At 37.8% G+C, this 115,343-nt stretch carries 109 protein-coding genes, 1 tRNA gene and 1 other annotated feature (1 of these 111 running past the window's edge); of the genes, 75 read left to right on the top strand and 35 right to left on the bottom strand.

Features of this window, described 5'->3' with window-relative positions; translation table 11 throughout:
* Positions 1-626 carry the 5' portion of an arylamine N-acetyltransferase family protein gene (locus ACVYAD_RS18445; protein WP_476427408.1) on the bottom strand. The gene continues 118 nt to the left of window position 1, outside the view, so 626 of the gene's 744 nt are visible here — the first part of the coding sequence; the start codon lies at positions 624-626; the stop codon falls past the left edge of the window.
* A 205-nt stretch (positions 627-831) separates the two neighbouring features.
* On the opposite strand from ACVYAD_RS18445, the gene nagB reads away from it, so the two are divergent.
* Entirely contained in the window at positions 832-1,545 is a 714-nt protein-coding gene (nagB, locus tag ACVYAD_RS18440; protein ID WP_476427428.1) for a glucosamine-6-phosphate deaminase, read from the top strand.
* Positions 1,546-2,220: 675 nt separating this feature from the next.
* Complete coding sequence (locus ACVYAD_RS18435) at positions 2,221-3,123, top strand: S66 peptidase family protein (RefSeq protein WP_476427407.1); 903 nt, start codon at positions 2,221-2,223, stop codon at positions 3,121-3,123.
* Positions 3,124-3,172: 49 nt separating this feature from the next.
* Here the strand turns inward: ACVYAD_RS18435 and ACVYAD_RS18430 are convergent, their stop codons facing one another.
* Positions 3,173-4,759: a catalase gene (locus ACVYAD_RS18430; RefSeq protein WP_476427406.1), complete on the bottom strand. Its 1,587-nt coding sequence runs from the start codon at positions 4,757-4,759 to the stop codon at positions 3,173-3,175.
* Between the two features lie 627 nt (positions 4,760-5,386).
* Here ACVYAD_RS18430 and ACVYAD_RS18425 point away from each other — a divergent pair.
* The 3 genes from ACVYAD_RS18425 (at position 5,387) to ACVYAD_RS18415 (ending at position 7,963) form a co-directional block, all read left to right on the top strand.
* Positions 5,387-5,707, top strand: coding sequence for a DUF3784 domain-containing protein (locus tag ACVYAD_RS18425; protein ID WP_476427405.1), 321 nt, complete (start codon positions 5,387-5,389; stop codon positions 5,705-5,707).
* 513 nt (positions 5,708-6,220) lie between these two features.
* Positions 6,221-6,382, top strand: coding sequence for a hypothetical protein (locus ACVYAD_RS18420; protein WP_476427404.1), 162 nt, complete (start codon positions 6,221-6,223; stop codon positions 6,380-6,382).
* Between the two features lie 915 nt (positions 6,383-7,297).
* Positions 7,298-7,963, top strand: a complete 666-nt coding sequence (locus ACVYAD_RS18415) for a hypothetical protein (protein ID WP_476427403.1) — start codon at positions 7,298-7,300, stop codon at positions 7,961-7,963.
* A gap of 101 nt (positions 7,964-8,064) precedes the next feature.
* Here the strand turns inward: ACVYAD_RS18415 and ACVYAD_RS18410 are convergent, their stop codons facing one another.
* On the bottom strand, positions 8,065-8,499 hold the full coding sequence (locus ACVYAD_RS18410; RefSeq protein ID WP_476427402.1) for a hypothetical protein: 435 nt from the start codon (positions 8,497-8,499) through the stop codon (positions 8,065-8,067).
* 14 nt (positions 8,500-8,513) lie between these two features.
* Positions 8,514-9,203, bottom strand: a complete 690-nt coding sequence (locus ACVYAD_RS18405) for a B3/B4 domain-containing protein (RefSeq protein WP_476427401.1) — start codon at positions 9,201-9,203, stop codon at positions 8,514-8,516.
* A 59-nt stretch (positions 9,204-9,262) separates the two neighbouring features.
* Between ACVYAD_RS18405 and queG the strand changes: the two genes are divergently transcribed.
* On the top strand, positions 9,263-10,393 hold the full coding sequence (queG, locus tag ACVYAD_RS18400) for a tRNA epoxyqueuosine(34) reductase QueG (protein WP_476427400.1): 1,131 nt from the start codon (positions 9,263-9,265) through the stop codon (positions 10,391-10,393).
* Positions 10,394-10,407: 14 nt separating this feature from the next.
* Complete coding sequence (gene trmL / locus ACVYAD_RS18395; RefSeq protein WP_053485736.1) at positions 10,408-10,881, top strand: tRNA (uridine(34)/cytosine(34)/5-carboxymethylaminomethyluridine(34)-2'-O)-methyltransferase TrmL; 474 nt, start codon at positions 10,408-10,410, stop codon at positions 10,879-10,881.
* Positions 10,882-11,049: 168 nt separating this feature from the next.
* On the opposite strand, the gene ACVYAD_RS18390 is transcribed toward trmL, so the two are convergent.
* On the bottom strand, positions 11,050-11,895 hold the full coding sequence (locus tag ACVYAD_RS18390) for a VOC family protein (RefSeq protein ID WP_476427399.1): 846 nt from the start codon (positions 11,893-11,895) through the stop codon (positions 11,050-11,052).
* A gap of 538 nt (positions 11,896-12,433) precedes the next feature.
* On the opposite strand from ACVYAD_RS18390, the gene ACVYAD_RS18385 reads away from it, so the two are divergent.
* Both ACVYAD_RS18385 and ACVYAD_RS18380 read left to right on the top strand, forming a co-directional pair.
* The gene (locus ACVYAD_RS18385; RefSeq protein ID WP_170939047.1) at positions 12,434-12,610 is read left to right on the top strand and encodes a hypothetical protein; all 177 of its coding nucleotides are present in this window, start codon (positions 12,434-12,436) and stop codon (positions 12,608-12,610) included.
* A gap of 84 nt (positions 12,611-12,694) precedes the next feature.
* On the top strand, positions 12,695-13,525 hold the full coding sequence (locus tag ACVYAD_RS18380; RefSeq protein ID WP_349662145.1) for an aldo/keto reductase: 831 nt from the start codon (positions 12,695-12,697) through the stop codon (positions 13,523-13,525).
* A 50-nt stretch (positions 13,526-13,575) separates the two neighbouring features.
* Here ACVYAD_RS18380 and ACVYAD_RS18375 read toward each other — a convergent pair whose 3' ends face one another.
* The 3 genes from ACVYAD_RS18375 to ACVYAD_RS18365 all read right to left on the bottom strand — a co-directional run bounded on the left by ACVYAD_RS18375 (position 13,576) and on the right by ACVYAD_RS18365 (position 17,337).
* Complete coding sequence (locus ACVYAD_RS18375; RefSeq protein WP_349662144.1) at positions 13,576-15,753, bottom strand: 5'-nucleotidase C-terminal domain-containing protein; 2,178 nt, start codon at positions 15,751-15,753, stop codon at positions 13,576-13,578.
* Between the two features lie 264 nt (positions 15,754-16,017).
* Entirely contained in the window at positions 16,018-16,857 is an 840-nt protein-coding gene (locus tag ACVYAD_RS18370) for an RluA family pseudouridine synthase (RefSeq protein WP_079563297.1), read from the bottom strand.
* A gap of 54 nt (positions 16,858-16,911) precedes the next feature.
* Positions 16,912-17,337 carry a disulfide formation protein C gene (locus ACVYAD_RS18365; RefSeq protein ID WP_349662143.1) on the bottom strand — a complete coding sequence of 142 codons (426 nt, stop codon included), beginning with the start codon at positions 17,335-17,337 and terminating at the stop codon, positions 16,912-16,914.
* 193 nt (positions 17,338-17,530) lie between these two features.
* Between ACVYAD_RS18365 and ACVYAD_RS18360 the strand changes: the two genes are divergently transcribed.
* From ACVYAD_RS18360 to ACVYAD_RS18345, 4 genes are all read left to right on the top strand, one after another.
* Positions 17,531-18,646, top strand: a complete 1,116-nt coding sequence (locus tag ACVYAD_RS18360) for a GAF domain-containing sensor histidine kinase (protein WP_349662142.1) — start codon at positions 17,531-17,533, stop codon at positions 18,644-18,646.
* 12 nt (positions 18,647-18,658) lie between these two features.
* Positions 18,659-19,306 carry a response regulator transcription factor gene (locus ACVYAD_RS18355; protein WP_349662141.1) on the top strand — a complete coding sequence of 216 codons (648 nt, stop codon included), beginning with the start codon at positions 18,659-18,661 and terminating at the stop codon, positions 19,304-19,306.
* Positions 19,307-19,516: 210 nt separating this feature from the next.
* Positions 19,517-20,431 (top strand): helix-turn-helix transcriptional regulator, encoded by a 915-nt coding sequence (locus tag ACVYAD_RS18350; RefSeq protein WP_476427397.1) that lies wholly within the window; start codon positions 19,517-19,519, stop codon positions 20,429-20,431.
* 73 nt (positions 20,432-20,504) lie between these two features.
* Positions 20,505-21,248 carry an effector binding domain-containing protein gene (locus ACVYAD_RS18345; RefSeq protein ID WP_476427396.1) on the top strand — a complete coding sequence of 248 codons (744 nt, stop codon included), beginning with the start codon at positions 20,505-20,507 and terminating at the stop codon, positions 21,246-21,248.
* Positions 21,249-21,316: 68 nt separating this feature from the next.
* On the opposite strand, the gene ACVYAD_RS18340 is transcribed toward ACVYAD_RS18345, so the two are convergent.
* From ACVYAD_RS18340 to ACVYAD_RS18320, 5 genes are all read right to left on the bottom strand, one after another.
* Positions 21,317-22,225 (bottom strand): cation diffusion facilitator family transporter, encoded by a 909-nt coding sequence (locus ACVYAD_RS18340; RefSeq protein ID WP_476427395.1) that lies wholly within the window; start codon positions 22,223-22,225, stop codon positions 21,317-21,319.
* Between the two features lie 289 nt (positions 22,226-22,514).
* Positions 22,515-23,852: a hemolysin family protein gene (locus ACVYAD_RS18335; RefSeq protein ID WP_349662137.1), complete on the bottom strand. Its 1,338-nt coding sequence runs from the start codon at positions 23,850-23,852 to the stop codon at positions 22,515-22,517.
* 617 nt (positions 23,853-24,469) lie between these two features.
* Positions 24,470-24,634 (bottom strand): hypothetical protein, encoded by a 165-nt coding sequence (locus tag ACVYAD_RS18330; protein WP_476427394.1) that lies wholly within the window; start codon positions 24,632-24,634, stop codon positions 24,470-24,472.
* A 223-nt stretch (positions 24,635-24,857) separates the two neighbouring features.
* Positions 24,858-25,292 (bottom strand): hypothetical protein, encoded by a 435-nt coding sequence (locus ACVYAD_RS18325; RefSeq protein ID WP_476427393.1) that lies wholly within the window; start codon positions 25,290-25,292, stop codon positions 24,858-24,860.
* Positions 25,293-25,441: 149 nt separating this feature from the next.
* Complete coding sequence (locus ACVYAD_RS18320) at positions 25,442-25,645, bottom strand: YheE family protein (RefSeq protein ID WP_349661977.1); 204 nt, start codon at positions 25,643-25,645, stop codon at positions 25,442-25,444.
* A gap of 324 nt (positions 25,646-25,969) precedes the next feature.
* On the opposite strand from ACVYAD_RS18320, the gene ACVYAD_RS18315 reads away from it, so the two are divergent.
* The 3 genes from ACVYAD_RS18315 (at position 25,970) to ACVYAD_RS18305 (ending at position 28,275) form a co-directional block, all read left to right on the top strand.
* Entirely contained in the window at positions 25,970-27,112 is a 1,143-nt protein-coding gene (locus ACVYAD_RS18315) for a DUF445 domain-containing protein (protein WP_197140499.1), read from the top strand.
* 17 nt (positions 27,113-27,129) lie between these two features.
* Positions 27,130-27,474 carry a YlbF family regulator gene (locus tag ACVYAD_RS18310; RefSeq protein WP_349661975.1) on the top strand — a complete coding sequence of 115 codons (345 nt, stop codon included), beginning with the start codon at positions 27,130-27,132 and terminating at the stop codon, positions 27,472-27,474.
* A 138-nt stretch (positions 27,475-27,612) separates the two neighbouring features.
* Positions 27,613-28,275: a ribonuclease H family protein gene (locus tag ACVYAD_RS18305; protein ID WP_349661974.1), complete on the top strand. Its 663-nt coding sequence runs from the start codon at positions 27,613-27,615 to the stop codon at positions 28,273-28,275.
* A 104-nt stretch (positions 28,276-28,379) separates the two neighbouring features.
* Here ACVYAD_RS18305 and ACVYAD_RS18300 read toward each other — a convergent pair whose 3' ends face one another.
* Positions 28,380-29,456 carry a hypothetical protein gene (locus ACVYAD_RS18300; protein ID WP_476427392.1) on the bottom strand — a complete coding sequence of 359 codons (1,077 nt, stop codon included), beginning with the start codon at positions 29,454-29,456 and terminating at the stop codon, positions 28,380-28,382.
* 243 nt (positions 29,457-29,699) lie between these two features.
* On the opposite strand from ACVYAD_RS18300, the gene ACVYAD_RS18295 reads away from it, so the two are divergent.
* The 6 genes from ACVYAD_RS18295 to ACVYAD_RS18270 all read left to right on the top strand — a co-directional run bounded on the left by ACVYAD_RS18295 (position 29,700) and on the right by ACVYAD_RS18270 (position 36,327).
* Positions 29,700-30,620, top strand: a complete 921-nt coding sequence (locus tag ACVYAD_RS18295; protein WP_476427391.1) for a stalk domain-containing protein — start codon at positions 29,700-29,702, stop codon at positions 30,618-30,620.
* Positions 30,621-30,792: 172 nt separating this feature from the next.
* Positions 30,793-31,056: a hypothetical protein gene (locus ACVYAD_RS18290; protein WP_476427390.1), complete on the top strand. Its 264-nt coding sequence runs from the start codon at positions 30,793-30,795 to the stop codon at positions 31,054-31,056.
* Between the two features lie 104 nt (positions 31,057-31,160).
* On the top strand, positions 31,161-32,198 hold the full coding sequence (locus ACVYAD_RS18285) for an LCP family protein (RefSeq protein WP_476427389.1): 1,038 nt from the start codon (positions 31,161-31,163) through the stop codon (positions 32,196-32,198).
* A gap of 150 nt (positions 32,199-32,348) precedes the next feature.
* Positions 32,349-33,854 carry a coproporphyrinogen III oxidase gene (locus ACVYAD_RS18280; RefSeq protein WP_476427388.1) on the top strand — a complete coding sequence of 502 codons (1,506 nt, stop codon included), beginning with the start codon at positions 32,349-32,351 and terminating at the stop codon, positions 33,852-33,854.
* A 184-nt stretch (positions 33,855-34,038) separates the two neighbouring features.
* A complete protein-coding gene (locus ACVYAD_RS18275; protein WP_476427387.1) occupies positions 34,039-35,184 on the top strand; it encodes a glycerate kinase in 1,146 nt (381 codons plus the stop codon).
* 354 nt (positions 35,185-35,538) lie between these two features.
* On the top strand, positions 35,539-36,327 hold the full coding sequence (locus ACVYAD_RS18270; RefSeq protein ID WP_476427386.1) for an HAD family hydrolase: 789 nt from the start codon (positions 35,539-35,541) through the stop codon (positions 36,325-36,327).
* A gap of 224 nt (positions 36,328-36,551) precedes the next feature.
* Here ACVYAD_RS18270 and serA read toward each other — a convergent pair whose 3' ends face one another.
* A complete protein-coding gene (gene serA, locus ACVYAD_RS18265) occupies positions 36,552-38,159 on the bottom strand; it encodes a phosphoglycerate dehydrogenase (RefSeq protein ID WP_349661979.1) in 1,608 nt (535 codons plus the stop codon).
* Positions 38,160-38,524: 365 nt separating this feature from the next.
* Positions 38,525-38,763, bottom strand: a binding site (T-box leader).
* Positions 38,764-39,139: 376 nt separating this feature from the next.
* On the opposite strand from serA, the gene ACVYAD_RS18260 reads away from it, so the two are divergent.
* The gene (locus ACVYAD_RS18260; RefSeq protein ID WP_476427385.1) at positions 39,140-40,792 is read left to right on the top strand and encodes an FAD-binding dehydrogenase; all 1,653 of its coding nucleotides are present in this window, start codon (positions 39,140-39,142) and stop codon (positions 40,790-40,792) included.
* Positions 40,793-40,906: 114 nt separating this feature from the next.
* Here ACVYAD_RS18260 and trhO read toward each other — a convergent pair whose 3' ends face one another.
* Positions 40,907-41,878 carry an oxygen-dependent tRNA uridine(34) hydroxylase TrhO gene (gene trhO / locus ACVYAD_RS18255; RefSeq protein ID WP_476427384.1) on the bottom strand — a complete coding sequence of 324 codons (972 nt, stop codon included), beginning with the start codon at positions 41,876-41,878 and terminating at the stop codon, positions 40,907-40,909.
* A 138-nt stretch (positions 41,879-42,016) separates the two neighbouring features.
* Between trhO and ACVYAD_RS18250 the strand changes: the two genes are divergently transcribed.
* A complete protein-coding gene (locus ACVYAD_RS18250) occupies positions 42,017-42,799 on the top strand; it encodes an enoyl-CoA hydratase (protein ID WP_476427383.1) in 783 nt (260 codons plus the stop codon).
* 226 nt (positions 42,800-43,025) lie between these two features.
* Here ACVYAD_RS18250 and ACVYAD_RS18245 read toward each other — a convergent pair whose 3' ends face one another.
* Positions 43,026-43,211, bottom strand: coding sequence for a YhzD family protein (locus ACVYAD_RS18245; protein WP_349661963.1), 186 nt, complete (start codon positions 43,209-43,211; stop codon positions 43,026-43,028).
* Positions 43,212-43,559: 348 nt separating this feature from the next.
* Between ACVYAD_RS18245 and ACVYAD_RS18240 the strand changes: the two genes are divergently transcribed.
* From ACVYAD_RS18240 to yhaM, 3 genes are read left to right on the top strand one after another with little or no spacing between them, the layout of a single operon-like run.
* Positions 43,560-44,774 carry a metallophosphoesterase family protein gene (locus tag ACVYAD_RS18240; protein ID WP_349661962.1) on the top strand — a complete coding sequence of 405 codons (1,215 nt, stop codon included), beginning with the start codon at positions 43,560-43,562 and terminating at the stop codon, positions 44,772-44,774.
* A 5-nt stretch (positions 44,775-44,779) separates the two neighbouring features.
* Positions 44,780-47,671: an ATP-binding protein gene (locus ACVYAD_RS18235; RefSeq protein WP_476427382.1), complete on the top strand. Its 2,892-nt coding sequence runs from the start codon at positions 44,780-44,782 to the stop codon at positions 47,669-47,671.
* Positions 47,668-48,603: a 3'-5' exoribonuclease YhaM gene (gene yhaM, locus ACVYAD_RS18230; RefSeq protein WP_349661960.1), complete on the top strand. Its 936-nt coding sequence runs from the start codon at positions 47,668-47,670 to the stop codon at positions 48,601-48,603. The genes ACVYAD_RS18235 and yhaM overlap by 4 nt, the downstream gene beginning before the upstream one ends.
* 117 nt (positions 48,604-48,720) lie before the next feature.
* Here yhaM and ACVYAD_RS18225 read toward each other — a convergent pair whose 3' ends face one another.
* Positions 48,721-49,692: a peptidylprolyl isomerase gene (locus ACVYAD_RS18225; RefSeq protein WP_349661959.1), complete on the bottom strand. Its 972-nt coding sequence runs from the start codon at positions 49,690-49,692 to the stop codon at positions 48,721-48,723.
* A gap of 144 nt (positions 49,693-49,836) precedes the next feature.
* On the opposite strand from ACVYAD_RS18225, the gene ACVYAD_RS18220 reads away from it, so the two are divergent.
* A complete protein-coding gene (locus tag ACVYAD_RS18220; RefSeq protein WP_079563330.1) occupies positions 49,837-49,950 on the top strand; it encodes a YjcZ family sporulation protein in 114 nt (37 codons plus the stop codon).
* Positions 49,951-50,119: 169 nt separating this feature from the next.
* On the opposite strand, the gene ACVYAD_RS18215 is transcribed toward ACVYAD_RS18220, so the two are convergent.
* From ACVYAD_RS18215 to ACVYAD_RS18190, 6 genes are all read right to left on the bottom strand, one after another.
* Positions 50,120-50,305, bottom strand: a complete 186-nt coding sequence (locus ACVYAD_RS18215; protein ID WP_079563331.1) for a hypothetical protein — start codon at positions 50,303-50,305, stop codon at positions 50,120-50,122.
* 70 nt (positions 50,306-50,375) lie between these two features.
* Complete coding sequence (locus ACVYAD_RS18210; RefSeq protein ID WP_476427381.1) at positions 50,376-50,921, bottom strand: DUF3267 domain-containing protein; 546 nt, start codon at positions 50,919-50,921, stop codon at positions 50,376-50,378.
* Between the two features lie 175 nt (positions 50,922-51,096).
* Positions 51,097-51,657, bottom strand: coding sequence for an HTH-type transcriptional regulator Hpr (locus ACVYAD_RS18205; RefSeq protein WP_079563333.1), 561 nt, complete (start codon positions 51,655-51,657; stop codon positions 51,097-51,099).
* A gap of 156 nt (positions 51,658-51,813) precedes the next feature.
* Positions 51,814-52,209: a YtxH domain-containing protein gene (locus tag ACVYAD_RS18200; RefSeq protein WP_476427380.1), complete on the bottom strand. Its 396-nt coding sequence runs from the start codon at positions 52,207-52,209 to the stop codon at positions 51,814-51,816.
* 394 nt (positions 52,210-52,603) lie between these two features.
* Complete coding sequence (locus tag ACVYAD_RS18195; RefSeq protein WP_476427379.1) at positions 52,604-53,134, bottom strand: tryptophan transporter; 531 nt, start codon at positions 53,132-53,134, stop codon at positions 52,604-52,606.
* Between the two features lie 140 nt (positions 53,135-53,274).
* Complete coding sequence (locus ACVYAD_RS18190) at positions 53,275-53,691, bottom strand: HIT family protein (protein ID WP_079563336.1); 417 nt, start codon at positions 53,689-53,691, stop codon at positions 53,275-53,277.
* Positions 53,692-53,795: 104 nt separating this feature from the next.
* Here ACVYAD_RS18190 and ACVYAD_RS18185 point away from each other — a divergent pair, with 104 nt between their 5' ends.
* Positions 53,796-54,545, top strand: a complete 750-nt coding sequence (locus ACVYAD_RS18185; protein WP_349661955.1) for an ABC transporter ATP-binding protein — start codon at positions 53,796-53,798, stop codon at positions 54,543-54,545.
* Complete coding sequence (locus ACVYAD_RS18180) at positions 54,529-55,713, top strand: ABC transporter permease (RefSeq protein ID WP_476427378.1); 1,185 nt, start codon at positions 54,529-54,531, stop codon at positions 55,711-55,713. Before ACVYAD_RS18185 ends, ACVYAD_RS18180 begins: the two co-directional genes overlap by 17 nt.
* Positions 55,714-56,076: 363 nt before the next feature.
* Here the strand turns inward: ACVYAD_RS18180 and ACVYAD_RS18175 are convergent, their stop codons facing one another.
* Complete coding sequence (locus ACVYAD_RS18175) at positions 56,077-57,237, bottom strand: amidohydrolase (protein WP_476427377.1); 1,161 nt, start codon at positions 57,235-57,237, stop codon at positions 56,077-56,079.
* A gap of 175 nt (positions 57,238-57,412) precedes the next feature.
* On the bottom strand, positions 57,413-57,931 hold the full coding sequence (locus tag ACVYAD_RS18170; protein ID WP_349661952.1) for an antibiotic biosynthesis monooxygenase family protein: 519 nt from the start codon (positions 57,929-57,931) through the stop codon (positions 57,413-57,415).
* A gap of 327 nt (positions 57,932-58,258) precedes the next feature.
* Here ACVYAD_RS18170 and hemE point away from each other — a divergent pair, with 327 nt between their 5' ends.
* The 3 genes from hemE to hemY all read left to right on the top strand — a co-directional run bounded on the left by hemE (position 58,259) and on the right by hemY (position 61,833).
* The gene (hemE, locus tag ACVYAD_RS18165; RefSeq protein WP_476427376.1) at positions 58,259-59,308 is read left to right on the top strand and encodes a uroporphyrinogen decarboxylase; all 1,050 of its coding nucleotides are present in this window, start codon (positions 58,259-58,261) and stop codon (positions 59,306-59,308) included.
* 165 nt (positions 59,309-59,473) lie between these two features.
* Positions 59,474-60,394 (top strand): ferrochelatase, encoded by a 921-nt coding sequence (gene hemH / locus ACVYAD_RS18160; RefSeq protein WP_476427375.1) that lies wholly within the window; start codon positions 59,474-59,476, stop codon positions 60,392-60,394.
* A gap of 14 nt (positions 60,395-60,408) precedes the next feature.
* Positions 60,409-61,833 carry a protoporphyrinogen oxidase gene (gene hemY, locus ACVYAD_RS18155; RefSeq protein ID WP_349661949.1) on the top strand — a complete coding sequence of 475 codons (1,425 nt, stop codon included), beginning with the start codon at positions 60,409-60,411 and terminating at the stop codon, positions 61,831-61,833.
* Between the two features lie 228 nt (positions 61,834-62,061).
* On the opposite strand, the gene ACVYAD_RS18150 is transcribed toward hemY, so the two are convergent.
* Positions 62,062-64,911: a beta strand repeat-containing protein gene (locus ACVYAD_RS18150; RefSeq protein ID WP_476427373.1), complete on the bottom strand. Its 2,850-nt coding sequence runs from the start codon at positions 64,909-64,911 to the stop codon at positions 62,062-62,064.
* A gap of 194 nt (positions 64,912-65,105) precedes the next feature.
* Positions 65,106-66,191: a glycosyltransferase family 2 protein gene (locus ACVYAD_RS18145; protein WP_476427372.1), complete on the bottom strand. Its 1,086-nt coding sequence runs from the start codon at positions 66,189-66,191 to the stop codon at positions 65,106-65,108.
* Positions 66,192-66,375: 184 nt separating this feature from the next.
* Between ACVYAD_RS18145 and ACVYAD_RS18140 the strand changes: the two genes are divergently transcribed.
* From ACVYAD_RS18140 to ACVYAD_RS18115, 6 genes are all read left to right on the top strand, one after another.
* Positions 66,376-67,341, top strand: a complete 966-nt coding sequence (locus ACVYAD_RS18140) for a YncE family protein (protein ID WP_476427371.1) — start codon at positions 66,376-66,378, stop codon at positions 67,339-67,341.
* The gene (locus ACVYAD_RS18135) at positions 67,338-68,021 is read left to right on the top strand and encodes a response regulator (protein ID WP_197144247.1); all 684 of its coding nucleotides are present in this window, start codon (positions 67,338-67,340) and stop codon (positions 68,019-68,021) included. Before ACVYAD_RS18140 ends, ACVYAD_RS18135 begins: the two co-directional genes overlap by 4 nt.
* On the top strand, positions 68,018-69,406 hold the full coding sequence (locus ACVYAD_RS18130; protein WP_476427369.1) for a sensor histidine kinase: 1,389 nt from the start codon (positions 68,018-68,020) through the stop codon (positions 69,404-69,406). The genes ACVYAD_RS18135 and ACVYAD_RS18130 overlap by 4 nt, the downstream gene beginning before the upstream one ends.
* A 3-nt stretch (positions 69,407-69,409) precedes the next feature.
* A complete protein-coding gene (locus ACVYAD_RS18125) occupies positions 69,410-69,943 on the top strand; it encodes a FixH family protein (protein WP_349661880.1) in 534 nt (177 codons plus the stop codon).
* 122 nt (positions 69,944-70,065) lie between these two features.
* Positions 70,066-70,638: a TetR/AcrR family transcriptional regulator gene (locus ACVYAD_RS18120; protein ID WP_476427368.1), complete on the top strand. Its 573-nt coding sequence runs from the start codon at positions 70,066-70,068 to the stop codon at positions 70,636-70,638.
* Between the two features lie 127 nt (positions 70,639-70,765).
* Complete coding sequence (locus ACVYAD_RS18115; RefSeq protein ID WP_476427367.1) at positions 70,766-72,955, top strand: YhgE/Pip family protein; 2,190 nt, start codon at positions 70,766-70,768, stop codon at positions 72,953-72,955.
* A 305-nt stretch (positions 72,956-73,260) separates the two neighbouring features.
* Here the strand turns inward: ACVYAD_RS18115 and yhfH are convergent, their stop codons facing one another.
* Positions 73,261-73,386, bottom strand: coding sequence for a protein YhfH (gene yhfH / locus ACVYAD_RS18110; RefSeq protein ID WP_012292204.1), 126 nt, complete (start codon positions 73,384-73,386; stop codon positions 73,261-73,263).
* Positions 73,387-73,530: 144 nt separating this feature from the next.
* Between yhfH and ACVYAD_RS18105 the strand changes: the two genes are divergently transcribed.
* The 9 genes from ACVYAD_RS18105 to ACVYAD_RS18065 all read left to right on the top strand — a co-directional run bounded on the left by ACVYAD_RS18105 (position 73,531) and on the right by ACVYAD_RS18065 (position 84,551).
* Complete coding sequence (locus ACVYAD_RS18105) at positions 73,531-74,523, top strand: lipoate--protein ligase (RefSeq protein ID WP_476427366.1); 993 nt, start codon at positions 73,531-73,533, stop codon at positions 74,521-74,523.
* Between the two features lie 627 nt (positions 74,524-75,150).
* Positions 75,151-75,855 (top strand): response regulator transcription factor, encoded by a 705-nt coding sequence (locus ACVYAD_RS18100; RefSeq protein WP_197144240.1) that lies wholly within the window; start codon positions 75,151-75,153, stop codon positions 75,853-75,855.
* On the top strand, positions 75,855-76,838 hold the full coding sequence (locus tag ACVYAD_RS18095) for a sensor histidine kinase (RefSeq protein ID WP_476427365.1): 984 nt from the start codon (positions 75,855-75,857) through the stop codon (positions 76,836-76,838). The genes ACVYAD_RS18100 and ACVYAD_RS18095 overlap by 1 nt, the downstream gene beginning before the upstream one ends.
* Positions 76,839-76,849: 11 nt before the next feature.
* Entirely contained in the window at positions 76,850-77,284 is a 435-nt protein-coding gene (locus ACVYAD_RS18090; protein WP_386830501.1) for a hypothetical protein, read from the top strand.
* A 12-nt stretch (positions 77,285-77,296) separates the two neighbouring features.
* Entirely contained in the window at positions 77,297-78,073 is a 777-nt protein-coding gene (locus ACVYAD_RS18085; protein WP_349661874.1) for an ABC transporter ATP-binding protein, read from the top strand.
* A complete protein-coding gene (locus tag ACVYAD_RS18080; RefSeq protein WP_349661873.1) occupies positions 78,045-79,979 on the top strand; it encodes an ABC transporter permease in 1,935 nt (644 codons plus the stop codon). Before ACVYAD_RS18085 ends, ACVYAD_RS18080 begins: the two co-directional genes overlap by 29 nt.
* A gap of 304 nt (positions 79,980-80,283) precedes the next feature.
* Positions 80,284-81,831 carry a fatty acid--CoA ligase family protein gene (locus ACVYAD_RS18075; protein ID WP_476427364.1) on the top strand — a complete coding sequence of 516 codons (1,548 nt, stop codon included), beginning with the start codon at positions 80,284-80,286 and terminating at the stop codon, positions 81,829-81,831.
* Positions 81,832-82,547: 716 nt separating this feature from the next.
* On the top strand, positions 82,548-83,666 hold the full coding sequence (locus ACVYAD_RS18070) for an RNA-guided endonuclease TnpB family protein (protein WP_476427363.1): 1,119 nt from the start codon (positions 82,548-82,550) through the stop codon (positions 83,664-83,666).
* 237 nt (positions 83,667-83,903) lie between these two features.
* A complete protein-coding gene (locus ACVYAD_RS18065; RefSeq protein ID WP_476427425.1) occupies positions 83,904-84,551 on the top strand; it encodes a VTT domain-containing protein in 648 nt (215 codons plus the stop codon).
* Between the two features lie 255 nt (positions 84,552-84,806).
* Here ACVYAD_RS18065 and ACVYAD_RS18060 read toward each other — a convergent pair whose 3' ends face one another.
* Genes ACVYAD_RS18060 through ACVYAD_RS18045 form a run of 4 tightly spaced genes read right to left on the bottom strand, consistent with a single transcriptional unit; the run spans position 84,807 to position 87,475 of the window.
* Positions 84,807-85,511: a hypothetical protein gene (locus ACVYAD_RS18060; RefSeq protein ID WP_476427362.1), complete on the bottom strand. Its 705-nt coding sequence runs from the start codon at positions 85,509-85,511 to the stop codon at positions 84,807-84,809.
* Positions 85,508-86,227 carry a hypothetical protein gene (locus ACVYAD_RS18055; protein ID WP_476427361.1) on the bottom strand — a complete coding sequence of 240 codons (720 nt, stop codon included), beginning with the start codon at positions 86,225-86,227 and terminating at the stop codon, positions 85,508-85,510. The genes ACVYAD_RS18060 and ACVYAD_RS18055 overlap by 4 nt, the downstream gene beginning before the upstream one ends.
* Positions 86,211-87,104 (bottom strand): ATP-binding cassette domain-containing protein, encoded by an 894-nt coding sequence (locus ACVYAD_RS18050; RefSeq protein ID WP_476427360.1) that lies wholly within the window; start codon positions 87,102-87,104, stop codon positions 86,211-86,213. Before ACVYAD_RS18050 ends, ACVYAD_RS18055 begins: the two co-directional genes overlap by 17 nt.
* Positions 87,101-87,475 carry a GntR family transcriptional regulator gene (locus ACVYAD_RS18045; RefSeq protein ID WP_349661867.1) on the bottom strand — a complete coding sequence of 125 codons (375 nt, stop codon included), beginning with the start codon at positions 87,473-87,475 and terminating at the stop codon, positions 87,101-87,103. The genes ACVYAD_RS18050 and ACVYAD_RS18045 overlap by 4 nt, the downstream gene beginning before the upstream one ends.
* Positions 87,476-87,940: 465 nt before the next feature.
* On the opposite strand from ACVYAD_RS18045, the gene ACVYAD_RS18040 reads away from it, so the two are divergent.
* The 22 genes from ACVYAD_RS18040 (at position 87,941) to ACVYAD_RS17935 (ending at position 107,985) form a co-directional block, all read left to right on the top strand.
* Entirely contained in the window at positions 87,941-89,170 is a 1,230-nt protein-coding gene (locus ACVYAD_RS18040) for an EAL and HDOD domain-containing protein (RefSeq protein ID WP_476427359.1), read from the top strand.
* A gap of 527 nt (positions 89,171-89,697) precedes the next feature.
* Positions 89,698-90,546: a YitT family protein gene (locus ACVYAD_RS18035; RefSeq protein WP_476427358.1), complete on the top strand. Its 849-nt coding sequence runs from the start codon at positions 89,698-89,700 to the stop codon at positions 90,544-90,546.
* A 52-nt stretch (positions 90,547-90,598) separates the two neighbouring features.
* Positions 90,599-90,916 carry a cytochrome c551 gene (gene cccB / locus ACVYAD_RS18030; protein WP_349661864.1) on the top strand — a complete coding sequence of 106 codons (318 nt, stop codon included), beginning with the start codon at positions 90,599-90,601 and terminating at the stop codon, positions 90,914-90,916.
* A gap of 260 nt (positions 90,917-91,176) precedes the next feature.
* Positions 91,177-92,112, top strand: coding sequence for an HPr(Ser) kinase/phosphatase (hprK, locus tag ACVYAD_RS18025; RefSeq protein ID WP_349661884.1), 936 nt, complete (start codon positions 91,177-91,179; stop codon positions 92,110-92,112).
* Between the two features lie 52 nt (positions 92,113-92,164).
* Positions 92,165-92,986, top strand: a complete 822-nt coding sequence (lgt, locus tag ACVYAD_RS18020) for a prolipoprotein diacylglyceryl transferase (protein WP_349661863.1) — start codon at positions 92,165-92,167, stop codon at positions 92,984-92,986.
* Positions 92,987-92,998: 12 nt separating this feature from the next.
* Positions 92,999-93,640 carry a pyrophosphatase PpaX gene (gene ppaX / locus ACVYAD_RS18015; protein ID WP_349661862.1) on the top strand — a complete coding sequence of 214 codons (642 nt, stop codon included), beginning with the start codon at positions 92,999-93,001 and terminating at the stop codon, positions 93,638-93,640.
* A 4-nt stretch (positions 93,641-93,644) separates the two neighbouring features.
* On the top strand, positions 93,645-94,187 hold the full coding sequence (locus ACVYAD_RS18010) for an acyltransferase (RefSeq protein ID WP_079563778.1): 543 nt from the start codon (positions 93,645-93,647) through the stop codon (positions 94,185-94,187).
* Positions 94,188-94,814: 627 nt separating this feature from the next.
* Positions 94,815-95,987 carry an ATP phosphoribosyltransferase regulatory subunit gene (locus ACVYAD_RS18005; protein ID WP_476427357.1) on the top strand — a complete coding sequence of 391 codons (1,173 nt, stop codon included), beginning with the start codon at positions 94,815-94,817 and terminating at the stop codon, positions 95,985-95,987.
* A complete protein-coding gene (hisG, locus tag ACVYAD_RS18000; protein ID WP_349661859.1) occupies positions 95,980-96,603 on the top strand; it encodes an ATP phosphoribosyltransferase in 624 nt (207 codons plus the stop codon). The genes ACVYAD_RS18005 and hisG overlap by 8 nt, the downstream gene beginning before the upstream one ends.
* A gap of 62 nt (positions 96,604-96,665) precedes the next feature.
* Entirely contained in the window at positions 96,666-97,940 is a 1,275-nt protein-coding gene (hisD, locus tag ACVYAD_RS17995) for a histidinol dehydrogenase (protein WP_349661857.1), read from the top strand.
* A 4-nt stretch (positions 97,941-97,944) separates the two neighbouring features.
* Complete coding sequence (hisB, locus tag ACVYAD_RS17990) at positions 97,945-98,544, top strand: imidazoleglycerol-phosphate dehydratase HisB (protein ID WP_349661856.1); 600 nt, start codon at positions 97,945-97,947, stop codon at positions 98,542-98,544.
* Positions 98,541-99,173, top strand: coding sequence for an imidazole glycerol phosphate synthase subunit HisH (hisH, locus tag ACVYAD_RS17985; protein WP_476427356.1), 633 nt, complete (start codon positions 98,541-98,543; stop codon positions 99,171-99,173). Before hisB ends, hisH begins: the two co-directional genes overlap by 4 nt.
* Positions 99,167-99,928 carry an imidazole glycerol phosphate synthase subunit HisF gene (gene hisF, locus ACVYAD_RS17980; protein WP_476427355.1) on the top strand — a complete coding sequence of 254 codons (762 nt, stop codon included), beginning with the start codon at positions 99,167-99,169 and terminating at the stop codon, positions 99,926-99,928. The genes hisH and hisF overlap by 7 nt, the downstream gene beginning before the upstream one ends.
* Positions 99,925-100,542 (top strand): bifunctional phosphoribosyl-AMP cyclohydrolase/phosphoribosyl-ATP diphosphatase HisIE, encoded by a 618-nt coding sequence (hisIE, locus tag ACVYAD_RS17975; RefSeq protein ID WP_476427354.1) that lies wholly within the window; start codon positions 99,925-99,927, stop codon positions 100,540-100,542. The genes hisF and hisIE overlap by 4 nt, the downstream gene beginning before the upstream one ends.
* Before the next feature lie 90 nt (positions 100,543-100,632).
* Positions 100,633-102,156, top strand: a complete 1,524-nt coding sequence (locus tag ACVYAD_RS17970) for a tetratricopeptide repeat protein (RefSeq protein ID WP_349661852.1) — start codon at positions 100,633-100,635, stop codon at positions 102,154-102,156.
* 166 nt (positions 102,157-102,322) lie between these two features.
* A complete protein-coding gene (trxB, locus tag ACVYAD_RS17965; protein WP_349661851.1) occupies positions 102,323-103,267 on the top strand; it encodes a thioredoxin-disulfide reductase in 945 nt (314 codons plus the stop codon).
* A 420-nt stretch (positions 103,268-103,687) separates the two neighbouring features.
* Positions 103,688-104,155 carry an NUDIX domain-containing protein gene (locus ACVYAD_RS17960; protein ID WP_476427353.1) on the top strand — a complete coding sequence of 156 codons (468 nt, stop codon included), beginning with the start codon at positions 103,688-103,690 and terminating at the stop codon, positions 104,153-104,155.
* Positions 104,156-104,164: 9 nt separating this feature from the next.
* Positions 104,165-105,058 (top strand): RNase adapter RapZ, encoded by an 894-nt coding sequence (gene rapZ / locus ACVYAD_RS17955; RefSeq protein ID WP_349661849.1) that lies wholly within the window; start codon positions 104,165-104,167, stop codon positions 105,056-105,058.
* A 4-nt stretch (positions 105,059-105,062) separates the two neighbouring features.
* The gene (locus ACVYAD_RS17950; RefSeq protein ID WP_349661848.1) at positions 105,063-106,037 is read left to right on the top strand and encodes a gluconeogenesis factor YvcK family protein; all 975 of its coding nucleotides are present in this window, start codon (positions 105,063-105,065) and stop codon (positions 106,035-106,037) included.
* Positions 106,038-106,111: 74 nt separating this feature from the next.
* Positions 106,112-107,059, top strand: coding sequence for a DNA-binding protein WhiA (gene whiA / locus ACVYAD_RS17945; protein ID WP_079563766.1), 948 nt, complete (start codon positions 106,112-106,114; stop codon positions 107,057-107,059).
* 95 nt (positions 107,060-107,154) lie between these two features.
* On the top strand, positions 107,155-107,412 hold the full coding sequence (locus ACVYAD_RS17940) for an HPr family phosphocarrier protein (RefSeq protein WP_053485816.1): 258 nt from the start codon (positions 107,155-107,157) through the stop codon (positions 107,410-107,412).
* A gap of 279 nt (positions 107,413-107,691) precedes the next feature.
* Positions 107,692-107,985, top strand: coding sequence for a hypothetical protein (locus ACVYAD_RS17935; RefSeq protein WP_476427352.1), 294 nt, complete (start codon positions 107,692-107,694; stop codon positions 107,983-107,985).
* Here the strand turns inward: ACVYAD_RS17935 and clpP are convergent.
* Positions 107,947-108,537, bottom strand: a complete 591-nt coding sequence (gene clpP, locus ACVYAD_RS17930; RefSeq protein ID WP_079563765.1) for an ATP-dependent Clp endopeptidase proteolytic subunit ClpP — start codon at positions 108,535-108,537, stop codon at positions 107,947-107,949. The two genes, ACVYAD_RS17935 and clpP, sit on opposite strands and share 39 nt — an antisense overlap.
* 439 nt (positions 108,538-108,976) lie before the next feature.
* Here clpP and ACVYAD_RS17925 point away from each other — a divergent pair.
* Positions 108,977-109,051, top strand: a tRNA-Arg gene (locus ACVYAD_RS17925).
* A gap of 430 nt (positions 109,052-109,481) precedes the next feature.
* On the opposite strand, the gene ACVYAD_RS17920 is transcribed toward ACVYAD_RS17925, so the two are convergent.
* Entirely contained in the window at positions 109,482-110,096 is a 615-nt protein-coding gene (locus ACVYAD_RS17920) for a spore coat protein (protein ID WP_349661846.1), read from the bottom strand.
* Between the two features lie 213 nt (positions 110,097-110,309).
* Here ACVYAD_RS17920 and ACVYAD_RS17915 point away from each other — a divergent pair, with 213 nt between their 5' ends.
* From ACVYAD_RS17915 to ACVYAD_RS17900, 4 genes are all read left to right on the top strand, one after another.
* Complete coding sequence (locus ACVYAD_RS17915) at positions 110,310-110,891, top strand: LemA family protein (protein ID WP_349661845.1); 582 nt, start codon at positions 110,310-110,312, stop codon at positions 110,889-110,891.
* Entirely contained in the window at positions 110,891-111,643 is a 753-nt protein-coding gene (locus tag ACVYAD_RS17910) for a TPM domain-containing protein (protein WP_476427351.1), read from the top strand. The genes ACVYAD_RS17915 and ACVYAD_RS17910 overlap by 1 nt, the downstream gene beginning before the upstream one ends.
* 350 nt (positions 111,644-111,993) lie before the next feature.
* Positions 111,994-114,267: an alpha/beta hydrolase family protein gene (locus ACVYAD_RS17905; RefSeq protein WP_476427350.1), complete on the top strand. Its 2,274-nt coding sequence runs from the start codon at positions 111,994-111,996 to the stop codon at positions 114,265-114,267.
* 204 nt (positions 114,268-114,471) lie between these two features.
* The gene (locus ACVYAD_RS17900) at positions 114,472-114,708 is read left to right on the top strand and encodes a glutaredoxin family protein (RefSeq protein ID WP_349661842.1); all 237 of its coding nucleotides are present in this window, start codon (positions 114,472-114,474) and stop codon (positions 114,706-114,708) included.
* The last annotated feature ends 635 nt before the right edge of the window (positions 114,709-115,343 follow it).

Genomic DNA, 115,343 nt, shown 5'->3' with positions numbered 1-115,343 from the left:
GTGTGTCGTCCGCGAGGGGTACGAATCATAGCAATTTTATTTTTTTGTATAGAAAGTCTTGGCGCAAACTTTGCATCGTTAGCGTCATCGAAAAAACTATATAGTAAACGCCAATCGTGTTTTGTTTGTTCGTATAGCATCCAGCCGTTCACTTCATCTCGTTCAATTTTATAAAGTTCATTACCTTCACGGTGTTGATGCCCAGCTATTAGTGGCACTGGTTTACAAGGAGCTACTGCACCTACCCCAACATCTGAAATATATGATTGCCCAGCAAAATGGACAAGCAATAGCTGGTGCATAGGTACATCCTCAACAGGAGTATCTGCTTCAACATTGCGCCAAAACTGTGCATAGCGATTGGTTACAGAAAATCCAAGCTCGCGAAGTAGCCAACTAAATAAAATATTTAGTTCAAAGCAATTGCCTCCACGATGTTGAATAATAATTTTATGAAAAAGGTCAGGGATAGCGAAGGAGATGCCATATTTCAAGGCAACATCTAGGTTCTCATAAGGAATTATATGTAGATGTCTCGTTTGGAGCTGACCAAGTAGCTTAATGGAGGGCTCTAAAGATCCTTGAAATTGAATAAGTTTTAAATATTGCTGTATTTGTGAATTCATAATATCGCCTCACTCCTTATTAAATAACATAACCGAAATGGCTTAAGAATACACGTGATTATTAGTAAGAAAATAATAGAAAAATAGGGAAATAACTTGTAAAATTAAAATATTAGCTACTATAAGAATAATATTCCCTATTAGTCTAGTTAATAATAATGATTGTAAGGTAGGTATACGAATGACAAGCGAAATTAAATGCGAAATGAAATGGATAGAAGTAAATTCATACGATGAAATGAGCGAAGTAGCAGCGGATATTTTCACTAAACAATTACAAGCAAAGCCAGCAAGTATTTTAGGATTAGCAACTGGTGGTTCTCCTGTAGGAATGTATAAGGAATTAGTGAAGCGCCAACAAGCTGGAAATATTTCTTTTAACGACGTAATCACTTTTAACCTAGACGAATATGTAGGTCTCGACCAATCAAGTCCCGCAAGTTATTGGACATTTATGCATGAGAACTTATTCAATCATGTAGATATTAAGGAAGAAAATATACATTTACCAAATGGCAAGGCAGAAAATTTAGATGAAGAGTGTGTCGCTTATGATGCTCGAATCAAGGAAGCGGGAGGCATTGACCTTCAGCTATTAGGCATCGGCGTTAACGGACATATTGGCTTTAACGAACCGGGCACATCTTTCGAATCTCTGACTAATATCGTAGAGTTAACAGAATCTACACGCACAGAAAATGCCATCTATTTTGATGATTCTAAGGATGTACCGACGCACGCTATTACAATGGGCATTCAATCTATTATGAATGCCAAGGAAATCGTCCTGATTGCATTTGGTGAAAAAAAACTAGAGGCTATGGAAAAATTAAAAAGTGGGATCATCACTGAAGATTTCCCAGCAAGCCAATTATTAAACCATCCGAATGTAACGATTATTTACGGCGGAACAAAATAGAAATGAAGCGTTAAGCGTAGACTTTATTTTATTTGAAGTCTGCGCTTATTTTATTGGATTCGAAGGGATGGGGATAGGAACCAGAGCGACGGAAAGAAGAGTCAAGGAGACGTATAGAAATGATGGCGACGGAAAGAAGGGCCAAAGCGACGGGTTGAAAGGCGAGAGCGATGGAAAGAAGAGTCAAGGAGCCGGATAGAAATGATGGCGACGGAAAGAAGGGCCAAAGCGACGGATAGAAAGGCGAGAGAGACGGAAAGAAGAGTCAAGGAGACGGATAGAAATGAGGGTGACGGATAGAAAGGCGAGAGAGACGGAAAGAAGAGTCAAGGAGACGGATAGAAATGAGGGTGACGGATAGAAAGGCCAAAGTGACGGATAGAAAGGCGAGAGCGACGGAAAGAAGAGCACAAGTGACGGATAGAAATCAGAGTGACGGAAAGAAGGGCCGAAGCGACGGATAGAATCGATAAAGCGATGGATAGAGAAGCCCAAGCCGTGGATAGACTCGCCAAGATCGTGGATAGAACCTCCGCAGAGACGGATAGAATTAGAAACAAAAAAAGGTGGGTATTCACCCGGACATTTAAAGATTATAGGCACTAGCTTCGCCACTAATCAATGCTACAATATTATCTATATGCTAGAATGAGAAAAACAATAGGAGGGGTTAGGGTGAAAAGCACCGTACCACATTTAGAAAAGGGCGATACAGTTGGTCTTGTGGCTTTATCAAGTCAAGTAGAGCCCGAAAAACTAGGAGATGCAATAGCCTTTCTTGAAGAGTTAGGTCTTAACTATATAATTGGGGATACGATTCAGGCAAAGCACGATTATCTTGCAGGTAATGATGAGGAGCGTCTGGCTGACTTTCATGAGATGGTGAGAAATCCAGAGGTGAAGGCAATTTTTTGTGTTAAGGGGGGCTATGGCTCTGCACGAATTGCGGAAAAGATTGACTACGGATTACTTGAGGAAAATCCGAAAATCTTCTGGGGCTTCTCTGATCTTACATATTTACATTGCGCGATTAATGAATATGCTAATTTAGTGACGTTTCATGGACCGCTCCTTATGTCTGTAGATAGAATAGATGATGTATCAAAGAAAATGTTTTTACAGTTATTTTCACCGATGGAATTACAGTATACGGAGGATATTGCCCCGTTAACAACGATTGCACCTGGTGTTGCTCGTGGTCAGATTATTGGTGGCAATTTACGTCGTCTTGTTAATACAATAGGTACTAAATTTGAAGTGCGCACGGAAGGTAGAATTTTATTGATTGAGGAGCTAGCGGAGACGATCCCTCATATTGATTCTATGCTACAGCAATTAAAACAAGCGAGAAAGCTTGAGCAATTAGCAGGTGTTATGATAGGTTCCTTTACGCAAACGGAAGCGGATGAAGCGGCACTAATGACTTTAATGAAGGAATATTTTGCGGATTTAGGCGTTCCAGTTGTAGCAGGCTTTAAAATCGGCCATGAAGCAACGAATATTGCTATTCCATTAGGAGTAGATGCCATTTTAGATGCACAGGAAAAGGTATTGAAGATTTTGCCTGGTGTGCATTAAAAGAACGCTCAGCACTTTATATTGTGCTGAGCGTTTTACTGTAAGGTTATTAATAAGGCTCTGCGTTATGACCTTTATCCACAGCGTCTTGAGGCGCTTTATCACCATCCATATTGCCAAGTGGCTTTGATGAAGAAGAATCATTCTGAGCTTTTTGTAACCCTTCTTTTAACAAGCGACCATACTCCACATCTGCTTCCTCCGCTAATGCGATCATCGCCTCTTGAATGGCAATATTACAGACAGCTAAATCACGAATTAAGTTTTCAAGCAGTTCATCTCGCTCCCATTGCTCAAAATTGCGATAGGTTTCTCCAGCTTGCTTCGTATTACTTTGACGATCAATGGATTCACGAACGAGATTGCCTTCCACATGTGGTGTATGTTCCTTAGCCGTTTGGGTAGTTTCCTTTAATCCATTTAACATCGAAGGCTCATAGTTAATATGAGGATTTTGTCCAGGAGCTAAATCACGCTTATACATCATTTGACCACCGTTTTGATTGGTTGCTACTCGTTTTTTAGGAGCATTGATAGGAAGTTGTAAATAGTTTGCACCTACACGATGACGCTGTGTATCAGAGTAAGAGAAAGTACGGCCTTGTAGCATTTTATCGTCCGAGAAATCCAATCCGTCCACAAGCACACCTGTACCGAAAGCAGCTTGTTCAACCTCAGCAAAATAATCTTCTGGATTTTTATTTAACACCATCTTACCAACGGGATACCACGGGAATTGATCATTAGGCCAAAGCTTCGTATCATCTAATGGATCAAAATCAAGCTCTGGATGTGGATCGTCCTCCATAATTTGAACGTTAAGCTCCCATTCAGGGTAATCACCGTTTTCAATTGCATCGTATAAATCCTGTGTAGCATGATTAAAGTTTTTCTTTTGGATATCTTCCGCTTCTTTTTGTGTCAAGTTTTTAATGCCCTGTAAAGGTTCCCAATGATACTTTACAAGTACTGCTTTACCTTCACTATTGACCCATTTATACGTATTAACGCCAGAGCCTTGCATCATTCGATAATTAGCAGGAATACCCCATGGTGAATAAATGAATGTTACCATATGGAAGGTTTCCGGAGAACTTGCACAGAAATCAAAAAAACGTTCAACGTCCTGAATATTTGTAATCGGATCAGGCTTAAAGGCGTGAATCATATCAGGGAATTTCATAGCATCGCGGATAAAGAAAATTTTTAAATTATTGCCGACTAAATCCCAGTTACCATCCTCAGTATAAAACTTTACAGCAAAGCCTCGTGGATCTCGTAATGTTTCTGGTGAATGGCCACCATGAATAACTGTTGAGAAGCGCACAAAAACAGGTGTCTGCTTACCCTTCCCCTGAAATACTTTTGCCCTTGTATACTTAGAAATAGGATCATCCCCGACAACACCGTATGTCTCAAAATAGCCATGTGCCCCTGCACCTCGAGCATGAACAACACGCTCAGGAACTCGTTCGCGGTCAAAGTGACTTATTTTTTCTATAAAATCATAGTTTTCAAGGGTTGCAGGTCCTCGATTACTGACAGTTCGTATATTTTGATTGTTAGTAATAGGGTGCCCCTGTCTATTTGTCAAAGTCATGTCATGCTCGTCTGTCGAATCATGTTGTTTTGTCATTGTATAACCCCTTTCTCTTGATATAGCCATTCTGTCCATATTAGGGGAGAACTAGACATGAAAAAACATCTTGCACACAAGATGAGTGAGAGTCAACTAAAGTGAATTATCTAAATATGTTTAAAAAACTGAAAATATTGATTTTGAGTATTTCAATATTGATATTAGTATTTTTTTAAATAAGATATATGGTTGCGTGGGTATAGAATAATGCAAGCAGTCAGGGAGATGTATCAAGTAAGAGATATATCTCTTACTTGATTGTTAGAAACAGATTAATCTTTAAAGAAATTTGTTTATTCATTTTAAGTGGATTATCAAAATATGTTTAAAAACCTGCAAAAGATGATTTTGAAAATTCCGAAATTAATGTTACGGTTATTAACAAGTTTGGGATAAGGGCTGCATGGTGATCATTGCTGATGGGCTTTCACTCTTCCTTAGACATTAGGTAAATTTAGTATCGTGGTTGTGCTAAGTGAACTGAAACTAATTAAAAACAAATGTAATTATAATTTTGTATGCTATCTAAGTAACTATTAATTACAAAATACTTCATGAATGTATTATAAGTATTTTTATATGTTTAGTTTTTCATCAGATTAATAAATGAAGGGTTGAAAAGATTTGTCTTTAAATACGGACTTCAATACGGCAGTAGTTATTTCAATTCTTGTAGGAGTATGTTTTATCGTAAGTGGTTGGTCAATTTGGAAAAAGAAAAGGTTAAATATTATAGCTGGTTATCAAGATTCTGAGTATAAAGGAGACAAAGAAAAGTTAGGGAGAATTAGGGGGATATATTCAATAGTAATTGGCTTACTAATTTTAATTACCCCATTAGGCATTAAATATCTAGGTAATTGGTTTTCATGGGGGTTAGTGGGGATTTTCGTGCTATTAACACTTTTCATTTTGATTCAAATTAATTTTAAAAGCGAGGGATGACTTTAATTTAATATAAGGAGGAGATGAATAACCATGAGTAAATTACTAGACCTCTATGATAGTTGGTGTCCTTTGTGCATAAAAATAAAAAAATATTCAACGATTAGATTGGTTTCATTTGATTGAATTTCAAACAATTAGAGAAGATATTTAAATAGCAAATATAAATTGGTATCTTGGTTCTATATATTTTTTATAAGTTTATTATTTAATTTTTAATTTCTATTATAAGCGCATTATCTCAAAATCCTTTAAGCTTAAAGAAAAAATGATGTAATTATATCTCAAATATTACCGCAAGGATGGGGTTTTTTTAGTAAAACCCAAGAGAAGAATATTTGAGTGTTTATGGAGCAAATAGTAAACACTCTCCTAATTTGCCCAATGAAAATGTCAAATTTATTTGGCATAAACAGATTTGGAAGGGTACAAGGACCAGAAATAGGCTTATTTTTTTTGCAAACTTCAAGAGGAAGATTTTGAAATTATGATCACTTTTATGGGGTGTGAATTGTGTCGACAATGTTTGTATTCTCAATTGCTACGATGGGATTAGGTTTAGCAATATATACAGTCTCACAATCTGATGATTTAAAGAAAAAGCTATTGCAATTAGAGAAAGAAATAAAAGAAATAAAAGACACCTTGGATTTTTTTATTAATTTGAGGAGATAGAAAATGCCGTATAATGGATTAAAATATATTTGGTTTTTTATTATGTCTTTTCGACGTAGTCTTATTGCTAAGATGGTTTCTTCTTGATGAAATATTATTAGATCAATTACTTGCCTTTGTATAAAAGGGGAATCTTCTACGTTGCTTCTTTATTCATTAATGCAAGATGAGGTAATTATAAGCACCTAAAAAGCCCTCCCACACACAAGGTGTAAGAGAGCTATTGGATGGCGTTTTCGAATGATTTATTAAGTTTACAGGTATGGCCATTGCTTATAGTTGGTTATTAGTCATTGGTCATAAAGTAACAGGTAACTTGTCATTGGTTTCGTTTAAGTTAGCTCCAAAAAGCTAGTTTTGAAAACAGCACATCCAATTCGATATGAAGTCTCATCGACTCCATAACCTATTGTATACATTTCCTTATGATATGAAAAGCTCTGATTCATCTGACATACTGTAAGTCGTTACTAAATAAATTACAAACTCTAATAACGAGCAAAAACTCATGTTTGTTACAAATTTCCGAAAGACTATCAGTGACATGTTGTAGAAAAATGTCAAAATTATTTCATGTTTGAATTCGTTTATTCCTGTACATGCTTTTCCTATTCTTTATAGTCGTAACCTTGATATATAAGGCTTTATTGATTTTTAATAGATGTTTCCTTCGGTGCATTCGAGCATATAGAATATCTGTTTCAGCTATTTTAATGTACAAAAAAAGCTTTTATTTTACCGAAATGTCGAAAATTGGCGAATGATAATTATGGTAATATACATACGGTTTTGTAAGAATTGTAATAAGAGGATATTAAATAGAAATTTAAGTATTTATTTTACTATAATTCTATTCCATTGAATCTAATAACGTATAAATATTTTTATTGATATGCATTCGGAGGGAAAAAGGTAATGAAGAAAGCTTTATTATTACTTCTAGCAGTTATGCTAGTTGGATGTTCCGGAGAGGGAACAGAGAAGAAAAAAGAGGCAGATGTAAAAAAAGAAGATTTTGTAGAGAAAGAACCAGCTGAGGAAAAGAAAGTCGTTCCAGTAAAATTTGAAGAGGTTGATCCTGAATCAAAGGCTGCGGTAGAAAAGCTTGTTAAAAAATACAATGTCAAAGTTGATGTGTTCAAACAGGATCCAGAAGATCCAATCGAATTAGACATGATTTCAGAACCAATTACTAGTGAACTGAATAAAGAAGAGAATAATACATTCTCACAAATCTTATTAGAAACTGATTTTAATCAATATAAGGGTCATTATAAAGTAGAAGCTAAATATAACAATGATAAAAAAATAATTGGATATGGTGTTTCTATGGAAGGAGTGCCAGAAAACGAAGTAAATGAAGATGGAGATGAATGGGGAGAAGGAATTGCCTCCGCTATATCCATGGCTGCTATATTAGGGGTGAATGTAGATAAACTTCTTGAAGAATTAGAGAAAGCTGGAAATGAGAATAAAGGTACTCATACTTATACTGATTCTAATACTAATCATAATGTAACTTTTCTTATTGCTGACATGGATTTAGGGAAAATTGGAATTAATTTTGATTTAACAAAGTAGAAAAAAGCATCCAAAAATGAGCTGCACTCCAATTGATAAACTCAATTGGAGGTACAGTTCAAAAAGGATGCTTTTTTTTATTGCAGTATTTTACGATCTGATTAGAAATAACGAGAATCATCAAAGTTGATTTCAACACTATCTGGCTCATACATAGCAATTTCATAAAGCATTGTAGTTTCACCATAACCCATGCGTACACTTTCTTTTTCATGCATACTAAACTCCTTGCAAAGCTCGACATCTGCGCGGAGTTGTGTAGCGAGTTCAATCGCTTCAACTAATGCTAGTTTTTCTCCTTTAAAGTCTACTGAGTTTTTTATATTTGCTTCATATACTAAACGATCTAATGTACGAACATCGAGACGTACTTGAGCCAATTCTGCTTCAATTACGTTCATTGCACGATTACTCGTTTTAGGTGCTTGTCCTTTTTCAACAGTTACAAAAGCGCTACGTTCTAATTCGCCAATAAGCTCCTGAACTTTTTTTCCTAAAATACTCTTTAGCTTAACGGCTTCTGCAAGATTAATCATGAATACACGTCCTTTTACAGTGTTGTAGATGGTGCTGCGTTTGTTAATAGGGCCATTTTATAATCGCCACCATGAACTTGGTTAAACATCTTACTAGCAGAGGTAAGAAGCTCTTTCGCATTTTTTTCTGATAATGATGGACGAAGGTAAAAAATATGTAGAGCCTCGGTCGTTTCCTCTGAAACAGACGTACGTTTAGAATCGACAAATGGTGACCCAAATGCTCCTTCAGCATCACAGCTATAAAGGATATTTTTTAATGCATTAAAACGACCATTTAAACCTTCATAGCCAGTATCCTCGTTGCCAAGTGCGATTTCTATATTTCCTTTTAGTTCAGCCATATCATATAAGCCTACTGGAATCTCATATTGGAGAGAGAAGAAATTATTTAAATCAACGCCTGAGTGAAGGGGTGTTAAATAATTTTGCTTACTAATTCGGCGCATTAAGCTTTCTGCTGAGTGACGATAGCGGTTTGGATCTGCACCAAGCTCTTTCCATAATTGTCGCCATTCTGCGATACCCTCACGTTGAGTTACAGGACGATCTTGCATTTCTAAAAAAAGGTTTTCCTGATACAATTGCATGCGGCCTTTAATCATTTGAGGGGATTCTGCGACGACAATTTTGGTATAATGAATAATGCCGATTTTTAGCTCGGGATGTTGTGTCAATAAAGATTGATTAATTGAAATGTCCATAAAACATCACCTACTTTATCTATTTCTATTATTGTACCATGTAAGGAGTTGGGAATAAAATGAACATACATGACCTACAACGTGAATTTGTGGCGTATGCAATGTCCATTGGTGTAGACAAGATTGGCTTTACAACAGCAGCTCCATTTACAGAATTAAAAAATAGACTGCGTCGTCAGCAAGAGCTTGGCTATCAGTCTGGCTTTGAAGAAAGCGATGTTGAAAAACGTACCGAACCCCTACAATTGTTAGAGGGAGCAGAGAGCATTGTGGCGATCGCTGTAGCCTATCCGTCGCGTATGCAAAATGCACCTGTTGGCAAGAAGGGAGCAAGACGCGGGATTTTTTGCCGTGCTTCCTGGGGTGTCGATTATCATACAGCATTACGTGAGCGCTTGAAATTATTATCAGCCTGGCTTGAGGAACGTATAGAAGGTGCACGTATTGAATCAATGGTTGATACGGGGGCACTTGTGGATAGGGCAGTTGCAGAACGTGCTGGGATAGGCTGGAGCGGAAAAAACTGCTCGATTATTACACCTGAGTTCGGTTCATATGTATATTTAGGAGAGCTTATTACGAATATCCCTTTTGCGCCTGATAAGCCTATGGAGGATGAGTGCGGGGATTGCCGTTTATGTTTAGATGTTTGTCCAACAGGCGCGTTAATCGAGGGGGGACAACTAGACTCGCAACGTTGTATAGCCTTTTTAACGCAAACTAAGGGAATGCTACCTGATGAGTTTCGTACCCATATTGGTAATCGTTTGTATGGATGCGATACATGCCAGACTGTATGCCCAAAGAATAAAGGCAAAATTAATTGGATACATGAGGAATTTAAGCCTGATCCAGAGCTTGCAAAGCCATTACTTGTTCCACTTTTAACGATTTCAAATCGTGACTTTAAAGAAAAGTTTGGACATGTTTCTGGTTCGTGGCGGGGGAAAAAGCCAATTCAACGCAATGCTATTTTGGCACTTGCACACTTTAAAGAAGAAGCTGCGGTACCAGATTTAATAGCACTTCTTGAAAAGGATGAACGACCTGTTATTCGGGGAACAGCAGCATGGGCTTTAGGGAAGATAGGCGGGGAGCAGGTCCAATCTGCATTACTTGAGGCAAAAGCAAAAGAACGAGACGAGGAAGTACTCGTTGAAATTGATAAAGGTTTACAATTTTTTAGTTAAGGAAGTGTACCGTTATGCCATTGCATATCGTTTTATATCAACCAGAAATTCCAGCGAATACGGGAAATATTGCACGCACATGTGCTGGCACAAATACCTCATTACATTTAATCCGTCCACTTGGCTTTTCCACGGACGATAAAATGCTAAAACGTGCTGGTTTAGATTACTGGCATAGTGTAAATGTCGTATACCACGATTCGCTAGAGGATTTTTTAGAGGCATCCAAAAATGGTGACGTTTATTTAATTGAGACATATAGTGAAGAGCCCTTTACGACACATGATTTTAGTGATAAAGATCGTGATATTTACTTTATGTTTGGAAAAGAAACGACCGGCCTGCCAAAGGATTTTGCGTATGAGCGTCGTGATATGTGCTTACGTATTCCTCAGAGTGAGCATGTTCGTTCACTCAATCTATCGAATACAGCAGCCATTGTTATTTATGAAGCGTTGCGTCAACAAGGATATCCAGGATTACATTAAAAAGAAACTGATCAAAACATTAAAAAGCGCGAGAAATCAATTTAGAAATGTTGATTTCTCGCGCTTTTCTGATGTGGAATTTTTTATTTTATTTCTGCAAGTGACGGAAAGAACTCCGCAAGCGACGGAAACAATCCTCAAACCGCCGGATAGCCCGTCATATCACTATTAAAATTTCATTAAAACAACGATACCTGATGGGTCCTCTGTTTGGAAACCTCCATCTATATCAGTAACAGGTGCACCAATTGCACGAAGATTTTCTTTCATTGTTGCTGCTTGCTCTTCATTATCTAGACGCAGTGAAAATGTTTGTAAGCCAACCTGATTTTCACCAAGCTTTGGAGCGTTTTCAGAGTGCCAAGTGTTTAAACCGATATGATGGTGATAGCGGCCAGTTGAGATGAATAAAGCTTGTGCGCCATAGCGAGTGACAATCTCAAATCCTAACCCTTTTGTATAAAATTCCTCTGCAGTAGCTAAATTAGATACTGATAAATGAATATGCCCCATAACCGTATCAGCTGGAAGGCCATCCCATTTACCATCGCCCTCCTCTAGTATAGAACTGATTTTAAGAGGTTCAGTCACCATATGCACTTGGTCGAAATGCCAAGTCCATTCATTTTCAGGACGATCCGCATAAACCTCAATACCATTATTATCAGGATCATTTAAATAAAGTGCTTCACTGACATCATGGTCAGACGCTCCGAAGTATACGCCCTTGTTATGGAAATGAGTAATGATATTTGCTAAATCACGACGAGTAGGCAATAAAATGGCAAAGTGATAAAGGCCAGTTGTTAAGCTCGTTTTTTCTTCTACTGTTTCAGGTTGGACGATTGTCAGTAAAGCTGTTTTACCATCAGCTGTTAAAGTTGCTCTATGTGACTCCTGATGTAAAACTTTAAAACCAATTACCTCCTGATAATAAGTTAATGAACGTTGTAAATCACTCACTTTAATTTCAACATTTGTGACATATGTGTTAGGTTTTTCATGAAAATGCATAGCCAATTACCTCCAAATAAAAGTTATTATTAATTATCAACTTACTTTATGTAAGTAAGTTTATTTTATAAAGTGTAGAAAGTCAAGTAATTATATTGTTTCAAAAAATATGAGAAATAACTAAAGCGGCTATCGGACGCCCCAGGAAAAGCACTCAGTCGGAAATAGAAATTAACTCCTCGCTTTGCCTATGAGCGCAACTTTATTTAATATGACAACTTATTTTCTTTGCGGTAATAGTTTTACATAAACAAAAAAATCACTAAGCACATACTTACGCTTAGTGATTTTCTTGAGGTATTATTTTTCTGATCTGTAATCGCCTTCGTAACCAGCAGTGAAAATAGCAGTTAAGAATGCTACAGTTACACCAATAATTAATAATAAACTCATGGAAGTACCCTCCTCATGTTTATAAAGACATCTCTTTTTAGTATAGCCTATCTACTATAAAAATGAAACGACGTAGCGGAATAAAATATGTCAGAAATGGTTCAGAAATAACTATTTAGGGAAAACTATAAGAGAGGTGATGATAATGGAAAAAAAGGTTCCAAACATAGAAAACGGTACAATGGCTAGAAATTTTAAAGATTTACAGGATTTGGGGAAGCAGATGGAGCATTTACGTGACGGTCAAGAGCTTATAGAAGATGATCGAATTCCAGACCCTATCCAAGTGGATGATTATGAAGAGAAAGCAGAAGAACAATAAGTAATTCCCCCGGAAACTTTTCTTATGTTTCTTAAAACCTATTTTTTGTATAATGGAACTAGGAAAAGAAAGGGGTTGTTATTCTTGAATTTACAATCAACAAAAACATTAACAAACGGTGTGGAAATGCCTCGCTTTGGCTTAGGTGTTTATAAAATGACAGAGCGTGATGAGACTTTGCAGGCTATTGATAAAGCTCTTAAATATGGCTACCGAGCTATAGATACTGCTTCGCTTTATGGTAATGAGGCTGAGGTGGGTGAAGCTATTCGTCATTCAGGCGTTAAACGTGAGGATATTTTTGTGACGACAAAGGTTTGGAATAATGACCAAGGTTATGATGAAACATTACGAGCTTTTGAAGTATCTTTGAAAAAGTTAAATATGGACTATTTAGATTTATATTTAACGCATTGGGCAGTTCCAGAAACATTTGAAGAGACGTATAGAGCAATTGAGCGTTTATATGATGAAAAACTAATTCGTGCAACAGGAGTCTCAAATCACCATGAGCACCATTTACAAAAGTTGTTAGCTAAAGCGAATATTGCACCAATGGTCAATCAAGTAGAGGTGCATCCATATTTACAGCAAGATGCATTAAGAGCATATTGTAACGAGCATGGAATTGCTGTTACAGCATGGTCTCCATTAGGTCGCGGTGGTGTGCTTGATAATCCAATGATTATGGAAATTGGTCGCGAAATAGGGAAGACAGCTGCTCAAGTAGTGCTGCGCTGGCATTTACAAAATGATACACTTATTATTCCAAAGTCTGTGACACCAAGTCGTATTGAGGAAAACGCACAGATTTTTGATTTTGAATTAACATTAGCACAAATGGATAAAATAGCTACAGTAAATCGCAATGAACGATTTGGGCAAGACCCAGATAACTTTAAATTTAATTTTTAGTGCAATAGAAATCCCGCTCTCTAATTTGAGATGCGGGATTTTCTAATGTATTATTTAGATTCTTTTACAAAAGGAACGTAGTTAGAAAGCATTTTTGCCATATGTGCACGTGTAGCGTTGTTACCAGGCATAAATTTGCCGTTTGCGCCGCTAACAATCTTTAAGTCTTTCAGAAGTGCGATAGCATCTTGTGTTTCAGCGTCGTATTTAGAAATATCACTGAAATCAGCTTTTAAACCTGTTTTTGCGTCATGTTGTAAGTTATAGGCACGAGCGAACATTAATGCAAGTTGAGCACGAGTTACCTTTGCATTAGGATTGAATTTACTACCATTCACACCTTTTACAATTCCAGCTTCAGCAAGTGCTATAATTTCTTTTTGTGTTTCAGCATTTACATTAGCAATATCCGAGAATGTTGCTTGCCCTTTAGCTTCAAGCTTTAAGGCACGTGAGATAAATGATGCAGCTTGAGCACGAGTTAAGTTTGCGTTTGGTGAATAAATTGTTGCAGAAGTACCGTTTGTTAAATCACGGTAATAAAGGTCGCGAACATAGCCTTCTGTTTCTGATCCTTTTACGATATCTGTAAATGGAACTGATGCAATAATACGACCTTCTACTTTTGCATCAACTTTTTTCAGTGTATTTAAGTGTTCGATAAACATTTCATAGTCAATTGTACCAGGTTCACTTACACGGCCGTCTTCATAAACTTTTTTCAGTGTATCATAGCCGTCTCCACCTTTAGCAGTAAAAGTGTTTGTTGCAGCTTTATAATAGGCTGCTTTATCTAGTTCTTTACCATTTAATTTAATAGATTTTATACGTTTACCAGCGGGTGCTTTTCCATCAAATTCTACTTGTAAACCTGAGAAGTGTAAGAAGCCACCAAACTCTTTAGGGAACTCTTTCACACTATGTTCAGCAATTTCATAGATTTCAGCACCTTTTAATTTTACGATGCCAAGTGCATTACCGAATGGCATGACTGTCATAACTTCGCCAACAGTGATATCTCCTGCATCAATACTTGCGCGGATACCACCACCATTTTGGAAAGCAAATTGTACTTCAGGGTCAATTTTTTTAGCACCAGCAAGCATACCATCAGTAATTAAGTTACCAAGGTTTGTTTCTCCAGCACGAACACCCCAAAGATTACGACCGCCATTTAGCGGTGAAACAGCTGTATTACCTGTTGATTGATTTAATATTTTCGAGATTTTCTCTTTATATGGAGCTAAAAGTGCTGTAGCTTCAGCGTCAGCTTCTACAGGCTTTTCTTTATCATTTAGAGCATGTAATTGACCGAAGTAGTCAACAACAGCACCGTTACTGTCGAATGTTAAGTCTAATTCACCTAAATTTTCGCTATATTGACCTGTTTGAACGATAATTGTAGGGTTCTTAAACGATGTTTCAGCTTTCACAGGCTTGTCTAATTTTGTATGTGTATGACCACCTACGATTACATCAATGCCTTCTACAGCTTTCGCTAGTAATTGATCATTATCCCATTCTACGGAGTCATCGAAGCCTATGTGAGTTAATGCAACAATTTTGTTAACACCTTGTTTTTCAAATTCTGCTACTGCTTTTTTCGCAGAATCGATATAATTCGCAAATTTCACGTTAGCAACGCTTGAAATCGAAGGTGTTTCTTCTGTTGTTAAACTGAAAATACCTACTTTTTCTCCGGCGATTTCTTTAATAATACCGTCGTATATTTTACCGTTTTCAAAGTCTTTAGTGACTGTTTTGAATTGTAAGCCGTCGAATAAAGAATCCTTTGAAAAGTCTAGGTTACTCCCCAATAATGGGAAATCAGCACCCTTAACGAATTTAGCAAGTGCAGCATGTCCTTCTGGGCTTGATCCTAAGTCGAACTCATGGTTACCAAAAGTCATGGCATCATAACCCATTAAGTTCATTAACTTCATATCAGCTTCTCCAGCAAATTCGTTAAAGTATAAAGTACCAGAGAAAACGTCACCAGCATCTAAAAGAAGTGAATTTGCATTTGCAGCACGAAGTTCTTTTACTTTTGTTGCACGCTTTGGAGCATCCTCAGCGTGTGCATGTGTGTCATTTGAGTGTAGAACTGTTAATTTGAAACCATCTTTCGTAGCAGTTGGTGTTGTTTCCGCTGCATGTGCGGCAAAACCGGGTGTAGCTAGTAAACTCGCAACTAGAGTTGTTGCTGCAATACTTTTAACCCATTTCATCAATAAATTCCCCCTTATATTAGTCAGATGACTGATATTTCACTCTAATTCTATCATGAAAGAAATCTATCGTCATTACCAATAATGGAAATGTATATTAAATTTGCTGTAAAAAATAGATGAATAAAATGTAAAATAATATATTTATACTTTTTTAGAATAATAAGGAAGTCATTTTGAAGTAAAGGCTCATTTCCATAACGGAAATCAGCTTATATAAAAAAACTGCACCTCCGATTGTTAGCTGGAAGTGCAGTACAACAATTATTTCTCGTCCTTTACAACGATCTGCTTATTTAAAAATGGATGCTCGAATTCCAATTGAATAGCATGAAGCTCGTAATCATCACTTGCTGTTTCTCTTGCTCCATACATTGTATCGCCAATAATCGGATGACCAAGATGTGCTAAATGTACGCGAATTTGATGTGTTCTCCCTGTTTCAAGAATTAGATGAACAACACAAGAGCTTTTATAGCGAGCTACAACTTCATAGTGTGTAACTGCATGTTGTCCAGTTTTAGAAACGACACGTCTTGTTGCATGATGTCGGTCTTTCCCGATTGCTTCAGAAATTGTGCCAGATGAAGAACGTAAATTTCCTTGCACTTCTGCAGCGTATGTTCGAATAATTGATTTTTCCTCAATCATACGGTCAAAGATTGATTTTGCTAAGGGATGTTTTGCTACAAGTAATAAACCTTGTGTCCCTCTATCTAAACGATGCACATGCTCCGCATAAGTGCCGCCTTGCTGTTTAATATGGGCCATAACATGATTCATACAAGTATGAGTATCACGCTCATCATTTGGATGTGTCGACATGCCTTTTGGTTTAGAAACGATCAAACAATGGTCATCCTCATAGACGACATCAATTGCACAAACCGGTGTCGGTTGATAATTTGATGTCGGAATCGGGAATGTAAATTTTATGATTGTTCCTACTTGTAGTGGGTCTTTCCATTGAATAGGCTCTCCATCAACAGTTGTGATAGCCTTCGCCATTCTTAGTTCATGGACTAGCTTTTTGCCGAGTCGCCAATGATTGCGCAATAGGTCCTCGACTGTCAAATCATTCGTATTTATTTCATAGTGAAACATATATCTTCCTCCGTAGAAAAGACCGTATTCCAATTGTAGAACACGGTCTAGAAATTAATTTGCTGCTTTAGCAGCCTTCATTACATAGAAGCTTGCCCCTGCAATTAAAATAAATGCAGTTAACGCTAAAAATGGGATTGTGATAAAACCTAACCAGTTGATATATTGACCAGTACATGAAACAGGACCACAAGAAGGTGCGGTTTCAGCTAAAAAACTAAGCTTTTGAATACCATAATGATAAAGTGATATACTGCCTCCCATAATGGCAAAAACAGCAGTTGTTACAGCAATACGTGCATTTTTTTGGATAAAGGCAATCGTTGTCATAATGACAATTGGATACATGAAAATTCGTTGGTACCAGCACAATTTGCAAGGTTCATAATGACGGATTTCTGAAAAGTATAAGGAACCCAATGTTGCAACGACAGAGACAATCCAAATAAATAATAAGCCATTCTCTACTTTTTTAGACATATAAGTTCTCTCCTTAGTATAACCATGTACTTGTTCGATTATAGTTGTTCTAGTTTTATATGTAAATTAACTTACCCAAAATAAGGTATATCCTTATGAAAAATTTCAGTCTAAAGTATGAATGGCTTAGGCAGACGTTCCAGACTTTGAAATGTTATCATTAAATTAGCAATGCCAAAGAAGAGGTGTTTTTGTGAGGGAAAATGATCATTCCAATATTGGTATTTTAAAAGAGATTGCAGAGTTATTAAACGAAGAAACTGAAATTGTGTCGATGTTAAAAGGAGCACTTGTGAAATTTTTAAATGGCACAAATTTTGAAACAGGCTGGATTTTTTTTATCGATGAAAAAGGGCGATCAGAGCTTGTTGTCCATGTCAATTTACCAGAGGCTTTGGAGTATAAAAATTGTCATTATTTAAAAAAGGGAGGCTGTTGGTGTGTTTCCCGCTATCGTAATGAGGAATTAAAGAAAGCCTCTAATATTATTGAATGTCAACGTATCGAAAGTGCAATTGATGCAAATGTAGGTGATCATGAAGGCATCACACATCATGCAACGGTTCCGCTTCAATCAGGGCAAGAGCGTTTTGGTGTCCTAAATGTTGCATCAAAGGATACCGTGCGTTTTTCAGAGGAAGAGCTAGCATTACTTGAATCGGTTGCATTTCAGATGGGATCGGCCATTAAGCGTATTTTACTGACAAAGCAGGAGCAGGAAATGGCACTTGTGAAGGAGCGCAATCGTCTAGCCCGAGATCTACACGATTCTGTCAATCAGCTACTTTTTTCGGTTACATTAACGGCGAGAGCTGGTATTGAAATGACAAACGAGTGTGATGTGAAGGAAACGTTTAAGGAAATTCAACACTTAACACAGGATGCCTTAACAGAAATGCGTGCTCTCATTTGGCAGCTCCGTCCAAAAGGATTAGAAAATGGTTTACTTGAAGCGATCAAAGTGTATGCTGAAATGCTTGGCTTAAAGCTTCATGTAACGGTCTCAGGTGTACTGCAATTCCCATCGCGTATCGAAGAAACATTATTTCGGGTAGCCCAAGAAGCACTTAATAATGTTCGTCGTCATGCCGGGGTTCTGGAGGCTGCACTTTATATTACGGTTACTTCTACAGATATTTTACTTGTTATTCGTGATGAAGGACGAGGCTTCGTCATCGATCATAACACGAAGCTACTTTCGATAGGCTTGCAATCCATAAAGGATCGTGCAAAATCAGTTGGTGGGAAAGCTGACTGGGTTAGTGAAATTGGCAAAGGAACAGAGCTGTTAATCCGCTTGCCATATTAGGGGGGGAAGAGTATGATACGTGTTTTAATCGCAGATGATCATCATGTAGTACGTCGGGGATTATTGTTTTTCTTAAAAACACAGAAAGATATTGAAGTTGTAGGAGAAGCAAAAAATGGACTAGAGGCAGTAGCATTAGCGGAAAGTATACAGCCAGATATTATACTCATGGACTTGGTAATGCCTGAAATGGATGGTATTCAGGCAACAAAGCGCATTAAAGCTAAGTTTCCGCAAATAGAAATTCTAATGCTGACAAGCTTTTCAGATCGTGATCATGTGGTACCAGCTATGGAGGCAGGAGCTGCAGGCTATCAGTTAAAAGATATTGAGCCTGATGAGTTGGTATTGTCCATTTGTCGTATTATGCGAGGAGAAAATACATTACATCCAGAAGCAACAACGACTCTAGAAATGGACCGTCAAGAATCGAAAAATGCACCTCATGTTTTAAATCCGCTAACACCTCGTGAACAGGATGTGCTTGCAGAGCTTACTAAAGGGAAAAGTAATCGAGAGATTGCGTCCTCTTTATTCGTTACAGAAAAAACAGTGAAAACTCATATTTCTAATATTTTTACGAAGCTACAGGTACAGGATCGTACTCAGGCGGCTCTTTATGCTGTGAAGCACGGACTGACAGAGGGTAGCGGTGTTTAAAAGATAATAAATGTAAAAGGCGAGTTTCTACAAATTGTAGCAACTCGCCTTTTTTGTATAGGAAGGTGTGGAATGTGACTCGGGAAGCGCCGATGATAAGTACTTAGGTTGTTTTTTCTTATATTGTAAATATAATTGAATAAGGATTTGGAAGTTAAACGATGTAATTAGCAATGAGGGAAATAGGGTTTAGAGTAAAGGAGTACAAGTATGAAATTAGAGCGGCTTTTAACGATGACGATGATTTTAATAAATCGTAAAAAGGTGACAGCCCAGGAGCTTGCCGATTTATTTAATGTGTCAGTGCGTACTATTTATCGAGATATTGAAACATTGAGCTGTGCAGGGGTTCCTGTTATTAGCCAGCAAGGTGTTCATGGTGGAATTAGTTTGATCGATGGCTATCGTGTTGATAAGCAAGTGTTGACGAAGGAGGAGCTTACATCACTTTCTATTGCCATTAAAAGTGCACTAACAACATACGAGGATTCACATGCCGAAGCAGTACTTGAAAAATTAACAGGTGTTGCGGATGAGGAAGTAAAACAATCGATTGATCAACTATTTATTGACCTTAGTCCTTGGGGACCAAATGTTATTTTCAAGGAACAAATTACTTTATTAAAGAAAGCAATTGAACGCGAGCATTGTGTAAGCTTTACGTATTCTACTACACATGGTCATATAACAAAGCGGTTATTAGAGCCGCATACTATAGTACAAAAGGGAAAAGTTTGGTATGTTTATGGCTATTGCACATTGAGAGAAGATTTTCGCTTATTTAAAATTTCAAGAATGAAGGATATACAAGAAGAGATGACGACTTTCCGGCGCAGGGAAGTCAACTTATCTGAACTCCCATGGGATAAAGAGTGGCACCATCCTCAAAATGTAGTAAACCTTACGTTATCTTTCGATTGTGCCATAACGACATTAGTAGAAGAATCATTTGGCGCTGAGCATGTAGATAGTGAAAGTTCTACTATCAACATTGCATTGCCTGAGGATGAATGGCTATACGGATTTCTTCTTAGCTTTGGCCATCGCCTAAAAGTTTTAGAACCACCTCATATACGTGAAATTGTATTAATGCGAGCAAAAGAAATTGTGGCGTTGTATAAATAAAATGAATTGATGACATACAGTTGTCAGGTTTCCTTTGTTATAGTCATTACAAACAGGACGAAGGGTGGATGTAATGATGCAAAGTTATTGTCAAAGCTGTGGAATGCCATTAGTGGATGAGGCATTATTTGGTACGGAAAAAGAAGGAAATAAAAGTGAGGACTATTGCACTTATTGTTATGAAGTAGGAGAGTTCAAACAGTCAAATTTAACAGTTGAAGAAATGATCGAAATTTGTGTCCCACATTTAAAGGAAGATGGTATGGCGGAAGAGGATGCACGCCAAATGTTGACGTCATTTTTACCAAGCTTAAAGAGATGGAGAAAGCATGATCTACAAGAACCAGTTGTGATGAATAAAAAATCATTTCAAATTGTAGGAATTTCAGCGCGAACAAGCAATGCAAATGAAATTACCGCTCAAGCAAAAATCCCACAATTATGGTCGGATTTTTATCAGCAAAATGTTGTAGGGCAGGTAGCTAATGCAGTAAATCAAGTAACGTACGGCTTGTATTCTGATTATGAAACGGATGTTAACGGAGAATATTCCATTACACTTGGGCTGGAAGTAGTTGCTGCCGACGAAATTCCTGAAGGTATGGTTGTAAAAACAGTGCCAGCTGCTAAATACTTAGTTTTCACTTCTGATAAAGGCCCATTTGAAGAAGTTGTCGTAAAAGCATGGCAGGATGTCTGGGCTTGGTTTGCAAGCTCAGATATAGAGCGAACATACACAGGTGACTTTGAAATGTACGATGAACGATGTGCCAATCCTAAAGAAGCTCAGGTCGATATTTATATTGCCATTAAATAATATATACAAATTAAACCTCCTATCAATGATAAATAGGAGGTTTCTTTGTTTATATAGTCTCCAACCAATCAATTGGTAGGAGACTTGTCGTCATTTGCTAGAGGATTTACTTCTATTTCAGGCTCAATATGCACGAGTACCTGACAGAAGGGATTTTCAGAAGTAACGGTTTTTTCAATCTCTTCTGTGATTCGATGACTTTCAAAGACATTTAAGTAAGGATCAACAGTCACTGTTACGTCTATAAAATACATATTGCCGTGAGCCCGACCCTTAAAGTCCAAGAGCTCGATTACTCCGTCAACATTACGAATTAAAACGGATAATGTTTCAACTTCTTCAACATCAAAGGCATCTGTGAGGCTTTGAACTGCCTCCCAAAAGATTTCTACAGCTGTTTTAATAATAAGAAGTGCGACGAGTAGAGCTGTTATTGTATCGATAATGGGGAAGCCAAAAATAGCGCCAAAAATCCCAATTGCTGTACCGATACTAACAAGGGCATCTGAGCGATTATCATAGGCTGCAGCCTTAACAGCAGCGCTTTTTATTTTTTTGGATAGTGCCAAATTATAGCGATACACGATATACATCACAACTGCACTGCCGATTGCCACAAAGGCTGTTAATAATGATGGTTCTGTGCCAGTTGGCTCCCATAGACTTTTTAGCGAATTGATGAGTACTTGTAAGCCAACAATTAGCATAATAAACGAAGCAACAAGTGAAGCAACGGTTTCAGCACGTAAATGTCCGTATTGGTGATTAGAGTCAGGTGGCATTTGAGCAATCCGTAATCCAATTAATACCGCAATGGATGCGATAATATCAGTGGTATTGTTAAGTCCATCTGCTTTTAGTGCTTCTGATGTTCCGATGTAGCCAATCGTCAGTTTTAAAGCGCTTAATATTAGATACGTACCAATAGATAACCAGGCACCTTTTTCCCCTTGACGTAAATTTGTATAGAGCTCCATTTTGTTTCCTCCTAGCAAAACTTTATGGCATTATAAAACGACTCCCTTCTCGTGTAAGGGAGTCGTTTTTTGCGTAAATATTTATTTTACTTCAGTAGAAGCTCTTGCCATTATAGGCTGTGAGCAAAATATTAGTTTTATACTTGATTAAACAATCACGACATCAATCATACCACTGCAATTAACCTCTTTCAGCGGTTGTCCAAACATCCGCTGAAAGAGTGGAATTCAGGTTTTGTGTATGTACAAAGCCGAATCCAATGCGATTATGCCAATGCGTAATTGATTTTTAGTCATTTACTTCACCGTTGTCATTTGATAAATCACGTTCAGGTAATTTCAGAACTTCTAAGTATAAAATGTGGTGACCATCTAATTCTTTTGCGATAAATTCATAACCTTGTTCTTCAATACTGTCTCCTTCGACCGCATCAAAGCGTTTCGTCATGAACCAACCACCGATTGTATCAATATCATCATCTTCTATGTCAGTACCTAGCATATCATTAACACTTTCAACTAGCATCTTCGCATCTAAAATAAAGTGATTTTCTGCAATTTCCTGAACCTCTGGAATTTCATCTTCATCGAACTCATCTTGAATGTCGCCGACAATTTCCTCAATAATATCCTCAATCGTAACTAGACCAGATGTTCCGCCATATTCATCCATTAAAATGGCCATATGAATGCGTTCACGCTGTATTTTTAGTAATAATTCGTTAATTTGCGTTGTTTCCATTACGCGAATAATTGGCTGCATATAGTCAATCACTGGTTTATCGCCATTTGCTGGGTCTTTAATGTAGGCGGTTAATAAGTGCTTCATATTGACTAAGCCGATAATATGGTCTTTGTCACCATCGATAATTGGGTAACGGGTATATTGCTCAACGCCCATTAAATCGAAAACTTCTCTAATCGTAAGTTCTTTTTCAATGCCGACGATTTCAGTACGTGGGACCATGATTTCTTTTGCAAGACGATCAGAGAACTCAAAAATACTATTTACATATTCATATTCTGAAGTATTAATTTCTCCACCTTTTAAACTATCCGACAAAATCATACGTAACTCTTCTTCCGTATGGGCCACTTCTGATTCTGACATCATTTTCAAGCCGAAAAGGCCAGTTAAGCCACGTGCAGATCCGTTTAAAAGCTTAATGATTGGATACGTAATATTGTGGAATAATACTAATGGGCCAGCAAGGTTTAATGTTACAAATTCTGCTTTTTGGATGGCAAGTGTTTTTGGCGCCAATTCCCCTATTACTACATGCATAAACGTTACAATTGAGAATGCAAGTATAAATGAAAGGACAGTAGTAATACTTTCACTCAAATTTAGAAATTCAAACACTGGATTCAAGATAATTTTAAATGTAGGTTCACCAAGCCAACCTAGACCTAAAGCAGTGATCGTTATACCTAATTGACATGCAGATAAGTATTCATCTAAATCTGAAACTACACGTTTTGCATTTTTTGCTTTTTTATTGCCTTCTGCAAGCAATTGATCAATACGCGTAGTCCTTACTTTAACGATTGCAAATTCTGTTGCAACGAAAAATCCTGTCATTATTATTAGTAGGGCAAATGCCACCAACCTTATGGTTATTTCCATTATGTCTCCGTCCAAATAATTCCTTTGTTCCCGCCCGAATGAGGGAAGGAAGCAAAGTGTACACCTCCTATGATTTAAAAAATTGTTGAATGATTTAATCATAAAATATTTACATGCAAAACACAAATATTGACAACAACTTTTTTTAGTTAATTTTCTCATGATATATAAAAAATATATAATTTCAAACACCAAAAGATTGAAAATAAAAATTTGTTATGCTAACTTTAAATGTAGCAAAGAAGATAGTTTGTTTAGAGAAAGAAGCATTTACATCTCATATAAAACGACACGTCAAAAATCTCAAGAGTGCATACTTGCGGATTTTTTTAAATGAATTATTTTTAATAGCAACAAAAACGGAGCCATCTCATGCAAATGAGGTGGCTTCTTTGTATTGTAGAAAAATAAAATAGTCAAGGAAATCTATGTGGATGTTAATGCGAAATAGACTTATAAAAGTGACGAGGTTGTACATTTGTTGTTGCCACCGCTACGATAGCACTGCACTTTCGCATAATAAAACATTATCGTTGCTTCGTTTTATCATTATAAACTAGAGTGCCATGTGTGGAAATACATGCTTAGTAAAGAGGTTGATTGGAGTGGAGGTGGGGCTACTCCTTGGGGATCACAATCGAGGAACGAAGTCTAATAGCATCACATCCTGTGATAACGCCTTCGTGACCAACATCGTGCTGTTGCTGTCGCTGCGCTTTCGCACAAACAAAACCAAAACCTGCTGCCGCTACGTTGCACTCACGCTTTCGCGCAAAAGACATCTGTTGGCCCGAGACCCTGCAGCGTAGCGGGTGTTTTCTGTGCGAAAGCGAAGCGACAGCAACACCAAAAGCGGCTCATCGGACGCCCCCAGGAAAGCGCCCAGTCGGAACGAAAATCCACCCCTTGCTTTGCCGGAGAGCAATACTCTGACAGCTAAATGTCAAAATAGTTTTCAACAAAAAAAGGAGCCATTTTCGTATGTGATGGCTCCTTCTTCATTATTTAATTATTGTTGAAAGCGTAATTCAAGCACGCTTTTTCCACATCGTGTAGCGTTTCTTTTGCTGGTATTTCACCTAGGTAAAGTGAAATTGTAACAGGTGCTTTTTCTGCTATACCTTGTTTTGTCAAAATATAATTATTGCCCTTATATGTTAAAAACATATTTTTTACAGGTCTTTTTCCGAAAGTACTAGCAGAAGAATTGAAAAATCCTTTTAATTGACTACAGTATTCCGTGTAGAAATCACTTTTAAAGCCAGTCAGAGCTTCGAATTTTTTACTATCAATAACTTCAGCCTCATTCGCTAACTCGAAAATTTTAGCTGAAAATTCGGAAAAAACTTCTTTTACTTTTGCACGAATTAATGGTTTTGAATTATAACTGTTTATGTCATCAGAAAGAGTGACTTTACTCATAGAAATAGCCTCCTGCATAAAATCCCTTTAATACATGATAACATAAATGTATAAGAAGGATAAGGGAATTTCAACATATTTAAACAATTATAAGATAATAGCAGTGCTAGAAATAGTGAAAAATAGGTATATTTATACAGTGTGGGTGTTGAAAAGTATTACTTTTATTAGTCGTAAACATGGTACAACATGAGCTCATGAATCATTTTTTTTACTTCTTCTTCGTTAGGAGGGATAGAGCCATTCCATTGTATAACGCCATCTTTTAAGTACTCCGCTGAATAACGTTCGCGTTGATAAAAGAACGAAATGGACCAACCTGGAAGCTGAGAATTTTCAAATAAAGGCTTAAAGCTAAAATGCTGAATCATAACCAAACCCCATTTCTTATATATGTAGTTAATATTATTCAAGGATAGTGGTAATTTTGCAACTCCAAATGTCCTTCTTATCGTAATGAGCTGATAAAAGGATTTGTTTGTTAATAGTTTGCTCCTATGTACGTCCATTTTTAACTGATTGAAGCTCCTAGCGGAAATCAGTATCTGCAAATTAATGAAGAAGGGTAAAAATAGTGAATCATCATACTTTAATAGGGGGTATTTCTTTCGTAGAAAATCATTGCTCTGCTATAATGAGTGCAGCAGGCGACAAAAAACGCCAATAGTGAATACAATTGAAATGAGAGGATACTAATGGATAATTTTCTAGTGACATTAATATTTATGGCAGTCATTGGAGCTGCAATTGGTGGTGTAACGAATCACTTAGCCATCAAAATGCTTTTTCGACCACACAACGCTATATATATTAAAAATTGGCGCGTACCTTTTACTCCAGGCCTTATTCCAAAACGACGTGACGAATTAGCGAAGCAACTTGGGCTAACGGTTGTAAATTATTTATTAACACCTGAAACTTTTAGAAAGAAATTTTTCTCAAAGGATATTCAGGAAAAGGTAGAACAGTTTGTACAAACAAAAGTAGAAGAAACGATTTTTACAAATGATAAAACAATTCAGGATTGGCTATCATTAGCTGGATTTTCCAATATGCCAGCAACAATTGAACAGAAGGTAGAAGCAATTGTTGAGGGACAATTTGAATCAGTTAAGAATACACTATCTACGAAATCAATTCGTACACTCTTATCAGCAGACATTCAACAAACGATTGATGCAAAGATACCAGTAGCGGTTGATCATATTTTAGAAAAGGGTGAGGATTATTTTTTATCACCCGAGGGCGAACTGACAATTAAGGCGATGATTGATGATTTCTTATCGTCAAAAGGATCACTTGGTGGAATGATTAATATGTTTTTAGGTGATTCTTCATCGCTAGTGGCAAAGGTTCAGCGTGAGCTTGTGAAATTTTTACAGGCGCCAGGAACTTCAACATTACTAACGAAAATTTTTACGCAGGAATTGGAGAAATTAAAAGATCGCCCAGCAATGGATTTCTTACAAGATATTCGCTTTGAAGCTATATTATCGAAATTACAAACTTACGTAAAAGAACAATTAGCAATTGAAGAACGCTTGAATTATCCTATTTCGCATTACTGGCCAGAAGGGAATTCGTGGATGAAGGAAACAGTAATTCCCCAAGTTATTGAAAAAGCTTTTGTAAAAGCTGAAGACAAATTAGAAGATGTATTAAAGCGCTTAAATTTACAAGAAGTAGTACGTGAGCAGGTTGATTCTTTCCCTGTGGAGAAATTAGAGGAGCTTGTACTAGGTATTTCAAAGCGTGAGTTTAAAATGATTACAGTACTTGGTGCAGTTCTTGGTGGATTGATTGGGATTGTGCAAGGATTAATTGTTTACTTTATTTAAAAAGGAGAATTATGTTGATGATTAATATTTACAATGAAATTAATTCGTTAGAGGTAGCTTTTCGTAAAACACCTGAATTTGAAGCTTTGGAAGCAGCAGTGAAAGTTGTTAAGGAAGATGAAGAGGCATTAAATCTATTCAAAAATTTCCGTAAAGTTCAAATTGACCTACAGAAAAAGCAATTAAATGGTGAAGATATTCTTGAAGATGAACTTGTTTATGCACAGAAAGCTGCACAGCTTGCACAGCAAAATACAAAAATTACCGCAATGCTTCAGGCAGAAATGAATTTAAGTAAGATCATCGAAGAGGTAAACCGAATTTTAATAAAACCTATTCAAACATTGTATGAAGAATTTTAACAGCCAAGTTAAGAGTCCTGAAAAAGCGTAGGCATAAAAATACTATTAGTTGCACATATAACAAGTAAGAAGAAAACGTGTTTCCGCAAGTCGGAGCACGTTTTCAATTTATGGCTCACTATCATTGGAGGTTATACTATGCATGTCATCATTGAATGGACTTATAAAGCGAAAAAGGGTGCGGAAACTGTTTTGCGTTCAGAAGAAATGCCAGCAGCTCAAGCATTACTACTTGCAGAGGACATGGAGCGAACAGGGAGAGTAAAATCGCTGCATTGTATCGATCGACAGGATACAAGTTGGTCTTTAAAAGAACTCAAGGCATATTTAAAGGAAATTGACACTGAGCCACACAATATTACAGTTTATTTTGATGGTGGTTTTGATCGTGCAACATATCAATCGGGGCTGGGCTGTGTGATTTATTATGAACAAAATGGCAAGCCATATCGATTAAGACAAAATTCTTTTTCGTCCGAGCTTAAATCTAACAATGAAGCAGAATATGCAGCGCTTTATTTAGGGTTAGTTGAACTTGAGCTATTGAACGTTCACCATTTGCCTGTTTGTTTCACTGGTGATTCCCAAGTAGTGATCAATCAATTGAGTGGGGAATGGCCAGCGCTAGAAAAGAATTTATCTAGCTGGGCAGATAAAATCGATGCAAAGCTAGAGGAGCTTAGTATTCAGCCAGAGTACAAGCTGATAGCACGTAAAGAAAATTCTGAAGCCGACCGCCTTGCAACTCAAGCGTTAAACGGTATCGATATTACAGGATTAAAGGAAATTGTAAAGGAGTAAATATTAGAAACTCCAAAAGAGAACCACCAGTATTTTGAAATGCAAACTCAATTGTTAGATGGTGTGTCTAACAATTGGGCGCAGTTCAGTGACAAGGTGGTTTTTTAATAATCTAAAGCATTAATCCCCAATGCAAGATTAGTTAGCTCAGCGTTATTTTGATCATGATTAAATTCAGCTTGGAAATAAACATTATCAAATTCAAAATTTGCATAATATACGATATCATCAGGATCTCCATACCTCTCATAGGAAGAAATTTGAATAGCTTGGCCTATGGCTTCCTCTAACGATTCTTTTGTAACATTTTTGAAATTTGAAAGATAATAATGACTAACAGGTATCTCATCCTCAGCTAGACAGAAAAAGTAATTATCATAAAAAGAACAAAGACCCCCCTCGTAATAATCCTCCCCTTTCGGCAAGCCGGCTTTCCCCTTAGCGATCGGATATGTATCACCAAAAATAATATCAGTTTTAAAGAAATCATGATTTAATAATTTTAGCAGTTTTGAATTATGAATGAGTGGCAACCCAGAATATAAGTTTGTTGTACTATTTTCACTAGTTATAGCATGGTCACGAAGTGTAAAACGCTCTGAAGAATCTCCTGTTTGAATAGTAAAAGTATTTTTAGAGGTATCTACTTTTAACTCACTACCCTCATAGAGCCTATAGGATTGACCGCTAATAATGTTACTACCAACGTCTGCTACTTTAAGTAAATGAAGAACTTCTAAATTGCCTGAAGCACCAGCTTCAAAATGGGTTATTAATGCAATATCTTTTTTGTCTTCGTCCTTGAAGATACCTTTAAAACGGAAATCTCCATGAATTGTCGTTTCATATTGTTGAGAATTCCGTTGTTCCCAAGCTTCACTGTTCTTATTATAATGACCGATTATATAACCGTATTTAGTACCGTTATAACTAATAAAGAGTTCTGGTACTTCATCCCCTTCAAAGTCAATCATTTCTACAAAAACTTCTTCACTTGGGATCGTTAAATTTTTGTACCATGTACTATCTAAAGCCTGTTGCTTCCACTCTTCTGTCGTGTAAGGTAATTTGTCATTCTTTGTTAACTCGTTAGAAACATCAGGTTCTTTTGATGGTTGATCCTCACAAGCAAATAACAAACAACTTAGAAACAATAGTGGAATTATCCGTTTTTTCAACATAGTATCTCCTTACTTCCATAAAATTAGTAGTTTCATCACCAAAAGTTGGGGACGAAATTTGTTAAAAGGGAACAGAAATCAACACTACGCTTTGGCGATAGGCCAATTATTCCATTCTTTATTGCTAATTATAATAGATATTGACTAAAAAAACGGTTATTATCATAAATTCTCCATTTTTAATGAAACTTTTTCCATACTAAAACGACTACTACTATGAACCTAATAATAAGGAGAGATTTTATGAACATGAAAAAAATTGCACCGGTAGCAATGACAGCATTATTATTTGGAAGTGTAGTAATACCAGTCGCTTCAGCAAATGAAAATCAGGCAGACGCACAACAACAAGTAGGACAAATCCAAATTGATCCTGTACACATATTCAACAATACCTATGGAACGGTTGAAAAAGTGAATTCAAGTGAAAATATTACATACTTCACAGTACAAGATGGTGACCAAACAAACATTTTAGAAATCTCAAAGGATACACTTGTTTTCGATAATACAGGTAAAAAAGTAGAACTTAAAAAAGGGGATAAAATAGTAGCTTATACATTTGCGAACAAGCCACAAAAATTAATTTATCCACCACAATTCAATCCTGATGTTGTCATTGTTGAAACTGAGGAAGCAGGATTTGCTGAAGTTGATTACTTCTTTGAAAACTTAACGAATACTTATGATATGTTGCAGTTAACCATTGGTGAAAACACAGAGCTTATCAATTCAAAGGGAGAGAAAGTTGCAGCTAAAGACTTAATAGAGAAGAATTTAGTAGTTTTCTATACAGCTTCAACAAAAAGTATCCCAGCTCAGACAACACCTTCGAAAGTAATTGTTCTTGATGACGAGTCTGAAAATCCAACAGAAAATACTGTAGAAGCGGAAATAGCACAAATTATCGCGAAAGATTACTATGAAGTCGATGGAACAAAGATGGTTCCGTTGCGTTTGATTGCCGAAAAGCTTGGCTATAAAGTAGAGTCAACAAGTAAAGGCGCAATTGTATCAAAAGGTAATCTATCTTACACAATTACTCTTGGAGAAAAAATGTTTGGTTATAACAAAGCGTTACGCCCGCTTAATGCAGCACCTGCTTTTCTAGAAGCATATAAAACATATGTACCAGTTGAATTTGTAGAGGAATATTTAAAATAATTTAGAGACCCATATTAAGGTGCCACCTTTGTATGGGTTTTTTGCGCCTTAAAATGCTAAATTCACTCTCTTAGTTGTTATTTTAAAGGCTCATCACCAAAAGTTATGGATGACATTTGTTAAAACATATCCCATGTATATAAGTTGATTGGAGTGGAGTCTGGGCGACTCCTTGGGGATCAGCGATAGAGGAACGAAGGCTAAAAGCATCACATCCTGTGATAACGCCTTCGTGACCAACATCGTGCTGTTGCTGTCGCTGCGCTTTCGCACAATCAAAACCCTCTGCTGTCGCTACATTAGCACTTCGCTTTCGCGCAAAAAACATCTGTTGGCCCGAGACCCTGGAGCGAAGCGGCTCATCGGACGCCCCAAGGAAAGCGCCCAGCGTAACGGAAATCAACCACACGTTTTGGTGATGATCCATTTTAAATAAAAATTTGATTATATTCCCAAACATAATCATTGTAGGAAACTTGTGAGAGCATTTATCGTCTTAATCAATGAAGAGGGTGACTTTAACAGAAGAGAGGATTTTGTGTGGAAAGAAAATTAAGAAGGTCTAAAAAAGCGAAACCTAAAAATAAAATAATAAAAATAACTTTAATAGTAATCGTAATTTTACTATTAACCGTAACTAGTTATGGAGCTTATGCGTTTGTTAAATTTAAAAATGCCTATGATAGTTCAAAGGTCGATTTAAAAAGAGATGGAAATAAATCAGAGCTAAGGGAAGAGGATGTTTCATTTAAAAAAGATCCTATCTCCATTTTTTTATTAGGTGTTGAAGATTACTCTAGTGAAGCGGAGAATGGTCGAGCAGATACTCAAATGGTCATTACTTTGGACCCGGATACATCTGAAATTAACTTAATTACAGTGCCTCGGGATGCAAGAGTTAACATAGAAAATGCAGGGGAATATACAGGTGTACATAAAATCAATGCCGCGTATAATTATGGATCGATTACAGGCTATGGTGCAATTAAGCTTCAATTAGAGACAGTTGAAAAATTCCTGAATATACCGATAGATAACTTTATTGCGGTAAACTTTGATGGCTTTAGAGATATTGTCAATGCTTTAGGTGGAGTAACAGTAGATGTAAAAGAGGATTTTTGGGAAGATAATATTTACGATAAAAAACGGATAGACTTTCATAAAGGAGAGTCGCATTTAAACGGGGAAGAGGCACTTGCATTTGTAAGAATGAGATACAGACCTATAAATGCTTCATACTCTCGTGAAGAAAGACAAAGACAATTTTTGACTGCAACAATTGATCAAGCGAAATCTACGAATACAATATTTAAAATTGGTCAAATTGCAGATATTTTAGGAGAAAACGTAGAAACAGATTTAAACCCTAAAGAGATCTACGCACTTCAAAAGCAATATTTGAATGCTAAAAACATATCTACGAAAACGATAGAAATAAAAGGCGAAGATCAGTATATCGACAAAGTATCTTATTTTATTCCTGATATGGAAAGCTTGGAGAAAGTAAGCATGGAATTAAGAAGAATTCTTAAACTAAAAGAAGAACGTTTCAAAACAAACGCGGCTATTGAAAGATAAAAGATAAGAATCCATTTTGATAAATTTTTCAAAATGGATTTTTTATATTAATAAACGGAATGTTCTGTTATTAATTGCAACTTTGCTTAACGTGATAAAAATTTGTTAAACTATTGGTGCTGTAATTTTTGAGAGAAAAGAGCGAAGACAATGAAAATTATTCACATAGATCAAAAATATCCTGAGGATTGGATTCGCGTATTAAATCATATTGCGAATTTATTTTTTGAGGATTCCAAGTTAAAAGTAGAAGCTGAAGGAACAGATATGACAGTGTCATTCGAATATAACATTGGTGATGATTTTTCCATTGCTACAAAAGCTGTGCTTGAGGTAGATGGTAAGCGTTATACGAATGATTACCGTATTCAATACGAATCTGGGGCTGAAGGACGTGAGCTAAATATTCGTATGAAGCGTGCTTTGTCACACGTATTTTTAGATGTGCTAGAGCAACATACGGGCATGCAACAACAGTGGGGGATTTTAACAGGCGTACGTCCGACAAAGTTGTACCATAAATTTCGAAAGGCTGGAAAAAGCGATGAAGAAATTGCTGATATCCTAATTCGTGATTTCCGTCTGTCAAAAGAAAAGGTATCGCTACTAAAAGAAATAGTTGAACGTCAGTTAGTGACAATTCCTGATATAGATGAAATCGGTAAAGAAATAAGTATTTATATTGGCATTCCTTTTTGCCCGACTAAATGTGCCTATTGTACTTTCCCAGCGTATGCAATTGGCAGCAATCGTAAGCAAGGGCGAGTGGCAACATTTTTAGATGGATTGCATATTGAATTACGTGAAATGGGTAAATGGCTGAAGGACAATAATATGAAAATCACATCTATTTATTGGGGTGGTGGTACACCGACATCTATCGAAGCGGATGAAATGGATGCATTGTATCAGACGATGTATGACTCCTTCCCAAATCCTGAAACAATCCGTGAAGTAACTGTTGAAGCGGGCAGACCTGATACGATTACGCCTGAAAAACTAGAAGTGTTAAAAAAATGGGGCATTGACCGAATAAGTGTTAATCCACAATCGTACACAGATGAGACCCTTAAAGCAATTGGTCGCCATCATACGGTACAAGAAACAATTGATAAGTTCTGGTTAGCGCGTGAATCAGGCATGAATAATATTAATATGGATTTAATTATTGGTTTGCCCAATGAAGGGATTGAAGAGTTCCAAAATTCATTAGATGAATCTGCAAAAATGCAGCCAGAATCGCTAACAGTACACACATTATCATTTAAACGTGCATCAGAAATGACACGTAATAAGGATAAGTACAAAGTAGCAGACCGTGATACTGTTGCAGAAATGATGCATATGGCGCAAGTATGGACGAAGGAAAATGAATATGTACCGTACTATTTATATCGTCAAAAAAATATTTTAGGTAATTTAGAAAATGTCGGCTACAGTAAAGCGGGCGAAGAAAGTATCTATAATATTGTCATCATGGAAGAAGTACAGACTATTCTAGGGATTGGCTGTGGAGCCTCCTCTAAATTTGTTCATCCTGAGACGGGAAAGATTACGCAGTTCCATAATCCAAAAGATCCTGCTGCCTACATCATGACGTTTGAAGAGGCAATCGGTAAAAAAATTGAGTTTTTAGATGAATTATATAAGGCATAAACAAGATGGCAATCTGATGTTTTTCAGGTTGCCTTTTTTTATTCCGATAAATCAGCATAATGTTCCGATAAAACTGGAAAATGTTCCGATAAATCCACGAAACATTCCGATAAAAGCTCAGGAATGTTTTTAGTCTGAATTATAATGGTGATAAGCGTCTAACTAAAATGAGCGGAGGTATAACATGAAAGTTGTTATTAGTCCAGATTCCTATAAGGGGACTTTGTCGGCCATCGAGGTAGCTAGTGCCATGCAGGCAGGAATATTGGATGTTGATCCATCGATTGAAACAGTCATTTTACCAGTTGCAGACGGTGGAGAAGGTACACTAGAAGCACTTGTTACTTCAACAGATGGTCATTATTTTTCGCACCGTGTGCTTGATCCATTGGGAAGAGAAATTAAAGCGAGATATGGTGTGCTTGGTGATAATGAAACATGTGTTATTGAAATGGCTCAAGCATCTGGAATTATGCTGTTGCAGGATGAAGAAAAAAATCCCGAGCTTGCATCGACGTATGGGACGGGGCAGCTAATCAAAGCTGCTCTTGATAAAGGGTTTAGAAAATTTATTGTCGGAATCGGCGGTAGTGCGACAAATGATGCTGGTATGGGCATGTTAAAGGCACTTGGATTGCAACTGAAAAAAGAAGATGGCACTTTAATTGCGGATGGAATATCGGCACTATTAGATTTAGCTTCAATTGATATCAGTCAGTTAGACCCCCGATTAGCTGAAGCGAAATTTATTATTGCCTGTGATGTTGATAATCCACTGATTGGAGAGCGAGGGGCAACAGCTATTTTTGGGCCTCAAAAGGGTGTTAAAGAGCATCAAATTGCTTATTTTGATAGCTGCTTAAAGCAGTTTGCGGACATTGTTGAAAAGCATGTTGGTATTCGATTACACGACTACAAAGGGGCAGGCGCTGCAGGTGGAATGGGAGGCGCGTTAATCGCCTTTTTAAACGGCAGTTTTCATGCAGGTATTGAGATTGTGATGAATGCAGTACAGTTAAAAAAGCATTTAGAAGGTGCCGAGTTTGTAATGACAGGTGAAGGAAAATCAGATCGCCAAACATTACATGGGAAAGCGCCATTAGGGGTGGCGAAGACTGCAACATTATCGAATGTACATGCTGTCTTATTGTCGGGGGCGATAGATGAAAATGATAAACCCGCATTACTTGAATCTTTTACTGTAGTTGAATCATTAGTAGATGAGACTATTAGTGTTCAGCAGGCAATGCAAGAGCCTTATTATTTTATTCGCATGAAAACAAAGAAAATAGTTGAGTATTATATACAAAATGGATATAAGTTTTATTGAAACGAGCAATTTAAATAAGTTGATCTTCGTTACGGCTGGGTGACTCCTTGGGGATCAGCGATAGAGGAACGAAGGCTAAAAGCATCACATCCTTGATAACGCCTTCGTGACCTACATCGAATGTTTTCTGTAGCGAAAGCAAAGCGGCAGCTACAAATGTTTTAACTGCACGAAAGCGAAGCGACAGCGGTAAATGTTTTAACTGCGCGAAAGCGAAGCGTCAGCGGTAAAGCGCCCGGCCGGAACGGAAATCAACCTTACGTTTTGACGATGAAAAAACCTTAAAACGCTATGCTAAATATTTTGAATATATGCTAAAATAATTATACTAATAGGAAGCTAGGAGCTGACACAATGTCAATTAACACAATTATTTTTGATTTAGATGATACGCTATTATGGGATAAAAAATCCGTCAAAACAGCATTTGAAAAAACGTGTGAGTACGTAGCAACAATACATAATGTGAATCCGGCTGAGCTTGAGGAAGCTGTGCGTAAAGAAGCACGTGCGCTTTACGAAGGCTATGAAACATATGATTATACGGTGTTAATCGGCATTAACCCATTTGAGGGACTTTGGGGAACATTCGATGATCCAACAGACTATTTCCAAAAAATGAAAAATATCGTACCAGGCTATCGTGCAGAGGCATGGACAAAAGGCTTAGCAGCTCTTGGCATTGATGATGCACAACTAGGGGCGGAGCTAGGGGAGCGCTTTGTGGCAGAGCGTAAAGTGTCTCCATTCTTATATGAAGATACTTTTGATGTCCTAGATAAGCTGAAAGGAAAGTATCAACTCGTATTACTGACAAATGGAGCACCAAGTTTACAAAATTTAAAGCTGGAAATAACACCAGAAATCGCGCCATATTTTGACCATATCATTATTTCTGGGGACTTTGGCAAAGGGAAACCGGATGCCTCTATTTTCGAACATGTAATGGAAAAAGCAAGTATTACAGCAGACGATGCAATCATGGTTGGCGATAACTTAAACACGGATATTTTAGGCTCATCTCGTGTTGGTATGCGTAACGTTTGGATCAATCGTGAAAACAATGCACCAAATGGCGTTGTCACTCCAACATATGAAGTTGATTCTTTAACTGCATTATTAGAACTAGTAAATAATCTATAGCAAAAAATGTACTGATTCATCAATGGATCAGTGCATTTTTTTGTTTCTTGAAATTTATCGAAACAGTTTGATGAAATATCGAAACAAATTGATGTTTTATCGAAACTTTTTAGCGAAATATCGAAACAAATTCAAGCTTTATCGAAACTTTCGCTAAAAATGCACAGGGGGAAATGATCAATAAAAAAGCAGGGAGTACAAATACTCCCTGCTTAAAAACAAAATTATAAGTTAATCGCTTTTACTTCATCAATATTTTCAAGCTGTGCAACGAATGTTAGATCTTCTTCTGATACAGCATTATCGACTGTTAGCATCATGACAGCTGTTCCACCAACTTGTGCACGACCAACTTGCATTGTTGCGATGTTCACATCTTTTTCTGCTAGCTTTGTTGCTACGCGGCCGATTGCACCTGGTTTGTCTGTGTTTTTAATGTAAAGAAGGTGACCTTGTGGAATAACGTCAACAACGTAGTCTTCTACTTTAACAATACGTGCACCTAAACCATTTAATAATGTACCAGCAACTGTGTGTGTTTCGTTAACTGTTTTAATTTCAATCGTAATTAAGCTAGTGAAGCCTTTAGCAGTTGTTGTTTTATGCTCATTTATTTTCATGCCGATACGTTCAGATAGGTAACGAGCATTTACGTCATTAACATGATTACCATGGTTTTTAGCTAATAAGCCTTTTAACGCGTTTGACGTTAATGGACGAACATCATAATTTGCTACTTCACCAGCATAAGATAAGTTGATTTCTTTCACAGGCTCAGTTGTAAGTTGAGATAAGAATGAACCAAGTTTTTCAGCTAATTCAAAGAATGGCTCAACTTGTGCAAGCAACTCTTTCGGAATAGATGGCATGTTCACTGGGTTAGTTACAGTACCTGTTTTATAAAATTTAATGATGTCGTTTGATACGTCAACAGCTACAGACTCTTGTGCCTCGATTGTAGATGCACCTAAGTGAGGTGTTGCGATTACTTGTGGTAAAGTAAGTAGCTTGTGATCTGTTGCTGGCTCAGTTACGAATACGTCAAGAGCAGCACCTGCTACTTTACCTGCTACGATTGCATCATATAAATCATCCTCGTTGATAATACCGCCACGTGCACAGTTAATGATACGCACGCCATCTTTCATCATAGCGAATTTCTCTTTGTTAATAAGGTTACGTGTTTCAGGAAGAAGAGGTGTGTGTACTGTAATGAAATCTGCTGCTGCACAAATTTCTTCAACTGTTGATTTTGTTACGCCTAACTCTTTAGCGCGTTCATCAGTTAAAAATGGATCATATGCCATAACGTTCATACGTTGACCTTTTGCACGATAAGCTACTTCCACACCGATACGACCGAAGCCTACAACACCTAAAGTTTTATTTTTAAGCTCAACCCCAACATAAGATTTACGATCCCATTTACCATTTTTAAGTGTATTGAATGCTTGTGGGATGTGACGAGCAAGTGAAGTCATCATGGCAATAGTGTGCTCAGCAGCAGAGTTAGTGTTACCGTCTGGTGCATTTACAACGATAATCCCATGTTCAGTTGCAGCAGTTAGATCGATGTTGTCTACACCTACTCCAGCACGTCCGATAAGTTTTAAGTTTTTAGCCGCTTCAATTACTTCGCGTGTTACCGTTGTTTGAGAACGTACTAGTAAAACATCTACATCTGCAATTTTTGCGATTAATTCTTCTGGTGCAAGACCAGTATCAACGATGATATTTAAGTCTAGATCTTGTTCTTGGCGTAGTGGGAAAATACCATCTTCACTTAGTGGATCAGCGATAAATACGTTAATTGCCTTTGTTGCAGTAGTCATTTGTAATGTAGTCATTTGTAATTAGCTCCTTTTAATTAAAAAATGTTAGTGTTCTTTATAGACGAAACAGTCTGAATTTTGTAGAGATAGTACATTTTACAGCGTACAAATCTCCTTTGTAGATATGAGAATAATATCAATTTCGCCTTGGCGTAATTGCGTCTGGATTTTGAATTGTGCTTAGGCCTGCAGGATGCAGGTCAGTTAGCCGTTTTCGCAGGATGCGAAGGTTTTAGGCTAACATCCTTATATTTATTCCTTTCAAAATCCATGACATCCACCAGAGGCTTTATCTTCATGTTGTAAGTGTTACAAAATGAAGATAAAAAAAGCCCTCCGCGCCTTACAAACACAGATATTGTGTTGTAAGGGGCGAAAGGCATAATAAACATTGGTTCGCGGTACCACCCTTAATCACTGCTTAAAAATTTCTAGCAGTCTTAGCTATATGCGTAACGTGCATGTGACGGATAAGCTTACTTTGGAGATGTTCGGCTTATCTATTCGGGAGTGGAACTATTATCGTAGAAATCACTGATTTACACCAACCATCAGCTCTCTTTGGATTTTCTTGCGACTAGCGTGTCTCCGTCGTTATATTTCCGTGTGATTTAATTGTTATCATCATAATCCTTATTGTTCACCTTTGTCAACAATATTTCTGAAAAAGATTAAATTTCACGACTAAGCACGTCGGTTAAACAACTAAAAACGAACATTGTTTTATTTAGTCATTAATATTGTTCGTTTTTTAGGGAAGGACAATAAAAGCGCTACCGATATATGTCAAGTCAGATCACATGGGCGTTTAACAAATATTTGAGGTCGAAAATTATACGGCAGAAACTTTCTTTGTTTAGTGGAGGAAAGCGAACATTTTTTTCTTGTCACATTTTTGTCAAAATTACGATGTGTAGAAGGTAAACCGCCAATTAGAGAAGAATGTAAGTAAAGGAAGATTGATTTTTAGGGGGTGCAGAATGATGTATGATGTAGCAATTGTCGGTGCAGGACTGGCAGGGTTAGTAGCTGCCTGTGAGTTAGCAGATGCAAAGAAAAAAATTCTATTAGTAGATCAAGAACCTGAAAATTCAATGGGGGGACAGGCATTTTGGTCCTTTGGGGGTATTTTTTTAGTGAATTCGCCCGAGCAAAGAAGGCTTGGTATTAAGGATAGTAAAGAGCTTGCGTGGCAGGATTGGCAAGGAACGGCTGGCTTCGATCGCTTGGAGGATGAAGATTCGTGGGCATACAAATGGGCTAGAGCTTATGTAGATTTTGCAGCTGGTGAAAAATATAGCTGGTTAAAGTCTATGGGGATTAAGTTTTTTCCAGTCGTCGGTTGGGCGGAACGAGGGGGATCCTTAGCAGGTGGCCACGGTAATTCAGTACCTAGATTCCATATCGTTTGGGGAACCGGACCAGGTATTGTAAAGCCTTTTGTTGAAAAAGTGAAAAAGGCCATAAAGAATGGTTTTATAGATTTTAAACCAAGACATCGTGTAGACGAATTTATGCAACAAGATGGAAGGATAACGGGGATTAGTGGAACAGTTTTGGCGCAAAGCTATGCAAATCGTGGTGAAAAAAGCTCTAGATTGGGTATAGGTGAATTTTCTTATGAAGCTGGGGCGGTTATTGTGGCCAGCGGTGGAATAGGTGCAAATTTTGATTTAGTTAGAAAAAGTTGGCCAGCACGACTTGGAACACCACCAAAAAATATGGTTTGTGGTGTACCTGCCTATGTAGATGGAAGAATGTTAGAAATTACGGAGCATGCTGGTGGACGTATCGTTAATCGAGACCGCATGTGGCATTATACGGAAGGCTTGAAAAATTGGGACCCAATTTGGCCCAATCACGGTATTCGAATTTTGCCGGGCCCTTCATCATTATGGTTTGATGCAGAGGGCAATCGATTTAGAGCACCTAATTTCCCTGGTTTTGATACGTTAAGCACATTAGAAGCCATTCAAAAAACTGGCTATGATTACTCATGGTTTATTTTAACGGAAAAAATTATTGAAAAAGAATTTGCCTTATCGGGCTCTGAGCAAAATCCTGATTTAACAAATAAAAGTATTACTGATGTTCTGAAACGTGTTTTGCCAGGACCACCTGCTCCCATTCAAGCATTTAAAAATTATGGTGAAGATTTTGTTATTGCTAATGATTTAAAGGAATTAGTTGATGGAATGAACAAATTGGCTGGTAATGACCTTCTCGATTTTATTAAAATAAAAGAGCAAATTTTAGCAAGGGATCGTGAAATGGACAATAAATTTTCAAAGGACTTACAGGTTAATGCTATTCATGGTGCAAGAAACTATGTAGGTGATAAATTTGTGCGCGTTGCGAAGCCCCATAAAATATTAGATCCTAACAATTGGCCACTTATTGCGGTTCGTTTAAATATTTTAACGCGTAAAACATTAGGGGGCTTACAGACGAATTTAAATGGTGCTGTGTTAGGTGCGGAGGGTCAGCCTGTACCAGGTTTATTTGCAGCTGGAGAAGTTAGTGGTTTTGGTGGTGGCGGTGTACATGGGTACCGTGCATTAGAGGGGACGTTTGTTGGTGGTTGTTTATTTAGTGGTCGTCAGGTAGGGCGTTACTTAGCAAAAGGAGAATGAAGGAAATTTAAGTGTGGAAAATCGCTTGGGTATGGCGAGGAAATGTAGTCCTTTGCAGAAATGAAGAAATCCTCAAAAAAGAGCATCACCACAAAATGGATGATGCTCTTTTTCTTATAAAGACGAATTTTGAACTTGAGCGATTTCAGCTATTTGTTCCTCAATCTGCTCTTTTGTCCAACCATTCTCTTCAACGAAGAAGTTACGTTCTGCGCGGCGGCATTCGTCTGAACAGCTACGCATATAAAAGGCCTCATGCTTTTCCTCGCAAAGCATTAATTTATGGCATTCAGGATTTGCACAGTTTGTATAACGTTCTGTCAGTCCTCCAGTAAAGAAATCCTTACCGACAATCACATGCTCAACTTGATTAATAGGTACACTGCGACGACGATCAAAGACGAACATTTGTCCATCCCATAGTTGACCTTTTACTTCAGGGTCTTTAGCATATGTGGCAATACCACCATGTAATTGGCCAACACTTTCTCCATAGCCTTCACGTTTTAACCAGCCAGAGAATTTTTCGCAGCGGATACCACCTGTGCAGTAAGTTAAAACTTTCTTGCCTTCAAAATCTTCTTTATGGGCCTCCATCCAAGCTGGTAGGTCGCGGAAGTTTTCAATATCTGGACGAATAGCGTCACGGAAATGTCCGAGGTCGTATTCATAATCATTGCGTGCATCAATAACTACTGTATTATCTTCCTGCATACGTTCCATAAATTCCTTTGGTGATAAATAATCTCCTGTTATTTCTAAAGGATTAATATCATCTTCTAAACCAAGGTGCACAATTTCTCGACGAGGGCGCACATGCATTTTTTTAAAGGTATGTCCTTCAACTTCATCAATTTTCCACATAATGTCGCTAAAACGTGGATCTGCCTTCATATGATTCATGTAAGCATCAGTTTGTTCGACTGTACCTGAAACGGTTCCGTTAATGCCTTCAAAGCCTACTAAAATACGACCAAGAAGCCCAATATCTTTACAAAGTGCTAAATGTTCCTCTGCGAATGCCGCTGGGTCTTCAATAGCTATATATTTATAATAAAGTAATACACGATAGTCTTTCTGTGTCACAATTATTAACCACCTTTAAATCAATATTCGTCATTAAATATAGCATATCAAGTGCAATTTTGCGTAGGATAGAAGGAGTTTTCTAAAAAAGCACGAATAGTACATAGTGAATGACTATTCACATTTGGGGGTGTTGGGATGGAATTTTCAACGATTACATTAGAGAAATTAGAACGCCGTGCAACATTAACATTAAATCGTCCACATGCCATGAATGCTATGGACGATGTGATGATGCGCGAACTAGCAGAATGCTTTGAGGCACTACAGCAAGAACAAGAAATACAAATTCTCGTTATTCGCGGAGAAGGAAAAGTCTTTTCAGCAGGTGGCGATATTAAAGCGATGCTAGATCCGGATAAGCCACTTAATATTAATGAGGCAATGATTTATTTAACACGAATTGTCAAAGCATATTACCAGCTACCGATGATCGTCATTGCAGCGGTTCATGGAGCGTCAGCTGGATTAGGCTTTAGTCTAGCTCTAGGGGCAGACATAGTGGTGGCATGTGAAAATAGTAAGCTCGCTATGAACTTCATAGGCATAGGGCTCATCCCTGATGGTGGCGGCCATTTCTTTATGAAGGAACGTGTTGGTACTGTCAAAGCTAAACAAATGATTTGGGAAGGAAAGGTGCTAACTGCATCTGAAGCACATGATGAAGGGTTAATTGACTACGTTGCAACAGATGGGACTGTTTTTGCAATTACTGACCAACTAGTAGGAAAAATGCTTGCTTCTCCAATTGCATCGATGATTACGACTAAAAAAATTCTACATGCTCAAAATTTACCGCAATTAGAGAGTATTTTATCTATGGAAGCAGCGGGGCAAGAAGCGATGCGTAAAACGACGGATCATTTAGAGGGAATTCATGCATTTGTAGAAAAAAGAGCACCGGCTTTTGTAGGAAAATAGATTTAACTTCTTTCAAAGGGTGTCAAAACGCCCTTTAAAATAGAGGAACTCAGTCTAAAAACATCACGTCCTGTGGCGATTTGACTGTGCGAAAGCGAAGCGACAGCAACAAGGTTTTGACTGTGCGAAAGCGAAGCGACAGCAACAACAATACACGACTGAGTGGCAACATGTTGGCCTAAAAGGCGCGTAGTAAAGTGTACTACGTGCCTTTTACTAGCCATTTTTAGACATGAAACAAGATTAATTTACCCGAAGAGTTAACAAGACGATGAGTTTTGTTAGTAACACCTTTTTCTTCGATCTGCTGTAAACCACCGATTTTTGCAGCCTCATCGTTTTCGAAAGTCCAAGTTTCATCAAATAATGTTTCCCCAGTTTTTTCAAAAGCCGTAAAGCGATAATTCTCCATACAAATCCCACCCTTTACTTAAATATATATCTATTATACATAGAAGATTTATAAACTTCACGGTAAAACTAGCGGATATTTCAATAAATTATGAAAGTTGTGGAAAGTTTAAGGCAGTACTAAAAATGAATATTTGTTGAATACATTTCTCATCTAGTGTGAAGTATGATAATATAGAACAAATATTCGGTTTCGGCGTGATTCACGAATGTCTCATTATAAAAATGAGATATGTAAAAATTGATAAATTATAAAATCGGCGATTCCGATGTACTCAATAATTTACTGCGTTGCGAGTGAAAAAGAATGAAGTTAAGGTATAGATTATTTAATACTTGAGGTGGTTGGATGTCAGCAATTCGTTTTTTCCATATGGCGGATTTACATTTAGATAGTCCATTTAAGGGCTTATTTGGTTTACCCGAACAAAATTTCAAAAAGATTCGAACAAGTACTTTCGAAGCTTTTGATAAAATTATTCAGAAAGCTATTCAGGAGAAACCTGATTTCTTACTGATTGTCGGTGATATATATGATGGTGAAAATCGAAGCTTACAGGCACAAAGACGATTTCAAGAGGCTATGGAAAAACTCTTTCAGCATAATATCCCTGTCATTTTAAGTTATGGGAATCATGATCACTTAAATGGTGCTTGGACGCGTTTTGCTTTACCGAGTAATGTTTATGAGTTACCAGCTGAAACTAGTGTTGTGCAATTAAACATACGTGGTCAACAAGTCAATATTTATGGCTTCAGCTATAGTGACCGTCATATAACGAAATCAATGATCGATAGTTATCCTGTTGCACAGGACCAGCATGTTATTCATATTGGTATGCTTCACGGTAGTGAGGCTGGCGATACTTCACATGCTGTTTACGCCCCTTTCACAAAAGATCAACTTCTTGAAAAGAACTATCATTACTGGGCTTTAGGGCATATTCATAAACGACAATTTTTACATCAAAATCCACCGATTGTTTATCCAGGCAATATTCAAAGCCGACATCGGAAAGAGCAAGGGATAAAGGGCTTCTATGACGTAACTTTGTCACAAACCTCTACAGATTTGGAATTTGTACCGACATCTGCTGTTGTTTATAACACGGTAGAAGTGGATTGTACGAATGTGTTTCATGCAAATGAGCTACTTAAAAAATGTGAAGAAGCCCTGATGCTTAATCGCGGGGAGTTTGGGGCGTCTGTTGTTGAACTTCATTTGAAAAATATAGATGAACAATCACAATCTTTATTTGAACATGCTACAGTTGACGCATGGCTAGAAACTATTCGAGAAGCCGAGGATGGAATTGAACCGATGTGCTGGGTACAAAAGCTCGTGTTACACCAAGCGTCCATATTGTATGAGCATACTGCTGCGACTGAATCCGTGATGAATTTAATGGAGGAATGGAATATTTCAGAATGGAAGGATATTTTAAAGGAACTATACCAACATGCTGGCGGTGCAAGGCTGATTGAACCTTTAACAGAGCAGGACATTAAAAATTTAATGCACGACGCACAAGAATTATTAGCGGAAGAAATTCAAAGGGCGTGAATAACATGCTAACGATACAAAAAATCCAAATTTATGGCTTTGGCAAGCATGAAAATATCACCATTACTTTACGCGAAGGGGTTACCATTTTTTATGGTATGAATGAAGCGGGGAAAACGACCATTCAACAGTTTATTTTACAAATGCTTTTTGGATTTCCTACGAGGCAGCAGGCACAACGTAAATATGAGCCGAAAGCATCGACTAAATTCGGTGGTCAGCTGACGATTTGGCATCCAACGTATGGGCAATGCACGATCGAACGTATGAAAGGAAAGGCAGCTGGAGATGTTACAGTTTATTTAGAAGACGGAACAATGGGGCATGAGGAGCTTTTAGCAAAGCTCTTATATGGTTATTCAAAAGCCTCCTTTGAGTCTATTTTCTCCTTTTCATTACACGAGCTACAGGGCATTGAAAAAATGTCAGAGGAAGAGCTAACACATTTGTTACTTGCCTCTGGAACAACTGGGATCCAACAACTGTCATCTTTAGAAAAAAAGTTGGACAAAGATGCTAGTGAGCTTTTTAAAAAAGCAGGAAAAGTGCCACTCATTAATCAAAAATTGGAGCATTTAAAAAAGCTAGAACGTACGATTAAACAAGAGCAAGGTAATATTCAAACCTTTGAGGATAAATTATTACAATTAAAGCAGCTCGATTTAAGGCTAGAAGGCTTATATAGTCAGCAAAAAACAGAGCAGCAAAATTGGCAGCAACTCACAATTCTGAAGCAGGCTATGCCACTTCTAAAGCAGCAAAAAGCTTTCGAAAAGACGCAAAATAGCTATGAACATGTGCAGTTTCCTCCAGAAGGGATCCGACGCTATGAGCAATTAAAGGATCGACTTATGCATGAAACACTGCAAATGGAGCAGCTGAAGGAGCAGTATGAGGGACTGCAACGTAAGCTACAATTAGCATTGGACGAGCAAGTTATTACTGAAATGTCTCATCTTGTGAACAAGGAAGCAACATGGAATCAGTTAGTTGTAAAGGAACAGAGCTTAATGGATGAGCTGTATTTAATCGAGCAAGAAATAGAAGCTCAGTTTCGTTTATTAGGTGTTCAGGAAAAAACAGCGCAGGATATTTTGCTTGAAGAAACCGTATCATTACAGCAAGAGGAACAATTTCAACAACAGTTAAGCCTATTGGAAGAAGCAGAAGAAGAGCTGAAATTTCATTTGCGTTCGTTAGAGCAACTACATGCAGAATTAGATACAATTGCTCAACTGCAACAACAGCTTCACCAGGAGTCATTAACTACGGAGGAAGAACATATTTTAGCACAGTGGCCACAGCGTAAACGAAAGCTTGAACAATTGCGTTATGGAAGGTCACAACGCTCGAAACAACAACAACCAAGTATTTTTATATTTATTGTATTAGCCATAAGTGTACTGTCGTGTATCTATGGTGTTATGGAAAAAAATATGGCTGTTATCGTTGTAGGAGCGGTTATGTCACTCGTCATTATTTTATATTTAAAATTTGCTAGACAAGCTCATGAAGCGCCGAGTAAACAACAGAGTCAGCAAATGCGAGAGTTAGAGCAGGAGGAAAATATTGCTCAGACTATCCTACTAAAAAAACAAAAATTTGAGGATCGCTTGTTGCATGCAAATGAGCAACAGCAAGAAAAAGAACGTCAATATGTGAAACTTGAATATAAAATTCAACGGGCTGAGCAGGTAAGTGAAGAGGCCACTCAGTCACTTCACCATTTTTTAGGGCGCTATCGGTTAGAGGGAAATATACCGAAAACATTATTACCAGAACTGTTTATGCGCATTCGTGGTGCTCAAGAGTTGGCAGCGAAAAAGAAGAGTACATTTACGCTTTTACAAACGGTACAAGCGGAGAAAAACGAGTTACTAGAACAGATACAGCGAGTCTTAAAGACAGAGTATAGTGAGCAAGAAATCTTTATGCATTTACGTACTACATTCCTTACTTTACAGCAGGAGCAACAAATATCCCAACAAGCAAAAGAGCAGTTGACTAGTCTGCAGACTAAAATGCAAGGAGTGCAATCACGTATAAACAGCTATGAGTCTGAAATTACTCAGTTATTTAATGCTGCGAATGTACAAACAGAGAAGGGCTATTATGAAGCACATGAACAATTTGAGCAACAACAACAAATAAAAACAGAACTTCAAGCCATCCAGAGTCAGCTAGCCTCGCTAAATGTAGACAACAAACAGTCCCTGCTAGAAGAGGAACAGCTAAATGAAAAACTGCTTACTTTAGAAGAAGAGCGAGGGACAATGCAGGTAGCGATCGATCATTGCTTAGAACAACGAGCGACACTGCAAATCCAAAAGGAGAATCTTCTAAATGACGAGAAATATGGCCAGTTGCTTCAACAGTTTGAGGAAGAGAAAGCAGTGTTGCAACAGCTGATAGGACAATGGGCTTCAAAAAAAGCATTGGCTACTGCAATCCATGAAACATTGTTCCACCTAAGAGAAGAAAAACTACCGCATGTTTTGACAGAAGTTAATGCAATATTTAATTTGTTTACAGGTGGGCGTTACGATAAGCTTTTAATTAACGATGAAGGCTATTTTGTTGCACAGGATGTTTCTGGATTACGTTATCAAATGGCAGAATTATCACAGGCTACAAAGGAGCAAGCTTATATTTCGTTGCGTATGGCACTAGCAAAAACGCTAACAACCTCTGCTCCATTTCCATTTATTATGGACGATCCTTTTGTCCATTTTGATCGAAACCGTACAGACAAAATGGTACAATTAATGAAAGAAGTAGGATATGAACGTCAAATTTTATATTTTACTTGCCATGACGCGATGCTCGAGCATTGGCAGAAAGACCAAATTGTCGATGTAGGAGCACTAGCAAATGAAAGGGGAGTGGCGTCAACATGAAGGGTATTACGACGCTCCAGGTTGGAGAATCAGTCGATCAATTTTTATTAATTAAACAGGCGACAAAAGGGGTTACCACAGTCGGAAAGCCATTTATGTCACTGTTATTACAAGATAAAAGTGGAGATATTGAAGCAAAGCTATGGGATACAAATGAAGATCATGAAAAAATGTATCACGCTGAAGCAATTGTCCGTGTAGGTGGAGAAATTCATGACTATCGTGGCAAAAATCAATTACGTATCAAGGCAATCCGTGTTGCAAAACCAGAGGAGGGAATTGCTATTAATGATTTAGTTCCTTCCTCGGCAACTCCGAAAGAAGAACTATATGAAGAATTGACGCAATTTTTCTTTGATATTAAAAATCCGAATATATCACGAATTACACGTGCAGCTATTAAAAAACATCAAGATGCTATTTTAGTCTATCCAGCTGCTACGAAAAATCATCATGATTATGCATCTGGTCTATTAGATCATATGGTGTCCATGTTGAGACTAGGAAAAGCAATTGCTGATTTATATCCTACATTAAATCGAGATCTGTTATATGCAGGGATTATTCTACATGATATTGGTAAAGTAGTTGAATTATCAGGACCTGTTGCAACAATGTATACGATTGAAGGGAATTTACTTGGTCATATTACCATTATGGTCAATGAAATCGCCAAGGTTGCTAGTGAACTAGAAATCGAGGGCGAGGAAGTCATGCTATTGCAACATATGGTACTATCTCACCACGGTAAAGAAGAATGGGGTAGCCCGAAAAAACCGATGATTCAAGAAGCGGAAATCTTACATTATATTGATAATATTGATGCGAAGATGAACATGCTAACACGAGCATTAGGCAAAACAGCGCCAGGCGAATTTACGGAAAGACTATTTCCACTTGATAATCGATCGTTTTATAAACCGACTATATAGTAAATTCAAAGGTTGGGGATTACATTCTTTTTCATTTAGCAGACAATTTTGTATAAAAAGGGTTACGCCTGTATCGGCGTAACCCTTTTTCATATAGTAAAGTAACAACTAGTAAGATTATTTTTCAGAATCTTTTTCTTTGTCGTCTTTACTTTCTTTTTGAGTTTTTTCTTCAGCTTTTTTAGCTGCTTCTTCAGCAGCTTTAGCTTGCTCCTCACTTGTTGTTGTAAGGGCTTCAATAGCAGATTTTAATTCTTTATCAGATGTTTTTACATCAGCATCTTTTGCCAATTTTGCAACGATGTCTTTAAGAATTTGTTGATCTTCACCTGTTTGCTTTAATTTAGCTAGCATTTGTGTACGGATGTTTTTCTCTTCATCTTTAAATGAGCCAACACCTTTTACATCACGCTTTTCCGTAACTTCAATAACGTGGAAACCAAAGCTTGATTGAACTGGTTCACTTAATGTTTTTAAAGGAAGGGCATAAGCCGCGTTATTAAATTCATCTACCATTGCACCAACAGAGAACCAACCTAGCTCTCCACCTTTTTCAGCAGAGCCAGTATCAGTTGAGTATTCTTTTGCTACATCTGCAAAAGAAGCGCCACCTTTAATTTTAGCAATTACTTCTTTAGCTGTTTTCTCATCTGCTACTAAAATATGGCGAGCATTTAACTCTGTTTTCATTTGCTCATAATGTTTTTTTACATCTTCTTCTTTAAACGCTTTATCTTGCATAGCCTTTTCTGAAAGAAGCTCGATACGTAAAGCATCTTTATAGCCTTCCTCAGTTAAGCCACTCTGAGCAAGTGCATCGGCAAAGCTATCACCGAATTGTGAAGCAGTTGCGTCATACGCCTCTTTGATTTCTTTATCTGATACTTTGTATTTATCAGCTAATACTTTTTCAGTCATCATCTGTTGAATTATATGAGAACCTGCTAAAGTTTTTGATGTTTTGTTAAAGTCAGCAACTGTAATGTCACCTACTTTTGAAGTTGCGATTGTTTTGTTGTCGTCTCCGCTACAAGCACCAAGTGCTAATACCGAAGCAGCTAATGTTAAAGATAAAACTGTCTTTTTCATAGTGGATATTCTCTCCTTATATGGTTTCGTCCCATTTTTTACTATAACATAAACGTTTTAAAAACAAAATGGTTCCCCCTTGAGTATAGCCTATATTTCAGATTTACAAGCGCATAGGATATAGAAAAGAAAGGGGGTGAAGTTATGGGCAGCGGAGGATACGGTGGCGGCGGTGGCTACGGCTCAGGCTCTGGCTTTGCTTTATTAGTTGTGTTATTTATTTTATTAATTATTGTTGGTGCAGCGTTCCTATACTAATTAATAAAAATGACGAAAAGCTAAGGGTTTAATATCCTTAGCTTTTTTAACATGTAAAGGCATTCGCGAGCCCGCTTGAAGTTACGTTACATTGATCAGATCGCGTGGTCACATAAGGTGTTCAATTTACCTCTGAACGTTGACTGGCGAGGATCACTTTTCTTTTTAACTATACTGCATATAAAACTTCAATATAAAATGAGACAAGTAAAATTGTAATAAGTATATTTATAGTTCGGAATACTTTTGGTTGGTTTTCTTCGGGAATTTCACGTCGCATGCACAGCGCATAAGTCATGCGGTTTATTTGAAATAAATAGAATACCGAGAATAGAACTACAATCATTAACAGCAAGTCTATTCCTCCCCTCTTTCAATATTAATAGCATAACAAAAAACGTTCATAAAACACAAGTACAAGCAATTTAGTGAATAGTAGGTGGCACTAAAATTTCATAGCCCTTAGGCGTCTCCTCAATCTGGGAGTCTTTAGGTGAATTCAATAAGTATTTTACATATAGAATATCTATTACACATAGACTACAGTGGTAAGCTAAAAGTAATGTACCATAATGAGTATACGCAGGGAATAGTAGTGTACCCAATAAAATGCTTGCATTTAGGACAATAAATGGTGAAAGTAAAGCTAAAATATAACGGTTTTTCGATAAAGGTTCACGGATACGCATGTGAAGAACAGGAATAACATAAAATTGGGTACGCACACGTAATTTTAAATGTTGGCGTAAATCATATAATGCTAGAAAGTGTAAGCATTTATGAATTGGATAGATTGCAAATATAGCAATAACAAAAAGCCAAAACAAACGATCGGTATAGTGCTCATCATTAAACAAATTAAAGGTCACATAGGAAAGCGAAAAGACAGTAAAAAAAACAAGTACAGACATGATCATAATACGCGTTGTTCCGTAATGATGTTCCAGATTTAATATTTTCCAACAATGCATGATTATCAACTCCGTAATATGAATGGTCTATTTAATTTAAATTGATTTATATTAGAATGCAAGAAAAAGGAGGTATCTCAGAAATATTTCTGAAATACCTCTTTAAATATACGTTTTTACGGCCATTAGGTTTAGATTACGAACAATTAACGCTAAAAGCCTAGTAGTTTCACTTTCATCCTTTTACAGTTGAACGTTCTTCAATAGTGTCAAAGGATTCACGGAAGTGCTGGAAGGAACGCTCAAAAATGTCGATGAAGTCCTCTCCGTATATATTGCGAATAACAGCCATAACATCTAAAAATTCTGGGAAGCGACCGTATAAGTCTTTTAAAGCTAATGAACCTTCTAACACAGAATGATACGTATTATGATAATTGCTATTCATTTCAACAATAAGTTCTGTACCTGCTTCTGTTAACTCAACATACGTATTACGCTTGTCGTCATCACGCTTTGAAAACTTAAGGAATCCACGCTCTTCTAATTTTTTTGAAAAATTAAATGCAGTGGAAACGTGCATTACCCCAAATTTCGCTACATCAGAAATTGAAGCCCCTTTTAAATGATACGAAATCCATAAAATATGATGTTCATTAATATTTAAATCGTAGGGTTTAATCCATTGCTGCCAATCTTTTTCAACTGCTTTCCATAAGGCTTTTGATATTTGTGCAATTCTTTGACTATAAAGCATCGCTTCTTTTTGAGTGTACAATTCCTCTGACAAAGCCATCACCTACTGCTTTCTTTAACATTTTAAAAATATTATAGCAATAAAGGAAAAAAGTTTAAAGTTAGAAAAATTAAAAAATTGAAAAGTGGTTAAAAAATAACATTTTGCCAATCGAAACTAATAAATATATATAATTTTAATTAGTTATAAAGGACTTTAGTCGCTAACTTTTTCTTGCGGTTTTTTCTTTTTTTCTGTAAATTGTGCAACGTTTTTCTCGATTTCGCTTATTGAATTCTGTAATGCTTCTATTTCTTGTTGTAAGTTGTTTTTTGAAGGTTCTATTTCTTCAGTGAATGTAGTAATAGTTTGTTTTAAATCATTTATTATTAGTGGTATATTATTTTTTATTTCATTAGTAAGCGAATGAACAGATTGTTTTACTGTGCCTGCTTGCTGTTTTACATCTAAAAGTTTGTCCTTTGTGCTTTCAGCATTTGCTCGCAAATTAGCTCGTAATTGTTGCCCTGATTGAGGAGTTGAAAGAAGTACAGCGATTGTACCACCGACGATCCCAGCTCCAAGTCCAAATAAAAATGGTTTTGCTTTCATATCGATTACCTCATTCCTGTAATTATCATGTGTTACCTACTATTAAACCATGAAATGCACATATACAAAAATAAAAAAGAAACTAAACGAGTGATTTTGAATCACGGTTTAGTTTCTTTTGAAGATAAAGGTGTATTTAATCAATTATGCCTCGGCATAATTGTGTCCGGAATCGGCTTTGTGCTTAGGCCTGCACGAGGGCCGACACGATGTCGGTCATTTCAGTAATGCCACAGGACGTGGCGTTCTTAGACTGAGTTCCTCTATTTCAGCGGAAGTTTGCACACTCGCTGAAAAGTAAATTAAACCCGCATTCATCTCAACACCTATAGAGGTGGGAGACTTCTGTACCTGTCGCTACGCTTTCGGTACAAAAAATATTTGCTGAAAAAAGTTAAATTGAAATAGCTGTTTGGAATTTAGAGCGCTTTACTAATTTTGCAACTATAGGAAAAATAATTGCAAAAGCAATGACATTAAATGCTACAGCAGGTAATACAACCCCTACAAACAGTACAGCGAATGTTGCACCAACATTTGCGTTGAATACAAAAAGAGCTACTGCTAAAAAGACAGTTCCAGATAAAATTGTTCCTAAGCAAACTAAGCTAGCAGATACTATAAAATTGCTGGCCAATTTTTTTAGCACAACTAAGATAGCTAAAAAGACAAAGCCTGTTACTGCTTTATCGATAATGTTTGGAACAAGACCAGCTGGAAACGTTGTAAATAAACCTGACAGTACACCGGTTGCTAAAGAAAGTAAGAACGTTTCTTTAACAGTAGGGAACAATAAAATGCCAATAAACATCATTGTTAACATAAAATCAGGCTTCATGCCGTTTACCATACCTGGTGTGGCCACATAAAGTGTAGCGCCAACACCGACTAAAAGGGCCATTAATACTAAATTTTTTGTATTCATTTCTAATCTCTCCTCGACTATGCTAATCTTTTTTGTCTCCTAACGTGTCCTCATGACCGTTAGCGAAACTTATTTGTGAGTGTACGATATAAATCTTTAAATTGCAATAAGAAATTCTGACAATTCGAGTGTGTCAGAAATTATTTAAGGTTAGCTTTAATGCTTTCCGCAACGTCAGATAATTGCTCTGGTGTATATTTTTGTGTTTGCCAATTTAAGCCCAAGCCTTCTTTTTCATCGTAACGAGGAATAAAATGTAAGTGGTAGTGGAAAACAGTTTGTCCAGCTGCAGCACCATTATTATTAATCGTATTAAGTCCAATCGGGTTAAAAGCAGCTTTTATAGCATTCGCAATTTTGGGTGCAGCTGCATATAAATTACGAGCCACTTCCTCAGGCATCTCAAATAGATCCTTACAGTGATGCTTTGGAATTAAAAGGGTATGCCCCTTTGCTACAGGTGAAATGTCAGTAAATGCATAGACATGTTCGTCTTCATAAATTTTTGTACTTGGGATGGATCCATCAATGATCTTGCAAAATAGGCAATCGCTCATTCGGAAATTCCTCCTTATTTTATATGTATATATATTCTATCATACTCATAACTGTATCATTTGCTAATTTTTGATAAAATATAAACGAGAAGAGGAGTGATGGCATGACGGTATTAGAGGTACAACATGTGACAGGTGGTTATACAAGAAAGCCGGTTATTAAAGATTTATCATTTTCGATTGAAAAAGGGGAGCTTGTTGGCTTAATTGGCTTAAATGGAGCTGGTAAAAGTACAACGATTAAGCATATCATCGGAACGATGCTTCCAAAAGAAGGAGACATACGTTTAAATGGTGTGACGTTAAAGGAAAATACGGACAAGTATCGTACAGCATTTTCTTATATCCCTGAAACACCTGTTTTATATGATGAGCTAACATTACGTGAACATTTAGAATTAACGGCGATGGCTTATGGACTAGATGAAGCAACACTTGAAGCTCGTTCGCAATTATTATTAAAGGAATTTCGAATGGAAAAACGACTGAATTGGTTCCCATCGCATTTCTCAAAGGGTATGCGCCAAAAGGTTATGATTATGTGCGCCTTTTTAGTCAATCCAAGTCTTTACATTATTGATGAACCTTTTGTGGGACTCGACCCGCTTGGGATTCAATCCTTGCTTGATCAGATGGATGAAAAGAAAAAAGAAGGCGCTTCTATTTTAATGTCTACGCACATTTTATCTACCGCTGAAAAGCATTGTGACCGTATCATTTTATTGCATGAAGGACGCGTGCGAGCACAAGGATCAATGGAGGATTTACGCAAGGCATTTGCGATGCCACATGCGACATTGGATGATTTATATATTGCAATGACAAAGGAGCGCGACCATGAAGAACTTGCGTGATGTATGGTCCTCTCGCTTTATGCACTATATAGGTGAAGTGCAAAAATATATGCGATTTATTTTTACGGGGCATATAGCGATTGTACTGGTATTTCTTATTGGAGCAGGGGGCTATCAATATAGTGAATGGCTGAAAATTGTACAGCCTGATTTTCCAGCAGAGGTTTTAATTGCAGTGGCAGTGGGGATTTTACTAGCATTTAGTCGTCCAACTTCACTTTTGAGAGAGCCAGACCAAGTATATTTATTACCTTTAGAATCAAAAATGTCACAGTATTTTAAAAAGGCGTTAGCGTGGACGTTTTGGTCACAGGTTTGGGTTGTGGCAATTGTTTATATTGTAAGCATCCCTTTACTAAAGGCTGTTACTGAATTAACAACATCTGAAATTTGGTCAGTATTTCTACTTATTATTATATTGAAGTTTTTGAGCGTACAAGGTGAATTTAGTTATCGCTATAGTGAACGTGGTCAAATGATTTGGGTGGATAGGCTAATTCGAGCTGTTATCTTTGGTGTTACTGTGTACATGGCGCTTCAAATGCAGCTTATTTTAGCTATTGTTGCTGCTGCAGTTGGATGTGTGTATATTGTAATATTTAGAAAAAAATGTGCAGGTGAGCCTATTCCGTACGAGCATTTTGTAAAGCTGGAACAAAATCGCATGATGAGTTTCTATCGCTTTGCTAATTATTTCACGGACGTTCCACATTTACGAGGTAGCATCCGTCGTCGTGGTTGGCTTGATTGGCTTTATAAATTTGTGGCATACAAGAAGGACAATGCCCAAAAGTACTTAGTGTTCCGTACATTCGTCCGAACAGATGATCATTTTTACTTATGGCTCCGATTAACAGTGATTTCAGCTGTTATTGCAGCCTTTGTAGATATCCCAGTCGTTACATGGGTTATCGCAGGTGCATTGAGCTTTGCTACAACTATTCAATTAAAATCAGCTTTATTATCAAGCGGTGAATTTCGTATGGACATGCTTTATCCTTTAACGGATGAAGCACGTACAGTAGCAGTCAATCAAATTGTGCGTCTTGCAATGATAACGCAAGCGATTGTAGTGGGTCTATGTGGTATCACACAGCCAATGTTTTATGTTACTTTTATAATCATTTTGATTGTTAGTGAATTGACTTCTAAAGTATCTAAATCTTGAATTTTAAACATATCACCAAAGGGTAGATGAATTTAGTTAAAACATATGCCATTGATAAATTGATTGTAGTGGAGACTGGGGCGTCTCTTTGGGAATTAACGTCACAAGGCTAAAAGAATCACGTCCTGTGATAATCAACAGCCTTGTAGCTCAAGCGTATTAACAGACGTCCTCAGAAGAGCGCTCGGTAGCAACGAAAATCAACCATACGTTATGGTGATAAGCTTTTGGTTTTTTAAATTTAAAATTATAAAGCTCATTTTTCCAATAATAGAATTGGAAAAATGAGCTTATTTTTTTAAAAGAGAGTTTTAAATGGAGAAGCGCTTACTTTTGCTTAGGGCTCTCCAGTGCATTTGTCTTCTATTCTACTAATTGATAATCTAGTGCTGCTGAAACTAATACCTTTGCAGCAATGAGCATCCCTTTTTCATCAATATCGAATTTAGGGTGATGATGTGGTGCATATTTAGCAGGGCGGGCTCCCGTGAAGAAGAATGTACCTGGCTTTTCCACTAAGTAATAAGCGAAATCTTCAGCCCCCATAGTTGCTTCAATCTCAGTAACATCGCAAATATTCTGAGCGATATTACGCATAAAGAGTGTTTCCTTCTCATGATTTATAACCGCAGGGTAGCCATGACGATAATTCAGTTCAATTGTACAATCATGCGCAATTTCTGTCCCTTGGATAACCCGTTTAAATTCCCGTTCCATCGTTTCACGAACATCTTTATTAAACGTTCGAATTGTGCCATTTAAGTAGGCTGTATCGGCAATAATATTGTCGGCATTAGATGCTACGAATGAACCAACCGACAAAACAGCCGATTCGGTTGGGGCAACACGACGTGCAACAAGCTGTTGTAAATTTATAACAAGCTGAGAGCCGATAACAATCGAATCCTTTGTTTGATCTGGATGAGCGCCATGACCGCCTTGACCTTGAATCTTTATTTCAAAACTATCAACAGCGGCCATCGTTGGCCCTACGCGGTAGCCAATTATCCCTGTAGGATGGTTAGAAGAAAGATGTGTACCAAAAATAGCATCAACGCCATCCAAGGCCCCAGCCTGTACCATCCCAATTGCTCCACCTGGATCAACCTCTTCTGCATGTTGATGAATTAGTACATATTCACCTACTAACTCATCGCGCATTTCCCACAATAGCTTACCGATAATTAACAAAGTAGCTGTATGACCATCATGCCCACAAGCATGCATAACACCAGACACAGTTGATTTGTATGGTACATCTTTTTCATCTTGTATAGGAAGAGCATCAAAGTCTGCTCGTAAGGCAATCGTTTTACCAGGCTTGCTCCCTTTAATCCGCGCAATTAAACCGTGACCACTGACATTAGCTTCAACCGGTACGCCGAGTTTCTTATAATATTGAATAATATAATTAGCAGTTTCTTGCTCCTGAAAGCTTAACTCTGGGTGCATATGCAGATGACGGCGAATCGCCACCATTTCATCAAAATGAGCATCGATTTTTTCAAGTAGATGTTGGTTCATAGTAAACCTCCTTAAACGAATTATCCTAGATTTTTATTAATAACATAATAGTTTTACAAACTGGATAAATAGGGGTAAACGTTTCTCATTAAGAATATCCTTGGAAAAAGTAATGAATACCCGCGCTACTGGGGGAAATACCCGCGGAAGAACAGAGAATACCCGCGCCCCTCAATTAATCTTCGTTGTCTTCTTTTGGAGCGGCACTATAGGTTGTGACATAGGAAGCTGCTGAGAAAATGTTTTGTTGATTCACGCCTGTTGGTTCTTTGCGTTCGGCATGTGCTGATGCGAAAGCCTTTGAGCTTTTCCATGCTTCGAATGAATGAGGACCGTTCCATTGTGTCATGACAATGTATGTTTCACTATTTAATGGACGAAGTAGTCGAAAGGCTACAAAGCCTGGTTCATCTTCTATAGCACGTGCTCGATTTAAAAAGCGATGTTCAAAAACTGGTCGACCTTCATCTGTCACAGGAATATTGTTGAAAACAAAGAAGCCTCGTTCTTCTAGAGCATTTACTGAATCTAGCACTTCAAACTTACGAGGTGTGGCAAATATAGATTTTCCATTGGTTTCATGTATAAGCACAGAGTTTCCCTCTCCGTGTATTAAAATCAACGCCTCGTTTGGATGTTTATTCTTTAACTGCTCTAAAAAATCACCTGTACCAGAAGTTAAATAAATATACATAACTGTTGCCCTCCTTATAAATGTTCATCTTTTTAAAGGAATGAATGGTGCTTGTACATCGCACTACTTAGACCTACTGTTATCTACGCGAAAGCAACTAGTACGCTAAAGCGGAAATGATAACATAGCGTGATTATCTCCATTTAAATGGAAGTATATAGCTTTGTCAAAAAAGAAATCCTATAGAAAGAACAATTTTATGACATTTCCCTATGAAAACTATACAATAACAGAGGAAGCGTTTACTATTGAAAACGGATATCAATAATAACGAATTAAATCAGAGAATTTTACTATATGAATTTTATTGAGGGGAAGGAACTATTCATGACAACTTTTAATGATACTCTTCTACGTGCTGCACGGGGAGAAAGAACAGAACATACACCAGTGTGGTATATGCGACAAGCAGGACGCTCTCAGCCAGAATATCGTGCGATTAAAGAAAAGTATTCTTTAGAGGAAATTACACTTCAACCTGAACTTTGTGCATATGTAACGCGGTTACCAGTAGAAAATTACAATGTTGATGCAGCGATTTTATACAAAGACATAGTAACACCACTCCCTGGGATTGGAGTAGATGTAAAAATCAAAGCAGGCGTAGGTCCTGTAATTTCAAATCCAATTCGCTCAATCGCGGATATAGAAAAACTAGGCGAATTTAATGCGAAAGAACATACACCATACGTTTTAGAAACAATAAAAATGTTATCAGAGGAACAACTGAATGTACCTCTAATCGGCTTTGCAGGTGCACCATTCACTCTCGCAAGTTATATGATTGAAGGTGGTCCTTCAAGAAATTATAATAAAACAAAGTCATTTATGGTATCAGAGCCTCAAGCTTGGTTTGCATTAATGGATAAATTGGCTGACATGATTATTTCTGATATTTCAGCCCAGGTAGAAGCGGGAGCGAAAGCTATCCAAATATTTGACTCTTGGGTTGGTGCTTTAAATGTTGAAGACTATCGTGTGTTCATTAAACCAGTTATGACACGTATTTTTGCAGAGTTGCAAAAAGAAAATGTGCCACTTATTCAGTTTGGTGTCGGTGCAAGTCATTTAGCGAAAGAGTGGAATGATTTACCGATCGATGTTGTTGGCTTAGATTGGCGTTTACCAATTAGAGAGGCTCGTGCTAATGGTATAACTAAGCCTGTACAAGGGAATTTAGATCCATCACTATTACTTGCTGATTGGTCAATTATTGAAAAACGCACGAAAGATATTATCGATCAAGGCTTAGAAATGCCAGGGCACATCTTTAACTTAGGTCATGGTGTATTCCCAGAGGTAGATCCAGAAGTGTTAAAACGTTTAACAGCTCTTATTCATGAGTATAGTGCTCAACAAATTCAAGCACGCTCTTAATATAGATGTGAACAAGATATTAACTTTCATATTTCTTTTCTATGAATGATATCTCGATTTCATCGTAGAAAGGGTGCTGTCCAACCTAATGAATTGGACAGCTTCTTTTTGTCACATACTGTACGATAAAGATATACTTAACTATTATTTAGAGGTGAAAAGGTAATGAAAGAAGTTAAAGGCTTATTAGTTATGGCATACGGAACACCCTATAAAGAAGAAGACATCGAACCTTACTATACGCATATTCGCCACGGTCGCAAACCATCAGAAGAGCATTTAGAAGATTTACGCGGTCGTTATGAGGCTATCGGTGGTTTATCGCCACTTGCTGCTGCTACTAAGGCGCAGGCTGAAGCTTTATGCGCACGTTTAAATGAAATGCAAGATGAAGTGGAATATAAATTATTTATTGGTTTAAAGCATATCCATCCATTCATTGAAGATGCGGTAGAAGGAATGGTAGCAGAAGGTATTAAAGAAGCGGTTTCTATCGTATTAGCTCCTCACTTCTCAACGTTCTCTATTAAGTCATATAATGGTCGTGCAGCAGAAACAGCTGGAGATCGATTAACAATTACTTCTGTAGAATCTTGGTATGATGAACCAAAGTTCATTGAGTATTGGAAAAACAAAGTGAATGAAATATTTAAAGCAATGTCTGATGAAGAACGTGAAAAAGCATGCCTAATCGTGTCTGCACACTCACTTCCTGAGAAAATTAAAGAGTTGGGCGATCCGTATGAAGATCAATTAATTGAGACGGCTCGACTAATTAAAGAAGCTACGGGTGTCAATAATGTAGAAGTTGGCTGGCAATCAGCAGGACAAACACCTGAGCCGTGGATCGGTCCAGATGTTCAGGACTTAACACGTGAACTTTACGAGCAAAAAGGCTTCCGCTCATTCGTTTATACGCCAGTTGGCTTTGTAACAGAACATTTAGAAGTTTTATATGACAACGATTATGAATGTAAAGTTGTTTGTGATGAACTTGGCGCGAAATATTATCGTCCAGCCATGCCAAATACACACCCATTATTTATTGATGCAATGGTTGATGCCATTCATAAAAAATTAAGCTAAGCGAAAAGAAAGTGATGATGTTGGTGACTCAGAAAAGACGAAAGGTAGTTGTTGTAGGCGGTGGTATTACTGGCCTCACAGCTGCGTTCTATTTGCAAAAAGAAGCAAGCGCAAAAGATTTGCCGTTAGATATCGTACTTGTCGAGTCGTCATTACGTCTTGGCGGAAAAATACAAACACTGAGAAAAGATGGCTGTATTATCGAGCGCGGGCCAGAATCTTTTTTTGATCGCGAGAACTATGTATATGCTTTGGCAAAGGATTTAGGCATTGAACAAGAAATGATTACAAGCAATACAGGGCCGACTTACATTGCTGTTGGTAGTCAATTGTATCCAATCCCTAGTAATCTTTTGTCTGGGGCAACACCACATGTTTCGTCATTTATTACATCAGGTTTGTTTTCACTTAGCGGGAAAGTTCGTGCAGCGGGGGATTTTTTCATCTCGCGCTCTGCACAGGATGATGACCAACCATTAGGGCAATTTTTTAGAAGAAGATTCGGTGCTGAAATTGTAGAAAATTTAGTAGAGCCATTACTTGCTGGAACGTTTGCTGGTGATATTGAGCAGTTAAGTATGCGTTCAACATTTCCGCAGCTCTATGGATTAGAGCAAAAATATCGTAGCTTACTTATTGGTATGAAAAAGTCTGGTACAAATTTTTTAAATAACGATCTTATTACGAAAGATAAGGGCATTTTTCAATCATTTAATAATGGTCTTGAGACACTTATCGAAAAACTTGAAGAATCACTACTACCTGGTACAGTTATGAAGGGTGTTAAAGTCGAGGAAATTGAGCATGGTAAGGATGGTACTGTCCAAGTTGTGTTAAACAATTTTACACAATTAAAAGCAGATGCTGTTATTCTTGCTACACCTTTTAATGTAGCAAGAAAAATGTTCAGCAAACACCAGTTATTAAATGAATTGAGTACGATGAAGGCAGCAACTATTGCTACTGTGACAATGGCATTTAAAAAAGACCAGTTAGGTGATCTAGATGCGTTATCATTTTTTGTTTCTCGAAATAGTGATTTTTCAATAACTTCTTGTACTTGGATTAATCGAAAGTGGCCTGGCACAACACCGGATGATTACGTGCTGTTACGTAGTTATATTGGCCGAGTGGGCGACGAGGCAATTGTAGCGTTATCCGATACTGAAATTGAAAAGACCGTTTTGCAGGATTTAATGAAAACAATTGGTGTAGATGGAGAACCGTTAATGACTGTAGTTTCCCGCTGGAAAAATGCCATGCCACAATATACCGTAGGACATGAAGCGAAAATAGAGCGAGTAAAGCAAGAATTACGTGAACATTTTCCCGCTGTAAAGCTCTCGGGGAGTTCTTTCGAAGGAATATCAATACCTGAGTGCGTTGAGCAAGGTAAAAATGTTGCTGACGAAGTACTAACGGAAATGTTTGTGGATTAAATAGTTATTAGAAGTAGTACAAACTTGAACAATGTTTGTACTACTTTTTTATTGCTTTTAAGAGATTCCGCGATAAATTATTTGTAAAGTATGAGCGTTTAAAAGTAAAAATTGCACAAGTTAGATAAATCGAAATAGAAAACTGGGAAAGTAAGCTTCTACTTTCCCAGTAAAAATCTTATAGAGAATGTTATTTGTTCAACCAGTAAAAATTTTTGTTCTTTAATGCTATGAAATTCGGTGACATGACCATACAATACCGCCAGAGTTCGCTCCTCCAAGAGTAAGTCCGATCGTTAAACCGTTAGCATTGTAGAATAAATCAATGGTATCACCTGCAGTTAATTCGACTTCTCCAGCCAATGTTACTGTCCCATTACCAAGGATAGTGCGTAAATTCAATACGGCAATAATATTTACATTTAATAAAGGGAATAATCCGCTTATTAAACTTGTTGCTGCGTTTCTGCGAATTGCAAATGATGGATTGATGCCAGCTCCTAAACCAACGGTAATTACTGCAGTAGTTGAGTAGTTGATTGTTGCTTCAAAAGAGTATCTTCCGGTTGTTGGAACAGTGAAAATTCCGGTCACTGGATTGAATGCTGGTGTTGTGAAATAAGGAGATGCAACACTCCAGTTGGTGATTGTACTAGAAGCACTTACTGATACAGCATTATTAAATGCTGAGAAACCTTCTGTAAATGCTGGCCCAGTAAAGCCAGTCAAACCAGTAACGCCAGTTACACCCGTAGCGCCAGTAACGCCAGTAGCGCCAGTAACGCCAGTAGCCCCGGTAACGCCAGTAGCCCCAGTAACGCCAGTAGCCCCGGTCACGCCAGTAGCCCCAGTGTCACCAGTAGCGCCAGTAACGCCAGTAGCCCCGGTAACGCCAGTAGCCCCAGTAACGCCAGTAGCCCCGGTCACGCCAGTAGCGCCAGTAGCGCCAGTAGCCCCAGTGTCACCAGTAGCTCCAGTAACGCCAGTAGCCCCGGTAACGCCAGTAGCGCCAGTAGCGCCAGTAGCGCCAGTAGCGCCAGTAGCCCCAGTGTCACCAGTAGCTCCAGTAACGCCAGTAGCTCCAGTAACGCCAGTAGCCCCGGTAACGCCAGTAGCCCCAGTAGAGCCAGTAGGTCCAGTGTCACCAGTAACGCCAGTAGCCCCAGTAGGTCCAGTGTCACCAGTAGCCCCAGTAGAGCCGGTAACGCCAGTAGCCCCGGTAACGCCAGTAGCCCCAGTGTCACCAGTAGCCCCAGTAACGCCAGTAGCCCCAGTAGCCCCAGTAGCCCCAGTAGCCCCAGTAGCCCCAGTAGCCCCAGTAGAGCCAGTAACTCCAGTAGAGCCAGTAACCCCGGTAGAGCCAGTAACGCCAGTAGCGCCAGTAGCCCCAGTAGGTCCAGTGTCACCAGTAACGCCAGTAGCGCCAGTAGCCCCAGTAGCCCCAGTAACGCCAGTAGCCCCGGTAACGCCAGTAGCCCCAGTAACGCCAGTAGCCCCGGTAACGCCAGTAGCGCCAGTAGCGCCAGTAGCCCCAGTGTCACCAGTAGCTCCAGTAACGCCAGTAGCCCCAGTAGAGCCAGTCATCCCAGTAGAGCCAGTAACTCCAGTAGAGCCAGTAACTCCAGTAGAGCCAGTAACTCCAGTAGAGCCAGTAACCCCGGTAGAGCCAGTAACTCCAGTAGAGCCAGTAGCCCCAGTAGGTCCAGTGTCACCAGTAACGCCAGTAGCCCCAGTCACACCAGTAGCCCCGGTAACGCCAGTAGTCCCGGTAACGCCAGTAGCCCCGGTAACGCCAGTAGCCCCAGTAACACCAGTAACACCAGTAACACCAGTAGCCCCAGTAGCCCCAATAGCCCCAGTGTCACCAGTAGCCCCAGTAGCCCCAGTAGCCCCAGTAGCTCCAGCAGAACCCGCAGCCCCAGTAGAGCCAGTAACGCCAGTAGCCCCAGTCACACCAGTAGAGCCAGTAGAGCCAGTAGAGCCAGTAGAGCCAGTAACACCAGTAACACCAGTAACACCAGTAACACCAGTAACACCAGTAACACCAGTAACACCAGTAGCCCCAGTAGAACCAGTAGAACCAGTAACACCAGTAGAGCCGGTCACGCCAGTAGCCCCGGTAACGCCAGTAGAACCAGTAACGCCAGTAGAACCAGTAACGCCAGTAGAGCCGGTCACGCCAGTAGCCCCAGTAGCCCCAGTAGCCCCAGTAGCCCCAGTAGCCCCAGTAGCCCCAGTAGCCCCAGTAGCTCCAACAGAACCCGCAGCCCCAGTAGAGCCAGTAACGCCAGTAGCCCCAGTAACACCAGTAGCCCCAGTAGAGCCAGTAGCCCCAGTAGAGCCAGTAGAGCCAGTAGCCCCAGTAGGTCCAGTGTCACCAGTAACGCCAGTAGCCCCAGTAACACCAGTAGCCCCGGTAACGCCAGTAGTCCCGGTAACGCCAGTAGCCCCGGTAACGCCAGTAGCCCCAGTAACACCAGTAACACCAGTAACACCAGTAGCCCCAGTAGAGCCAGTAGCCCCAGTAGCTCCAGCAGAACCCGCAGCCCCAGTAGAGCCAGTAACGCCAGTAACGCCAGTAGCCCCAGTCACACCAGTAGAGCCAGTAGAGCCAGTAGAGCCAGTAGAGCCAGTAGAGCCAGTAGAGCCAGTAGAGCCAGTAGAGCCAGTAGAGCCAGTAACACCAGTAACACCAGTAACACCAGTAGCCCCAGTAGAACCAGTAGAACCAGTAACACCAGTAGAGCCGGTAACGCCAGTAGCCCCAGTAGCCCCAGTAGCCCCAGTAGCCCCAGTAGCTCCAGCAGAACCCGCAGCCCCAGTAGAGCCAGTAACGCCAGTAGCCCCAGTAACACCAGTAGCCCCAGTAGAGCCAGTAGAGCCAGTAGAGCCAGTAGCCCCAGTAGAGCCAGTAGCCCCAGTAGAGCCAGTAGAGCCAGTAGCCCCAGTAGCTCCCGTAGGACCAGTTACTCCACGTTTAATAGGAATAACAGGACAGCTTGGAGCACAAGGATTACAACAACACGGGAATGTATTACATTTGCTACAAATTCTATTTTTAAATTGTCCAAAATGCATTGTTTCACCTCCTCTCTCAAATATCGTATTCATAGAGAGAGAAGGTGAAATAGACAGTTAACTACTTGGTTATTCTAAAATATCAATAGCGATAAAAGTATTTTTCTTCAATGAATAGTTAAAATCTATTACTAGAAATTGAAAATTACTCCAATGCCCCAAAGTACTTACTAATCCTTTAATATAGAAGGAAATTAAGATTTTTCATTGTCCTTATTTAAAATACGATCAAAATATGTTTTATTGTGCAGGATTTTTTCATCATTTGGTAAATAGGATCTTGCTAATTCATTATGTGCGTTAGCTAGTTCATATTGTTGTAATCGATCAAAGAGGACGCAAAGTTGTAAGTGGGGTAACCAGGTCGTAAAGGTTTTATTTTGAAAAGGAGTGTTAGGTTTTTGCTGGATGACAAGCGCTTGTTCATACCAAAATATTGCTTCATAATTTTTGGCTTGTTCCATAAAATGAAAGCCAAGTCTACAACACGCTTCCGGGCGTGGAATGTCATATTCAAAGCTTCTTAAAATGGAACTCAAATTATTTTCTTTATCATTTAAATGAGAGTAACAGTCTGCTAATTTAAAACAGGCTCGGATATTATCTTCTACCCAGCCCAGTTTAGAAGCTAAAAACGTTTCATAGTAAAATAGTGCATCCTCAAATTGTTCATGATCTAGTAATTCATTTGCATAATAAAATGTATCTCGTGGAGAGAGAAGTTCTCCTGATTCAACTAATTGCTTATAGATGTTAATATTCCGATTATGATCATGACTAAGTGGTAAATGGCTGACAGCGATATCACTATCCAAAAGCTTCCCGCCGACTTCTAAATATTCATGGACAGCACCTATCCATTGAAATTTTTTATCTCTTCTTACTAAACGATATCTTCTTAATAGAGAACTTACATTTCCCTCAAGATCAAAGCTTAAATTATAATTCATCGAAACGGCATCTATATCAGTACTCAAAGATTCTTTTAGTGCTTTAAATTTTTCTTGATCCTCCTCTAATAATACGTCGTCTGCATCAAGCCAAAAAATGTACTCCTTTGTTGCTTGCTGAAATGAAAAATTTCTTGCAGCTGCAAAATGCTGAATCCATTCGAAATCATAAATACGATCTGTGAATTGTTTAACGATTTGCTTTGTATTGTCGGTAGAGCCTGTATCAATGATATTAATCTCGTCGACTAACCCTTTTACAGATGCTAGACATCTACCGATGACATCTTCTTCATTTTTCACTATCATACATAAGCTAATGGACACCATAAAGTGGATTCCTCCTTACCGTAATCAATGTAGTATATGAGCTACTATATTTTTGGTTTAGATAAATGCTCGTAGATGTAGTATTAATTGTGAAATTTGCTTTGTTTTCTTTGTCATAAATTTACCATTCAAGTTTCACGCGAATTTCACAATTGTGAAGTATAGTTAAGAAACAGAGGTGATGATGTTGAAAAAATGGGTATTCTTCATTTTTTCTTTAGCACAGCTAATATGGCTAGCAGGGTGTACGGAGAAATCGTTTGATCCTATAGAACGCGACCAGGATTTTATTGCATCCTTAAATATACAGGAGCCTTCGCTAGATTTTATAGATGGGCAAGGGAATGTGATGGCAACGTGGTTATTTGACAAAGCTTACTCGGGGGCAATACTGCTTGAAAATGATCGTGTGTTGTTGTACGGTCATCAATTAAATGAAATAGACGTCTATACATTATCAACCGGAAAGAAGCTCTATTCCAAAAAAGTAAAGCTTGGTACAACCAATGTGTATTATGCCGAAAATAAAAAACAGTTTTTTATTGCGAATAGCAAAACAAATACAGTGACAAGCTTTGATGAGAAGGGCAACGAACTGGCAACACAGAAGCTAGGTAACTATCCTATGTCAATGGCAGCCTATAAAGATAAGCTATATGTGATTAATTATAAAGATACGAAATTATCGGTGTTAAATATAGAAAATCTAAAGGTTGTGCAAGAGTGGCCGATTCAAAAATCATCACATGGAATAGCTATTCTCGAAGAGACAAATGAACTATGGATGGGTGGGCATGGCGAAGGAAGCAAACCGAATAGTTTTGTTAAAAAATATGATCTTACGACAGGAGTCAAAAAAGGGGAGATAAAAATGCCTTTAATGCCTGTTGGATTAACCAAAACAAAGGATGCTATCCTCGTTGTTAGTCATGGTCATAATGAATTATATGTTGCTGACTTTGATGGAAATGTGAAATGGGAGCAAGTGGTAGGCGCTAATCCATTTGCCGTAAATCAATTTAAAGATAATATTGTTGTCGCTGGCTATGATGACCATACTTTATATTTCATAAGAGAAGGTCAGGTGGAAAAAACAGTTGATGTGGGGAAAGGTGCATTTCAACTGTTAGTGAGGGAGGAAAAAATGTGACAACTGTATTAATTGTTGATGATGAGAAAGATATGCGTAATTTAATAGAAATGATGCTCAATAATTCTAAAATTGAGACTTTAACAGCAGCAAGTGGTACAGAAGCCTATGATATTATTGTGCGCGAAAAAATTGATTTAGTTCTACTAGATGTGATGATGCCGCATGAAGACGGCTTTGCGGTTTGCCAAAGTATACGTGCGATGTCGAATATACCAATTATTTTCCTGACAGCACGCGATGCAAATGAGGATAAAGTTAAAGGCCTAACAATTGGCGGAGATGATTATATTGTAAAACCGTTTACAAATGATGAGCTAGTTGCACGAATTCATGCTGTGTTAAGAAGAAGTGGTGCTAATATTGAAGAATTACAGCAAAAATATGTGATACTTGGACCTATTAAAATAGATGAGACTGCACGCAAAGTATCTGTGGATGGAAAGAGTGTTCCGCTTACTTTAAAGGAGTTTGAACTATTACATTTATTTATGAACAACCCTGGGAATGCTTATACAAGGGAGCAATTACTAGAACGCATTTGGGATATTGATTATGTAGGGGGTACAAGAACTGTTGACACGCATATAAAAACCTTACGTATAAAGCTTGGAAAGGAAGCAGCGGGGCATATTCAGACCGTTTGGGGAGTGGGCTACCGCTTTGATCCTGGCGAATGAAAAAGATTTCAACACGTATTTGGCTATTAATCTTTGCATTTTTAATTATTACCGTTGTCTTCATGTATGTCCTGACTGATTATTTATATGAACGGCTTTATGTAGAAGACACGGAAGAGATGATGGTAGAGGTAGGGTCAAAGCTACAAACGATGTATACCGGTAGTAAAGTAACGGATCAATTTATTGCAGATATTGAACAGTATACTAATTATTCTAATTTGAATATTTTTGCAGTAAGAAATCCGCGTGAACTAAGTGCTTGTGTGCCATTTGATATTGATTTCGAAACATTGATTGGTCCAGAAGAACGACAGCAATTACTGGCAGGTGAATATGTACAGAAAATTGGGTATGAGCCTCGGTTTGATAGACAGTTAATTTCTGTAGTACTTCCGCTAGTAGACCAAAATAGGCTTGAAGGAATAATATATATTTATTTCCCTTTAGCAAAAATTAGTGAGTTAGCGAATAAAGAAGTCATTTCCTTATTTGTCAGTGCCTTTATATTTTTAATTGTCATCAGCTATTTAATTTATAAAGGAATTCGTCATATTATGCGACCTCTAAGTAATTTGCAAAGAGCTGTTGAGCAAATGTCAGACGGAAACTATGGAACACGTGTGACAGTTCAATCTAAAGATGAAATAGGAAGATTATCTAGCACCTTTAATAAAATGGCAGAGTCGATTCAACAAGAGGATGAAGCTCAAAAAACATTTTTAGCTACAGTTTCACATGAGCTAAGGACACCTATTAGCTATGTAAAAGGATACAGTGAAGCGATGCAAAAGGGCATTATTCCAGAAAGTCAAAAAGAGGAAACGATCCAGCTAATTGTACGTGAGGCAAATCGGATGGAACGTTTAACGAATGAATTACTTCTACTTGCTCGTATGGAAAATGAACAGGCGGAAATTACTTTATATCCAATTCCGCTTGCTGAAACATTACGCGAGGTTCAAAAAATATTAACACATCAAGCAGAGAAGAAGGCCATTGCAATCCATTTGGATGCTGATGATGCATTGATTATCAAAGCTGATGAAGTAAAGCTGAAACAAGTTTTTATTAATATAATTGAAAATGCTATTAATTACTCGTATGAGCAGTCAAAGGTTGAAATTACTGCTTTTGAGGATAATGGAAGTGCACAAATTACGATAAAGGATTATGGGATTGGTATTCCAAAAGAGGATTTATCACATGTAACTGAGCGCTTTTATCGTGTTAACAAAGCACGGAGTCGAGCAGATGGTGGCAGTGGACTCGGCTTGTCGATTGTTGAACAATTGCTGAAGCAGTTACAGGGCAAGATAGAGATTGAAAGTGAAGTTGAAAAAGGCACAATTGTAAAAATTACATTGCCGTTAATGGAGGAATAAAACATGAAAAAATGGTTATTGGCATTAGTTGCAGTACCTGCATTATTAGTAGGCTGCGGAGAAAAGAAAGAATCAACAGCTTTACCTGAACCACAAGAGCCACAAATGTTGGAGGTTCAAATTTTAACACCTAAAGAAGTAGCAATAAATGAAACAGTTGAGCTTGCTGCGCAAGTTGAACAAGGTGGCAAAAATATTGATGATGCAGATGTGAAATTTGAAGTGTGGGAATCTGGTAAACGAGATGAAGGGCAAACAATTGAGGGTAAATTAGAGAAAGACGGCGTTTATAAAGCAGAGACTAAGTTTGACCACGATGGAGTATATTATATGTATGCTCATACGACAGCTAATGGTGTTCATAATATGCCGAAGCAACAAATTACTGCTGGTAGCCCCGATATGACGAAAGTTTTACCAGAAGATGAAAAAGCAAATAATAACAGCATGGATCATAACATGATGGATCACGGTAATGATAAATCAGAGGGTGCTGAGCATAGTGATCACGAAAAAAGTGAAAAAAATCACAATTAAATGCTTGCATTATTTTTAAAATAGGAATATGATAATGACCAGATGACCGAAATGGTTTTCTGGTCATTAACATTTTCGTGTACAAAGGCATGTACATAATAGAACAAGAAAGGATGTTACTAATGGATCGTAGGCAGGAAATTCTTGAAGCAGCTACAAAATCCTTTACATTGTTTGGATACAAGGCGACAACAATGGAGCAAGTAGCTAAAATTGCGAATGTCGGTAAAGGGACGATTTACACATTCTTTGCAAATAAAGAAATTTTATTTCAAGAGATAGCTATGTCACTTGTACGAGAGATGCAAGCAGAAGCGGATGCAGTGTTGGATGCATCAGCTAGCTTTATGGACAATGCGCACAATGCTTTAATGAAAATGCTACAGTTCCGTGAAAAACATCTTTTATTTGTAAAGCTATTAGAGGAGGAAAAGGAACTACGAACGCCAGCAGTTAAACAAGCTCTAGTTCGCATTGAGAATGAAATTTTATCCTACGTTACTGAATTAATTCAAAGACGTATCGTAAAAGGAGAAATTAGAGTCTGTGATGCAGAATTAGTAAGCTTTCTGTTGCTAAAGGCGTATCTAGCATTTGTTGTTGATTGGCATGAGCTACATGGTGAAATTATTCCAGAAGAAAAGATACTAAATCTTTTCAAGGAAACAATCTTCCGCGGACTAATTTTAACTTGATTTGGCCGAGCTAAAAAGTGAATCAAGGACAATCTAGAAGTTTTACCCACCTGAAATTTTGTTTTTTTTTTGAATAAAAATGACCGACTGACGTTTTCGGTCAATACTATAGGAGTGAAGAAAACGTATGATTAAAGCTGAGTGGCTGAAAATCTTAAAAACAAGAAAAATGCTTGTTTCAATAATCGCTGTATTATTTATTCCAGTGATGTACGCAGGTATGTTTTTATGGGCATTCTGGGATCCATATAAAGGCCTTCCGAATTTGCCAGTAGCTGTTGTCAATGAAGATAAGGGCGCTGAAATGGAAGGAGTTAAATTAGATTTAGGGAACGATTTAGTCGATAAGCTTGTCGAGAGTAACGAGTTTAAGTTTATTGACGTTTCCAAAGAAGAAGCTGAAAAAGGCTTACATGGCCGTGATTACTATATGATTCTAGAAATTCCAACAAATTTCTCTGAGCACGCAACTACTTTATTAGATGACAAACCTTCTAAACTAGTTATGAATTATATTCCGAATGAAGGATTGAACTTCCTTGGTGCACAAATTGGTGAAACAGCAATGGACCGTGTACGTGCGGAAGTAAATTCACAAGTCTCAGCAACGTATGCTGAAAAATTATTTGATTCTATTACAACTCTTGGAGATGGATTTACAGAGGCTGCTGATGGCTCGAATAAGCTAGGTGAGGGTGCAAAAACTTTAGCGAATGGTACAAAAGATTTAAAAGGTTATATAGAGAAAATAGCATCAAGTTCGGTTGAATTGTCGAATGGTGCAGATAAAATTGCTAAAGGTATTGGAGATGCTTCAAAAGGTGCAAATGAAATAAATACTGCTATAGGAAGCATACAAAACGCTACTGGACAGTTATACCCAGGTGCACAGAAAATAGAAACTGGGGCAACAAAGCTTTCGGGCGGTATATCACAATATACACAGGGTGTAGCTCAACTTCAAGCAGGTGTAGCTAAGATTAGCAATAATCAACCAAAAATCACTGCAGGCGCAGCAGAACTTGCTAATGGTGCAGGTCAATTAAATGGTGCAGCAGGTCAATTAACAGATGGTTCTGCTCAAGTAGCAGCAGGCATCAATGAGTTATCTAAACAATTAGAAGGCATGATGGGTTCATTGCCTGAAGAGCAAGCAGCAGTATTAAAACAAACATTAACTAAGCTACAAGCAGGAAGTGCAAGCGTGCATGAAGGCTTAGGTGCTTTATCTGCTGGTACAAAACGATTACAAGTTGGTGCTAACGAATTAAATACTGGTGCATCGCAAATTGCAGCAGGTCAATCACAAGTGTTAGCAGGTGCAAATGCATTAACATCAAAAAGTGGTGAATTAATCCAAGGGGCACAAACTCTTCAAGCTGGTAGTGCAACACTTGCTCAAAAATTAGGTGAATTAAATGCAGGTGCTCAGAAAGTTGGAGCAGGTTCTAAAGCATTGGCTTCAGGTTTGGATGAGCTAGTAAGTGGTTCAAATAAACTTGCAAATGGTCAATCAACACTTGCATCTAAATCAGGTGAAGTAGCAGAGGGTTCTACAAAGATTGTTGATGGTTCAACTGAACTTGCAGATGGTACATCAACTTTATCTGGCAAACTAGGTGAAGCAAGTGAAAAAGCAAAAGAAGTTCATGCAAGCAAAGACACATATGATATGGTAGGTAGCCCAGTTGAGGTTGATAAAGAATCTGTTAACCATGTACCTAACTATGGAACAGGTTTCTCACCATACTTTATTTCTCTAGGTTTATTCGTAGGTGCGTTATTAATCTCTATCGTTTTCCCACTTGTGGAACCAGCGATTCGTCCAAAAAATGGAGCCGCTTGGTTTACAAGTAAAGCTTCAGTTTTAGCAATAGTCGGCTTAATTCAAACTATATTAACAGTGGTTATTGTAAAATGGGGCTTAGGTCTTGAAGTAAACAATTTCGGATACTTCTGCCTAACAGCATTATTAACAAGTTATGTTTTCTTAGCTTTAATTCAAATGTTAGTATCTATTTTCGGTGATCCAGGACGCTTTATGGCGATTGTTGTATTAATTTTACAACTTACAACAAGTGCGGGTACATTCCCACTTGAGTTAATCCCATCACCATTACAAGTATTTAATAAACTATTACCAATGACATATACTGTTTCAGCATTTAAAGCAAGTATCTCAACTGGTGATACATCATTCTTAATGCAAAACTACGGAATTCTAGCAGGCTTCCTAGTAGCATTCTTAGCAATTACTTTCGGTTATTTCATGTTACTACACACAAAACGTTACTCAAAAGTAGCCGAAGAAAACTAAAAAGGAATTTTTTACACCCACCGATATCGGTGGGTGTTTTTTTGCGGTTGGATGATTGTCTGGCAATGGAAGAGTTACTCAGTAGCGGGGAGAACTAATCAGGTACGGGGTAGAACTGTTCAGCTTCAGCAGAAAACAGCTCATATGCAAAAAGTCATACAAAAAACAGCAGCTGATATGAGCGTATCGGCTGCTGTTTTTAAGTGTAAGAGATTTAATTAAGGGTTCATCAATTAATATGATGAGAGGTGTCATTTTTAGTACGTGTGGGGCACGTATATGACTATTACAGAATAGGCAAATGCTTATAGGTGGTTACATTTTTCACAAGTGTTGCTGTAGCATTCACTTTGTTCTTCAATCTTTTCACCGCATTCTGTACATTGCTTTGCAGGTAGGTTCTTGAAAAATTCAACTACATTTTCTAACATTGTGGACTCCTCCTTTAAGTTCATCTGTACTATTACTGTTTTAATATTTTCTAGTGTATTATAACAGAAGCTTTTCGTCAACACAAAATGCCTAATTTACGTTAAAATAAATATGGATATATTGTGAAGGAGGAAACGTAAATTATGATATTCGTTGATAATAAAGGGATTCATGATCCACGCATTAACCTTGCCATTGAAGAGTATTTATTGAAAACGATGGATGTTGAAAAGGAGCCAGTGCTACTTTTTTACATAAATCAGCCTTCAATCATCATCGGTAAAAATCAAAATACTATCGAAGAGATTAATACAGATTACGTAGAGGATAATGGCATAATCGTTGTTCGACGCCTTTCTGGTGGCGGCGCGGTGTATCATGATTTAGGGAACCTCAACTATAGTTTTATTACTAAAGACGATGGCGATAGCTTTATGAATTATAAAAAATTCACGCAGCCTGTTGTAGATGCACTTGCAAAAATGGGCGTTCATGCAGAGCTTTCAGGACGCAACGACATTTTAGCAGAAGGACGTAAAGTTTCCGGGAACGCGCAGTTTTCTACAAAGGGCCGTATGTTTAGCCACGGCACATTACTGTTTGATACAGAAATTGACGCTGTAGTATCTGCATTAAAGGTGAAGAAGGATAAAATTGAATCAAAGGGTATTAAATCGATTCGTTCAAGAGTAGCAAATATTTCTGAGTTCTTAAAAGATAAGATGACAGTCGAAGAATTCCGTCTAGAAATTTTAAAATCCATTTTCGGTGGGGAAGAAAATATTCGCTATTATGAGCTAACAGAGGAAGACTGGGCAAATATCCATAAGCTATCTGAAGAGCGTTATCAAACATGGGAATGGAACTATGGGAAATCGCCTCGCTTTAATATTCAAAAAACACATCGCTTCCCAACAGGAGGCATTGATATTCGCTTAGAGGTGAATAAAGGAATTATTGAAGAAGCACATATTTTTGGTGATTTCTTCGGTGTAGGCGACATGACAGATGTTGAACAACGATTAGCTGGGACAAACTATGATCGAACTGAAATTGCTAAAGCGTTAGCTGATATTGATATTCCAACATACTTTGGTGGAATTACGACAGAAGAGTTTTTACAATTAATTTATTAAGAAAAGCTTGTGTAGAAATTGGCAAATGTTCTTATTGAGACATAAGTGGACACACTTTTTCTTAATAAATCCAGGGTGTTAAAAAATGGAACATCTCCATAACGTGAGGTTGATTTCCGTTCCGACTGGGCGCTTTGTCGCTGTCGCCTTGCTTTCGCGCAGATAAAACATTTGTTGTTGCTGTCGCTACGCTTTCGCACAGATAAAACATTTGCTGCCGCTACGTTAGCACTACGCTTTCGCACAGAGCAAAGCTTCCTGGGGGCGTCCGATGAGCCGCTTCGCTTCGCTGCAGGGTCTCGGGCCAACAGATGTTTTTTGCGCGAAAGCGAAGCGGCAGCAGAGGGTTTGGTTTTGTTTGTGCGAAAGCGCAGCGACAGCAACAGCACCGATGTTGGTCACGAAGGCGTTATCACAGGATGTGATGCTTTTAGCCTTCGTTCCTCTATCGCTGATCCCCAAGGAGTCGCCCAGTCTCCACTCCAATCAACTTATCTTCATCTTTTGGTGATGAGACCCAAATATCTCTAGCTAACGATTCGTGTTAACTTTTCTACAAAAGGTTCGCTGACAGTTATGTCAGTGGGCCTTTTTTTGATACAATATAGGATAGAAAGGAGTGTTGGTATGGAGAAGCATCGAATATTTATTGTCGAAGATGATGTAAAGATTGCATCATTGCTCGCAGAAACGCTTAGAAAATATCAATACGAAGTTGAAACAATCAAAGAATTTGATCATCTCGTTGAAGAATTCACAGCATTTAACCCACACATGGTGTTGCTTGATATAAATTTACCTTCGTACGATGGCTACTATTGGTGTCGCCAACTACGTCAACATACAACTTGTCCAATTATTTTTATTTCCGCTCGTTCTGGGGAAATGGATCAAATTTTTGCGCTAGAAAATGGGGGCGACGATTTCATTACGAAGCCATTTAATTATGAGATTGTGCTAGCTAAAATCCGTAGTCACTTGCGTCGTACATATGGCGAATATGCAACAAGACAAGAAGAACGGACAATTAAACAAGGACAGCTCGTTCTTCATTTAGAAAGAATGGAGCTTCATAAAAATGATTTAGAGATCCCACTTCAGAAAAAAGAATGTATCATTTTAGAACTGTTGATGGGAAATGCTCCAAAAGTAGTGGCGCGTGAGCAACTGTTAGAAGAGCTTTGGGACGATCAGGCATTTGTCGATGAAAATACATTGAACGTCAATATGACACGAGTGCGTAAAAAGCTAGCTGATTATCAAATAATGTCTTCTATAGAAACGGTGCGCGGAGCAGGTTATCGCTTTATTTTAAGTGCAGGTGAGCTATAGTGGGCTGGAAATTATTTTTGCGTGATTACGCATCGTTCATTGTATTCCAGTTCTTACTAGTCGGTTTTATTATGGTCTTATATTGGTTGGACGGCTTTCGAAATGTTGATACTGCTATATATTCCTTCTGTATTAGTTTAGTGTTACTAGCCTCGTTTTTAATTATCCGTTATTTAATGCGTCAACGTTATTTGATCAAAATATCGCAGCTACCTAAAACGATGGAGGATGTATTGCAAAAAAATGCTAAAACACCTGAGGCGATACAAGCTGAAAAATATATGCATGAACTATATCGACTATATAAGCATGAGCTTCAATCGTTATATGCTGGTCAAAAACGACATGATCAGTTTATGAATCAATGGGTGCATCAGATGAAAACACCAATTTCTGTTATTGAGCTCTTATTACAGGATGAGCGTCCTCTTGATAAAAAGAATGTACAGGAGGAAATTGACCGCCTGCGTAGAGGCTTGGATATGGTGCTAGTGAACGCTCGATTAGAAAATTTTGAAGAAGATATGCAAGTAGAACAGATTGCTTTAAAAATGATTGTTACGGCAACTGTAAATGAAAATAAACGTTTATTTATTACGAAGCGTGTCTTCCCAGAAATTCATATTGAGGACGATATTATCGTAGCAAGTGATTCAAAATGGCTTCGCTTTATTATCGGGCAATTCGTCACAAATGCGGTTAAATATACGTTTGAGGTAAATAAAAAAATAGTGATTTCTGCCGTTAAAAAGGATGACCACGTACAATTAGCCATTTGTGATGAAGGTATTGGTATTCCTGCTTCCGATCTTTCTCGTGTCACTAAAGCGTTCTTTACTGGTGAGAATGGGCGTAAAACTGGGGAATCCACAGGGATGGGCTTATATTTAGCGAAAGAGATCTGTGAAAAACTCGGTCACGAATTAAACATTACATCAGAGGTAGAGAAAGGAACAGTTGTTACAGTGACATTTACGAATTAGGGGGATCGGAAATGACAGAGGTATGTTTGGCTGAATGGGTTTTACATGTAGAGACAGAGAAAACAGAAGCATTATACGAATCACTTAACGAAGTTTGTGAGTGTTTATCCTGCAAAAATTTCCGTAAGGCTAGTCTTTTGCTTAATGAAGAAGTCATGCATTTTTCGAATAAGCTTGGGCTAGACTTATATAAACCAACTTTACTTAACGCTTTTCCTGTAGAAGGTGAACAAGTGATGTACAGTGGACATTATACGATTTGTGGAGAAGTAATTGAAGGTGAAATAGATGCATGGGATATAATTGTTGGTTCTCATTGCTTTAGTCTAGTGGAGGAGGAAGGTAATACGCCAGCTGAAGGTTTAACGGAGCCACATTTTCAAATTGGCTTTGAAGTAGTATTGCAGTGGCTTTTACCAGAATCTATGGAATTAATGAAGAAATAAGGTGAATAAGATATGCCTATTTTACAAATAAAAGACGTGACGAAGGTGTATGAAGGTAAAGTAACCCATCGTGCTCTAAATCAACTAAGCTTTGATGTGGAGGAAGGCGAGTTTTTAGCAGTCATGGGTCCATCAGGAAGTGGAAAAACAACATTATTAAATCTCATTTCTACGATTGATGAACCAACGAGCGGAGAAATCATTTTAGATGGCATGAATCCTCATATGCTTAAAGCAACTGAGCTAGCTTACTTTAGAAGAAGGCAGCTTGGTTTTGTTTTTCAGGATTTTAATCTTTTGCATATGCTCACAGTGGAAGAGAATATTGTGCTGCCACTGACTTTAGACCAACAACCATTAGAAGTAATGGAGGAGCGTCTTGCAAGTATTGTGGAAAAGCTCGATTTAACTTCATTTTTGCATAAACGCCCAAATGAAATATCAGGTGGACAAGCGCAAAGAACAGCTATTGGTCGGGCACTTATTCATAACCCAAGTCTCATTTTAGCAGATGAGCCGACCGGGAATTTGGATTCGAATTCTTCGCGTGATGTACTTGAGCTTTTAACAAAAATCAATCAGGAAAGACGAACAACGATTGTTATGGTAACACATGATCCAATTGCAGCTAGCTACTGTGATCGCGTGTTATTTATTAAAGATGGGGAATTCTTTAATGAAATTTACAAAGATGATCGTCGACAAATGTTTTTCCAGCGAATATTAAATGTGTTGAGCTTACTAGGAGGAGGACAAGTAGGTGACCTTTCGACAATTCGCTTACCGTAATGTCGTACGGAACAGCCGTATATACGGCGCCTTTTTCATGGCAAGCTTTTTTTCTGTGGCTGTGTTTTTTATCTATTCAATGCTCATGTTTCATCCGGATATTGAAAGTGGGATTTTAGGAGAGGCATCGTTAATTGGGATGGTTGGTGCGGAAGTCGTACTCGTTCTTTTTACATTATTCTTTTTATATTATTCGATGAGTGCTTTTTTAGAGGCAAGATCACATGAGTTTGCAATTTTACTACATTTAGGAATGGAAAAACGCCAGATGAATAAGCTTGTCTTTTTGGAGACAATGATTATTGGATCGGGTTCTATTTTTGTTGGGATTGTATTCGGTTTCTCGTTTTCGAAATTCTTTTTCATGATTGTGCGGGAAATTTTACATTTAGATAGTTTACCCTTATATGTTTCATGGGAGCCTTTTTTACTAACAATTGGTGTTTTCACAAGTGCTTTTGTAGTCATTTCTTTAATTAGTGTATATTTCACACGTGAAAGAAAATTGCGCGATCTCCTTAAGGGAAATGACTATTTAAATAGTGTTTCAACTTATTCAAAAATTCGTGCTGTATTTGGTATTACCCTTATTTTATCATCATACGTATTATCAATTATCGTAGGTAACACATCTTTAATTGGTTTAACATTAGTAATTCCGTTTTTAGCAACCTTTGGAACATACTATTTTTTCAGAGATTCTTTACCTTGCTTTTTAGATAAAGCACGAGGGAAACGGAAATTTCATTGGCAACGCTACCGTCTTCTTTCGTTAGCTGAGCAAACACATATTATGATGGACAATGTGAAAATGTTTTTTGTAGTAACGATGGTGTCAACAATGGCCTTTTTATCGGTCGGTGTTTTAGCAACGATGTCATCATATACTATACAATATGATCGTTTAAATCCACTAGGGCTTGTTTATAAGGGAGATGTCGACAATCCATATGAGCGAAATCATATCGCCTCTTTACGTATGGAATTAGAGGAAAAGGGCTTGTCCTATCATTTATCTCGCTTTGTTGTTATCAAGCAAACCTCTTCCTATACTCAAAATGAGGTTGAGGTGTTTAGGGAATCAGATATGAATGTATTGCTTTCTTCCTATAGTTATCCATTACTTGATATGGCTAAAGGAGAGGCAGTGTTTATTCCATATTCGGAAGAGTCTCTTAACAAACTAAAAAATAAAGTTGTGCATACAGTTTTAGAGGAAAATTCTATCCCGATCACCATTGATAGTGTATATCCTAAAATAGTATTCCCAGGGTCTATTGTTAGTGTTAATTCTATCGTGATCAGCGATGAGGATTTTGTAAAGCTCATAAAGCCGATTGCCGATAAAAACGTTGCGCAGCCAACTTATCATTTATTTACTTTCTATATTCCTCAGTGGATGGAAACAAAAAATATTGGCAAGGACATAAATGAGTTACAAGCGTCCCTATATTTTTATAAGAAAAACAAATTTAGCCCATTTTACTTTGAAAATGCAGGATTAAATTATTCTTATATATTAGCTACTTATTCTTTATTCACATTAGTAGGGGTTTTAGTAGCAACGGTATTTTTATTAGCAGCAGGTAGCTTCGTTTACTTTAAACTGCATACTTCTCTTGAAAGAGAAAAGCGTAAATTCGATGTATTAAAGCGAATGGGCTTAACGGATACGGAGCTCAAAAAGCTTGTGAATCGTCATTTGTTCCCGCAATTTTTCTTACCATGGGGTGTTGCAATGATGCACAGCCTCTTTGCTTTTCTTATGGTTCAAGGTGTTTTAAAGGATATTGCTAATATTTCCATTGTAAAAGAAGTTGTCTTATCTTTTAGCTTTTTTGTTTTAATTCAAGTAGTCTATTTTTACTTGATTCGTTGGCGATACATCTCGCATATACGTTCGTAGAAAATGCGTACAAAAGAGAAAAAAATGAGTTATTTGACGTAAATTATGACATGAGATAAAAAGTTTCGTTGTTTTTTTAATATATTTCTTATATAATGTTACTGAATGATGATTCATTTTGTCTTTATTTAGTAGATTTAGGTGATGAGATGGATGGGGTGTGATTCCTTTACAAGGGAAGTCCAAACATTTACTGAATGAAGATAAGCCTCCGGCGGATGTCACGGATTGTTTATCTGCGCGAAAGCGAAGGGTCAGTGTCAATGCGCCAAGGCGAAATTGATACGATAAGGGGATGGTGTAATTGAATTTAGTTTCAAGTGTTCGTCAGCAAGCATTAGAGCAACCGGATAAAATTGCGTATCATTTTATGGGGAAAGATACGACGTACGGTGAGTTTGAACACACAGTTGGTCGTTTTGCAAAAGGGTTACAACAATTAGGGGTAGAAAAAGGGGACCATGTGGCGTTTTTACTCGGCAATACACCACATTATTTAATTTCGTTATATGCAACAATGAGTATTGGGGCAACAGCAATTCCAATTAATCCAATCTATACACCGGATGAAATTTCGTATATTTTGCATAATGGGGATGTAAAAGCTGTTATTGCACTTGATGCACTTCTTCCATTAGTAGAAATGGGTGTACATGCTTTTCCAAAGGTAAAAACATTTGTTGTTTGTGAGACAACAGAAGATGTTGCTGAAAAAGTAACTACTTTATCCGATGAGGCAAAAGCAAAAATTCATTTATTTTCACAAGTGATTGCTAGTGTATCAGAATCTTGCCAACCAGTAGAAGTAGCTGACGAAGATAATGCAATTATTTTATATACTTCAGGAACGACAGGTACTCCAAAGGGTGCAATGCTGACGCATGGCAATATCTATTCAAATGCACGAGATGTTGCGCATTATTTAGGCTATAGAGCAGATGATCGTATTATTGCAACTTTACCAGTTTTCCATGTATTTGCGTTAACGGTCGTCGTCAATGCACCTTTATTGAGTGGAGCAACAGTTTTACTTGTACCACGTTTCAGTCCAACAGAAATCTTTAAAATTACGAAGGAACAAAAAGCAACAGTCTTCGCTGGTGTGCCAACTATGTATAATTTCTTGTATCAATTACCTGAAGGCAATCCTGAAGATTTCTCAACAGTTCGCTTAGCAATTTCAGGAGGTTCATCTTTACCTGTAGCACTCTTACATAATTTCGAGAAGAAATTTAATGTGCGTGTTTCAGAAGGGTATGGCTTATCAGAAGCTTCACCGGTAACGTGCTTCAACCCATTGAATCGTGAACGTAAGGCAGGTTCTATTGGGGCATCCATTTCCAATGTTGAAAATAAAGTGGTCGATGTAAATGGACAAGAAGTGCCCGTTGGCGAAGTAGGGGAGCTAATTGTACGAGGGCCTAACGTTATGAAGGGCTATTATAAATTACCTGAAGAAACGGCTATGGCTATACGTGATGGCTGGTTATACACAGGGGATTTAGCTAAAGTTGACGAAGAAGGGTACTTCTACATCGTTGACCGTAAAAAAGATATGATTATTGTAGGCGGATTTAACGTATATCCAAGAGAGGTTGAAGAAGTACTCTTTGCACATAATAATATCGTTGAAGCGGCAGTTGTAGGTTTCCCAGATCCTAACTTAGGTGAGGCAGTTCATGCATATGTTGTCTTAAAAGATGAAGATGCAACTTCAACAGAAGATCTTCTCGCATACTGTGCAAAACATATGGTGAAATACAAGGTTCCTAAAGTAATTGAGATTATAGATGAATTACCGAAAAATACGACAGGCAAAATTTTACGCCGTTCATTAAAAGAAAAAGTGTAAGAAACTGTAGCTACTATTGAAAAATAGTAGCTTTTTTTATCCCGCATAAATGAACAGTTAGATTCACATTTCAAGATTTAAGAGAAGGTGGGAGATCAACTGCCCGTAAAAAGTTCAATTGATTAGGGGCAATAAATGTTTTCTGTGAGAAAGCGAAGTGCAAACGTAGTAGCAGGGTGTTAGTCACACAAACGTTTTCATAGAATGGGATTTTAGCTGGTGTTCCTCTAGTGAGGGACGAGGAACACCCACTGATTGAAGATTCACTTTAGGCTAATATTACAGCAATGTAAAAAAGCAAGGCAACTTATTTAAATAAGTTGAGTGTGTATGTCTGTAAGTGATAAAATCAAACTTGTGAAATCTACATACTTTTTAACTTCCCTCCGAAAGAAGTCTCCCACATCTAAACGTGAAGGTGAGACAGCACCAGTGAAAGTGGAAGACTTCTTTCGTTTAGGTGTAGCCTAAAGATGTCTCTTTTTTTGCCATGATATAATCAGATTTAGATTGATGAAAGACTGTTATATCAATAAAATTGGACAATAATAATCATTCAGTGTTCTTGTTCTAGTCGTAAAATACCGCAGAAAAGTGATAGATGATGTCATTTTGACTATGCGAAAGCAATGGTTGGTCAGCACATACAATAACGAAATATTAAAATTCATTAATGCGTACTATAGAAAATAAGATATGAAGTGAGGTGATTTGATATGGCAAACAAAGCCTATATGTTTCGTTTGTATCCAACGCAAGAACAAGAGAAACTTCTTGCGAAAACTTTCGGTTGTGTTCGTTTTGTCTATAACAAAATGCTTTCGGAGCGAAAAGAAATGTATGAGCAGTTCAAGGATGACAAGGAAGCGTTAAAAAGGAAAAAATTCCCGACTCCTGCCAAGTACAAAGTAGCATTTGCATGGCTTAAAGAAGTGGACAGCCTTGCATTGGCAAACGCTCAACTTAATTTGCAGCAAGCATACAACAATTTCTTTTCTGGTCGTGCCCAATTTCCGAAGTTCAGAAACCGTAAGGCAAAACAATCCTACACAACCAATGTGGTGAACGGAAACATTATGCTTTTGGATGGCTCTATCAAATTACCGAAACTAAAACTTGTAAAAATGAAGCAACATCGAGAAATTCCGTCCCATCATAGGATCAAGTCTTGTACGGTTTCACGAACAAAAACAGGAAAATACTATGTTTCTATTCTCACCGAATACGAACATCAACCTATACAAAAAGAAATTCAAGCTGTTGTAGGTTTAGATTTTTCCATGAATGGCTTATTTGTCGATAGCGAAGAAGGTAAGACAGCCAATTACCCACGTTTCTATCGTCAAGCCTTGGAAAAATTAGCGAAGGAACAACGTATTCTATCACGCACACGCAAAAAGAAAGATTCTAATCGTTGGTACAAACAGCGTCTTAAAGTAGCGAAGTTGCATGAAAAAATCGCCAATCAACGGAAAGACTTTCTGCATAAAGAATCGTATCAAGTAGCAAAAAGCTATGATTGCGTGGTAATCGAAGATCTCAACATGAAGGGAATGTCACAAGCCCTCCGTTTTGGTAAAAGTGTTGCAGATAATGCATGGGGCATGTTTACAACATTTCTTAGGTACAAGTTAGAGGAGCAAGGGAAAAAATTGATCAAAATAGACAAGTGGTTTCCATCTTCCAAAACTTGTTCCTGTTGTGGTCAAGTAAAGGAGTCCCTATCTCTTTCTGAGCGTACGTTACACTGTGATTGTGGGTTTGTGGCAGACAGGGACTGGAATGCCGCTATCAACATCAAACATGAAGGAGTGCGCTTATTATCCTTAGCGTAGCAAAAAGAACTCTTGGAACAAGAGGGATAGCTCGGTCAGTTTTCGTTGGCTACTAAAAGCAACGATAAGTCGAGAAGCCCCCACTTCGGTAGGTTTTAAGTGGTGGGTAGTTCACAGGCTTGTCATATAGTGATGGAGTAGTAACACCACAGATAGTAAACAGAATGGAACCCTTTGGTGTCTAGCTACGTCAAAGCTTTTAGAAAATTAAATTGAAAGAGAGCATATGGAAAAATGATAGAACTCATCAAAGAGTTAATTAGTTTTATTATGCATATTGATGTGCATTTAGAAGAGATCATTCGTGAGTTTGGTAATTTGAGTTATTTCGTTTTATTTGCAATTGTTTTTGTTGAAACTGGTGTCGTAATTTTCCCATTCCTGCCAGGTGATTCATTGCTTTTTGCTAGTGGTACATTGGCAGCAGCAATGGGCGCGTTTAACATGTGGATATTAATCCCTGTGTTTTTAGCAGCTGCAATTTTAGGGGATACGATGAATTATCATATTGGTCATAAAGTAGGGACATCCATTCCGCCAAAGAGCTTCCTTGGTAGAGTCGTTAAAAAAGAACGTATGGAGGCAGCAGAAAAGTTCTTTAATAAGCATGGTGGAAAAACGATTGTCATCGCACGTTTTATGCCTTTCATCCGTACATTCATACCCTTTGTTGCAGGGGCTAGTAAAATGAAGTATGGTTACTTCATATTGTATAATGTTGTAGGTGCAGTGTTATGGGTGTTCAGCTGTACATTACTAGGTTATAAATTTGGTAATATTCCTGTTATAAAAGACAACTTCTCAACGGTTTTAATATTAATTATCTTAATTTCAGTAATACCAGCCGTAATTGGTGTTATTAAATCAAAAGTAAGTGGAAAATAAAAGGACAGTCCAAAAGTGAAAGAAGATCACTTAGGACTGTCCTTTTTTTACTCATCACACTATAATGAAAGTTCTTTTCTGTACGAAAGCTAGTGATAACATAGCGGCAGATGTTATCACAGGACTTGGTACTCTAGCCTTCTTGCCCTATTCGTTTGCGTTTTAGGATATCGTCTGGAACGTTGATTCTCAAGCAAGTCGCATCATATATAGTTTATGCTTTAACGCTAATTATTGGGGATAATCTATTTTTTACTATTCTAAATAATAGATAAGACCTTGAGAATCTTCTATTTCTGTACCGCGTGGTATGTCGATAACTAAAATATTTGAATAGGAATTATCCATTTCGTAACGTTCTGCCCCTTGATTAAAATCTAAGAAACCTATTGTTGCTTTTAAACGATAATAATTTACTAGTTGTTTAGAAAGAGATTCAATAAATAACTGGTTTTGTGCCACATATACATCAGGTAGTGGTACTTCGTCAGAAAGATCGACACCATTTATTATGAAAGGAAATTGATAATAGGTAATTAGAGCTTTCCCCGATTCAATATTGTCATTATAACGTTGTCGAATATTCAAGCTTAAATAATTGTCATCACTATTTATTACAACAGGTAATGTATCTCCATCAAAGTCAATTTCCCATGTTTTCTTTTTGTAGTCTGAAGTTAAATACGAAGAATTGAATTCTTGATCATACTTTTGGATTTGATCAAATTTTTTCTCAACTTGTTTAATATCAGAAGGAGAAAGTACTGGTATTTTTGAATCTGAAAAAAAGCTAATATAAATGAAAGCAGTGAGTCCTAGAATGATATAACTAGTAATGCCAATCATAATACGCTTTGGGGTCCAAATTCTTTTAGTTTTATTACCTAATTTACTTAGTATTTGAAAAATAGCAATTACGAGTAGTATTGAAGTAAAAAAGTATATAGTAGTTACTATCATTTACGAGACACCTCCGATTTATTAGCAATCCAAATAGTGAGGCTAAAGAATAGTGTAGCTGCAAGCAAGCAAAGAACACTAATCACAAGATTTGGTAGCATCATTAGAGGAATAATGTTTGGTGCCATAAAAATGTAAATAAAGCTAAACAGCATAAAAGTAGATAGAAAAATTTTTATCACTAAGGGCCCTTTGAAGCTGGTGCCAAATAGTAAGCCGATTGCACCAAATAAACAAATGCTACTGAAGCATAATATGAATGTTGATGGTGAAATAAATAGACCTTCTTTTACAAAAGATTCCTTTTCTACTAACAAAATCCCTAATACTTGTAAATAGTAAGTCGAAATCATAATAATGACTGCAATAAAACTGTACATGATCATGACAAATATATTTGCGATGGTGCTTGATGTCCGACTAGAAATAACGGATAAATCATCAACTCGATACGCTTTTGTTGTAAAAAGAAGTGCTACGATAAATGCCCAAATGGCTGAAACAATAAGAAATGTATCGAGTGAATAAATTGAAAATCGAACATCTAAATTTCCATGTCCATAACCAGAAGAGGCACTTCCAGAGCTAGATGTTAAAACGCCAAAAATGATTTGTACAATAACTAAGGAGCTAAGGGCAGAAATATTTAATTTTGCTTTCCATTTCACTTGTTTTTTTACAATTGCTTTAAGTGAAATATTAGTCAAAGATTGCATCAATATCACGTCCTTTTTTAGCTGTTAAATACATGCAAACTTCACTTGCAGTAAGTGCTGATACTTTGATGCCTTTTGTTCGAAGTATTTCTTCTGAGACGAATAGTTTACTAGCATCTACTACAGCTGAGGTCATCCCTGCCACAATCTTTTGAGCGTAAACTTCCGTCTCAGAGAGCAGATCCGCAAGTTCATCACTTGGTCCGTGAAGTGATATGAGCTGTTCCTTAAATTCATCCAATGGCGCGTGGGCAATGACGGAGCCTTCATCTATTAATAAAATTTCTTCTAAGATAGATTCCATCTCTTGTAAATGGTGACTAGTAATTAAAAATGTCCGTGGAAATGCTAGGTATTCCTTTAAAATTGCTCTGTAAAAATCTGTACGAATCGCTTCGTCCATACCATTCATCGGCTCATCTAAAATGGTTAGTGCACAGCGACTTACTAATCCGTAAACAAGATTAAAGGTTGCCAATTGACCTTTAGATAGTTGTTGGTGCTTTGCTGTAAGGTCGATACCCGCATAATCGAGCATGCGATGAGCTAATTCATTTTGCCAATTAGGATAAAAATCAGCTCCCATCTTAAGAATATCTTCGAGCGACAAGTAATCTGAGAAGCTTAATTGATCATCGATAAAAATCATATTGGCAGCTGTTTGAATATTATTAAAGGGATTTTCATTAAATACTTTACATGAACCAGTCGTAGGTTTTAGATAGCCTGCAAAAATATTCAGCAATGTCGACTTACCTGCACCGTTGCGACCAATAATGCCGATAATTTTTTCTGCATCAATAGTGCAGGTTACACGTTGCAGTGCTTGACGACGTCCAAAGCTTTTAGATAACTCCTTACATTGAATAATATTCATTCCAACCCCTCCTGTGTTTTTCGAATAAGCACTAGCAATTCTTCATCAGATACAAGTAAACGTTTTGCCTCTAATACGATCTCTTGTGCCATTTTGGTCAATATTTCGTTTCGACGTTTCAATAAAATTCGTTCCTTAGCATCTATAGTGACAAACATTCCTAACCCCCGTTTTTTATATAAAAGTTGCTCTTCCAGTAAAATTGTCAATCCCTTACCAGCTGTGGCGGGATTTATATTGAATAACTCAGCTAGTTGGTATTGTGAATAGACTTTCTGGTCTGCTTGTAATCGATCGGCAATGATTTCGTGCTGCAGCCATTCAGCAATTTGTATATAAATCGGTGTTGTACCATCTAGATGAACGTGCATCGAAAAACCCCCTTTCGTTGCTACAAAATATAGTGCATTAGTGTTGTGATGTACTATACATCGAAATTTGGTAAATGTCCATATGAAAAGATAATATTTTACAAATCCATATAAGGAAGGTTTGAGTGAATTTAATAAAGGTAGATCGGCAAAAGGAATAATATTTTATTATGAGTAAATTGGAGTTTTGGGTAACGATTTTTTTGAAACTCATCAACGAGTGTTGAGGATGATACATACTGAGGATTAGGGACTAGAAGACCCCTTAGGGATAGGATCATAGTGGCTCATCGTACGCTACCAATTGGTACGAAAATCACTATGCTATAGGGGTAATTTATTTTATTGTATATAATGTTAATTATTGTTAGTCGATTTTTAGACAGTTACTTGAATGAGAAGCAGATAGTGCTGAAAAATGCTATAATAATGTTACTAATAACTAGAGAAATGGGGGGCGACGAAATGGAAGTATTTATCGGCAGACAGCCAATTTTTAACCTTCAGGAACAAATCGTTGCATATGAATTATTATATCGCAGCAAAAACGTGAATGCTTTTCCAATGGTCGATTCAGATGCTGCCACAATTGATGTATTAGTAAACTCATTTCTTTTAATTGGCATTGAAGAGGTAACAAAAGGAAAACCTAGTTTTGTTAATTTTACAGAAAACTTGCTTATGAGTCCTTTAAATGAATACATAAATCCATCGCAAGTTGTTATTGAGATTTTAGAGGATGTCCCTATTACAGCTCAGTTAGTCGAGAGAGTTATTGAGCTCAAATCATATGGGTTTAAAATAGCATTAGATGATTTTATTTTAGATGATCAAGTACAAGTTTATGATGAGTTATTCACTTATATCGATTATATAAAAGTTGACTTTTTATCGTCACCACTACTAGAGCGAATGGAAATTGAAAATATAGTGAAAGAAAATTTCCCTCACATAAAATTGCTCGCTGAGAAAGTAGAGACACGTAAGCAATTTGAAGTGGCGAAGCATTCTGGCTATGAATTGTTTCAGGGCTATTTTTTTGAACAGCCTCAAATAATTACAGCAACCGATATACCTGCGAATACTATTCAATATTTATATATTATTACGCTATTAAAAGAAGAGGAACCTAATATACAGTTATTGGCGGAAAGTATTGAGCGTGACATTTCATTAACATATAAATTATTGCATATGGTTAATAATTCAGAGTTGCGTTCTAAATCCAAGGTTCGTTCGATTAAACAAGCGATTATATTACTCGGGGTTCCAAATTTACGAAAGTGGATTTATTTATTGGCGATGCGAGAAATTGACAGAAATACTGATAATGATCTGTTTAAAGAAGTCATGCGTACATCTTTATTTAGAGCAAAGGTATGTGAGAAATTAGCCAAGCTTTCCTATAAGAAAAATTTCTCTGAATATTTTTTAGTTGGGATGTTTTCATTAATAGACACGATGTTGCAAAGACCGCTGAATGTTATTTTACAGCAGCTACCTTTTTCAGAAGACGTTACAGCAACGCTTTTAGGTAATCAAACTGAAATGACACCTTATTTGGAATTCAGTACTGCGTTAGGCAAGTTAGATTGGTCTAAATTAGAAAGATTAGCTCCTCAGTTTACTATTGATTTTTCAACTATTGATCTTTTATACAATGAAGCCATGGAGTGGGCAGAAAAGTCTTTATAAAAATAAGGACCAATCTTCGTTTGTTTAGTGGAAAAAGCCGTTAAGTATATATTTTAGTGAAAAGTCAAAAATAAGTTATCTTTAAATTTTTTTAAGGTAGCTTATTTTTTTATGTTTTTAATAAGCTAGCTTACCATTAGTTGATCTTCGTTACGACTGGGCGACTCCTTGGGGATTAGCAATAGAGGAACGAAGGCTAAAAGCATCACATCCTGCGATAACGCCTTCGTGACCAACATCCTGTTACCGCGACACCCCAGGAAGCTTTGCTCTGTGCGAAAGCGTAGCGTCAGCAGCAACAAATGTTTTAACTGTGCGAAAGCGTAGCGTCAGCAACAAAGCGCCCAGTCGGAACGGAAATCAACCACACGTTATGATGATGAATCTAATTGTCATAGATGTAATACATAATGCAAACTATAAAAATACATGTTCCTTCATCAAGACGAAGTTCTCAATGCGAAAACTATTTGCTATAATCATCTCGTCTTTAAAAAATTCTGAAAGTTGAAGTGGGCGTGGGGGAAATGAATCAAATTCATGATGTAAGGGAAAGCATTGTGGAGTATGTATACGTCATAGTAGGAGCTGCAATTATTGCCATCGGCTTTAATGTATTTTTACTGCCAAATCAAGTAGCTTCTGGTGGAGTAAGCGGGATTAGTACAATTTTAAACGGTTTATTTGGTTGGAATCCTGGCTTAGTACAATATGCATTTAATATTCCATTATTTATAGCAGGTATATTATTACTTGGAAAGAAGTTTGGGATAAAATCGTTTATTGGAACAGTGACATTACCGTTTATTGTATTACTAACGAACAGTTGGAGTCCTTGGACAGATAATCCTTTACTCGGTGCACTATTTGGGGGGATTGTAGTCGGTATAGGAATAGGACTTGTTTTTAAGGGGAATGCTTCTACTGGTGGCACTGATTTACTAGCGCAAATTATTACAAAGTATACTGGAATAACACTTGGTACAAGTGTACTTTTAATTGATGGGATTATCGCAATTAGTGCGGCAATTGTTTTTGACTTAGAGAAAGGTTTGTATGCCCTGATTGGACTTTATGTCACGACAAAAACGATTGATATTATTCAGCTTGGCTTTAGTCAATCTAAAATGATTTACGTTATTACGATGAAACAAGATGAGGTACGTGATGCCATATATGCCGAGATCAATCGAGGAGTGACAAAGTTGCCTGCAATAGGTGGCTATACAGGGGAAGCGCGACCAGTTTTGATGGTTGTGGTTTACCGAACAGAATTCACAAAGCTGAAACAACTCATTAAAAACGTTGACCCATCAGCGTTTGTGATCGTTTCTAATGCTTATGAGGTGTTGGGAGAAGGTTTCAAACGTGCATAACTTTGGTATAATGTCGGGGAAAGATACTTATTTACTTTGAGGAGGGTCCCTAATGAAAAAAGCAATGTTAACATTAGCGATTGGTTCAGCAATCTTCTTAGCTGCTTGTGGTGGAGGTAAAACGGCAAATGAAGGTTCAAAAACTACTGCACCAGATGGCGAAACAATTGCAATGAAATCTTGTATTACTTGCCATGGTGGTGAACTACAAGGTCAAGGAAATGCGCCAAAAATTAGTGATGCTGGTTCTCGTTTTTCGGAAGCTGAACTTTTAGATATTATAGAAAATGGTAAAGGTTCAATGCCTCCTGGTATTGTTAAAGGCGAAGATGCAAAAGCAGTGGCTAAATGGTTGGCATCTCAAAAATAAAATGATCATCAAACTAGCGGGGCTGGAGAACCGCTAGTTTTTTTATGTGTAGAAGTTTTTAGTCATGAAGACAGAGTGTAAATATAGTTCTTTTAAACTTAGACATGCTAAAATAAAGTGAAACTGCCATCAGTAAGCTGATTGCTAGTTGAACCAATCGGGTGTATACAGCTAGTTAATTGCCACGGATAGTGGGAATTTTACTGACTGTTAACACAGACAAAACATATTCAATTCCTTTGAATGGAGGCTACAAAACATTGGTCGTAGTATTAACAAGAGACGTTATGGAAAAATTTAAGTTAGAATTGTTAGCTGGTGAGGAAGGAATAGGAAGAACGATTGTTACGAGTGATATTTCAAGACCGGGGCTTGAAATGGCGGGATATTTTACGCATTATCCTGCAAATCGAGTCCAATTGCTTGGAAAAACAGAACTTTCATTTTTTGAAATGTTACCTGCAAATGTGAAACTGGAACGCATGCGTCTACTATGTTCGCAGGATACGCCAGCTATTATTATTTCTCGGGATTTAGAGGTACCGAAGGAACTTATACAGGCGTCCAATGAAAAACATGTACCTGTATTTAAAACACATATGACAACAACGAAATTTTCGAGTAGACTAACAAACTATTTAGAAGGTCGCTTAGCACCAATGACTGCTGCTCATGGAGTTTTAGTTGATATATACGGTATCGGTGTACTCATTATCGGAAAAAGTGGTGTAGGGAAAAGTGAAACAGCACTTGAGCTTGTCAAGAAGGGGCACCGTTTAGTGGCTGATGATTGTGTAGAGATCCGTCAGGAGTCAGAGAACTTTTTAATTGGTAGTCCACCACCTCTTTTAGAACATTTACTCGAAATTCGAGGCATCGGTATTATCGATATTATGACCCTTTTTGGAGCAAGTGCGGTACGTCCGTACAAGCGTATTACATTAGTGATCGAATTAGAAATATGGGATCCAGAAAAAGTATATGATCGTCTAGGTTTAGAGGAAGAGAAAATGAAAATCATTGATACGGAATTAACGAAGTTAACGATTCCTGTAAGACCTGGACGAAATGTGTCTGTTATTATTGAAGTAGCAGCAATGAATTATCGTTTAAAAAAAATGGGTGTTAATGCAGCTGAAGAGTTTTCTAGAAGATTAGATGAGGTGATTTCATCAGCGGATGAATTAGATGATTAATTGTTCGTTAATAGGATACAATAGCCTATATGATAGATGAGAGGAGTTTAAGATGGATTTATTATTATTAGATATTAATCCGATTGCTTTCCATTTAGGACCTATTTCCGTTCGTTGGTATGGGTTACTAATTGTATCGGGTATAATTTTAGCTTATATTGTTGGACAAAGAGAGGCTGTTAAGAGGGGCCTACCGGAGGATTTTCTTGCTGATTTATTACTATGGGCTGTTCCTATATCCATAATATGCGCACGTATTTATTATGTAACGATGCGTTGGGATTATTATAGTGAAAACCCGGGGAAGATTATTGAAATTTGGAATGGTGGTATCGCTATTCACGGTGCACTTATTGGGGCATTTTTGACAGGTTACATATTCACTCGTAGAAGAAATATAAGCTTTTTACGAGTAGCAGATATTGCGGCACCGAGTATTTTAATTGGACAGATAATTGGGCGCTGGGGAAATTTTATGAACCAGGAAGCTTATGGCGGTCCAGTATCACGTGAATTTTTAGAACAATTAATGTTGCCGGATTGGATTATTAATCAAATGTATATTGAAGAATTAGGAACTTACGTACATCCTACTTTTTTATATGAATCCATTTGGAACTTCATTGGGCTAATTATTTTACTAGTATTACGCAAAGTAAATTTAAATCGTGGGGAAATATTCTTCAGCTATTTAATTTGGTATTCAATCGGTCGATTCTTTATAGAAGGCATGCGTACAGATAGCCTGTATTTGGTAGGGGATTTACGTTCAGCTCAGGTTGTTTCGATAATAGGCATTGTAGTGGGACTTGGTGCGATTATTTACCGTCGTATAAAAGTAAAACCCGCAGTGAAATATTTAGATAATAAATAGGGGGTTCGAAAAGTGACTGTAAAAGCATTACTATTTGATTTTGATGGTACATTACTCAATACTAATGATTTAATCATTCAAACATTTATGCATGTTTTAAACGAGCGATTTCCCGGGCAATATTCGCCAAAAGATTGCCTAAAATTCCTTGGTCCGTCCCTAAAACAGACATTTAGTGACATTGCTCCTGGTGAAGAGGAAGCAATGATTACAAAATATCGTGAATATAATGAAGCGCATCACGATGAGCTTGTCACTCAATATCCTGATGTGGTCCCAACTTTAGAGCAATTAAAGGATATGGGCATCAAATTAGCGATTGTGTCTACAAAGCGTAATGGGATGATTGATCGTGGATTATCTGTGCTAGGAGCAAGTCATTTATTTGATGTCCGTATTGGTACGGATGATGTGAAAAATGTAAAGCCTAATCCAGAGCCTGTTTTACTGGCGCTTGAACGCCTTGGAGTAAACAAGGAAGAGGCCATTATGATTGGTGACAATTCCCACGATATTGAGGCAGGACATAACGCTGGAGTTAGAGCAGCTGGTGTCGCATGGGCATTTAAAGGTGAGGAATACTTACAGCAATTCAAACCGGAATATATGTTGCATCATATGACGGATTTATTTGAAATTGTGAAAGCGGGGTAAGTAAATGGCACGTAAAACAGAACGCTATCGTGTCGAAGGAGCAAACTCGCTTTGGAATATTTATGACACGGTGTCCTTTTGGAAGGTGATGAAGTGTTTCATTGTCATTCAAATTGGACGCTTCACACCATTTTTACGTGTGAAAAACTGGTTGTATAGAACTTTTTTAAAAATGGACATTGGTGAACAAACTTCCATAGCTTTAATGGTTATGCCAGATACAATGTTTCCGGAACGTATTCACATAGGTGACAATACCGTTATAGGCTTCAATACGACTATTTTGGCGCATGAATATTTAATAGAGGAATATCGTCTAGGGGATGTTCATATTGGCAATGAAGTAATGGTTGGTGCGAATTCAACGATACTACCAGGTGTAACGATAGGTGACGGTGCGATCGTGTCAGCTGCAACCCTTGTACATAAGGATGTGCCAGCAGGTTGTCTAGCAGGCGGCAATCCTATGCAAATTATTTATTCAGCTGAACAAATGGCGGAACGCAAACGCAATGAAGTAGTAGAATGGTCCACGCCAAAAAAATAATAACATCGAAACTGTGCAAGCCTTGCTGTGCACAGTTTTTTTCTTTTGAAAAGCTGTTGTGAAGTTAAGGGATCATCTTAAATTCGACAAAACGAGGGGGTGATTTCCGTTCCTCTAGCGCTGATCCCCAAGGAATCGTTCAGTCTCCACTCCATCAACTACTTCACATAGCATGTATCTTCTGCCATGACATTCTAATTACTAGTAATAAAACGAAACTACAGCAGCTTTGTGTGAAAGCGTAGCGACAGCAACAACAATTCGGAGGAAGCTCTCGACGCTCGCCCGCTGGAAAGTGAGTAGCCTGGACCGGAAATCACTTGCCATAAATTTCATCTAGATTTCCTTGATGAGTTTATTTTTCAACACCTTAAACTGTGCAGCCTTACTACGCACAGTTTTTTTGTCTAAAGATTTACTTGTTTAAGGAGAAAAAAAGCTTACTCTGTTGATTAAAGTTTAAAATTTTTTATTTTTAAGTATAATTAACAGAATAATCAGTATTGAAATTATTCGATAATTTCACGGAGTTGCATTGACGGAAAAGAAGAAATAAGTTAGAATTCTTTCATAATCTAATTCTCTAACACTCTAGTGAGTTAAAGTGAATCGTAAGGAAGTGTCAAAATGTCGTCGATTAAAATGTTTGAAAAACCACTTGGAATGCGCGATACATTTCCACAAATATTCGAAAAGGTAGAGACTGTTAGAAATACTGGACGAGACTTTTTATGCCGAAGAGGCTTTGAATTTATTAAAACACCTGCAGTAGAGTATTTCGATACAGTCGGTAAAGCATCTGCAATAGCCGATGCGCATTTATTTAAATTAGTAGATAGCCAAGGCAACACGTTAGTATTACGACCCGATATGACAACACCGATTGCACGCGTGGCAACGTCAAAACTATTAAAAGAGATGATCCCAGTACGTCTCGCTTATTTTGCTAGTGTATTTCGCGCACAGGAAGCGGAAGGTGGGCGTCCGGCAGAATTTGATCAAATGGGGATCGAGCTAATTGGGGACAATTCTGTATTTGCTGATGCTGAGGTTATTGTGACAGCTATGGAGTTATTAAAGCATTTTGGATTAGTGAATTTTAAAATGACGATCGGTCATGCAGGTATATTAAATTGTATTTTACAAGATTATACAGAAAGCGTTGAACAACAAAATATATTACGAGCACTCCTTGTGCAACGTAATTATGTAGGATTTGAAGAAGCAGTGGAATCATTTGATTTACCTAAAGCAAAATCCGATGCATTACTGCAATTTATTGAAGAAGCTATGAATGTAAAAGAAATTCAAGATATTGAAAAATACGTGCGGAAAAATGACGCATTAGAATATATGCAGCAGCTCGCTAAACTACTTGAAATTGCAGACTTAGCGGATTATGTAGCCTTTGATTTTACACTTTCTAGTCATATGAGCTATTACACAGGCATGTTATTCGAAGTGTTTGCTACCGGCAGTGGCTTCCCATTAGGCAATGGGGGACGCTATGACGGATTGCTGGAGGTATTTGGCTCAAAAGTAGGCGCTACAGGATTTAGTATTCGCGTTGATCGCTTATTAGAAACATTGGATGGGCAGGCTGTTGAACGACAAGAAACTACAGTCGTGTTATTTGAGGAAGAACAATTTGAAGAGGCGATTGCAAAGGTAAAAACGCTACGGGCAACTGGTAAACAGGCAACTTTGCAGTTAAGGAGTAGCCTTGTTGAAGAAGAAGCATTTTTAGCACACTTCACAGAAGTAGTGATTGTGGGACAGGAGGACGTTGACGGTGAATGAACTAACGATTGCTATGCCGAAGGGACGCATTTTTGACGAGGCATACGAGATGCTTTTAGAAGCCGGCTTTAATTTACCAGAAGAAGTCGAAATGTCCCGTAAATTAATGCTTGAAATTCCAGAAGAGAAAATTCGTTTCATATTAGCAAAGCCAATGGATGTGCCTGTGTATGTTGAACATGGCGTAGCGGATATTGGTATTGCTGGGAAAGATGTTTTGTTAGAACAGCAACGCGAAGTGCATGAGTTACTGGATTTGAAAATAAGTACTTGTTATATCGCTTCAGCAGGCTTACCTAATACGACAATGAATGAGATTGCACCAAGAATAGCGACAAAATATCCTAATATTGCAATGAAATATTATAAGGGTATTGGCGAGCAGGTTGAAATTATTGAGTTAAATGGTTCGATTGAATTGGCACCCATGATTAACTTAGCAGATCGAATTGTCGATATTGTTTCAACCGGTCGTACGCTGAAAGAAAATGGCTTAGTGGAATATGAATTTATTACAGACGTATCATCACGATTAATTGCTAACCCTGTAAGCTATCGCATGAAGAGTGACCGTATTATTGATCTCGTGAAACGTTTAAAGAAATGTGTTAAATAAATCAAGCCTCCTGTTGGAAGGGGCACCTACATGAATACCTAGATTTAAAGGAGATTAATCCTATGAAAATATTAAAGCTAGAAAAAGGTATTTCCTTAAAACGACCACTGGAAGGTGGAAATGAAGAACAGTTAAAGGTTGTACGCCAAGTATTGAAAGATGTTCGTGTACAAGGTGACGCAGCCATACGTTCTTATACAGAAAAATGGGATGGCTTTGCCCCTGACTTTTTACGCGTAACGAAAGAAGAGTTAGAAGAGGGCGCTAATTCAATTGATCAACAGCTTTATGCTGATTTAACAGAAGCTGCTCAAAATATTCGCCTTTATCACGAGCAGCAAAAGCGTTCAGGTTATCGCATGGAGCTTGCAGATGGTTCATGGCTTGGACAACGAATTACTGCTCTCGATGCAGTAGGTCTTTATGTTCCTGGTGGTACAGCAGCATATCCGTCTTCGGTCTTGATGAACGTGATTCCTGCACAAGTTGCTGGTGTCAAGCGCATTGTTATGACTTCTCCCGCAGGTCGCGATGGAAAATTACCTCCAGGTGTACTTGCGGCAGCGCATATTTTAGGGGTAGAAGAAATATACAAAATCGGTGGAGCTCAGGCGATTGCGGCTCTTGCATATGGTACAGAGACAATTTCTCCCGTTGATAAAATTACAGGCCCGGGAAATATTTTTGTAGCATTAGCAAAACGTGAAGTATTTGGTGAGGTAGCAATTGATATGATTGCTGGCCCAAGTGAAATTGCGGTGATAGCAGATGACACAGCATTTGCTGATGAAATCGCAGCCGATCTTTTATCACAGGCGGAGCATGATAAATTGGCTTGTGCCATTTTAGTAACGACTTCTGAGCAATTGGCTAAAAAAGTAGCTGATGAGGTGGAGAAGCAATTAACGACTTTACCGCGTGAAGAGGTAGCGCGAGCATCGATAGAAAACTTTGGTGCCATTTATGTGGCTGAAACGATGGCAGATGCCATAGATGCGATTAATTCGCTAGCACCTGAGCATTTAGAAATTGTCACAAAAAATGCTGAGGCTGTAGCTGAACAAGTACGACATGCAGGTGGTATTTTCATCGGTCGTTATAGCTCAGAACCAGTGGGTGATTACTTTGCGGGGACTAATCATGTTCTACCGACGAATAGCACGGCACGCTTTGCAAGTGGTTTAAACGTTGATGATTTTGTGAAAAAATCGAGCATCGTCTTTTATAGTGAAAAAACTTGGGCAGAAAATGCACCGAAAATTGCACGTCTGGCACGAATGGAAGGCTTAGAAGGTCATGCGCGTGCAGTCGAATCGCGAGGATGGGAAAAGGAGTAGTACTATGACTGAAAAGAAACGATATGCAAAAGTTGAACGTACAACCAATGAAACACAAATTTCGGTAGCCATCGATTTAGATGGTGAAGGAAAGGCGGATATTAAAACGGGTGTTGGCTTTATGGATCACATGCTTGATCTATTTATCAAACATGGGCTTTTTGATGGGACGATACAAGCGAACGGTGATACCTATATAGACGATCACCATACAACAGAAGACCTCGGAATTGTTTTAGGCCAAGCTATCCGTGAAGCGCTCGGTGATAAAAAAGGAATAAAGCGTTACGGGACAGCATTTGTGCCCATGGATGATGCGCTTGCACAGGTCGTTGTAGATTGCTCGAATCGTCCGCACTTAGAATATCGTGTACCACCTTTGAAGGAAAAGGTCGGTAGTTTTGATACTGAATTAGTGCATGAATTTTTGTGGAAGTTTGCACTTGAGGCACGGATGAATGTTCATGTCATCGTACCTTATGGACAAAATACACATCATATTATCGAGGCAATTTTTAAAGCGTTAGCACGTGCCATTGACGCAGCGGTGGAAATTGACCCACGTGTGAAAGGTGTACCATCGACTAAGGGGCTGTTAACGTGAAAATAGGTGTTATTGATTATGGAATGGGGAATTTATTTAGTGTTGAACAAGCCTTAAAACGACTTGGCTGTGAGGTTATTGTCACATCTGACGAGACTGAACTAGATGCAACAGATGCACTGTTGCTTCCTGGTGTTGGGGCATTTCCAGATGCCATCAAACGTTTAGCTGAAACGAATTTAGATCGATATTTACAGAAGGTAAAAGCTGAAAATCGACCACTTCTCGGGATTTGCTTAGGCATGCAATTATTATTTGAGCAAAGTGAAGAAGTGAACACTACGCAGGGTTTGGGCTTTTTTAAAGGAAGCATTAAACGATTTAGTGGTGACAACGCAGGGCAGATGTACCGAGTACCGCATATGGGATGGAATGAGCTCGTAGTAACAAAGCGTCCTTCATGGTTAAAGGGCGAAGGGACGGCAAGGCATGTTTATTTTGTGCACTCGTTTTATGCGACCGATATTGATGAAACAGAGCTTGTCGCTTATGCGGATTACCATGGTATTAAGGTTCCTGGCATTGTTGCAAATGGCTCTATTACGGGCATGCAGTTCCATCCCGAAAAGTCAGGTGAACTAGGTGTGTATTTATTAAAGCAGTGGTTGGAGGGGGTGGCCTCATGTTAACAAAGCGCATTATTCCATGTCTTGATGTGAAAGAAGGACGTGTTGTAAAAGGTGTACAGTTTGTGTCATTACGTGATGCGGGTGACCCAGTAGAGCTTGCGAAGTTTTATGATGAGCAAGGGGCAGATGAGCTTGTGTTTCTAGATATCTCGGCATCACATGAAGGCCGTGAAACGATGGTTGATGTCGTCCGACAAACTGCAGCTACATTAGCCATTCCATTCACAGTAGGTGGTGGAATCCGTACATTAGATGATATGAAACGCATTTTACGTGCAGGTGCTGATAAAGTATCCGTGAATACTTCTGCTCTAGAGCGACCGAAGCTGATTAAAGAAGGTTCTGATTTTTTTGGCGCACAATGTATTGTTGTCGCTATTGATGCTCGCTTTAGTGAGGAAGATGCTACATGGATGGTTTATACGCATGGAGGACGAAATAAAACAACATGGCAGGCAACTGAGTGGGCGAAGGAAGCGGTTCGCTTAGGTGCTGGTGAAATTTTATTAACGAGTATGAACAAGGACGGCGAGAAATCAGGTTTTGATTTAGCCTTAACAAAAGCTGTGAGAGAAGCTGTGACAGTTCCTGTTATTGCAAGTGGCGGTGCAGGGAATGCCGACCATTTTTACGAAGTGTTAGCTGAAGGTGTCGATGCAGATGCAGCACTTGCCGCATCCATCTTCCATTACAAAGAAACGAGCGTATCACAAGTAAAAGAGTGCTTACGTGAAAAAGGAGTGGCAGTAAGATGATGAACAGCATTAAATTTGATGAAAAAGGTCTTGTCACTGCAGTTGTACAAGATGCGAATACAAAAGAAGTACTAACTGTAGCGTATATGAATAAAGAGTCGCTTGAAAAAACACTTGAATCGGGAGAAACATGGTTTTACTCACGTTCACGTCAAGAGCTCTGGCACAAAGGAGCAACTAGTGGCCATACACAAAAAGTTGTGTCAATTAAAGCGGACTGTGACGGTGATGCATTAGTCGTGGAAGTAATTCCTTCTGGCCCAGCTTGTCATAATGGAACAACTTCTTGCTTTACAGAAAATATTCAGCAAAATGCCAAGGTCGGATCTGTTGAGATTATTTCTAAACTTGCCAATGTTATTGCGAAACGTGAGCAAGAAATGCCAGAAGGGGCGTATACTACATATTTATTCGATAAAGGAATCGATAAAATCTGTAAAAAAGTTGGAGAAGAAGCAACTGAGGTTGTTATAGGTGCTAAAAATCGCGATACAGAAGAAGTAAAATGGGAGGCTGCCGATTTAATTTATCATCTACTCGTGTTACTACAAGAGCAAAAAGTAAGTGTTTATGACGTGTTACATGTGTTAGAAAAACGTCATGAGGAGAAATAACGGCATATTGCTTATTGTATGTTATAATAGAAGTTACTGTGTAAAGGAACGTATGATACGTTCCTTATTTCTTGTTTCGGAGGAAATGTATTGGAAAAGAAACGTCAAAAAGAGAATCAAACGAATATAGTGTCGTTCATTCCAACAGGCGACTATTATTATAAAAAATCAATTCAAGCAATGAATAGCGGACAAATGAATAAAGCCTATAAATATTTACAGCGAGCAGTTGATTTAAGTCCTGATGATCCAATGATTTTATTGCAGTTAGCGATAGTAGAGTTAGAGGGTCAACGTTTCGAGGAAGCGTATGATCTTCTTCGCCGTGCCTATCAGATAGATAAAGAAAATCCAGAAATTATTTTTTACATGGCAGAGGTTTCAGGATGTATCGGTATTATACATGATGCTAAACGCTTTGCAGAGCAATATTTAGAAATAGATCCAGAGGGTGCTTATGCTGATGAAGCTGCTGAAATATTAGACTTTGTTGATTTTGAGCAGGATGACTTTGAAGAGCTTGAAGGTTCTGCTGAAGATTTATATCGGCAGGAGCAAGCAAGACGTTGTATGGAAAAGGGAGATTTCCCTGAAGCTATTAATATGCTAGAAGAGTTAATTGAAGATAGACCGGATTTTTGGTCAGCTTATAACAACCTAGCCCTTGCCTATTTTTATGTTGGGGAAGCAGAACAGGCGAAGGCGCTTCTAAATACGGTATTACGTGAAAATAAAGGGAATTTACATGCGCTATGTAATTTAACGGTTATCGCGTACTATGAAAAAAATGAAGAAGATTTAAAAGATCTTTTAGAAGTACTTGTGAAAATTCAGCCATACTTATGGGAACATCGCTATAAGTTGGGTGCAACATTAGCGCTCGTTGGACAATATGAATTAGCATTTAAATGGTTGCGTAGCATGCAAAAAAGAGGCTATGTAGGCGATGCTGGCTTTTACTTTTGGTTATCTCATGCAGCTTATTTCTCAGGACATGAAGAAATATCAAAGAGTGCATGGGAGCAACTACTTGAGCTAGATCCTGAAAAAGAAGGCTTTGAACCTTGGCGTCAAGAGGAAAACACGTATTCTCTGGATGCATTAGAACACGACCGTGATTATATTGTGGAGAAGCTGGAGAGCGATTATACAAGTGAACGCATATTTGGTTTATTTTTACTAAGTTGTACAGCGCATAAACAGGAAATTATCGCACATCCCAAATGGATAGATGTTGACGAATGTAATGCGTATGAAAAGCTGTTCCTAGCTTATGCACTAGGACATCAATTTGATATGAAAAACAAAGTAGAGGCTAGCTTTATACGAGCAGTAAGTGTATCCGAAATTTTACTTGAACAGTATGGTAAGTTGACGACATTAATTGCACCGATGTTCCAAATGTGGTTTGTACTTTGTGAGCAAGCATTGATAAACAATTATCGTTTCACAAATCCAGCGGCTATTGCAGGAGCAAATGACTATTTATTCCGCTCTTCTCGTAATCTCAAGGTGACAAAAAAAGAGATAGCTCAGCAATACGGAGTATCCGTGTCAACTTTATCGAAGTACATTGATGAAATTTTAATGTTTTTACCAAGTACGAATAATTAGACTGTGAGCAACATAGTTGAATAACTTTTTACTTTCACATACGATGAACATACTGAAGTTATTATCAATTGAGTCTTGGCTGCGTCCGAGGCATTACCTTCATTCAGTAGGTGTTTGCGCACCTACTGAATGAAGGTAAAAAAGTATTTGTTTAGGGGGAAGTATTATGTCAGAAGAAAAAATTTATGATGTTGTAATAATTGGTGCAGGTCCGGCTGGTATGACTGCGGCTGTTTATACATCACGTGCCAACCTTTCAACTTTAATGATTGAACGTGGGATCCCTGGCGGACAAATGGCGAATACAGAAGAAGTAGAAAACTATCCTGGATTTGATACAATTTTAGGGCCGGAGCTATCAACAAAAATGTTCGACCATGCTAAGAAATTTGGTGCAGAATATGCATATGGCGATGTAACTGAAATTATTGATGGTGAGGAATATAAAACAATAAAATCAGGTGCTAAAGAATATAAAACTCGAGCAATTATTATTTCTACAGGTGCGGAATATAAAAAAATGGGCGTGCCTGGCGAAAAAGAACTTGGAGGCCGTGGTGTCAGCTATTGTGCAGTATGTGATGGTGCATTCTTCAAGCAGAAAAATCTTGTTGTCGTAGGTGGCGGAGATTCTGCTGTTGAAGAAGGCGTTTATTTAACTCGCTTTGCTGATAAAGTAACAATTGTGCACCGTCGTGATAAATTACGCGCACAAAAAATTCTCCAAGATCGTGCCTTTGCTAACGAAAAAATTGATTTCATTTGGAATGCAACAGTTAAAGAAATCAATGAAGCTGATGGTAAAGTTGGAAGTGTAACATTACAATCAACTGTAGATGGTGCAGAATCTGATTTTGTTACTGATGGCGTATTCGTATACATTGGTATGCTTCCATTAACAAAACCATTCGAGTCTCTTGGAATTTTAAATGATGCTGGTTATATTTTGACAAATGAAAATATGGAAACAACAGTACCAGGTATCTTTGCAGCTGGTGATGTACGCGAAAAATCACTTCGTCAAATCGTTACAGCAACAGGTGACGGAAGTATTGCAGCACAAGCGGTACAGCATTATGTGGAAGAATTATTAGAAAAAATTAATGCTTAAAATTGAACACTCCTAAAATCTGTTTTTGAATGGATCATCACCCCATGTTATGGATATGATCCTCTTGATTAGTTTTTAAGGAAAAAAATACAATTTTAATACGGTCTTAATATAGTTGTAACTTGAATGACATATAAAAGGTGTAAGATAAAAAGTGTAATTAGCAATCCCCCTTTTATTTTGTTGAGTAGGTTGTTTCCGCCAAATAAGGTGGAGCAACCTATTTTTGTTGTAAGCGGAAATTTTGAATTTTTTTGTGGCGGAGTTTCATATGCTTGAATAAAGGTTGAAAAATAGGTTTCTATACATGTATCGGTGAAGTTAAAATTGCAATGCGCCTAAAGTTTAGAATTGAGGACAAACCTTGTTTAGTCTTGCTATAATAAAAGGAAGAACGTAAAAGTGATTAGAGGTGTGCCTATGCAAAGAATTGCAAATTTAATAGCCATAAAAGACGATCAAGTATTATTACTTCAGAAGCCAAGACGTGGCTGGTACGTAGCTCCTGGCGGTAAAATGGAGAGCGGTGAGTCGATTTATGAGGCTGCTGTACGTGAATTTAAAGAGGAAACAAATGTCACACCTATAAATGCTCATTTAAAGGGTGTTTATACAATGATTATTAAAGAAAACAACGAAGTAGTGGACGAATGGATGCTTTATACGTTTGTTGCAAAGGATATAGAAGGCATACCGTTTAAAGAAACTAGAGAAGGCAAACTCGCATGGCACCCAGTAGAGGACTTGAAACATTTGCCAATGGCTGAAGGTGATCGAACAAACTTACAATTTGCTATTTCACAATCAGGCATTCAGTACGGTACATTTGAATATACGACTGATTTTGAATTACTTCATGAGAAAATACAAATATCAATAGAACAATAAAGGAGCTGCATGACAGTGGTGGTTGAAGACCTAAAAGGTAAACATGAATTAGTTATTATTACAGGAATGTCTGGAGCTGGGAAAACAGTAGCTATTCAAAGCTTTGAAGATTTAGGGTATTACTGTATTGATAATTTACCACCAGCGTTACTCACAACATTTTTAACCCTACTAAGGGATTCGGGTAAAAATATTACACGTATAGCAGCTGTCATGGATATGCGTGGCGGCGACTTTTTTGATTCTCTTATTGGCGCCCTCGACCATATGCTTAAAGAAGGCGATATAGTTGCAAGAATTTTATTTTTAGATGCAGATGATGCAACGTTAGTTAGACGTTATAAGGAAACAAGACGTGCACATCCTTTGGCTGCAAATGGATTGCTATTAAATGGCATTAAACGAGAACGTAATCTTTTATCGGAAGTAAAGGGGCGCGCTAAATTTGTTTATAATACATCCAATATGAAGCCAAAAGAGCTACGTGAAAAAATCGCAAAAGAATTTGCAAATGATGCCAATAATATATTCTCAGTAAATATTATGTCTTTTGGATTTAAACATGGTATGCCGATCGATGCCGACTTAGTGTTTGATGTCCGTTTTTTAAAAAATCCATATTATGTAGAGGAGTTACGTCATAAAACAGGATTACAAACTGAGGTATCTTCTTATGTGCTGGCACTTGAGGATACGCAAACACTCATTCAAAAACTTACGGATTTGTTTGAATTTATGATTCCACTTTATAGACAAGAGGGCAAATCACAACTTGTTATTGCTTTTGGATGTACTGGAGGACAGCATCGCTCAGTAACATTAGCGGAATATTTCGGAGCATATTTAGCTGGGAAGGAAAAAACTGTTATTGCGCATCGTGACATCAATCGTAGAAAGGATTGAGTAAATGGGAAAGAAGCGAACAAAGCTTGTTGTAATAGGTGGTGGCACAGGGCTTTCTACCCTGCTACGAGGCCTCAAGCACCACCCATTTGATATTACTGCAATTGTTACAGTAGCAGATGATGGTGGTTCTTCAGGACGCTTACGAGATGACTATGATATTCCACCACCCGGTGATGTCCGTAATGTTATCGCAGCGTTATCGGATGTTGAGCCGCTTGTAGAGCAAATGTTTCAATATCGATTTTTAGCATCGGAAGATTTACGTGGTCATTCATTAGGTAATTTAATGCTAACGGCTTTAACAGATATTACTGGTGACTTTAACCATGCTATTAGTGAAATGGGAAAAGTTTTAAAGGTGCATGGCCGCGTCATACCAGCAGCTAATAAAAAGATAAATTTACATGCCGAACTTGAGGACGGTTCTATCATTGAAGGTGAATCTAAAATTCCTTTGGCTAAAAAACGAATTAATCGAGTTTTTTTAGTGCCTGAAAACGTGCAACCGCTACCAGAGGCTATTCGAGCAATCAATCGTGCAGACTATATTTTAATTGGTCCGGGAAGTTTATATACGAGTATAATTCCAAATCTTCTTGTAAAAGAAATTGGAGAAGCTGTTGTAAAGGCAAAAGGAAGAAAAATTTACGTTTGTAATTTAATGACTCAAAAAGGTGAAACCATTTCCTATACAGCAGGTGATCATGTGAAAGCTATATATGACCATGTTGGAGACGCCTTCATTGATTCTATTTTAGTAAATGATGTAAAGCTTCCTCATCCTGTAAAAGAGCTTTATAAGGAAGAGTGTGCTGAGCCGGTAACGTTCGACGTTGCCAAGCTCGAAAGTATGCGATTAGAGGTTATTCAACGAGATATTGCCACGATTCGTCCTGATGGAACGGTTCGTCATAATGCGGCAAATGTTGCGGAATGGCTTGTAGATTATGCAAAAATCTATGAGGCAAAAAGTTAGTGAATTATAAAGCGCTTATTGTATATGATAAGATGGCATATACATAGAACAAAAGGTTGAAAGGAGGGCGTGATATGTCTTTTGCTTCTGAAACGAAAAAGGAATTAACTCAAATAGAAGCGGACAATCATTGTATGAAAGCAGAAGTATCTGCCCTAATTCGTATGAATGGTTCATTATCTTTCGCTAATAAGCAGTTAAGCTTAGACGTACAAACCGAAAACGCTGCAATCGCAAGAAGACTTTATACGATTATGAAAAAGCTATATCCATATAATGTAGAGTTGCTTGTTAGAAAAAAAATGCGTTTGAAAAAAAATAACGTATACATTTGCCGTGTTAGAGAAGGTGCGCGTGAGCTACTAATTGATTTAGAAATCATCTCAGACGACTTTCAATTTAATCATACTATTTCTCGGGAGCTCATTAAAAAGGGTGGCCAAAAAAGAGCATATTTACGAGGAGCATTTTTAGCTGGAGGTTCGGTCAACAATCCAGAAACATCAGCCTACCATTTAGAAATTTATTCATTATATAAAGAACATGGCGAGGCTTTAATGGATTTGATGAATGAATTTGAGCTAAATGCAAAAACAATTGAACGAAAAAAAGGCTTTGTAACTTATTTAAAAGAAGCTGAAAAAATTTCCGATTTCCTTAATATTGTTGGAGCTCATCAAGCAATGATGAAGTTCGAAGACGTCCGCATATTACGAGATATGAGAAATAGTGTTAATCGCATTGTTAACTGTGAAACAGCGAACTTAAATAAAACAATAGGTGCCGCATTACGTCAAGTAGAGAACATCCGATTTATTGAAAATTCAATAGGTCTCGATCAATTACCAGAAAAACTTCGTGAAATAGCGCGATTACGAGTAGAATATCAAGATGTAACACTGAAAGAACTTGGTGAAATGGTATCAAGTGGAACGGTTAGTAAATCAGGTGTCAATCATCGATTACGTAAAATTGATGAGATTGCCGATGCATTAAGAAGTGGCGAAAAAATTGGTGGCTAAATTTTCATACTTTTCAGGTACGTGTTGTTCTTTTGCTAGTAAGTAAGGTAAGATAAAAATAATAAGATGAACGGTAGTAAAGGGGAGTTTTAAGAATGACCGAGAGAAGAGTCCATGTAAAATTAAAATTAGGACTACAAGCTAGACAAGCAGCGCTATTTGTACAAGAAGCAAATCGCTTTAGCGCAGATATCTTTCTTGAGAAAGACGAGAAAAAAGTAAATGCTAAATCCATTATGGGTGTTATGAGCTTAGCCATTGCAAAAGGAACAGAAGTTGTCCTTAGCGGTGATGGTAACGATGCTGAGCAAGCGGTTACAGCATTAGCAGCTCTAATTGAAAAAGAAGATTAATAAAACGCATAATGCAGAAACTGTCCAAGAGGTAAAACTTACATATTGGGCAGTTTTTTTGCGCTTTCATATTGAAAAAGTAAGTCCTATTTTTGTTGGATATTTGTACAACTTAAAATGAAGGCCAATGTTATCCTGTATCGATCGTCGACGGGAGGGATAGGAAGATTGAAGTGATAGGGAGTAGAGTCGAAGTCGAAGCGATGGGAGAAAGGGTGAAGTGGCGGAAAGAAAAGATAAGGCGACGGAAAGAAGAGGCTGACGGATGGAAAGTGCGGGGTGACGGAAAGAAAGGGTAAAGCGACGGATGGAAAAGCTGAAGTGACGGAAAGCAATACCGAAGCGACGGATAGAAAGGTCAAAGCGACGGAAGAAAAGACCGCGACGGATAGAAGTACTGAAGTCGTGGATAGAAACGACAAAATCGTGGATAGAAGATCCAAAGCGACGGAAAGAAGACCGAATCAGGGTAGACCCATCAAAGCAAACAAAAAAGACATCTCAGGAATAAACCTTAGATGCCTTTCGTCTTTTTTATTTACGGTCGTTGCGATCCATAATTTGGTCGATTAAGCCGTACTCTTTTGCGCGCTCAGCAGTCATGAAGTTATCGCGGTCTGTATCTCTTGCAATGACTTCAAGTGGTTGACCTGTACGTTCTGATAAAATACCGTTTAATTTTTCACGTAAGAATAAAATACGTTTTGCAGCGATTTCGATTTCAGTTGCCTGACCTTGTGCACCGCCTAGTGGTTGGTGAATCATTACTTCAGCATTCGGTAATGCGAAACGTTTGCCTGGTTCACCAGCTGCAAGTAGGAAAGCACCCATAGATGCAGCCATACCGATACAAATTGTTTGTACTTGTGGCTTGATAATTTGCATTGTGTCATAAATTGCCATGCCGGCAGTAATTGATCCACCTGGTGAGTTAATATAAAGAAAGATATCTTTATCTGGATCTTCTGCTTGTAGGAATAGGAGTTGAGCAACAATTGAGTTAGCAACGTTGTCGTCAATTGCACTTCCTAATAGGATAATACGGTCTTTTAGTAGTCGTGAATAGATGTCGTACGCACGTTCACCACGACTTGTTTGTTCAATAACTGTAGGAATTAAATTCATGTTAAATCCTCCTTAGAAAACTAAATTCGAATACTTTTGCTGAAAACTTCCATCGTATTCAGCTGTATCCTTATCATACACATTATAGTCAGGGAAGGTCAAATATTAACCCTGTTAAAGTGAAATAAATTAAAATAATTTTACCTTTACGTAGATAAATGATGCGCCTGAAGCCCGTACATTAAATTCCTTTCTAATGCGTGACGTACATTGGTGGCTACATTTTATTTACTAGGTATTTTGACACTTACTGTATGAAGATAAAAAAAGTTTAAATGTTTTACATTCTATAGTTGAATTATGAGCAATACGTTTGTATAATGAATAAGGTCATAAGTTAAAGTACAGTACACTATTTTGTCAGGTATGCTTCAAATGAGGATTATCTACATCATGCTTTTTGTTAAGCCTAGTGGGTACTTTTTTTTTGTGCTCAATTGCCCTCGTGGTGTAATGGATAACACGTAAGATTCCGGTTCTTGCACTGGGGGTTCGATTCCCTCCGAGGGCGCCATTTTACTGATTATTTAATATATTTTTATAACTCGAATTCTCCTAATAAGTAGTTTAGCAGCCTGCTTAGAGGAGAAAGAGAGGGAAATTAATGGGAATATTACCTAGTAGGCATTATTCCCGTATCTGTTCCTTTCAAACCTTCAAAAAAGCAACAACTCCAAATTATTTTTTAGTGAACATACTGTACGTGAAGACTAGTTATACTAGTCGAAAAAAAGAATCCTATCTGAGGGGATTCTTTTTTTTTGCAAAAAAGTAACATGTGCAATGGGTTTTGACCGTGGAGTTAGAGATCGTGTTGGCTAGTGGTTGAAGAGAGAAGCTTTTTGTAGTCCGCAAAACGAGCGAGGAAAATTTATAGTTCATTAAATAAGAGCAGCCCCTTGTGATGATACATCACATATGGGGCTGCTCTTGTTTTTTTATTATTAATGTAGGGGATTTGTTGTTGTGTCGAACGAATTAAGCATCGTGTGCATATCTTGTTGAGAATATTGTGGTACTTGATAGTAGCCATGCATATTTTGGTAAATAGATAATTCGTATGCCATTTCAATGCAGTTGGGAATACTATCAGCGACAACTCGTCGAACTACAGGGTTTGTAGTTTCAGTTGCGGCAGCAGTCATACATTTTGCTGCCCCTTTTTGAGCACCTAATAGGAAGCCAGAAATTGCTTCGTCGTTGAGCTCGCTTGCATTTTGCATAGGCTTTTTAGGTTGGCCAGGATTTAATCCATATTTAAAATCATTTCCTGTCTCCATTTGATAGCGTCCTGTAGGTACAGTAGGATCATGCCCTGTTTTAAATGATTCCACAATTGTGTTATACATACCTAATGTGAAATTATATTGGCGATCCAAAATGCTAAGTAACTCCGGATCCTTAACATGTTGACGTAAAAAGATGGATTGATTCATTCCAGCAATGATTTCGCCAATTGTTTCATGCATGTCCATTACCTCATGTCCACCATGATTTAGGCTTTGTTGCTGGTTGAATGATGTTTGGTTTGATGATTCATTTTGAAACGATTGTGTCAAAAAAAGCGCCTCCTATATATCATAGTTTTGTTACATATTAAGTATGGCACGTTAGACAAATTTCATACGGTATTGATGCGTTTGCTTATATGTAGAATAGAGATGTTTTTTTTGTTGCACATTAGTGGTAATGAAAAGAATGGCTCATCATCAAAATAAATAGTATTTCTGATTTTGAATGATAGCTAAAAGAAAGCGAAGGTGGTTTTAAAGTTGAAAAAAATATTTGGACCTATCGGAATTATCGTTATTATTTTAGTTGTAATGTCCTTACTATTTATACCAAAATACAATAGCCTTGTAACGGCCGAGGAAGGCGTTGATTCGAAATGGGCTCAGGTTGAAAATCAGTTACAACGTCGCTTCGATTTGATTCCGAACTTAGTAGAATCTGTAAAAGGATATGCCAACCATGAAAAAGAGGTTATCGCTAGCATTACAGACGCACGTGCACAAATGGGAAATGCTCAAAGTCCAAAGGAGCAAGCGGTTGCCAATGATGCATTGAATGGAGCACTTAGTCGATTGCTAGTAGTTGTAGAAAATTATCCGAATTTAAAGGCAGATGCAAACTTCCGTCAATTAATGGATGAATTAGCGGGGACTGAAAACCGTTTAGCTGTTGCCCGAGAAGATTATAACAATGAAGTGCAGGCTTTTAATAAAACAGTCAAACGTTTCCCAGGCAATTTAATTGCTGGGATGTTTGGTTTTGAACAGAAGGAATACTTTAAAGCTGCTGCCGGTGCTGAAAAGGCACCATCTATAGATTTTAGCGGTTCAGGTAAACAGTAATGAAACGGTTGATGGCCCAACTTGCTATTGTTGGCTTCATATTTAGTTTATCTATTAGAACATCAGATGCCGCAATGCCAACGCCGATGGCAAATACGTATATTCATGATTTTGCAAATGTTTTATCTGCCTCTCTGGAGGAAGAACTCAATCGTTACTCAGAGCAGCTAGATAAAGGTACAGGTGCTGAAATTATGGTCGTAACAGTAGATAATATTAATGGCCAAGAACCAAAAATGTATGCTACAAAAATGATTCGCTCTTGGGGTATTGGTGATGCCCAAAAAAATAATGGTGTGTTAATTTTAGCAACGTTTGGGCAGGGGAAAGGCAATAATGATGTTGTGATCGCGGTAGGCCAAGGCCTTGAAGGGGCATTACCAGATGGCAAACTGGGGCGCATTTTAGATGATGCGTTTTATCCAAATTCAGGTGCTGAAAATATGGATAAGGCATTTAAAGCAACGTACGCGGAAGTATTTCAAAATGTCGCGCAAGAGTACGATTGGGATGGAGAGGTGCCTGAAAATACAGCTGACAGTGAAGGAATGCCAACATGGATGATTATTTTAATCATTATCATAGTACTTGTTGTATCAAGTGGTAGAGGGGGAGGACCCCGTTCAGGTCGACGTGGTGGTTATCCAGGTGGTTTTGGTGGCGGCTTTGGCAGTGGTCGCTCTGGAGGCAGTGGCTTTGGCGGATTCGGAGGAGGCTCATCAGCTGGTGGTGGAGCAAGTCGGAAATTTTAACTTTTTTCCGAACCTAGACGAATAATGCTGAGGCGATTGAATATATTCAAAAAGTGGACTCATTTGTAGTTCGCTTTTTTACTGGTTTAAAAGTGCTAACAATATAACTGTCTTAAACACTAAGATAGGGAGTATGTGGACCATTGTCTGCTCAACACAATCAAGAGGATATAATAACTGTTTTACAAAAAGTAAAGGGAAATTCGTTCGGTATCAATTTTTTGCACCTATGATGATGAATACATATAAATCGTTGAACCAGAAAATTGACAAACATACAAATTTTAGTATAATTTTACTGTATTGGCAAAAAAATGTATAACGCGAACTGATAATTGGAGGGAATCATTTTGAAAAAAAGATTTTTATCAGCATCATTAGCGGTTATTTTAACGACATCTGCTGTCATTCCTGTATCTATGCAGGAAGTGCGCGCGTCCAATGAAACTAGCAGTCAAGTAGAAGTAAGAGAGGAACGTCTATCTGCTAAGGAGTTTTTAGATTTAACGGTAACAGCCCTTACGTTCCAGCATGGATCTGAGACAATGCGTCAGGAAATCATTGATACTTGGGTAAATGGCGCAGAATTAAAAGATTTAAGTGGCAATATTAATCGTGATGAAGCGGCACGTATTTTAGTAAGAGCTTTAAATAAAGAAGAAAAAGAAGCAACACTTGCTGAGTATCAAGAAAAAGCAAATAAGCTTGGTTTATTTAACGGTCTTTCGGATAGTGAAACGATTACTAAACAAGATGCGGTCAAAATTTTAAACAACGCTAAAAATGTGAAAAACGCTGTCAGTAATAAAGGCGTGAAAGAAATTTCTGTAGAAGATTTCATGAAAAACCCTGGAAGTGTCGGCTATCAACTTTCACCAGACGGAAATTATATTACTTATAACTCTGCGTGGAAAAATCGTTCAAATGTGTACGTAAAGAAAATGAATGATGATAGTGAGCCAGTGCGTGTATCTAGCTCAAAGGACCGTGATATTGCCGGGTCATTCTGGAAAGATAATAATTTACTATATTTAAAGGATAAAGGTGGCGATGAAAACTTCCACATTTATTCAACAAAATTTAATGGTAATAAGGAAAAAGATTTAACTCCTTATCCAAATGTAACAGTTAGGTTCTTAAGTGGTTTACAGGGCGTTAAAGACGAAATCCTTATTACGATGAATAAAGAAGATGCAAAGGTCTTTGATGTATACAAGCTTAATGTGAAGACTGGAAAAACTACGCAAGTTGCTAAAAACCCAGGTAATATTTCGAGTTGGTTAGCAGATCATGATGGAAAAGTACGTATGGCAGTTACTTCAGATGGTGTAGAAGGAACTATCCTTTACCGTGACTCAGAGAAAGACGAATTCAAACCATTTATTGAAATGAAAGCAGGAGATGAAGTAATGCCACTTGCTTTCTCTAAAGACAATAAACATATTTTCGCAACTTCTAACAAAGGAAGAGATAAAGTAGAAGTGGTTAAATATGATTTAAAAGGTAATGAAGAAGTAATTATGTCCAACTCAGAAGTGGATGTAATAGGTGTATTATATAGTCCTGAGAAAGATAAAATAGTATACGGTGGATATATAACAGATAAAATACACTATCAATTTTTTGACAAGGACTTTGAAAAACTATTCCGTAAAATTCAAAACAAATTAGGAGTTCATGAAAGTGAATTAAGAATTAATGATTACAATAAAGAAATGACAAAATTTATTGTTAGTGTTTCGAGTGACACTGTTTACGGAAAATATTATTATTACGATTCAAAAACAGATAAAATGACAGAAATGGCAACGTTAAGCCCTTGGTTAAAACAAGGAGAGCTTGCAGAAATGCATCCAATTTCATATAAAAGTCGAGACGGTCTAACAATTAATGGTTATTTAACTTTACCAAAAAATAAAGAGGCTAAAAATCTGCCACTTATCGTCAATCCACATGGTGGGCCATGGGGTCGTGATACTTGGGGCTTTAATCCTGAGGTACAACTACTAGCAAACCGTGGTTATGCGGTACTACAAATGAATTTCCGTTCTTCGGCTGGATACGGTAAAAAGTTCCTTGAGGCGGGTAATAAGCAGTGGGGTCTCAAAATTCAAGATGACATTACGGATGGTGTACAATGGGCAATCGACCAAGGTATTGCAGATCCAAAACGTATCGGAATTTACGGTGCATCCTTTGGAGGTTATGCAACTTTAGCAGGTATCGCTTTCACACCAGATCTATATGCGGCAGCAGTTGATTATGTGGGTGTATCGAATATCTTTTCGCTATTAAATACAATTCCTCCATACTGGGAAACAATGCGTGAAATGTTATATGAGCGTGTAGGGCATCCAGAGAAGGATAAAGAGCTATTAACAGCAGTTTCACCTGTCTTCCACGTGGATAAAATTAAAACACCATTATTCGTCGCTCAAGGTGCAAATGATCCACGTGTAAACAAAGCTGAATCTGATCAAATTGTTGAAGCGTTACGTGCAAGAGGCGTCGATGTAGAATACATGGTAAAGGATAATGAAGGCCATGGTTTCCAAAATGAAGAAAATAGAATCGAATTCTACAATGCAATGCTGAAATTCTTAGATAACCATCTGAAAAAATAATATGAAAGAAGACTGTGCAGGAAGTATGACCTTGCACAGTCTTTTATAGTTAGAACCCTAATGGAATAATCCATGTATCCGATTATTTTACTGTTTTAGGGATAAGAAAAGTTAGAACCATTTTAATAATTGGTGCTATTTCTCGATAAATTGTTTATAGATAGCTGTTTCGTTTTATAATAGCTCATAAGGGAGGTGTTGTAATTGAACGTGAAATTTTTTAGTCGAGCTAATTGTGGGCTATGTGTAGAGGGATTGCATACATTAAAGCTTGTACAGGAAGATATAGATTTTGATATAGAAATTATTGATATTGAAGAAGATGAGAGCATACATGAAAAGTATATGCTCATGATTCCAGTAGTAGAAAAGGATGGGCAAGTAATACAATACGGCAATTTGGATTATGCAACACTTATGGAGCATTTATGTAGCGAATAACAAAGGGGGATTCGCTAATGTACATATTAAAATGAAGGATAAAAACTTCTCCTAAAAAGTTCGCATTTCCCCTGCTATGTTTGTAGCAGAATCCAAACGAGTAACCTTGTATAAATCAACATACAAAGAGAGTGGAAAAGAATATGTTTAAAAAATTCGTGTCCGTCTAAGAGGTTAATTATTTATTTAGACCTAATGATAGTAACCTTATGAGTGTTCCTTTAATTGAAAGGATTGATTCTATTTAATAGTATGATTTAGCTGTCGTTAATTTTAATGTATTGAAAAATTGTTTAAACGTGTTGACAAATGAAAAGTAATCATGATATATTGTTGTTCCTGTCACTTCGACAGTAAAAAACATTTCAAAATAAGTTTGACAAACATATTGATATTTTGATAGAATAAAGTCCTGTCACATCGACAGTGAAAAAACATTTCAAAAAAGTTGTTGACAAACATATTAATATTTTGATATAATAAAATCCTGTCGCTGGTCGACAGTGAAAAAATGAACCTTGAAAACTGAACAAGCAAAACGTAATCAATAAAGTTTTTAGTAGCTAACCTTGAGTTAGTGAACGAAACAAAATTTTGGACATCAAACATGATGCCAGCAAAACAATTTGAGCTAA

It is taken from the genome of Lysinibacillus sp. G1-3, assembly GCF_056322905.1.
Note: the sequence above shows the minus strand (reverse complement) of the source record. Positions and strands in the feature narration are given on the sequence as shown.

Excerpts from the sequence above, each read along its gene's own strand:
- nagB (WP_476427428.1), top strand. The coding sequence starts at position 832 with ATGAAATGGATAGAAGTAAATTCATACGATGAAATGAGCGAAGTAGCA.
- ACVYAD_RS18430 (WP_476427406.1), bottom strand. The coding sequence starts at position 4,759 with ATGACAAAACAACATGATTCGACAGACGAGCATGACATGACTTTGACA.
- ACVYAD_RS18415 (WP_476427403.1), top strand. The coding sequence starts at position 7,298 with ATGAAGAAAGCTTTATTATTACTTCTAGCAGTTATGCTAGTTGGATGT.
- ACVYAD_RS18410 (WP_476427402.1), bottom strand. The coding sequence starts at position 8,499 with ATGATTAATCTTGCAGAAGCCGTTAAGCTAAAGAGTATTTTAGGAAAA.
- ACVYAD_RS18405 (WP_476427401.1), bottom strand. The coding sequence starts at position 9,203 with ATGGACATTTCAATTAATCAATCTTTATTGACACAACATCCCGAGCTA.
- queG (WP_476427400.1), top strand. The coding sequence starts at position 9,263 with ATGAACATACATGACCTACAACGTGAATTTGTGGCGTATGCAATGTCC.
- trmL (WP_053485736.1), top strand. The coding sequence starts at position 10,408 with ATGCCATTGCATATCGTTTTATATCAACCAGAAATTCCAGCGAATACG.
- ACVYAD_RS18390 (WP_476427399.1), bottom strand. The coding sequence starts at position 11,895 with ATGCATTTTCATGAAAAACCTAACACATATGTCACAAATGTTGAAATT.
- ACVYAD_RS18385 (WP_170939047.1), top strand. The coding sequence starts at position 12,434 with ATGGAAAAAAAGGTTCCAAACATAGAAAACGGTACAATGGCTAGAAAT.
- ACVYAD_RS18375 (WP_349662144.1), bottom strand. The coding sequence starts at position 15,753 with ATGAAATGGGTTAAAAGTATTGCAGCAACAACTCTAGTTGCGAGTTTA.
- ACVYAD_RS18370 (WP_079563297.1), bottom strand. The coding sequence starts at position 16,857 with ATGTTTCACTATGAAATAAATACGAATGATTTGACAGTCGAGGACCTA.
- ACVYAD_RS18365 (WP_349662143.1), bottom strand. The coding sequence starts at position 17,337 with ATGTCTAAAAAAGTAGAGAATGGCTTATTATTTATTTGGATTGTCTCT.
- ACVYAD_RS18355 (WP_349662141.1), top strand. The coding sequence starts at position 18,659 with ATGATACGTGTTTTAATCGCAGATGATCATCATGTAGTACGTCGGGGA.
- ACVYAD_RS18350 (WP_476427397.1), top strand. The coding sequence starts at position 19,517 with ATGAAATTAGAGCGGCTTTTAACGATGACGATGATTTTAATAAATCGT.
- ACVYAD_RS18345 (WP_476427396.1), top strand. The coding sequence starts at position 20,505 with ATGATGCAAAGTTATTGTCAAAGCTGTGGAATGCCATTAGTGGATGAG.
- ACVYAD_RS18340 (WP_476427395.1), bottom strand. The coding sequence starts at position 22,225 with ATGGAGCTCTATACAAATTTACGTCAAGGGGAAAAAGGTGCCTGGTTA.
- ACVYAD_RS18335 (WP_349662137.1), bottom strand. The coding sequence starts at position 23,852 with ATGGAAATAACCATAAGGTTGGTGGCATTTGCCCTACTAATAATAATG.
- ACVYAD_RS18330 (WP_476427394.1), bottom strand. The coding sequence starts at position 24,634 with ATGTCTTTTGCGCGAAAGCGTGAGTGCAACGTAGCGGCAGCAGGTTTT.
- ACVYAD_RS18325 (WP_476427393.1), bottom strand. The coding sequence starts at position 25,292 with ATGCAGGAGGCTATTTCTATGAGTAAAGTCACTCTTTCTGATGACATA.
- ACVYAD_RS18320 (WP_349661977.1), bottom strand. The coding sequence starts at position 25,645 with ATGATTCAGCATTTTAGCTTTAAGCCTTTATTTGAAAATTCTCAGCTT.
- ACVYAD_RS18315 (WP_197140499.1), top strand. The coding sequence starts at position 25,970 with ATGGATAATTTTCTAGTGACATTAATATTTATGGCAGTCATTGGAGCT.
- ACVYAD_RS18310 (WP_349661975.1), top strand. The coding sequence starts at position 27,130 with ATGATTAATATTTACAATGAAATTAATTCGTTAGAGGTAGCTTTTCGT.
- ACVYAD_RS18305 (WP_349661974.1), top strand. The coding sequence starts at position 27,613 with ATGCATGTCATCATTGAATGGACTTATAAAGCGAAAAAGGGTGCGGAA.
- ACVYAD_RS18300 (WP_476427392.1), bottom strand. The coding sequence starts at position 29,456 with ATGTTGAAAAAACGGATAATTCCACTATTGTTTCTAAGTTGTTTGTTA.
- ACVYAD_RS18295 (WP_476427391.1), top strand. The coding sequence starts at position 29,700 with ATGAACATGAAAAAAATTGCACCGGTAGCAATGACAGCATTATTATTT.
- ACVYAD_RS18280 (WP_476427388.1), top strand. The coding sequence starts at position 32,349 with ATGAAAATTATTCACATAGATCAAAAATATCCTGAGGATTGGATTCGC.
- ACVYAD_RS18275 (WP_476427387.1), top strand. The coding sequence starts at position 34,039 with ATGAAAGTTGTTATTAGTCCAGATTCCTATAAGGGGACTTTGTCGGCC.
- ACVYAD_RS18270 (WP_476427386.1), top strand. The coding sequence starts at position 35,539 with ATGTCAATTAACACAATTATTTTTGATTTAGATGATACGCTATTATGG.
- serA (WP_349661979.1), bottom strand. The coding sequence starts at position 38,159 with ATGACTACTGCAACAAAGGCAATTAACGTATTTATCGCTGATCCACTA.
- ACVYAD_RS18260 (WP_476427385.1), top strand. The coding sequence starts at position 39,140 with ATGATGTATGATGTAGCAATTGTCGGTGCAGGACTGGCAGGGTTAGTA.
- ACVYAD_RS18250 (WP_476427383.1), top strand. The coding sequence starts at position 42,017 with ATGGAATTTTCAACGATTACATTAGAGAAATTAGAACGCCGTGCAACA.
- ACVYAD_RS18245 (WP_349661963.1), bottom strand. The coding sequence starts at position 43,211 with ATGGAGAATTATCGCTTTACGGCTTTTGAAAAAACTGGGGAAACATTA.
- ACVYAD_RS18240 (WP_349661962.1), top strand. The coding sequence starts at position 43,560 with ATGTCAGCAATTCGTTTTTTCCATATGGCGGATTTACATTTAGATAGT.
- ACVYAD_RS18235 (WP_476427382.1), top strand. The coding sequence starts at position 44,780 with ATGCTAACGATACAAAAAATCCAAATTTATGGCTTTGGCAAGCATGAA.
- yhaM (WP_349661960.1), top strand. The coding sequence starts at position 47,668 with ATGAAGGGTATTACGACGCTCCAGGTTGGAGAATCAGTCGATCAATTT.
- ACVYAD_RS18225 (WP_349661959.1), bottom strand. The coding sequence starts at position 49,692 with ATGAAAAAGACAGTTTTATCTTTAACATTAGCTGCTTCGGTATTAGCA.
- ACVYAD_RS18220 (WP_079563330.1), top strand. The coding sequence starts at position 49,837 with ATGGGCAGCGGAGGATACGGTGGCGGCGGTGGCTACGGCTCAGGCTCT.
- ACVYAD_RS18210 (WP_476427381.1), bottom strand. The coding sequence starts at position 50,921 with ATGCATTGTTGGAAAATATTAAATCTGGAACATCATTACGGAACAACG.
- ACVYAD_RS18205 (WP_079563333.1), bottom strand. The coding sequence starts at position 51,657 with ATGGCTTTGTCAGAGGAATTGTACACTCAAAAAGAAGCGATGCTTTAT.
- ACVYAD_RS18200 (WP_476427380.1), bottom strand. The coding sequence starts at position 52,209 with ATGAAAGCAAAACCATTTTTATTTGGACTTGGAGCTGGGATCGTCGGT.
- ACVYAD_RS18195 (WP_476427379.1), bottom strand. The coding sequence starts at position 53,134 with ATGAATACAAAAAATTTAGTATTAATGGCCCTTTTAGTCGGTGTTGGC.
- ACVYAD_RS18190 (WP_079563336.1), bottom strand. The coding sequence starts at position 53,691 with ATGAGCGATTGCCTATTTTGCAAGATCATTGATGGATCCATCCCAAGT.
- ACVYAD_RS18185 (WP_349661955.1), top strand. The coding sequence starts at position 53,796 with ATGACGGTATTAGAGGTACAACATGTGACAGGTGGTTATACAAGAAAG.
- ACVYAD_RS18180 (WP_476427378.1), top strand. The coding sequence starts at position 54,529 with ATGAAGAACTTGCGTGATGTATGGTCCTCTCGCTTTATGCACTATATA.
- ACVYAD_RS18175 (WP_476427377.1), bottom strand. The coding sequence starts at position 57,237 with ATGAACCAACATCTACTTGAAAAAATCGATGCTCATTTTGATGAAATG.
- ACVYAD_RS18170 (WP_349661952.1), bottom strand. The coding sequence starts at position 57,931 with ATGTATATTTATTTAACTTCTGGTACAGGTGATTTTTTAGAGCAGTTA.
- hemE (WP_476427376.1), top strand. The coding sequence starts at position 58,259 with ATGACAACTTTTAATGATACTCTTCTACGTGCTGCACGGGGAGAAAGA.
- hemH (WP_476427375.1), top strand. The coding sequence starts at position 59,474 with ATGAAAGAAGTTAAAGGCTTATTAGTTATGGCATACGGAACACCCTAT.
- hemY (WP_349661949.1), top strand. The coding sequence starts at position 60,409 with ATGATGTTGGTGACTCAGAAAAGACGAAAGGTAGTTGTTGTAGGCGGT.
- ACVYAD_RS18150 (WP_476427373.1), bottom strand. The coding sequence starts at position 64,911 with ATGCATTTTGGACAATTTAAAAATAGAATTTGTAGCAAATGTAATACA.
- ACVYAD_RS18145 (WP_476427372.1), bottom strand. The coding sequence starts at position 66,191 with ATGGTGTCCATTAGCTTATGTATGATAGTGAAAAATGAAGAAGATGTC.
- ACVYAD_RS18140 (WP_476427371.1), top strand. The coding sequence starts at position 66,376 with ATGTTGAAAAAATGGGTATTCTTCATTTTTTCTTTAGCACAGCTAATA.
- ACVYAD_RS18130 (WP_476427369.1), top strand. The coding sequence starts at position 68,018 with ATGAAAAAGATTTCAACACGTATTTGGCTATTAATCTTTGCATTTTTA.
- ACVYAD_RS18125 (WP_349661880.1), top strand. The coding sequence starts at position 69,410 with ATGAAAAAATGGTTATTGGCATTAGTTGCAGTACCTGCATTATTAGTA.
- ACVYAD_RS18120 (WP_476427368.1), top strand. The coding sequence starts at position 70,066 with ATGGATCGTAGGCAGGAAATTCTTGAAGCAGCTACAAAATCCTTTACA.
- ACVYAD_RS18115 (WP_476427367.1), top strand. The coding sequence starts at position 70,766 with ATGATTAAAGCTGAGTGGCTGAAAATCTTAAAAACAAGAAAAATGCTT.
- yhfH (WP_012292204.1), bottom strand. The coding sequence starts at position 73,386 with ATGTTAGAAAATGTAGTTGAATTTTTCAAGAACCTACCTGCAAAGCAA.
- ACVYAD_RS18105 (WP_476427366.1), top strand. The coding sequence starts at position 73,531 with ATGATATTCGTTGATAATAAAGGGATTCATGATCCACGCATTAACCTT.
- ACVYAD_RS18100 (WP_197144240.1), top strand. The coding sequence starts at position 75,151 with ATGGAGAAGCATCGAATATTTATTGTCGAAGATGATGTAAAGATTGCA.
- ACVYAD_RS18090 (WP_386830501.1), top strand. The coding sequence starts at position 76,850 with ATGACAGAGGTATGTTTGGCTGAATGGGTTTTACATGTAGAGACAGAG.
- ACVYAD_RS18085 (WP_349661874.1), top strand. The coding sequence starts at position 77,297 with ATGCCTATTTTACAAATAAAAGACGTGACGAAGGTGTATGAAGGTAAA.
- ACVYAD_RS18070 (WP_476427363.1), top strand. The coding sequence starts at position 82,548 with ATGGCAAACAAAGCCTATATGTTTCGTTTGTATCCAACGCAAGAACAA.
- ACVYAD_RS18060 (WP_476427362.1), bottom strand. The coding sequence starts at position 85,511 with ATGATAGTAACTACTATATACTTTTTTACTTCAATACTACTCGTAATT.
- ACVYAD_RS18055 (WP_476427361.1), bottom strand. The coding sequence starts at position 86,227 with ATGCAATCTTTGACTAATATTTCACTTAAAGCAATTGTAAAAAAACAA.
- ACVYAD_RS18050 (WP_476427360.1), bottom strand. The coding sequence starts at position 87,104 with ATGAATATTATTCAATGTAAGGAGTTATCTAAAAGCTTTGGACGTCGT.
- ACVYAD_RS18045 (WP_349661867.1), bottom strand. The coding sequence starts at position 87,475 with ATGCACGTTCATCTAGATGGTACAACACCGATTTATATACAAATTGCT.
- ACVYAD_RS18040 (WP_476427359.1), top strand. The coding sequence starts at position 87,941 with ATGGAAGTATTTATCGGCAGACAGCCAATTTTTAACCTTCAGGAACAA.
- ACVYAD_RS18035 (WP_476427358.1), top strand. The coding sequence starts at position 89,698 with ATGAATCAAATTCATGATGTAAGGGAAAGCATTGTGGAGTATGTATAC.
- cccB (WP_349661864.1), top strand. The coding sequence starts at position 90,599 with ATGAAAAAAGCAATGTTAACATTAGCGATTGGTTCAGCAATCTTCTTA.
- lgt (WP_349661863.1), top strand. The coding sequence starts at position 92,165 with ATGGATTTATTATTATTAGATATTAATCCGATTGCTTTCCATTTAGGA.
- ACVYAD_RS18010 (WP_079563778.1), top strand. The coding sequence starts at position 93,645 with ATGGCACGTAAAACAGAACGCTATCGTGTCGAAGGAGCAAACTCGCTT.
- ACVYAD_RS18005 (WP_476427357.1), top strand. The coding sequence starts at position 94,815 with ATGTCGTCGATTAAAATGTTTGAAAAACCACTTGGAATGCGCGATACA.
- hisD (WP_349661857.1), top strand. The coding sequence starts at position 96,666 with ATGAAAATATTAAAGCTAGAAAAAGGTATTTCCTTAAAACGACCACTG.
- hisB (WP_349661856.1), top strand. The coding sequence starts at position 97,945 with ATGACTGAAAAGAAACGATATGCAAAAGTTGAACGTACAACCAATGAA.
- hisF (WP_476427355.1), top strand. The coding sequence starts at position 99,167 with ATGTTAACAAAGCGCATTATTCCATGTCTTGATGTGAAAGAAGGACGT.
- hisIE (WP_476427354.1), top strand. The coding sequence starts at position 99,925 with ATGATGAACAGCATTAAATTTGATGAAAAAGGTCTTGTCACTGCAGTT.
- trxB (WP_349661851.1), top strand. The coding sequence starts at position 102,323 with ATGTCAGAAGAAAAAATTTATGATGTTGTAATAATTGGTGCAGGTCCG.
- ACVYAD_RS17960 (WP_476427353.1), top strand. The coding sequence starts at position 103,688 with ATGCAAAGAATTGCAAATTTAATAGCCATAAAAGACGATCAAGTATTA.
- rapZ (WP_349661849.1), top strand. The coding sequence starts at position 104,165 with ATGACAGTGGTGGTTGAAGACCTAAAAGGTAAACATGAATTAGTTATT.
- ACVYAD_RS17950 (WP_349661848.1), top strand. The coding sequence starts at position 105,063 with ATGGGAAAGAAGCGAACAAAGCTTGTTGTAATAGGTGGTGGCACAGGG.
- whiA (WP_079563766.1), top strand. The coding sequence starts at position 106,112 with ATGTCTTTTGCTTCTGAAACGAAAAAGGAATTAACTCAAATAGAAGCG.
- ACVYAD_RS17940 (WP_053485816.1), top strand. The coding sequence starts at position 107,155 with ATGACCGAGAGAAGAGTCCATGTAAAATTAAAATTAGGACTACAAGCT.
- clpP (WP_079563765.1), bottom strand. The coding sequence starts at position 108,537 with ATGAATTTAATTCCTACAGTTATTGAACAAACAAGTCGTGGTGAACGT.
- ACVYAD_RS17910 (WP_476427351.1), top strand. The coding sequence starts at position 110,891 with ATGAAACGGTTGATGGCCCAACTTGCTATTGTTGGCTTCATATTTAGT.